112 protein-coding genes and 1 tRNA gene (1 of these 113 running past the window's edge) are annotated in these 114,299 nt (G+C 68.0%); 43 read left to right on the top strand and 70 right to left on the bottom strand.

Annotated elements, in window-relative coordinates; translation table 11 throughout:
• The 3 genes in view from argB to argC are tightly spaced (each overlapping or abutting the next) and all read right to left on the bottom strand, a layout consistent with a single transcriptional unit that may run on beyond the window.
• Positions 1-307 carry the 5' end (the start) of an acetylglutamate kinase gene (gene argB / locus AC5592_RS17235; protein ID WP_051024533.1) on the bottom strand. Its footprint begins 629 nt before the window's first position, so only the first 307 of its 936 coding nucleotides appear in the window; the start codon lies at positions 305-307; the stop codon falls past the left edge of the window.
• Positions 304-1,521 carry a bifunctional glutamate N-acetyltransferase/amino-acid acetyltransferase ArgJ gene (argJ, locus tag AC5592_RS17230; protein WP_036500701.1) on the bottom strand — a complete coding sequence of 406 codons (1,218 nt, stop codon included), beginning with the start codon at positions 1,519-1,521 and terminating at the stop codon, positions 304-306. The genes argB and argJ overlap by 4 nt, the downstream gene beginning before the upstream one ends.
• Positions 1,518-2,615, bottom strand: coding sequence for an N-acetyl-gamma-glutamyl-phosphate reductase (argC, locus tag AC5592_RS17225; protein WP_063064849.1), 1,098 nt, complete (start codon positions 2,613-2,615; stop codon positions 1,518-1,520). Before argC ends, argJ begins: the two co-directional genes overlap by 4 nt.
• 283 nt (positions 2,616-2,898) lie before the next feature.
• Here argC and AC5592_RS17220 point away from each other — a divergent pair, with 283 nt between their 5' ends.
• From AC5592_RS17220 to AC5592_RS17205, 4 genes are all read left to right on the top strand, one after another.
• Positions 2,899-3,651, top strand: coding sequence for a GNAT family N-acetyltransferase (locus AC5592_RS17220; RefSeq protein ID WP_063064811.1), 753 nt, complete (start codon positions 2,899-2,901; stop codon positions 3,649-3,651).
• On the top strand, positions 3,648-3,866 hold the full coding sequence (gene infA / locus AC5592_RS17215) for a translation initiation factor IF-1 (RefSeq protein WP_036500751.1): 219 nt from the start codon (positions 3,648-3,650) through the stop codon (positions 3,864-3,866). The genes AC5592_RS17220 and infA overlap by 4 nt, the downstream gene beginning before the upstream one ends.
• Before the next feature lie 110 nt (positions 3,867-3,976).
• Positions 3,977-4,402 carry an SRPBCC family protein gene (locus AC5592_RS17210; protein ID WP_051024532.1) on the top strand — a complete coding sequence of 142 codons (426 nt, stop codon included), beginning with the start codon at positions 3,977-3,979 and terminating at the stop codon, positions 4,400-4,402.
• The gene (locus tag AC5592_RS17205; protein ID WP_063820355.1) at positions 4,395-4,865 is read left to right on the top strand and encodes a MarR family winged helix-turn-helix transcriptional regulator; all 471 of its coding nucleotides are present in this window, start codon (positions 4,395-4,397) and stop codon (positions 4,863-4,865) included. Before AC5592_RS17210 ends, AC5592_RS17205 begins: the two co-directional genes overlap by 8 nt.
• 346 nt (positions 4,866-5,211) lie before the next feature.
• Here the strand turns inward: AC5592_RS17205 and AC5592_RS17200 are convergent, their stop codons facing one another.
• Entirely contained in the window at positions 5,212-6,216 is a 1,005-nt protein-coding gene (locus AC5592_RS17200; RefSeq protein ID WP_157121963.1) for a hypothetical protein, read from the bottom strand.
• 366 nt (positions 6,217-6,582) lie between these two features.
• On the opposite strand from AC5592_RS17200, the gene AC5592_RS17195 reads away from it, so the two are divergent.
• A complete protein-coding gene (locus tag AC5592_RS17195; protein ID WP_063064809.1) occupies positions 6,583-8,115 on the top strand; it encodes an acyl-CoA synthetase in 1,533 nt (510 codons plus the stop codon).
• 62 nt (positions 8,116-8,177) lie between these two features.
• Here AC5592_RS17195 and AC5592_RS17190 read toward each other — a convergent pair whose 3' ends face one another.
• Entirely contained in the window at positions 8,178-9,914 is a 1,737-nt protein-coding gene (locus AC5592_RS17190; RefSeq protein WP_063064808.1) for a pyruvate dehydrogenase, read from the bottom strand.
• Between the two features lie 727 nt (positions 9,915-10,641).
• Here AC5592_RS17190 and AC5592_RS17185 point away from each other — a divergent pair.
• The gene (locus AC5592_RS17185; RefSeq protein ID WP_036500687.1) at positions 10,642-11,535 is read left to right on the top strand and encodes a helix-turn-helix domain-containing protein; all 894 of its coding nucleotides are present in this window, start codon (positions 10,642-10,644) and stop codon (positions 11,533-11,535) included.
• Positions 11,532-11,738 (top strand): DUF397 domain-containing protein, encoded by a 207-nt coding sequence (locus AC5592_RS17180; protein WP_036500685.1) that lies wholly within the window; start codon positions 11,532-11,534, stop codon positions 11,736-11,738. The genes AC5592_RS17185 and AC5592_RS17180 overlap by 4 nt, the downstream gene beginning before the upstream one ends.
• A gap of 335 nt (positions 11,739-12,073) precedes the next feature.
• On the opposite strand, the gene AC5592_RS17175 is transcribed toward AC5592_RS17180, so the two are convergent.
• Positions 12,074-12,514, bottom strand: a complete 441-nt coding sequence (locus tag AC5592_RS17175) for a winged helix-turn-helix transcriptional regulator (protein ID WP_036500682.1) — start codon at positions 12,512-12,514, stop codon at positions 12,074-12,076.
• Between the two features lie 126 nt (positions 12,515-12,640).
• Between AC5592_RS17175 and AC5592_RS17170 the strand changes: the two genes are divergently transcribed.
• Complete coding sequence (locus AC5592_RS17170) at positions 12,641-13,507, top strand: oxidoreductase (RefSeq protein WP_036500680.1); 867 nt, start codon at positions 12,641-12,643, stop codon at positions 13,505-13,507.
• A 38-nt stretch (positions 13,508-13,545) separates the two neighbouring features.
• Here the strand turns inward: AC5592_RS17170 and AC5592_RS17165 are convergent, their stop codons facing one another.
• Positions 13,546-15,087 (bottom strand): amino acid permease, encoded by a 1,542-nt coding sequence (locus AC5592_RS17165; RefSeq protein WP_063064806.1) that lies wholly within the window; start codon positions 15,085-15,087, stop codon positions 13,546-13,548.
• 293 nt (positions 15,088-15,380) lie between these two features.
• On the opposite strand from AC5592_RS17165, the gene AC5592_RS17160 reads away from it, so the two are divergent.
• A complete protein-coding gene (locus AC5592_RS17160) occupies positions 15,381-16,337 on the top strand; it encodes an LLM class flavin-dependent oxidoreductase (protein WP_198163867.1) in 957 nt (318 codons plus the stop codon).
• 167 nt (positions 16,338-16,504) lie between these two features.
• Positions 16,505-16,990, top strand: a complete 486-nt coding sequence (locus tag AC5592_RS17155; RefSeq protein ID WP_036500739.1) for a carboxymuconolactone decarboxylase family protein — start codon at positions 16,505-16,507, stop codon at positions 16,988-16,990.
• 62 nt (positions 16,991-17,052) lie between these two features.
• Here the strand turns inward: AC5592_RS17155 and AC5592_RS17150 are convergent, their stop codons facing one another.
• The 6 genes from AC5592_RS17150 to AC5592_RS17125 form a co-directional block, all read right to left on the bottom strand.
• Positions 17,053-18,093, bottom strand: coding sequence for a hypothetical protein (locus AC5592_RS17150; protein WP_036500678.1), 1,041 nt, complete (start codon positions 18,091-18,093; stop codon positions 17,053-17,055).
• A gap of 41 nt (positions 18,094-18,134) precedes the next feature.
• Complete coding sequence (locus tag AC5592_RS17145) at positions 18,135-18,620, bottom strand: PspA/IM30 family protein (RefSeq protein WP_063064805.1); 486 nt, start codon at positions 18,618-18,620, stop codon at positions 18,135-18,137.
• Positions 18,621-18,659: 39 nt separating this feature from the next.
• Positions 18,660-19,442: an alpha/beta hydrolase gene (locus tag AC5592_RS17140; protein ID WP_063064804.1), complete on the bottom strand. Its 783-nt coding sequence runs from the start codon at positions 19,440-19,442 to the stop codon at positions 18,660-18,662.
• Positions 19,443-19,490: 48 nt separating this feature from the next.
• Positions 19,491-21,992 (bottom strand): phenylalanine--tRNA ligase subunit beta, encoded by a 2,502-nt coding sequence (gene pheT, locus AC5592_RS17135; RefSeq protein WP_063064803.1) that lies wholly within the window; start codon positions 21,990-21,992, stop codon positions 19,491-19,493.
• Positions 21,993-22,045: 53 nt separating this feature from the next.
• A complete protein-coding gene (pheS, locus tag AC5592_RS17130; protein WP_036500671.1) occupies positions 22,046-23,119 on the bottom strand; it encodes a phenylalanine--tRNA ligase subunit alpha in 1,074 nt (357 codons plus the stop codon).
• 230 nt (positions 23,120-23,349) lie between these two features.
• Positions 23,350-24,768 (bottom strand): DHA2 family efflux MFS transporter permease subunit, encoded by a 1,419-nt coding sequence (locus AC5592_RS17125; protein WP_063064802.1) that lies wholly within the window; start codon positions 24,766-24,768, stop codon positions 23,350-23,352.
• A gap of 143 nt (positions 24,769-24,911) precedes the next feature.
• Here AC5592_RS17125 and AC5592_RS17120 point away from each other — a divergent pair, with 143 nt between their 5' ends.
• Entirely contained in the window at positions 24,912-25,484 is a 573-nt protein-coding gene (locus tag AC5592_RS17120; RefSeq protein ID WP_063064801.1) for a TetR/AcrR family transcriptional regulator, read from the top strand.
• A gap of 189 nt (positions 25,485-25,673) precedes the next feature.
• Positions 25,674-28,088: an MFS transporter gene (locus AC5592_RS17115; protein WP_198163866.1), complete on the top strand. Its 2,415-nt coding sequence runs from the start codon at positions 25,674-25,676 to the stop codon at positions 28,086-28,088.
• A 128-nt stretch (positions 28,089-28,216) separates the two neighbouring features.
• Here AC5592_RS17115 and AC5592_RS17110 read toward each other — a convergent pair whose 3' ends face one another.
• From AC5592_RS17110 to infC, 4 genes are all read right to left on the bottom strand, one after another.
• Positions 28,217-29,056, bottom strand: coding sequence for a TrmH family RNA methyltransferase (locus AC5592_RS17110; protein WP_063064846.1), 840 nt, complete (start codon positions 29,054-29,056; stop codon positions 28,217-28,219).
• Positions 29,057-29,127: 71 nt separating this feature from the next.
• Entirely contained in the window at positions 29,128-29,508 is a 381-nt protein-coding gene (gene rplT / locus AC5592_RS17105; protein ID WP_025348785.1) for a 50S ribosomal protein L20, read from the bottom strand.
• Positions 29,509-29,581: 73 nt separating this feature from the next.
• A complete protein-coding gene (rpmI, locus tag AC5592_RS17100; protein ID WP_030518931.1) occupies positions 29,582-29,776 on the bottom strand; it encodes a 50S ribosomal protein L35 in 195 nt (64 codons plus the stop codon).
• 66 nt (positions 29,777-29,842) lie between these two features.
• Positions 29,843-30,523: a translation initiation factor IF-3 gene (gene infC / locus AC5592_RS17095; RefSeq protein ID WP_036500642.1), complete on the bottom strand. Its 681-nt coding sequence runs from the start codon at positions 30,521-30,523 to the stop codon at positions 29,843-29,845.
• A 376-nt stretch (positions 30,524-30,899) separates the two neighbouring features.
• Here infC and AC5592_RS17090 point away from each other — a divergent pair, with 376 nt between their 5' ends.
• Positions 30,900-31,274 (top strand): DUF1844 domain-containing protein, encoded by a 375-nt coding sequence (locus tag AC5592_RS17090; protein WP_051024526.1) that lies wholly within the window; start codon positions 30,900-30,902, stop codon positions 31,272-31,274.
• A gap of 53 nt (positions 31,275-31,327) precedes the next feature.
• On the opposite strand, the gene AC5592_RS17085 is transcribed toward AC5592_RS17090, so the two are convergent.
• From AC5592_RS17085 to AC5592_RS17075, 3 genes are all read right to left on the bottom strand, one after another.
• Complete coding sequence (locus AC5592_RS17085; RefSeq protein WP_036500640.1) at positions 31,328-31,942, bottom strand: TetR/AcrR family transcriptional regulator; 615 nt, start codon at positions 31,940-31,942, stop codon at positions 31,328-31,330.
• Positions 31,943-31,947: 5 nt separating this feature from the next.
• Positions 31,948-32,775, bottom strand: a complete 828-nt coding sequence (locus tag AC5592_RS17080) for a class I SAM-dependent methyltransferase (protein WP_063064800.1) — start codon at positions 32,773-32,775, stop codon at positions 31,948-31,950.
• A gap of 252 nt (positions 32,776-33,027) precedes the next feature.
• Entirely contained in the window at positions 33,028-33,996 is a 969-nt protein-coding gene (locus tag AC5592_RS17075) for an NAD(P)H-dependent flavin oxidoreductase (RefSeq protein ID WP_063064799.1), read from the bottom strand.
• Positions 33,997-34,205: 209 nt separating this feature from the next.
• On the opposite strand from AC5592_RS17075, the gene AC5592_RS17070 reads away from it, so the two are divergent.
• Positions 34,206-34,427, top strand: a complete 222-nt coding sequence (locus AC5592_RS17070) for a hypothetical protein (RefSeq protein WP_036500635.1) — start codon at positions 34,206-34,208, stop codon at positions 34,425-34,427.
• Positions 34,427-35,725, top strand: a complete 1,299-nt coding sequence (locus AC5592_RS17065; protein ID WP_063064798.1) for a hypothetical protein — start codon at positions 34,427-34,429, stop codon at positions 35,723-35,725. The genes AC5592_RS17070 and AC5592_RS17065 overlap by 1 nt, the downstream gene beginning before the upstream one ends.
• Positions 35,726-35,890: 165 nt before the next feature.
• Here the strand turns inward: AC5592_RS17065 and uvrA are convergent, their stop codons facing one another.
• Both uvrA and AC5592_RS17055 read right to left on the bottom strand, forming a co-directional pair.
• Positions 35,891-38,845: an excinuclease ABC subunit UvrA gene (gene uvrA, locus AC5592_RS17060; RefSeq protein WP_063064797.1), complete on the bottom strand. Its 2,955-nt coding sequence runs from the start codon at positions 38,843-38,845 to the stop codon at positions 35,891-35,893.
• 131 nt (positions 38,846-38,976) lie between these two features.
• Positions 38,977-40,119 (bottom strand): beta-ketoacyl synthase N-terminal-like domain-containing protein, encoded by a 1,143-nt coding sequence (locus AC5592_RS17055; RefSeq protein WP_063064796.1) that lies wholly within the window; start codon positions 40,117-40,119, stop codon positions 38,977-38,979.
• A 305-nt stretch (positions 40,120-40,424) separates the two neighbouring features.
• Between AC5592_RS17055 and AC5592_RS17050 the strand changes: the two genes are divergently transcribed.
• Positions 40,425-41,765, top strand: a complete 1,341-nt coding sequence (locus AC5592_RS17050; protein WP_371507225.1) for a diguanylate cyclase domain-containing protein — start codon at positions 40,425-40,427, stop codon at positions 41,763-41,765.
• Positions 41,766-41,966: 201 nt separating this feature from the next.
• Complete coding sequence (locus AC5592_RS17045) at positions 41,967-44,345, top strand: HelD family protein (RefSeq protein WP_063064794.1); 2,379 nt, start codon at positions 41,967-41,969, stop codon at positions 44,343-44,345.
• A gap of 27 nt (positions 44,346-44,372) precedes the next feature.
• On the opposite strand, the gene AC5592_RS17040 is transcribed toward AC5592_RS17045, so the two are convergent.
• The 3 genes from AC5592_RS17040 to AC5592_RS17030 all read right to left on the bottom strand — a co-directional run bounded on the left by AC5592_RS17040 (position 44,373) and on the right by AC5592_RS17030 (position 46,690).
• Complete coding sequence (locus AC5592_RS17040) at positions 44,373-44,825, bottom strand: universal stress protein (protein ID WP_036500624.1); 453 nt, start codon at positions 44,823-44,825, stop codon at positions 44,373-44,375.
• A 441-nt stretch (positions 44,826-45,266) separates the two neighbouring features.
• Complete coding sequence (locus AC5592_RS17035) at positions 45,267-45,680, bottom strand: DoxX family membrane protein (RefSeq protein ID WP_036500622.1); 414 nt, start codon at positions 45,678-45,680, stop codon at positions 45,267-45,269.
• Positions 45,681-45,784: 104 nt separating this feature from the next.
• A complete protein-coding gene (locus AC5592_RS17030) occupies positions 45,785-46,690 on the bottom strand; it encodes an AraC family transcriptional regulator (protein WP_232329401.1) in 906 nt (301 codons plus the stop codon).
• Positions 46,691-46,766: 76 nt separating this feature from the next.
• On the opposite strand from AC5592_RS17030, the gene AC5592_RS17025 reads away from it, so the two are divergent.
• Positions 46,767-47,237, top strand: a complete 471-nt coding sequence (locus AC5592_RS17025) for a VOC family protein (protein WP_036500620.1) — start codon at positions 46,767-46,769, stop codon at positions 47,235-47,237.
• 71 nt (positions 47,238-47,308) lie between these two features.
• On the opposite strand, the gene uvrB is transcribed toward AC5592_RS17025, so the two are convergent.
• Positions 47,309-49,492, bottom strand: coding sequence for an excinuclease ABC subunit UvrB (gene uvrB, locus AC5592_RS17020; RefSeq protein ID WP_036500654.1), 2,184 nt, complete (start codon positions 49,490-49,492; stop codon positions 47,309-47,311).
• Positions 49,493-50,355: 863 nt separating this feature from the next.
• Between uvrB and AC5592_RS17015 the strand changes: the two genes are divergently transcribed.
• The 3 genes from AC5592_RS17015 to AC5592_RS17005 all read left to right on the top strand — a co-directional run bounded on the left by AC5592_RS17015 (position 50,356) and on the right by AC5592_RS17005 (position 52,621).
• Positions 50,356-50,919, top strand: a complete 564-nt coding sequence (locus AC5592_RS17015; protein ID WP_083870723.1) for a DUF402 domain-containing protein — start codon at positions 50,356-50,358, stop codon at positions 50,917-50,919.
• Between the two features lie 85 nt (positions 50,920-51,004).
• Entirely contained in the window at positions 51,005-51,529 is a 525-nt protein-coding gene (locus AC5592_RS17010; protein WP_036500617.1) for a ribonuclease FAU-1 family protein, read from the top strand.
• A gap of 129 nt (positions 51,530-51,658) precedes the next feature.
• Positions 51,659-52,621, top strand: coding sequence for an aldo/keto reductase (locus AC5592_RS17005; RefSeq protein WP_063064793.1), 963 nt, complete (start codon positions 51,659-51,661; stop codon positions 52,619-52,621).
• Between the two features lie 24 nt (positions 52,622-52,645).
• Here AC5592_RS17005 and coaE read toward each other — a convergent pair whose 3' ends face one another.
• Positions 52,646-53,842, bottom strand: coding sequence for a dephospho-CoA kinase (gene coaE / locus AC5592_RS17000; protein ID WP_036500569.1), 1,197 nt, complete (start codon positions 53,840-53,842; stop codon positions 52,646-52,648).
• Positions 53,843-54,132: 290 nt separating this feature from the next.
• On the opposite strand from coaE, the gene AC5592_RS16995 reads away from it, so the two are divergent.
• Complete coding sequence (locus tag AC5592_RS16995; RefSeq protein ID WP_083870720.1) at positions 54,133-54,339, top strand: hypothetical protein; 207 nt, start codon at positions 54,133-54,135, stop codon at positions 54,337-54,339.
• 54 nt (positions 54,340-54,393) lie between these two features.
• Here the strand turns inward: AC5592_RS16995 and AC5592_RS16990 are convergent, their stop codons facing one another.
• Positions 54,394-55,923 carry a phospholipase C gene (locus tag AC5592_RS16990; protein ID WP_063064792.1) on the bottom strand — a complete coding sequence of 510 codons (1,530 nt, stop codon included), beginning with the start codon at positions 55,921-55,923 and terminating at the stop codon, positions 54,394-54,396.
• A 221-nt stretch (positions 55,924-56,144) separates the two neighbouring features.
• The gene (gene rpsA / locus AC5592_RS16985) at positions 56,145-57,614 is read right to left on the bottom strand and encodes a 30S ribosomal protein S1 (protein ID WP_039777576.1); all 1,470 of its coding nucleotides are present in this window, start codon (positions 57,612-57,614) and stop codon (positions 56,145-56,147) included.
• A gap of 474 nt (positions 57,615-58,088) precedes the next feature.
• On the opposite strand from rpsA, the gene AC5592_RS16980 reads away from it, so the two are divergent.
• Complete coding sequence (locus AC5592_RS16980; RefSeq protein WP_036500562.1) at positions 58,089-58,970, top strand: class I SAM-dependent methyltransferase; 882 nt, start codon at positions 58,089-58,091, stop codon at positions 58,968-58,970.
• On the opposite strand, the gene AC5592_RS16975 is transcribed toward AC5592_RS16980, so the two are convergent.
• The 4 genes from AC5592_RS16975 to AC5592_RS16960 all read right to left on the bottom strand — a co-directional run bounded on the left by AC5592_RS16975 (position 58,945) and on the right by AC5592_RS16960 (position 62,429).
• Entirely contained in the window at positions 58,945-59,754 is an 810-nt protein-coding gene (locus AC5592_RS16975; RefSeq protein WP_198163865.1) for a hypothetical protein, read from the bottom strand. The genes AC5592_RS16980 and AC5592_RS16975 overlap by 26 nt on opposite strands.
• 109 nt (positions 59,755-59,863) lie before the next feature.
• Positions 59,864-60,043 (bottom strand): type II toxin-antitoxin system antitoxin, encoded by a 180-nt coding sequence (locus AC5592_RS16970; protein ID WP_036500559.1) that lies wholly within the window; start codon positions 60,041-60,043, stop codon positions 59,864-59,866.
• On the bottom strand, positions 60,043-60,981 hold the full coding sequence (locus tag AC5592_RS16965) for an SPFH domain-containing protein (RefSeq protein WP_036500557.1): 939 nt from the start codon (positions 60,979-60,981) through the stop codon (positions 60,043-60,045). The genes AC5592_RS16970 and AC5592_RS16965 overlap by 1 nt, the downstream gene beginning before the upstream one ends.
• 26 nt (positions 60,982-61,007) lie before the next feature.
• Positions 61,008-62,429, bottom strand: coding sequence for an FAD-binding oxidoreductase (locus AC5592_RS16960; protein WP_063064791.1), 1,422 nt, complete (start codon positions 62,427-62,429; stop codon positions 61,008-61,010).
• 71 nt (positions 62,430-62,500) lie between these two features.
• Between AC5592_RS16960 and AC5592_RS16955 the strand changes: the two genes are divergently transcribed.
• The gene (locus AC5592_RS16955) at positions 62,501-63,412 is read left to right on the top strand and encodes a LysR family transcriptional regulator (protein ID WP_063064790.1); all 912 of its coding nucleotides are present in this window, start codon (positions 62,501-62,503) and stop codon (positions 63,410-63,412) included.
• A 109-nt stretch (positions 63,413-63,521) separates the two neighbouring features.
• Here AC5592_RS16955 and AC5592_RS16950 read toward each other — a convergent pair whose 3' ends face one another.
• Positions 63,522-64,415, bottom strand: a complete 894-nt coding sequence (locus AC5592_RS16950) for a LysR family transcriptional regulator (RefSeq protein WP_063064789.1) — start codon at positions 64,413-64,415, stop codon at positions 63,522-63,524.
• A 90-nt stretch (positions 64,416-64,505) separates the two neighbouring features.
• Between AC5592_RS16950 and AC5592_RS16945 the strand changes: the two genes are divergently transcribed.
• Positions 64,506-65,348, top strand: a complete 843-nt coding sequence (locus AC5592_RS16945; protein ID WP_036500548.1) for an oxidoreductase — start codon at positions 64,506-64,508, stop codon at positions 65,346-65,348.
• Positions 65,349-65,358: 10 nt separating this feature from the next.
• Here the strand turns inward: AC5592_RS16945 and AC5592_RS16940 are convergent, their stop codons facing one another.
• The 4 genes from AC5592_RS16940 to AC5592_RS16925 form a co-directional block, all read right to left on the bottom strand.
• Positions 65,359-66,147: an amino acid ABC transporter ATP-binding protein gene (locus AC5592_RS16940; protein ID WP_036500546.1), complete on the bottom strand. Its 789-nt coding sequence runs from the start codon at positions 66,145-66,147 to the stop codon at positions 65,359-65,361.
• Positions 66,144-67,094, bottom strand: a complete 951-nt coding sequence (locus AC5592_RS16935; protein WP_036500610.1) for an amino acid ABC transporter permease — start codon at positions 67,092-67,094, stop codon at positions 66,144-66,146. Before AC5592_RS16935 ends, AC5592_RS16940 begins: the two co-directional genes overlap by 4 nt.
• A 6-nt stretch (positions 67,095-67,100) precedes the next feature.
• On the bottom strand, positions 67,101-68,009 hold the full coding sequence (locus AC5592_RS16930; RefSeq protein ID WP_232329400.1) for an ABC transporter substrate-binding protein: 909 nt from the start codon (positions 68,007-68,009) through the stop codon (positions 67,101-67,103).
• Between the two features lie 152 nt (positions 68,010-68,161).
• Positions 68,162-69,244 carry an isocitrate/isopropylmalate dehydrogenase family protein gene (locus tag AC5592_RS16925; RefSeq protein ID WP_232329399.1) on the bottom strand — a complete coding sequence of 361 codons (1,083 nt, stop codon included), beginning with the start codon at positions 69,242-69,244 and terminating at the stop codon, positions 68,162-68,164.
• 121 nt (positions 69,245-69,365) lie between these two features.
• Here AC5592_RS16925 and AC5592_RS16920 point away from each other — a divergent pair, with 121 nt between their 5' ends.
• Both AC5592_RS16920 and trxA read left to right on the top strand, forming a co-directional pair.
• Positions 69,366-69,935, top strand: a complete 570-nt coding sequence (locus tag AC5592_RS16920) for a 2'-5' RNA ligase family protein (protein WP_232329398.1) — start codon at positions 69,366-69,368, stop codon at positions 69,933-69,935.
• A 76-nt stretch (positions 69,936-70,011) separates the two neighbouring features.
• Positions 70,012-70,377, top strand: a complete 366-nt coding sequence (trxA, locus tag AC5592_RS16915) for a thioredoxin (protein ID WP_062998952.1) — start codon at positions 70,012-70,014, stop codon at positions 70,375-70,377.
• A gap of 90 nt (positions 70,378-70,467) precedes the next feature.
• Here the strand turns inward: trxA and AC5592_RS16910 are convergent, their stop codons facing one another.
• The 3 genes from AC5592_RS16910 to AC5592_RS16900 all read right to left on the bottom strand — a co-directional run bounded on the left by AC5592_RS16910 (position 70,468) and on the right by AC5592_RS16900 (position 75,094).
• Entirely contained in the window at positions 70,468-70,896 is a 429-nt protein-coding gene (locus AC5592_RS16910; protein WP_036500539.1) for a 2-isopropylmalate synthase, read from the bottom strand.
• A gap of 591 nt (positions 70,897-71,487) precedes the next feature.
• Positions 71,488-74,298 carry a DNA polymerase I gene (gene polA / locus AC5592_RS16905; RefSeq protein ID WP_083870722.1) on the bottom strand — a complete coding sequence of 937 codons (2,811 nt, stop codon included), beginning with the start codon at positions 74,296-74,298 and terminating at the stop codon, positions 71,488-71,490.
• Between the two features lie 169 nt (positions 74,299-74,467).
• The gene (locus AC5592_RS16900; protein WP_036500534.1) at positions 74,468-75,094 is read right to left on the bottom strand and encodes an ANTAR domain-containing response regulator; all 627 of its coding nucleotides are present in this window, start codon (positions 75,092-75,094) and stop codon (positions 74,468-74,470) included.
• A gap of 197 nt (positions 75,095-75,291) precedes the next feature.
• Here AC5592_RS16900 and AC5592_RS16895 point away from each other — a divergent pair.
• From AC5592_RS16895 to AC5592_RS16875, 5 genes are all read left to right on the top strand, one after another.
• Positions 75,292-75,378, top strand: a tRNA-Leu gene (locus tag AC5592_RS16895).
• A gap of 325 nt (positions 75,379-75,703) precedes the next feature.
• Positions 75,704-77,122, top strand: a complete 1,419-nt coding sequence (locus tag AC5592_RS16890; protein WP_232329397.1) for a DUF1254 domain-containing protein — start codon at positions 75,704-75,706, stop codon at positions 77,120-77,122.
• A 97-nt stretch (positions 77,123-77,219) separates the two neighbouring features.
• Positions 77,220-77,801, top strand: a complete 582-nt coding sequence (locus AC5592_RS16885) for a phenylacetaldoxime dehydratase family protein (RefSeq protein WP_063064788.1) — start codon at positions 77,220-77,222, stop codon at positions 77,799-77,801.
• A gap of 147 nt (positions 77,802-77,948) precedes the next feature.
• Positions 77,949-78,578: an arsenate reductase/protein-tyrosine-phosphatase family protein gene (locus AC5592_RS16880; RefSeq protein WP_063064787.1), complete on the top strand. Its 630-nt coding sequence runs from the start codon at positions 77,949-77,951 to the stop codon at positions 78,576-78,578.
• 107 nt (positions 78,579-78,685) lie between these two features.
• Positions 78,686-79,090 carry a hypothetical protein gene (locus AC5592_RS16875; RefSeq protein ID WP_036500529.1) on the top strand — a complete coding sequence of 135 codons (405 nt, stop codon included), beginning with the start codon at positions 78,686-78,688 and terminating at the stop codon, positions 79,088-79,090.
• Between the two features lie 11 nt (positions 79,091-79,101).
• Here AC5592_RS16875 and AC5592_RS16870 read toward each other — a convergent pair whose 3' ends face one another.
• The 9 genes from AC5592_RS16870 to AC5592_RS16830 all read right to left on the bottom strand — a co-directional run bounded on the left by AC5592_RS16870 (position 79,102) and on the right by AC5592_RS16830 (position 88,782).
• Positions 79,102-80,010, bottom strand: coding sequence for an acyl-CoA thioesterase (locus tag AC5592_RS16870; RefSeq protein ID WP_051024518.1), 909 nt, complete (start codon positions 80,008-80,010; stop codon positions 79,102-79,104).
• Between the two features lies 1 nt (position 80,011).
• Positions 80,012-81,433, bottom strand: a complete 1,422-nt coding sequence (gene pyk, locus AC5592_RS16865) for a pyruvate kinase (RefSeq protein WP_083870718.1) — start codon at positions 81,431-81,433, stop codon at positions 80,012-80,014.
• A 103-nt stretch (positions 81,434-81,536) separates the two neighbouring features.
• The gene (locus tag AC5592_RS16860) at positions 81,537-82,016 is read right to left on the bottom strand and encodes a TM2 domain-containing protein (protein ID WP_036500527.1); all 480 of its coding nucleotides are present in this window, start codon (positions 82,014-82,016) and stop codon (positions 81,537-81,539) included.
• Positions 82,017-82,047: 31 nt separating this feature from the next.
• On the bottom strand, positions 82,048-83,325 hold the full coding sequence (gene lgt / locus AC5592_RS16855; protein WP_084506779.1) for a prolipoprotein diacylglyceryl transferase: 1,278 nt from the start codon (positions 83,323-83,325) through the stop codon (positions 82,048-82,050).
• 50 nt (positions 83,326-83,375) lie between these two features.
• On the bottom strand, positions 83,376-84,167 hold the full coding sequence (trpA, locus tag AC5592_RS16850; protein WP_063064786.1) for a tryptophan synthase subunit alpha: 792 nt from the start codon (positions 84,165-84,167) through the stop codon (positions 83,376-83,378).
• Positions 84,164-85,438: a tryptophan synthase subunit beta gene (gene trpB / locus AC5592_RS16845; protein ID WP_036500523.1), complete on the bottom strand. Its 1,275-nt coding sequence runs from the start codon at positions 85,436-85,438 to the stop codon at positions 84,164-84,166. Before trpB ends, trpA begins: the two co-directional genes overlap by 4 nt.
• Entirely contained in the window at positions 85,435-86,259 is an 825-nt protein-coding gene (gene trpC / locus AC5592_RS16840) for an indole-3-glycerol phosphate synthase TrpC (RefSeq protein ID WP_036500521.1), read from the bottom strand. The genes trpB and trpC overlap by 4 nt, the downstream gene beginning before the upstream one ends.
• 151 nt (positions 86,260-86,410) lie before the next feature.
• Complete coding sequence (locus AC5592_RS16835) at positions 86,411-87,208, bottom strand: TIGR02234 family membrane protein (RefSeq protein ID WP_063064785.1); 798 nt, start codon at positions 87,206-87,208, stop codon at positions 86,411-86,413.
• On the bottom strand, positions 87,205-88,782 hold the full coding sequence (locus AC5592_RS16830) for an anthranilate synthase component I (RefSeq protein WP_371507227.1): 1,578 nt from the start codon (positions 88,780-88,782) through the stop codon (positions 87,205-87,207). Before AC5592_RS16830 ends, AC5592_RS16835 begins: the two co-directional genes overlap by 4 nt.
• A gap of 99 nt (positions 88,783-88,881) precedes the next feature.
• Between AC5592_RS16830 and AC5592_RS16825 the strand changes: the two genes are divergently transcribed.
• The 3 genes from AC5592_RS16825 to AC5592_RS16815 all read left to right on the top strand — a co-directional run bounded on the left by AC5592_RS16825 (position 88,882) and on the right by AC5592_RS16815 (position 90,759).
• Positions 88,882-89,358, top strand: a complete 477-nt coding sequence (locus tag AC5592_RS16825; RefSeq protein ID WP_063007917.1) for a peroxiredoxin — start codon at positions 88,882-88,884, stop codon at positions 89,356-89,358.
• A 129-nt stretch (positions 89,359-89,487) separates the two neighbouring features.
• Positions 89,488-90,084, top strand: coding sequence for a hypothetical protein (locus tag AC5592_RS16820; protein WP_036500519.1), 597 nt, complete (start codon positions 89,488-89,490; stop codon positions 90,082-90,084).
• Between the two features lie 150 nt (positions 90,085-90,234).
• A complete protein-coding gene (locus AC5592_RS16815; RefSeq protein ID WP_232329396.1) occupies positions 90,235-90,759 on the top strand; it encodes a MarR family winged helix-turn-helix transcriptional regulator in 525 nt (174 codons plus the stop codon).
• A gap of 5 nt (positions 90,760-90,764) precedes the next feature.
• Here the strand turns inward: AC5592_RS16815 and hisI are convergent, their stop codons facing one another.
• The 4 genes from hisI to priA form a co-directional block, all read right to left on the bottom strand.
• The gene (hisI, locus tag AC5592_RS16810; RefSeq protein WP_063064784.1) at positions 90,765-91,112 is read right to left on the bottom strand and encodes a phosphoribosyl-AMP cyclohydrolase; all 348 of its coding nucleotides are present in this window, start codon (positions 91,110-91,112) and stop codon (positions 90,765-90,767) included.
• 61 nt (positions 91,113-91,173) lie between these two features.
• Positions 91,174-91,947 carry an imidazole glycerol phosphate synthase subunit HisF gene (gene hisF, locus AC5592_RS16805; RefSeq protein ID WP_036500515.1) on the bottom strand — a complete coding sequence of 258 codons (774 nt, stop codon included), beginning with the start codon at positions 91,945-91,947 and terminating at the stop codon, positions 91,174-91,176.
• Complete coding sequence (locus AC5592_RS16800) at positions 91,944-92,786, bottom strand: inositol monophosphatase family protein (RefSeq protein ID WP_036500513.1); 843 nt, start codon at positions 92,784-92,786, stop codon at positions 91,944-91,946. The genes hisF and AC5592_RS16800 overlap by 4 nt, the downstream gene beginning before the upstream one ends.
• A 1-nt stretch (position 92,787) precedes the next feature.
• Positions 92,788-93,519, bottom strand: coding sequence for a bifunctional 1-(5-phosphoribosyl)-5-((5-phosphoribosylamino)methylideneamino)imidazole-4-carboxamide isomerase/phosphoribosylanthranilate isomerase PriA (gene priA / locus AC5592_RS16795; protein WP_030514642.1), 732 nt, complete (start codon positions 93,517-93,519; stop codon positions 92,788-92,790).
• 231 nt (positions 93,520-93,750) lie between these two features.
• Between priA and AC5592_RS16790 the strand changes: the two genes are divergently transcribed.
• Positions 93,751-94,227, top strand: a complete 477-nt coding sequence (locus AC5592_RS16790; protein WP_036500511.1) for a hypothetical protein — start codon at positions 93,751-93,753, stop codon at positions 94,225-94,227.
• A 2-nt stretch (positions 94,228-94,229) separates the two neighbouring features.
• Here the strand turns inward: AC5592_RS16790 and hisH are convergent, their stop codons facing one another.
• The 5 genes from hisH to AC5592_RS16765 form a co-directional block, all read right to left on the bottom strand.
• Complete coding sequence (gene hisH, locus AC5592_RS16785; RefSeq protein WP_036500510.1) at positions 94,230-94,859, bottom strand: imidazole glycerol phosphate synthase subunit HisH; 630 nt, start codon at positions 94,857-94,859, stop codon at positions 94,230-94,232.
• Positions 94,856-95,488, bottom strand: coding sequence for an imidazoleglycerol-phosphate dehydratase HisB (gene hisB / locus AC5592_RS16780; RefSeq protein WP_174372284.1), 633 nt, complete (start codon positions 95,486-95,488; stop codon positions 94,856-94,858). The genes hisH and hisB overlap by 4 nt, the downstream gene beginning before the upstream one ends.
• A complete protein-coding gene (locus tag AC5592_RS16775) occupies positions 95,485-96,618 on the bottom strand; it encodes a histidinol-phosphate transaminase (RefSeq protein WP_036500508.1) in 1,134 nt (377 codons plus the stop codon). Before AC5592_RS16775 ends, hisB begins: the two co-directional genes overlap by 4 nt.
• Positions 96,615-97,952 carry a histidinol dehydrogenase gene (gene hisD / locus AC5592_RS16770; protein WP_063064783.1) on the bottom strand — a complete coding sequence of 446 codons (1,338 nt, stop codon included), beginning with the start codon at positions 97,950-97,952 and terminating at the stop codon, positions 96,615-96,617. Before hisD ends, AC5592_RS16775 begins: the two co-directional genes overlap by 4 nt.
• A 163-nt stretch (positions 97,953-98,115) precedes the next feature.
• Positions 98,116-98,250 carry an NIPSNAP family protein gene (locus tag AC5592_RS16765; RefSeq protein ID WP_269750194.1) on the bottom strand — a complete coding sequence of 45 codons (135 nt, stop codon included), beginning with the start codon at positions 98,248-98,250 and terminating at the stop codon, positions 98,116-98,118.
• Between the two features lie 140 nt (positions 98,251-98,390).
• Between AC5592_RS16765 and AC5592_RS16760 the strand changes: the two genes are divergently transcribed.
• The gene (locus AC5592_RS16760) at positions 98,391-98,606 is read left to right on the top strand and encodes a cold shock domain-containing protein (protein WP_063920337.1); all 216 of its coding nucleotides are present in this window, start codon (positions 98,391-98,393) and stop codon (positions 98,604-98,606) included.
• A 41-nt stretch (positions 98,607-98,647) separates the two neighbouring features.
• On the opposite strand, the gene AC5592_RS16755 is transcribed toward AC5592_RS16760, so the two are convergent.
• Together AC5592_RS16755 and AC5592_RS16750 are read right to left on the bottom strand one after the other, a co-directional pair.
• Positions 98,648-99,151 (bottom strand): flavoprotein, encoded by a 504-nt coding sequence (locus AC5592_RS16755; RefSeq protein WP_084506809.1) that lies wholly within the window; start codon positions 99,149-99,151, stop codon positions 98,648-98,650.
• Positions 99,152-99,190: 39 nt separating this feature from the next.
• A complete protein-coding gene (locus tag AC5592_RS16750; RefSeq protein ID WP_157121960.1) occupies positions 99,191-100,591 on the bottom strand; it encodes a helix-turn-helix domain-containing protein in 1,401 nt (466 codons plus the stop codon).
• A 109-nt stretch (positions 100,592-100,700) separates the two neighbouring features.
• Here AC5592_RS16750 and AC5592_RS16745 point away from each other — a divergent pair, with 109 nt between their 5' ends.
• The 3 genes from AC5592_RS16745 to AC5592_RS16735 all read left to right on the top strand — a co-directional run bounded on the left by AC5592_RS16745 (position 100,701) and on the right by AC5592_RS16735 (position 102,110).
• Positions 100,701-100,988 carry a hypothetical protein gene (locus AC5592_RS16745; RefSeq protein ID WP_157121957.1) on the top strand — a complete coding sequence of 96 codons (288 nt, stop codon included), beginning with the start codon at positions 100,701-100,703 and terminating at the stop codon, positions 100,986-100,988.
• Positions 100,989-101,359: 371 nt separating this feature from the next.
• Positions 101,360-101,725, top strand: a complete 366-nt coding sequence (locus AC5592_RS16740; RefSeq protein WP_157121954.1) for a hypothetical protein — start codon at positions 101,360-101,362, stop codon at positions 101,723-101,725.
• Between the two features lie 172 nt (positions 101,726-101,897).
• Entirely contained in the window at positions 101,898-102,110 is a 213-nt protein-coding gene (locus tag AC5592_RS16735) for a hypothetical protein (RefSeq protein ID WP_063064778.1), read from the top strand.
• A gap of 247 nt (positions 102,111-102,357) precedes the next feature.
• On the opposite strand, the gene AC5592_RS16730 is transcribed toward AC5592_RS16735, so the two are convergent.
• Both AC5592_RS16730 and AC5592_RS16725 read right to left on the bottom strand, forming a co-directional pair.
• Positions 102,358-102,645: a putative quinol monooxygenase gene (locus AC5592_RS16730; protein ID WP_063064841.1), complete on the bottom strand. Its 288-nt coding sequence runs from the start codon at positions 102,643-102,645 to the stop codon at positions 102,358-102,360.
• Positions 102,646-102,674: 29 nt separating this feature from the next.
• Entirely contained in the window at positions 102,675-103,709 is a 1,035-nt protein-coding gene (locus AC5592_RS16725) for an aldo/keto reductase (protein WP_063064777.1), read from the bottom strand.
• 143 nt (positions 103,710-103,852) lie between these two features.
• On the opposite strand from AC5592_RS16725, the gene AC5592_RS16720 reads away from it, so the two are divergent.
• Entirely contained in the window at positions 103,853-104,704 is an 852-nt protein-coding gene (locus AC5592_RS16720) for a helix-turn-helix transcriptional regulator (RefSeq protein WP_063064776.1), read from the top strand.
• Positions 104,705-104,830: 126 nt separating this feature from the next.
• Here the strand turns inward: AC5592_RS16720 and AC5592_RS16715 are convergent, their stop codons facing one another.
• The 5 genes from AC5592_RS16715 to AC5592_RS16695 form a co-directional block, all read right to left on the bottom strand.
• Positions 104,831-105,436 (bottom strand): maleylpyruvate isomerase family mycothiol-dependent enzyme, encoded by a 606-nt coding sequence (locus AC5592_RS16715; RefSeq protein ID WP_063064775.1) that lies wholly within the window; start codon positions 105,434-105,436, stop codon positions 104,831-104,833.
• A 93-nt stretch (positions 105,437-105,529) separates the two neighbouring features.
• Positions 105,530-107,095 (bottom strand): serine/threonine-protein kinase, encoded by a 1,566-nt coding sequence (locus AC5592_RS16710; protein ID WP_036500495.1) that lies wholly within the window; start codon positions 107,093-107,095, stop codon positions 105,530-105,532.
• A 230-nt stretch (positions 107,096-107,325) separates the two neighbouring features.
• Positions 107,326-109,095, bottom strand: a complete 1,770-nt coding sequence (locus tag AC5592_RS16705; protein ID WP_063064774.1) for a penicillin-binding transpeptidase domain-containing protein — start codon at positions 109,093-109,095, stop codon at positions 107,326-107,328.
• An 83-nt stretch (positions 109,096-109,178) separates the two neighbouring features.
• Positions 109,179-110,045: an arylamine N-acetyltransferase family protein gene (locus tag AC5592_RS16700; protein ID WP_063064773.1), complete on the bottom strand. Its 867-nt coding sequence runs from the start codon at positions 110,043-110,045 to the stop codon at positions 109,179-109,181.
• Positions 110,046-110,147: 102 nt separating this feature from the next.
• Positions 110,148-110,624, bottom strand: a complete 477-nt coding sequence (locus tag AC5592_RS16695) for a MarR family winged helix-turn-helix transcriptional regulator (protein WP_036500492.1) — start codon at positions 110,622-110,624, stop codon at positions 110,148-110,150.
• A 41-nt stretch (positions 110,625-110,665) separates the two neighbouring features.
• On the opposite strand from AC5592_RS16695, the gene AC5592_RS16690 reads away from it, so the two are divergent.
• Positions 110,666-111,556 carry an alpha/beta hydrolase gene (locus tag AC5592_RS16690; RefSeq protein WP_063064772.1) on the top strand — a complete coding sequence of 297 codons (891 nt, stop codon included), beginning with the start codon at positions 110,666-110,668 and terminating at the stop codon, positions 111,554-111,556.
• Positions 111,557-111,723: 167 nt separating this feature from the next.
• Here AC5592_RS16690 and AC5592_RS16685 read toward each other — a convergent pair whose 3' ends face one another.
• Complete coding sequence (locus AC5592_RS16685) at positions 111,724-112,944, bottom strand: acyl-CoA dehydrogenase family protein (protein WP_063064771.1); 1,221 nt, start codon at positions 112,942-112,944, stop codon at positions 111,724-111,726.
• Positions 112,945-112,979: 35 nt separating this feature from the next.
• Positions 112,980-113,936 (bottom strand): AurF N-oxygenase family protein, encoded by a 957-nt coding sequence (locus tag AC5592_RS16680; RefSeq protein WP_063064770.1) that lies wholly within the window; start codon positions 113,934-113,936, stop codon positions 112,980-112,982.
• A 154-nt stretch (positions 113,937-114,090) separates the two neighbouring features.
• Between AC5592_RS16680 and AC5592_RS16675 the strand changes: the two genes are divergently transcribed.
• Positions 114,091-114,299, top strand: a 209-nt coding sequence (locus AC5592_RS16675; protein WP_157121951.1) for a TetR/AcrR family transcriptional regulator, incomplete at its 3' end; no start/stop codon positions are given.

The following is a 114,299-nucleotide window of genomic DNA, read 5'->3' as shown; positions in this document are numbered from 1 at the left end:
TGGTGACGCGGAAGCCGCCGCGGAATTCGCCCTGCAACCCGAGCTTCTTCAGCATGGCGCTGATCTGCGGGCCTCCCCCGTGCACCACCACGGGATGCACGCCGACGGTGCGCAGGAACGCCATATCGGCGGCGAAGGCGTGTTTGAGGGTGTCGTCGATCATGGCGTTGCCGCCGTATTTGACGACCACGATCTTGTCGCGGAACTTCTGCAGCCACGGCAGCGCACCCGCCAGCACGTGCGCCTTGTCCAGTGCCGACAGATCCTGAGTGGTCACCGGAATCTCCGGTGTCGCTTCGGTGGTCATGAGCTGTAGGCCGAATTCTCTTCGACATAGCCGTGCGAGAGGTCGGTGGTGCGCACGGTGGCGGTGCCCTCGCCGAGGCCCAGTTCCACCAGCACCGCGATATCGGGACCGGACAGATCCACCTCTCGGGCGCCGGGAGCTCCGGTTCCGTTGACGCACACCGGATTTCCGTTGAACGACACGGTGACCCGATCGGGATCCAATTCGATGGGCGCGATGCCCACCGCGGCCAGCACCCGGCCCCAGTTCGGGTCGGAACCGAAGAACGCCGTCTTCACCAGCGAGTCGCGGGCGACCGCGCGGGCGGCGATCAGCGCCTCGTCCTCGCTCACCGCCCCGGTGACGGTGATCTCGACGCGCTTGGTGACGCCTTCGGCGTCGGCCATCAGCTGTGCGGCGAGGTCGTCGCAGACCGCCAGCACCGCGGCGTCGAGTTCGTCCTGGCTCGGAGTGACGCCGCTGGCGCCGTTGGCCAGCAGCAACACGGTGTCGTTGGTCGAGCAGGAGCCGTCGACGTCGAGCCGGTCGAAGGTCAGCCGGGTCGCATTGCGCAGCGCCGTATCCAGCTGCTGCGGGGTGGCGGCGGCGTCGGTGGTAACCACCACGAGCATGGTCGCCAGGGACGGGGCGAGCATGCCCGCTCCCTTGGCCATCGCGCCGACGTTCCATTTGTCGGCGTGGTGGAACGCGGCCTGTTTGGGCACGGTGTCGGTGGTCATGATGGCGTGCGCGGCGTCGGTGCCGCCGGACAGGCCGCCCGCCATCTCGTGCACGATCTCGGTCACACCGGGCAGCAGTTTGTCCATCGGCAGCCGGTCACCGATCAAACCGGTCGAGCAGACCGCGATTTCGCCCGCCCCGGTCTCGGTTCCCCAGTTGCTCAACGCTTTCGCCAGTTCCTCGGCGGTGGCATGGGTGTCCTGGAATCCGCCCGGGCCGGTGCAGGCGTTGGCGCCACCGGAGTTCAGGATCACCGCGCGCAGACGCCCGCTGGTGAGCACCTGCTGCGACCAGAGCACCGGCGCGGCCTTCACCTTGTTGCGGGTGAACACGCCCGCGGCTGCATAATCGGGCCCCTCGTTGAAAACCAGTGCCAGATCGAGCTTCCCGTTGGCTTTGATGCCTGCTGCGATGCCGGCGGCCCGGTATCCGAGCGGTGCGGTCACACCCTGGGTGCGGACCAGTTTGCCGCCGGCGATATCGGTGTCGGTCACGGTGCCACTCCTACGGTGGAAAGTCCGGCGGTCTCGTCGAGACCGAGAGCGAGATTCATCGATTGCACCGCGGCGCCCGCGGTGCCCTTGGTCAGATTGTCGATCGCGCCGATCACCACCAGCGTGCGCGCGGCGGTGTCGACGGCGACCTGCAGGGTGATGGCGTTGGAGCCGACCACCGAACCCGTCTGCGGCAGTACGCCTTCGGGCAGCAGGTGAATGAACGGTTCGTCGCCGTATGCCTTGTCGTACACCGCGCGGGCGGCGGCCAGGTCGGCCACCGCACCCGCGGCGTCGGGGCGCAGGCGTGCGGTGCAGGTGGCCAGGATGCCACGCGGCATCGGGGCCAGCACCGGCGTGAAAGAGACTGTGACATCGCCGATCTCGACGCCCGTGGCCGCGGCCGCGGCCTTCAGGTTCTGCGCGATCTCCGGCGTGTGCCGGTGTGCGCCGGCGATGTTGTAGGCGCGGACCGAACCCATCACCTCCGAACCCAGCAAACCCACATCGAGTTTGCGGCCGGCGCCCGAGGTGCCGCTCACCGCGACCACGGTCACCTCCGGTTCGACGATGCCCGCCCCGACCGCCGGGGCCAGGGCCAGACTCGACACCGTCGGATAGCAGCCCGGGACCGCGATGCGGGTGGCCCCGCGCAGCTGTTCGCGGGCGCCGGGCAGCTCGGGCAGACCGTAGGGCCAGCTGCCGGCATGCGGGGATCCGTAGTAGGTCTCCCAGTCCTCCGGATCGGTGAGCCGGAAGTCGGCGCCGCAGTCGATGATCACCGTGGACTCCGGCAGCTGCTGCGCGATGGCAGCCGACTGGCCGTGCGGCAGCCCGAGGAACACCACGTCGTGCCCGGCCAGCACCTCCACCGTGGTCGCTTCGAGCACCCGATCGGCCAGCGGCAGCAGATGCGGCTGTGACTGCGCCAGCTTGGTCCCGGCATTGGATCCCGCGGTCAGCGCCCCGATCTCGAGGCGCCCGGCTCGGTACTCCGGATGCCCCAGCAGCACACGCAGGACCTCACCGCCCGCGTATCCGCTCGCACCAGCTACCGCGACCCGCACCACGGGCCCACTCGAGGTATCCGCCATGTGATGATTATGCACGATCATGCAAGCTCATTCACGAGCGGGGTGCGGGACGTCGTCGAGGTGGCATATTCACCGCAGATTGCGCGGTGAATAGCGGCGGCTCGGAAAATGGGTTGGCGGCGGATAGTCGAGTTGATAGCCTCATGCGGTCCGACCTGATCACGCGAGGGGGTGAGTCCCATTTTCACGGCATTCCTTGGGCGCTCCCCGTTCTCACGATCGGACGTTTGACGCACGTCGTCATCGGGAGTGCTCGTCCGAGCGATCCCGAGAGGGGACGACAATGCATTCTTCCGAACTCATGGTGACGCGCATCGCGGACCGGCAGTGGCATGCGCTGACCGGCGACCGGCTGGTCGGTCGTGGTGAGGCGTCACCGCGGCCCGATGGGCGACTGTTTCTCAGCATCGACTCCTGGGAGGACGAGGCCTTCGATCGCCTCGCCGGCGCCATGCTGTCCGAGCTGCCGAAACCGCTGTACACGCTGGTCGACGAGGCCGATCTCGAGCTGACCACGCAATGGCGCCGGGCGGGTCTCGCGCCCCGGCGGCGCGAATGGGAATACCGGGTTCCCACCGATCCTGCGATCACAGGACTCGATTCGGCACCGCCGCCGGACATCGAGATCCTGAATTTCGGTGCGGCCGAAGCGCATTCACTGCGCGAACTGGACCGTACCGTACGCGCCGAAGTCGAGGCCACCGCCGGTTGGCACACCATGCCGGCCGAGGTGATCTCCCCACCGATCGATCCGGCGAACTACGTGGTGGCGGCCCAAGCCGGCCGGTACATCGGGTGGTGCCGGGTGGCGCAACCGACTCGGCTGCCGCGCATCGGACTGGTCGCGGTCCGCGCCGACGCACGCCGGCGCGGCATCGCCCGCGCCCTGCTGGGCCGGGCGCTCAGCTCGCTGCACCGCGCCGGGAAAACATGGGCAGCGGCCGAAATCGACGAATCCAACGCGCCGGCCACCGCCCTGTTCGAGGGCATCGGCGCCGAGCGGTCGAACAGCACGCTGGAGTTGGTGCGGCGATGAAGAAGGGAGCGATCGAAGTTCAGGGGCACGTCGTGGAATGCCTGCGTAACGCGACATTCACGGTGGAACTCCCCAACGGCCACCAGGTCCTGGCCCACCTGTCCGGAAAGGTCCGGATGAACTACATCAAGATCCTCCCGGACGATCGGGTCCTGGTGGAGCTGAGCCCCTACGACCTGACCAGGGGCCGAATCCTGTTCCGCTATCGGAGTTAGTGCCAGGACAGGACGGCGAAGTCCACCTATCCAGCGGAAATCAGCCACGATCTAGATTTGTTGCTGCAACAACAGTTATTGTTGTTGCAGCAACAAACTGGAGGCGGCCCATGATGTACTCGTTCACCGAAGAAGCCGTAATAGCAGGCGATATCGACCGGATCTGGGCGGTAGCCACGGACGTCGCACGCTGGGCCGAATGGGATCCGCACGAGGAGAAGGCCCGCCTCGACGGGCCGTTCGTCCCGGGAACCAAGGGGTGGGTGAAGCCCAAGGGAGCACCAGCGGGGCCGTTCACGATCGTCGCGGTGGAACCTGGCCAGTCGTGGACCAGCGAGGCGGGCCTGCCGTTCGGCAAGTTGCGGGGCCGGCGCACCTACGAGCCGCTCGGCGACGGCACGGTGCGGGTTTCCGAGAACGTCGAGGTCCACGGACCGATGGGACCGCTGTTCAAACTCATCTGGGAAAAGGGAATGCGGGCGGATATGCCGCGCACCTTCGCGGCCCTCGCGGCGGAAGCGGCACGGCGTGGCTGAACGACCGACGCGGGCAGTACCCCAGGGTCCGCTCCTGTCCCCTGGGTTCTGGTTGCATCACGCCGCCCTCGAGTGGCGAGCAACGCTGGAACGGAACCTGCGCCCGCTCGGGCTGACGCCGACTCAATTCAATCTGCTGGCCTCCACCGGATGGTTGGCGCGCCACGGCGCACGCCCCACTCAGCAGCAGGCGGCGGATATGGCGGGCACCGACCGGATGATGGCGTCGCGGGTAATCCGTGTCCTGGAGGAGCGCGGCATGCTCCGGCGCCACCCGGACCCCGCCGACGCCCGTGCCTTCCGGCTCGAACTCACCGCCGCGGGAAGAGATTTGGCGTCCGCGGCTATCAGGGTCGCCGTAGACACCGACGAACAGATCTTCGGCGCCCATGGCGATCAGCTGCGCGAACACCTCCGGCCGATCGCCGCCCACCGGGTACCGGCAGAACGGCCGACCGAGTGAGACGGCACCGCGCAACCTGATCCGGCAGGGGCGGAACGGACGCCGCGCCCCCACGCGGAATCTTCTCCGCGGCTGAACTATTCGTGCAAACCTCCGCGACAATGGCGGAAAACCGCAAAAATCCACGAGGTTTGCACGATTAGTTCACCGTCCCGCCGACAATCGCGCGTGGTGCGCCGGGTCGAAACCCGCGGGGCATTCCGACCGTCTCGCGCCGCGTGCCTGGAGTGCGGCTCCGGCGGCCCGGACACCCACCGGCCGTGCGGTGTGCCGCACCGGACATCCACAGGCGACTCGCTCTTCCGCACCGCGCGGTCGTCTTCTACGCCCCATGCGCGGTCCGGCTTCACTGTTGAGGAAGACGCGGTTCCGAAGGCGGCGCACCAATCGGGCCCGCATGGACAGTGGGAGCGGAGGATGAGTCCGGGTCGCTGGGCTGTTCCGGTGCGGATGGATAACCCGGTTGCGGGCCCGTTGGGGAAGGTGCGGCGGGGTGGTGGGCTTGGGCCGGCGGCATCGCGGCGGCGTGCGGACCCGCTACCAGGTGCGGGCCGGCGGCGTTCGGATCTCCCTGGACGCCCGACGGGGCTCCCGGATAACCCGGCACTCCCGGATAGGCCGGCGCGGGGGCGCCCGGATAGCCGGGAGCCGCGCCCGGATACGACGGCCACCCATGAGGCGCCGGCGGCGAAGGTTCGGCCGACGGGTAGACCACGGGAGCCGAATAGTTGGGCGCGACAGCAGGAGCCGGATAGCCGGGCGGGACGCCGGCGTGGGCCGCCGGTCCCGGATACGGCACAGCACCGGGGTAGCCGGGGATTGCCGACGGAGACACGGGGGTTACCGCGGAGTTCGACTTTCCCGCGATCACGGCTCCCACCGCGGCGAGAATTGCGATGGCAGCGGGTATCGCGAGCCAATTACCTCTGTCGGCCAACCGAACATAGGAGTCGATGCAGAGAACCACGATGTTCTGGGCGACCGTGACGAACAACGCGCCGGCGCCGAGCGCGGCAATGGTACGAACCCGGACGGATCCCGAACCGGAAATCGCCAGCAGAATGCCGCCGACCAGCGCGACGAGTGCGCACACCCAGAACGGGATCACGGCGGCACCCAAGCCGTACTCGAAGACGGAATAGCCTCCGCCCGAGACGACGAGTCCCCAGATGGATTGCGCGGCGGCGAGAATCGCCGCCACGGCTAAGGCGATACCCGCCGCGACGTCGACGGCAGCGCGCTTACCGGTAACTCTTGACCCCGAGAAAGGCTGAGCGCCAGGGTAATTCGGCGGCACACCCCAGCCCGGTGGTTGCGGTGCGGGATATCCGGGCTGGTACGGGTTCACCATAGGTCGGAGCTCCTTGTCGACATCGCTTGTGGCTCAGCCTAAGCGAGCGCCGAGGCCCGCGCGTGTTCACCGGCACCCCCGCCGGTTCCGCCGGGGCGGCGGTCGCAGCCGCGAGCGGCGGGTGGCATCCGCCCACAACCCGGCGAGAACCGGTCGCCCCAGCTCGCGCGCCCCGGCGTACGGCGGTCCACACCTCCGCGAACGCGGACAGAAGTTTGGCGATAATTCACGAATCGTCGTTTACTTTCCGCTATCGTCGCGCTCGTCGGGACGGTGTCTCGGCGGGGCCGGTGTCGCGGCGGCGAGGCAGGTCCCTCTCGACCGGCGGTCGCGTCCGGGCCGTCGGCGGTGTTGTGGAGGAGCAGGATGTACCCCGGTGCGCATGTCGATCGTTTCCCTGATAAACCGGCGGTCGTGCTGGCCGAGAGCGGTGCGGCGCTGACCTACCGCGAACTCGAGGACAACTCGGTTCGCCTCGCGCGCCACCTCTACGACGCGGGCCTGCGCAAGGGCGATCACGTCGCGCTGCTGTCGGGCAATACGCTCGAGGTGTACGAGGTCTACTGGGCGGCGTTGCGATCCGGCCTTTACATCACGGCCGTCAACCGGCACCTGTCCGCGGACGAGATCAGCTATATCGTCAACGATTGCGGCGCACGGGCGCTCATCGTGTCGGCGGAGCTGGCGGATGTCGCGCAGCGGGTGGTCGCGCAGACGCCCGAGGTCGGGATCCGGCTCGCCTTCGGCGGACCTGTTCCCGGATACGACTCGTACGACAAGGCTCTGGCCGCATCCTCTGCGGAGCCGCTGCCGGATCAGCCGCGCGGCGCCGACATGCTGTATTCGTCGGGCACCACCGGCCGCCCGAAGGGCATCAAACATCCGTTGCCGGATCGTCAGGTCGGCGATGCGCCGGGTGACACCTACACCGCGGTGTTCGGCCCGCTCTACGGATTCGACACCGACACCGTGTACCTGTCGCCGGCTCCGCTGTATCACGCCGCGCCGTTGCGGTTCGGCGGTGTGGTGCACGCCCTCGGCGGAACCGTGGTGGTGCTGGAGCGCTTCGACGCCGAACAGGCCCTGGCCGCGATCGAACGCTATCGCGTCACCCACAGCCAGTGGGTGCCGACGATGTTCGTGCGCATGCTGAAACTCGACGAGAGCGTGCGTGCCCGCTACGACGTCTCGAGCATGCGGGTCGCCGTCCACGCCGCCGCGCCGTGTCCGGTGGAGGTGAAGCAGGCGATGATCGACTGGTGGGGGCCGGTGCTGCACGAGTATTACGCCTCGACCGAAGGAAACGGCGCCACCTTCATCGACAGCGAGCAGTGGTTGCGCAAACCCGGCTCGGTCGGGCCCGCGGGCCTGGGCGCGGTTCGCATCTGCGACGACGACGGGCGCGAATTGCCCTCCGGCGAGATCGGCACCATCTATTTCGAACGCGAGGAAGTCCCGTTCGACTACCACAACGATCCGGAGAAGACCGCGAAGGCGATTCACCCGGATCACCCGACCTGGACCACCACCGGCGATATCGGCTACATCGACGCCGACGGGTTCCTGTTCCTGACCGACCGCAAGGCGTTCATGATCATCTCCGGCGGGGTGAACATCTACCCGCAGGAAATCGAGGACGCCCTGGCCCTACACCCCGACGTCCTCGATGTGGCGGTGATCGGCGTGCCCGACGAGGAGATGGGTGAATCGGTGAAGGCGGTCGTCCAGCCCGCACCCGGCGCGGAGCCGGGACCCGAACTGGCGCAACGACTCCGCGACTTCCTGCGCGAGCGCATCGCCCACTACAAGGTGCCGCGCAGCGTCGATTTCGCCGACGAACTGCCCCGTACACCGACGGGAAAACTGGTCAAGGGCAAGTTGCGCGAGCAGTACGTGTGAGGGTCGGCCGGGCGGGTTCGTCTCGCTCGGCGACCACGAATCTCACTGGGAAGCAGCGCTTTTCATCGCGGCACGTTACGCAGATTCGACCGGGCCATGTCGATCATGCGGCCCACCCCGCCGGTGAGCACGATCTTGCTGGCCGCGAGCGCGAAGCCACGCACCTGCGCCGCGGTGATGTGCGGCGGGAGGGACAGGGCGTTCGGATCGGTGACCAGGTCGACCAGCGCGGGGCCCGGATGTGCCAGCGCCTCGGCGAGGGCTGCGCGGATGTCGGAGGGTTCGGTGACTCGCACCGCGTGGATGCCCGCGGCGCGGGCCACGGCGGCGAAATCGACCGGGGCATGGTCGGTTTCGAAGTTCGGCAGGCCGTCCACCAGCATCTCCAGCCGCACCATACCCAGCGACGAATTGTTGAAGACGATGATCTTGACCGGCAGCCGGTGCAACGCCACGGTGAGCACCTCACCCATCAGCATGCCCAATCCGCCGTCGCCGGACATCGAGATCACCTGCCGGTCCGGATAGGCGAATTGCGCGCCGATGGCATGCGGCAGGGCGTTGGCCATCGTGCCGTGCAGGAACGACCCGATCACCCGGCGACGGCCGTTCGGTGTCAGATAGCGCGCCGCCCACACATTGCACATGCCGGTGTCGACGGTGAAGATCGCGTCGTCGGAGGCGAGGTCGTCGAGGATGTCGGCGGCGTATTCGGGGTGAATCGGCTTGTGGTCGGCCACATTTCGGGTGTAGGCGTCGACGACCTGCTCGAGCAGCCGGCAGTGCTCGCCGAGCATGCGGTCCAGGAATTCGCGGTCGGACTTCTGCTTCAGGAGGGGTAGAACCGCGCGCAGGGTTTCCCGGACGTCGCCGTGCACGGCCAGTTGCAGCGGCGTGCGCCGGCCGAGGCGGGCGGCGTCGTGGTCGATCTGCACGGTATCGGTTCCCGGCAGGAATTCGTCGTAGGGGAAATCGGTGCCGACGAGCACGACCAGGTCGGCCTCGTGCATCGCCTTGTAGCAGGCGCCGTAGCCGAGCAGACCGCTCATTCCCACGTCGTAGGGATTGTCGAACTGGATCCATTCCTTACCGCGCAGGCTGTGCCCGATGGGTGCGTGGAGCAGTTCCGCGAGCCGCATCACCTCCTCGTGCGCGTCGCGCACGCCGGCACCGCAGAACAGCGTGACGGTGCGCGCCGCGTTCAGCGCGTCGGCGAGCGCCTGCACCTGTTCGGCGGCGGGCATGACGTGGCCGAGTTCGGAGACGAGACTCGTCTCGCCGGTCGGGTGCGCGGCGTCCAGCTGCGCGACATCGCCCGGCAGCACCACCACCGACACCTCGTGACGAGCCAGCGCATGCTGGATCGCGATCCGCAGCATGCGCGGCATCTGCTCGGGCCGGCTGATCATTTCGCAGTACCCGCTGCATTCGACGAAGAGCCGTTCCGGATGCATTTCCTGGAAGAACTGGGTGCCGATCTGGTCGGAGGGGATGTGGGAGGCCAGTGCCAGCACCGGCGCTCCGGTGCGGTGCGCGTCGTAGAGGCCCTGGATCAGGTGCGTGTTACCCGGACCGCAGCTACCCGCGCAGACGGCCAGGCGGCCGGTCAGTTGCGCCTCCGCCGCCGCGGCGAAGGCGCCGGCCTCCTCGTTGCGCACATGCACCCATTCGATTTCCGGCGTGCGGCGCACCGCGTCGACGATCGGATTGAGGCTGTCCCCCACCACGCCGTAGATCCGCCGCACTCCGGCCTGTACGAGCACGTGCACGAATTGCTCGGCCACATTCGTTTTCGCCATGCGCTCTCCTCCACCGCTGTGATCGGCGCCGGCGTATTCGCCTTCGCCCGGAGCCGAAGCTTCCTTCCCGGATGAACAGATTCGCGATCGCCACGAATACTACCGGGCGGGGCGGAGTGGAAATCGCGTCCGACATCATGCCCGGACGTTCGCCGCAGCCGAGATGATTGCCGGGAAGAGCGCCGGGACTCGCCCCCATATTCGATGCCGAGGGCGATACCCGGACAGGTTCGGCAACCGTCAGCGAAATTGCTCCTTGAATATTCACAGCGCAATCCTGCCGCTAAACCGAGCCGTTTGCCGCCTCCATCTTGCAAACGCAAAAGTGCTGGTGGACAACATGTCTCGATACACAGACCGACTGCGGCACCGGACTGCGAATACGACCGACAACGCGCGGGCGACGTCGAGCGATCACCGCCGTGATCTCGACGTGATAGGCCATCGGATGTCCGTACATCGGTGCGCTCCTGCCGTTTTCGGTGCTGGCATGCCCGATAGCCGGGGCCGGAGACCGCCGTCCCGCGAAAGGCGAGAGGAATTCGGCGGTTGGTTCTTCCCGGCTACCGAGGCGGATGCCAGTACACTCGAAACGTCCCGCATCCGGAATAGGCAAGCGCCCGAATGTTTTTCACGGATCCCGGACATTCACTACGGGGACAGAACTTCGAACGCCACCACAGGGTGGCTTCCAGAAACAGGATCGATCACTAGGGAGGCTAACGATATGTCCGTCACCGGCAGCACCCTCGCCCGCCGCGCCTTGGGGCGCGAACTGCGCCGCCTCCGCGAGGCCAAGGGGCTGAAGCAGGCCGCCGCCGCCCGCGCCGCCGAAACCTCACCCCAATCCATCGGCCGCATCGAAGAGGGGCTGTCCACGAGAACCACTGGGCTGCAGGTGAATGCGCTGTGCGATTTCTATGAGGCGTCGGATGAGGACCGGCGGACGTTGCTGGGGTTGGTATCCGAGGTGCGGGCTTCACGCGAGCGCGGAGGCGGGTGGTGGAGGGCTTATGCCGATGCCCAAATCCCCAGCGGATTCGACCATTACCTCTCCTTGGAAGAGGCTGCCAGCCATATGACCGCGTGGAAGACAGGGATCGTGCCAGGTTTGTTGCAGACGCCTGCTTACCGTCGGGCCTTGGCTTGGTCGGAAATTCCCGAGCTGACGCCGGAAGCTATCGAAGGACGTCTGCAAGTGACCGTACAGCGGCAAAGGCGCCTCGACGATCCCGGCTTCACACTGGAGGTAGTTCTGTCCGAAGCCGCTGTCCGTGACCAGGTCGGCGGCCCGCACGTGCTGGCCGAACAGCTACACCACCTCATTGATGAATCGGAACGGCCCAACGTTTCGGTGCGGGTCGTCCCCTTCAACGCTCGCCGTCACACCGGGCCATTGGCCGGATCGTTCATCCTTCTCGACTTTCCCGAGCTGCCGCAATCGAAGTTGACCGAACCACCGATCGTGTACATCGAGGCATATGCCGGCGATCTGTACTTGGAGCGCGCCGAGGAAGTCCAGCGCTATCGCGCTGCGCTGAACGCAGTCCAGCGGGTAGCTTTGAATGAACACGACACCCGGCACCTGATTTCGGCAATAGCGAAGGAGCACCAGGCGTGAACGTTGACCTATCCAAGGCCGAATGGTTCAAGTCCAGCCGCAGTTCGTCGGGCAAGGAATGCGTCGAGGTCGCCCACCTTCCCGAGGGCCACGTCGGCGTCCGAGATTCCAAGAACCCCACCGGCCCCGCCCTCGTGTTCGCCCCCGCCGACTGGGATGCGTTCACCGCCCGCCTCGGGAGCGGCGGCTTCGACCTTACTTAACCCTCTGTGCCGCAAGGGCGTTCGGGCCGATAAGCCCGGACGCCCTTGTCGTGTCACCATCTTCACGAAGCGGCCGGACGCTCGTCGTTCGATGCATGTGAACCAGGCCGGTGCGAACAGCCCCACCGCGCGGCCCACCCGACGCGCCACACGCTGCTGTCGACCGCCCCGGGTAGAGGTTGAGCGCCTAAAGTACAGCAAAGAGGTCGTTACTATACGTTAAGCACTAAAAAGTATAGTAACGATGCGCTTACTGTACTTTGCTGTCCAGAGTCGTCCTGTGCTGCACGGTGATTCGCCACTCACCGCTCGAGCACCAACGTCGTCCGGCCCGCTCATGAGGTGCGAGCGTCGTGGCTCTGACGGTGGGCCAACACCTCGTCCATGTGGTCCTGTGCCCAGGATCTGAGGCCCCGCGTCAAGTGATGGAGTGAGAGGCCGAGTTCGGTGAGCTCGTAGGCGACCGTGACGGGAACGGTCGGCGTCACTGTGCGGGTGAGCAGACCGTCACGCTCGAGAGCCCGCAGGGTTTGGGTCAACATCTTCTGGCTGACTCCGACCAGCAGGCGAGACAGTTCGGAGTAACGCATCGCTCTCGGGGCACGCGAGACACCGGGCCGATCGGACGCGTCGCCCGCATCCCCGCTCAACGCGCACAGAATCAGCACGACCCATTTGTCGGAGATTCGATCGAGGAGTTGACGACTGGGGCATGCCGCCAGGAATGCGTTGTACTCCGCGCTGCTTCGAGCCCCCTCGAATACCTTCGCTGTCACCGGCCTCGCCTTTCATCGGAGAGTTACGCACTTTCAAGTGCCTACTTCCCGAAAGAGAGTAGCTCTCCAACAATGGTGCCAGGAGGTCGCAGACAGCTCCTCCCGATCGGAGACGAAAGGCGCCACGTGAACGCACCCCTCCTTCCCGGCGGTACCCGAATGCTCGGCGACGCGACTGTCACCCGATTCGGCTACGGCGCCATGCAGCTCGCCGGCCCCGGGGTCATGGGGCCGCCCACCGACCGCGACGGCGCGCTGGCCGTGCTGCGTGAGGCCGTCGATGCCGGTATCACCCACATCGACACCAGTGCCGCATACGGGCCTGATGTGACGAACGAGTTGATCCGCGAGGCGCTGCACCCCTACCCGGACGCGGTGTACATCGCCACGAAGGTCGGGGCGCGCCGCGACGCGCAGGGCGGCTGGCCTACGGCCCGGCGTCCCGAAGACTTACGCGAACAGGTGCACCAGAACCTTCGGTCGCTCGGGGTCGAGACGCTCGACCTGGTCAACCTGCGCATGGGCGATGCCGCAGGCCCCCAGCCCGGCTCGCTCGCAGCGGCATTGGAGACGCTCGCCGACCTTCAGCAGGACGGGCTGATACGCCATCTCGGAGTCAGCAACGTCACCGCGGATCAAGTCGCCGAGGCGCGGAGCATCGTGGCGATCGTATGCGTGCAGAACATGTACAACCTCGCCCACCGCCACGACGACGACCTCATCGACCGGCTCGCCGACGACGACATCGCCTACGTACCGTACTTCCCGCTCGGTGGCTTCACACCGCTGCAGTCGGAGACACTCGCCCGAGTCGCGAACCGGGTGGGCGCCGCGCCGCTGCCGGTGGCGCTGGCCTGGCTGTTGCGGCGCGCACCGAACATTCTGCTCATTCCCGGTACGTCGTCCGCGGCTCACCTGCGCGAGAACATCACCGGAGCCGGGCTTTCGCTGACGGATGAGGACGTCGCCGAACTGAACGAGATCGGCCGCTGACCATGCCGTCGAGGAGGAGCCACTCGCCCTGCGGCCGCTCATCTCCCGCGCCGGCCCGGATCCTCCACGATCACTTCGGGTTCCGCCGGCCGCCCGGGCCACGGGCGCTCGGCGACCACTGGGAACTGGCCGGTGTGGTCGTGGCGAATCGCCGCTATGCGCAACACTTTTCGTCGCGTCAGGAACCATCCTCCGACCAGCACCGGTCCCATGACGCAGATCGTGGCAATGACCGCCCAGCGTTGGATCGGGTCGCTGCTGCACGCCATCAGGACGATCACGACCACCAGAAAGGCGAGGGTGGCGTAACCGGTGTAGGGAGCGCCGATCATGCGGTAGGCGGGGCGGTGGGAGATGCCGTCCCACCAGCGGCGCCACAGGCGCAGCTGGCAGAGCAGAACCACCATCCACGAGACGATCGTGCCGAGGGCGGAGACGTTCAGGACGATCTCGAATGCCTTGTCCGGCACCACCGCGTCGAGTCCGACGCCGATCAGCGCGATCGCGCCGGTCGCAAGAATGCCGACATAGGGCACGCCGGTGCGCGACATGCGGGTGGCGACGGCGGGGGCGCTGCCGTTCGCCGACATCGACCGCAGGATGCGGCCGGTGGAATACAGGCCCGCGTTGAGGCTGGAGAACGCGGCGGTGAGCACGATCAGATTCATCATCGACCCGGCGGCGGGAACGCCGATGCGGGCGAAGAACGTCACGAACGGGCTCTCGCCGTCACGAAAGGCGGTGTAGGGCAGCAACAGTCCCAGCAGGACGAGGGAGCCGACGTAGAACACCCCGATGCGGGCGATGACCGAGTTGATGGCCCGCGGCATCACCTCGTGCGGATTCTCGGTCTCGCCCGCGGCGATGCCGACCAATTCCACTGCCGCATAGGCGAAGACGACGCCCGTGGTGACCGTGACGAGCGGCAGCACACCGGTCGGGAACAGGCCGCCGTGATGCGTGATCACGCTCACCCCCGTGGACTCGCCCCGGAGGGCGAATCGGCCGGCGAGGAAGACCGTGCCCACGATCAGAAATCCGATGAGGGCGACGACTTTCACCAGCGCCACCCAGAATTCGAGTTCCCCGAACCATCGCACCGAGATCAAATTCGTGCCGACCACCGCCATCAGCGCCACCAGTGCGATCACCCACTGCGGCACCACGGTGAACGCACCCCAATATCGGACATATGTCGCGATCGCGGTGATGTCTACGATGCCGGTCATGCACCAGTGAAAGAAATACATCCAGCCGACGGCGAAAGCGAGTTTCTCGCCATAAAATTCGCGCGCGTAGGATACGAACGATCCGGATGACGGCCGATACAGCACCAACTCCCCCAGCGCCCGCAGCACGAAGAAGACGAAGACACCGCAGACCGCGTAGACCAGAAAAAGCCCTGGACCTGCATCGGCGAGACGTCCACCCGCACCGAGGAACAGTCCGGTGCCGATCACTCCGCCGATCGCGATCATCTGCAATTGACGGTTGCGCAACGACTTTCGATAGCCGTCCTGCTCGGTATGCAACGCCGCGGCCAGAGCCGACAATTCGACGGGTCGGTGGTCTGCGCTCATGACCGGACCTTCCGGTGGACAACATTGAATCTTCAAACAACGTACTGCCGCACAGCGTTACGTTCAGGAGTGGGAATATCGAAATACCGTGCGGTCGGTTCTCATCGAGTGAGTGCCGTTACCCGCTGTGCCGAGAATTCAAACCAATGGAGTCGAATTCGACAGCGCGAAATTCGTTGTCGCGGAACCGTCCCGCCGTGCCGGTCCGGCGATCGCCGATCCGACCGGCGCCGGCACCCGGCGATACCCTCGAGGGAGTTGTCGCGCGGCAGCCGGACGCCGAGGCTGAGCTCGTGAACGACATTCGATACGGCCTACTCCTTCCCGGCGGCGTCGCGCAGCTGCAGCACGACGGCGCGGCCCGTCATCTGGCCGAGTTGGCGGTGACAGCCGAACGTATGGGGTTCGATTCGGTGTGGCTGGGCGATTCGCTGAGCCGGGCCCGGATCGAACCCCTGACGGTCCTGGCGGCCGCGGCGGCGCTGACCGAGCGGATCACTCTCGGCACGGCTGCGCTGATGCCGGCGTACCGGCACCCGGTGCAGGCCGCCGCCACCCTCGCATCGCTGGATCAGCTGGCCTCGGGGCGGCTGATCCTCGGCGTCGGCGCCGGATTCCCGGAACTCAGCCGAGCCGAATTCGACCTGGTCGGCGTCGACTACCGAACCCGCTTCTCCCAGCTCGACGACACCGTCGACCTGTGGCGGCGGCTGTGGTCCCAGAACACCGACCCGTTCCACGGCAAGGTCCTCCACTACGACTGGTTGCCGGACGTGCCACAGCCGCACCGGCCGGGCGGGCCACCCATCTGGGCCACCGGCATCACTCCCGCCGCGCTGGCCCGCACCGGACGGCGCTACGACGGCTGGCTGCCCTACCCGCCGGATGTGCGAGCCTATGCCGAGGGCCTGACCGCCGTACGGTCCGCCGCGACCGCCGCCGGACGCACCGACACATCGATCACTCCGGCACTTTTCGCCACGGTCTACCTCAGCGACGACCCGCACGCGGGCCGGGCCGCGCTGGACCGCTACACGCAGGCGACCTACCGGATGCCGGTGGACACGGTCGAAACGATCCAGGTCCTGCTGACCGGCACCGCCGAACACGTTGCGGCGCAACTCGATCGGTACATCGACGCGGGCGCCGAACACATCCTCCTGCGTATCGCCGCCCTCGACCCGGCCGAGTTCGACAGCCAATTGGCTCTGACCGAGTCCCTGTTACGGCCCATGACGATCTCGCACTGAAATCCGCGCTCGACGCGGACCACCGAGATCGCCGCGACGGGACGCCGGGCAGCCGCTGTTTGTGACATCGGATATCTATGCCGCACATCACTTTTCCACACTGTCACACCGATGGTGGGCGCGGCATCTTGTGTTCGTTCAACGATCACGGCAGCAAGGACGAAGTCATGGAACCCCGTTTCACCCTCACCGACAACGCACTCGGCGCCAAGTTCGCCAAGCGGTTCGGCAACACCAGCCTGGTCATCCTCCAGTCGACCCTGCCCAAGGCGACCCAGGACCTGATGATGCTGCGTGTCAGCCAGATCAACGGCTGCGGCTGGTGCACGGACGTGCACAGCAAGGACCTCGCGGCCGCCGGCGAGCCCGCGGTGCGCATCAACCTGGTCGCCGCGTGGCGCGAGTCGTCGGTCTACACAGACGCCGAGCGGGCCGCGCTCGCGCTGGCCGAGGAAGGTACCCGCATCGCCGACGCCCATCAGGGAGTCTCGGACGAGACCTGGGCGCAGGTGCGCAAGCATTACGACGACGACCAGATCGCCGCACTGGTCGGCCTGGTCGCGCAGATCAACGCGGCCAACCGGCTCGGTGTGATCGTGCGCCAGCAGGGCGGCTCGTACGACCCCGGCATGTTCGCCGAGATCACCGGCTGATCAGCGAGCGAAACGCGATCCGGCCCGGGGGTAGTCGACCCGGGCCGGACGGCGCCGGGGTATCACTGCGTCGCCTCGGCCAGGATCGCCAGCACCGGCTCGGAGGTGTAGAACGGTTCGAGGCGTTCGCGAATCAGCTTGGCCAGCACGCCGTTTCGCTTCGCCGCCTCGACCACCGCGGGGCCGTAGCGCAGGATCTCGGTACGGACGTCGTCGGCGGACAGGCCGAGTTCGGGCAGCAGCGCGCCGAGGGTGTGGTCGCCGTACTTGGTGAAGAACACGTCGACGCATTCGTCGAGGAGCACACCCACGTACTCCTTGTCGCGGGTGGTGACGACGATGCGGTGCACCAGCAGGGCGAGTTCGCGCAGGTCGGCCTGGGTCAGGTAGTCGCGCAGGCCGCTGACCGGCTCACCGGCGTGCAGATCCCAGAACTCCATCGCCGCGCCGTGCACCGGCGCGTCGCGCAGCATTTCGCGGATCGCGTTGTTGGTGCGCTTGAGGGCGAACATGGCACCCTTACCGGCCATATCGCCGATGAAGGTGCCGCTGCTGGCCTTCTCGGCGGCCTTGCGCGCGGACTTGGCCGCGTTGGTGCCGAACGACACCAGCGATCCGACGCCCGGAACCTTGCTGGCCATCTGCCGGTTCGACTCCATGAAATCGTCGATCAGCTTGTCGACGAATTTGGACGCCGCCGTCGCCACCAGGGGGCTTTCGGTCAGCCGCTCCAGCAGGCGTTCCTGGGCCTGGTGCATGCCGAAGATCTTCTCCAGCAACGCTTCCACGGGTTCGCGGTCCACGACGTCGCCGAGGGTGTGGTCGTTGTTCTCGGCGATATTGTCGTAGATCGCGTCGGCGAACACCGCCACCGAATCCTGCAGCACCGGGCTGCCGCCGATGCGGTTCACGACGGTGCGCACGGTCCGGCGAGCGTCTTCGACGGAGACCACGTCGCGGAAGACGATCGTGTCGGCGACCGCCAGCACATCGTCGACATCCCGGGCGACGACCTCGGCGAACCGATCTCCCGTCACCTCCGCCAGCAGATAGTCCACCTGCGCGTCGAGCAGTTTCGCGGCGACGTCCTGTGCTGCGGTCATCGGTTCCCCTTCAGCTGTCCGGACCGCCGGACCAGCCGGAATCACACGTCGTCGCGCATCGACTTCCGAATCTCGTCCAGGCGTTCCCGCGCGGCTTTCTCCCGCGCCTGCCATTGTTCGTCGGCGCTGCGGCCCGCCGGTGTCTGCCGGTCGAGTTCACCCAACCCCTGGGCGGTGCCGTAGCGCTGCTCGACCTTATCGCGAACTGACTCGAAAGTAGGGACTCCGGATTCGGAGTAGCCGCCGGGCACACCGAAGCCTTCCGGCGGCAGCGGCACGCCCGAGCCCACCGCGACCTGCCCGAATCCGCCGGAGATCGGCGGCAGCACGGCGGCGGCAGCCCCAGGAGTGTCCGAAGTCACATCGGCCGCGGGCTCGGCGCGAGTGGGACGGGCCGCCAGTTCGACCGCGGTCAGATGCAACTTCTCCAGACCCGGCCGGCCCGTGGTCGCGGTGACCACGACCTCGAGCAGATCCTCATCTTGCAGCGCGGCGAGCAGGGCCGCCATATCACCGGTGTCGGACATGCACCCAGGCTACGCATCGCGACCATGGTCCGGCCGATTTCACTCGCCGGTCACCGATTCCACACCCGCGAGAACGTCGCGGACCCACGCCGATACGGTTCCCGACCAGCCGGGAATCGAGACCAGGGTGTTGTGCCCAGCGCTCGGGTAGATCAGCAGCCGCTTCGGCTCGGCCAGCGCCGCGTACAAGGTGCGGCCCATCTCGACCGGAAGCAGTTCGTCGGCCTCACCGTGCATGACGAACGTGGGCACCCGCAGCTCGCGGAGCCGCTGCAACGTCGGAAAGGCGTTCGGCACCAACGGTTTCGGAATGAACGGGTAGACCGCGCGGGCCGCCTCGCGCAGACCGGTGAAGGTGGACATCAGAATCATCGCCGCGGGCGGATACTCGGTCGCCAACTCCGTGACGACCGCGCCGCCGAGCGACTTGCCGAGGTAGACAATGCGTTTCGGATCCACCCCGGATTGCTCCAGCAGCGCCCGGCGGGCGGCCCGGGCATCCAGATACAGCCCGCGTTCGCTCGGCCGGCCCGGACTACGACCGTAACCGCGATAGTCGAAGGTCAGCACGTTCAGGCCCGCGGCGGCCAGCAATGCCAGGATCGGCGAGCGGTCGCCGATATTGCCGCCGTTGCCGTGGGCGTAGAGCACGTGGGCGATCGGCTTCTCGGCGCGCACGAACCACGCGTTGATCCGGGCCCCGTCGTCCGCGGTCAGCCACAGATCGTCGTGGTCGAACCCGAACTGCTCGGGCGTCATGGTGATCCGACGTTCGGGATGGAACGTCAGCGCGTTGAGCACGCCCTCGGCCGGATGTCGCATAGTCCCTTCCTACCTGCACACACGCCCGTTCGCGAGCCCACGCTCGCACTATCCGCGCAGTACCGCTCCGACCGCGTCGGCGGCCGCCGCGACCGCCGAATCGCGGGCCGCGCTGGCCTCGTCCTCGGTGAGGGTGCGGTCGCTCGCCCGGAAGCGCAGGGCGTAGGTGAGGGATTTGCGACCCTCGCCCGCCTGGGCGCCCTCGTAGACGTCGAACAGGGCGATGTCCTCGAGCAGCTCGCCCGCACCGGTGCGCAGCGCCGATTCGACCTGAGCCGCGCCGACGGTCTTCTCGACACTCACCGACACGTCCTGCAGCACCGCCGGGAAGGGGGAAACGACCGGTGCGGGCCGGGATTCGCGCAGCGGCAGCGCGTCCAGATCCAGTTCCAGCGCACAGGTGCGCGGCGGCAGCCCGCTGCGCTCGAGGACGGCCGGATGCAGTTCGCCGGCATGGCCCACCACCGTGCCGTCGACCGCCAATTCCGCGCAGCGGCCCGGGTGGAACGGCAAATATGCGGCGGCTCGGCGCTCGATGGTGACCCCGGCGGCATCGGCGACGGCGTCGGCGAGGGCGAACGCGTCGGCCGCCTCGGCGACCCGGCCCGGGCCCCACGGGCCACGCGGTTCCCGCCGGCCGGTCATAACCGCGGCGACGTGCACCGGCTGGGCGGGCAGAGACTCGATGAGCTCGCGGATCTGCTCGTCGGTGGGACGGCGGTCGACCGGCAGTTCGGCCACCGCGTGGGTGTCGGGGCCGGGCAGGACGACCTGGGCGATGCCGTAGATCGACAGATCGCGCTCACCCCGGGAGATGTTGCGGGCGGCCACCTCGAGCAGGGCGGGCAACAGCGTGGTCGCCAGTTCCGCCTTCTCCACGTCGAGCGGGTTCAGCACGCGCATAGTGTTGCGGCGCGGATCGTCGGCGTCCAGACCCCAGGTGTCGAAGACCCCCGCGGTCATGAAGATCGGCGCCGGCACCTCCACACATCCGGAGAAGGCGAGCGCACGGCTGACGGCCCGGCGACGGCGTTGCTCGGCGGTGAGGCCACGCCCGGCCGGAGCCGTCGGCAGCACCGACGGAATCTGCTCCAGACCCTCGAGCCGCAGCACCTCCTCCACCAGATCGGCGGGCTGGGTGAGATCGGGCCGCCAGCTCGGCGGGGTCACGACCAGCTGGCCGTGGCCGGTCTCGCTGACGCTCACCTCGACGGAGCAGCCGATCTGCGCGAGCCGGCGCGCCGAGGTGCCGGTGGGATAGACGACGCCCGCGGTGCGGTCGGCCAGATCGATATCCATCCGGATCGGCTCGGTGGGGGGCACCGGGAGCCGCACGTCGGTCAGCGCGGATTCCACTGTGCCACCGGCGATTTCGGCCAGCAGAGTGGCGGCGCGGTCGAGCGCGGCGACGTTGATCTCCGGATCGACGACGCGCTCGTAGCGTTTACCCGCTTCCGAGACCAGCTTGTGCCGGCGCGCCGTGCGGTAGACCGCCAGCGGATTCCAGGTCGCGGCCTCCAGCAGGATGTCGGTGGTGTCGTCGCCGACCTCGGTGCTCGCGCCGCCCATGATGCCGGCCAGCGAGATCACACCCGAATCATCGGTGATCACAACGTCTTCGGCGTCGAGCGTGCGCTCGGCCTCATCGAGGGTGCGCAGCGTCTCACCGGTGTGTGCGCGCCGGATGACCAGCGGCCCGGTCACTTTCGCGGCGTCGAAGGCGTGCAGCGGCTGGCCCAGTTCGAGCATCACGTAGTTGGTGACATCGACGGCGGGCGAGATCGGGCGCACCCCGGCCAGCAGCAGCCGGCGCTGCAACCACCACGGGCTCACCGCGTTCGGGTCGACGCCGGTGACCCTGCGCACCGCGAACCGGGTGCAGCCGGATTCCGGTTCGACCGTCACCGCATACGCCTCGGCCTCGTCGTCGGGCAGCGTGCGCACCGCGGGATCGGCGTAGTCGAGGTCGAAACCGCAGGCGAGTTCGCGGGCCAGGCCGCGGACCGAGAAGCAGTAGCCGCGGTCCGGGGTGATGTTGAGTTCGATCACCGTATCGTCGAGGCCCAGCAGTTCGTTGGCGTCGGCGCCCGGTTCGGCGGTACCCGGCTCCAGCACGAGAATGCCGGAATGATCCTTGCCGATACCGAGTTCGGCGACCGAGCAGATCATGCCGTTGGAGACGTGGCCGTAGGTCTTGCGCGAACTGATGGCGAATCCGCCCGGCAGCACACCGCCCGGCAGCACCACGACCACGAGGTCACCGACCGCGAAATTGCGTGCGCCGCAGACGATCTCCTGCAGTTCCGGCTTGCCGATATCGACCTTGCAGAACCGGATCGGCTTCTTGAACTCGGTCAGCTCGGTGATCTCGGCGACCCGGCCGACCACCAGCGGATGTTCGATATCGCCGGTGACCGGCCGCAGGGTGTCGAGTTCCTCGACCTCGAGGCCCACGCGGACGAAACCGGCGTCGAGCTCCTCGGGGGTCAGCGACCACCCGGGGGTGGTCCGCTGCAGGGTTTCCGTCAGCCAGGACTGCGCTACTCGCACGTGACGTTTCGCTTCCTCGTATGAAGGTTCTCGGGTGGTGGATGGGGCCGGACTCAGGCGCGGATGCCGAACGGCAGCGTGAAGCGCACATCGCCCTCGACGATGTCACGCATATCCGGAATGCCGTTGCGGAACTGCAGGGTGCGCTCGAGTCCCATACCGAAGGCGAATCCGCTGTAGATCTCGGGATCGATCCCGCTGGCGATCAGCACCTTCGGGTTGACCATGCCGCAGCCGCCCCATTCGACCCAGCCGGCGCCGCCCTTCTTGTCCGGGAACCACACGTCGACCTCGGCGGAGGGCTCGGTGAACGGGAAGTAGTTGGGGCGCATGCGGGTTCGCGTATCCGGTCCGAACAGCGCCCGCGCGAACGCGTCCAGCGTGCCGCGCAGATGCGCCATGGTCAGGCCCTTGTCCACGGCCAGACCCTCGACCTGGGAGAAGACCGGGGTGTGGGTGGCGTCGAGTTCGTCGGTGCGAAAGGTCCGTCCCGGGCAGACCACGTAGATCGGCAGCTCGCGCGACAGCATCGAGCGCACCTGCACCGGAGAGGTATGAGTGCGCAGAACCTGGCGGGAACCTTCCGGCGCCACGTGGAAGGTGTCCTGCATGGTGCGGGCCGGGTGGTCGGGCAGGAAGTTCAGCGCGTCGAAGTTGAAGTGCTCGGTCTCGACCTCGGGCCCCTCGGCGACCTCCCAGCCCATGCCGACGAAGACGTCCTCGATCTGCTCGGAGATCACCGTGATGGGGTGGCGCGCGCCGATCGGACCGCGCCGGGCCGGCAGCGTGACATCGATCGCCTCGGCGACCAGGACGGCGGCGTCGCGTTCGGCGAGCAGTTGGGCGCGGCGGGCCTCGAAGGCGTCCGACACCCGGCCACGGGCCACGTTCACGCGCTTGCCGGCATCGGCCTTGTCCTGTTTGGGCAGCCCGCCCATCGCCCGCTGAGCCAGCGCGATCGGCGATTTGCCGCCCATATGCTCGGTCTTGGCGGTGGCGAGCGCATCCAGGTCGGCCGCGGCCGCGAACGCCTTCTCCGCGGCGGCGGCCGCAGCGGAGAGAGCCTCTTCGCTCAGCGCCTCCGCCGGCGTCGCTGACTGCTCGGCTGCATCCTTCTCGTCGGCCACGATGGTTCGTCTCTCCCCTGGGCTGGTCGGGTCCGTGCGGTTACCTACTCACGCGCATCGGCATCGCCACATGCGATACACGACTCCGCGCTGCCAACTATTGTCGCTGGTCGAATCGTAGGCGATGTCGGCAGGCCGCCTCACACGGATATTTCCGGCACACGCAGACCGATACGACAAGCGCACCGCCCGGACATTCGAGCGGTGCGCGTGTCCCTACTGGGACTGCCTCACCCGACCGGAACGATCCGACGCGGCAGCAGCGCCGTCGCGCACGCGCCGAGCGCCACGACCACCGCGCCCACCCGCACCGCCGGCGCCATGCCGGCGACGAAATCGGCCGGGCTGAGGTACGAACCGTAGGACGCGAAGATCGACGCCAGTATCGCGACACCCATCGCCACACCGACCTCGCGGATGGTGTTGTTGGTCCCGGACGCGACCCCCTGATCGGCAGGCGGGGCACTGGCCATCACGACGGTCGACCCGGGCGCGAAGGTCAGGCCCATGCCGATACCAGCGAGCAGGAACGGCCCGATGAGCGCGGCGTAGGACATGTCGGCGGTGACGATCGCACCGATCCAGGCCAGCGCGGCCGCCTGGAACACCTGCCCGGCCACGATGAGGGTTCGCGCGCCGATCCGGTCGACCACCAGGCCCGCCAGCGGCGCGACGACCATCGGCGCCATCGTCCACGGCAGCGTCCGCACTCCGGCCGCCAGCGGTGAGTATCCCTGGACCACCTGGAAGAACTGGGCGAGCAGGAAGATCGAACCGAAGACACCGACCGCGAACGCGAACGCCGACACGTTCATCACCGCGAACGCCCGGGAGCGGAACAGCCGCATCGGCAGCATCGGCGCCGGCGAGCGCAGTTCCCATCCGACGAACGCGATCAGGGCCAGGGCGCCGGCGAACAGCGTGGCCAGCACCGGCGCCGAGGTCCAGCCGTCGTCGGCACCGTGCACCACGCCCCAGACGATCGAGAGCACGCCACCGGCCGAGAGCACCAGCCCCACCGGGTCCAGACGCCGACCGCCGCCGAAGGATTCGCCGAGCACTCGCGCCACGAAAGGCAGGGCCAGCAATCCGATCGGCACATTGAGCCAGAAGATCCACTGCCAGCTCAGCCCGTCGACCACCAGGCCGCCGACCACCGGGCCGACGGCGATTCCGAGTCCGGAGATACCACCCCAGATCCCGATGGCCGCGCTGCGCTTGGCGACCGGCACCGCATTCGCCAGCAGCGTCAGCGACAGCGGCATGACCGCGGCGCCACCGAAGCCCTGTATCGCCCGGGCGAGGATGAGCATCCACGGCTCGGTCGCCAGCGCGCATGCCGCCGACGCGAGGGTGAACAGGGCGATTCCCGACAGGTACATCCGGCGGCGGCCGAAGCGGTCGCCCAGCGCCGAGGCGGTGAGCAGCAGCGACGCGAAAGACAGCGTGTAGGCGTTGACGAACCATTGCAGGTCGGCCAGGGACGCGCCCAGTTCCGTGCGGATCACCGGGAGCGCGTTCGTGACGACCAGATTGTCCAGGGTGACCATGAACATCGGAATGCCGACGGCGGCGAGGATCGCGCCGAGCGGCCTGGTGGTGGCGCCGGAGGAGCCGGCGCGGGGGGTGGTTTCGAGGGTGGTGGTCATCGCAGATCCTTTGTTGTTATCGACTGATAACTTGATGTCGAAAGAGTATGCATTCGCTGATAACATGTCAACAGGTGGCGATGCCGGGCTCTACGCCCGCTCGCACCGCGCTACCGTGACCGTCGGACGACGTAAGGAGGACCATGGCGGACTCGACCCGCACGCGCCTGACCGCAGCCGAGCGCAGCGAGCAGGTACTGGCCGCCGCGGTCACCGCGTTCGCCGAAACCGGTTACGCCGCAACGAAAACCGACGAGATAGCCCGGCTCGCCGGAGTGTCGCAGCCCTACGTGATCCGGCTGTTCGGCACCAAGGAACGATTGTTCGTCGCCGCGGTCAACCAGGCCTGCGGGCGGATCGAAGAGGTCTTCCGCGCGGCGCGCGCCGACGCGCCGGCGAACGCGACCGCCCAGGAAGCCTTGCAGGCACTCGGCAAGGGATACGAGACCTTCCTCGCCGAACGGGAATTGCCGCTCCTCATGTTGCACGGCTTCTCCGCCAGCGCCGATCCGGCGATCGGCGACCACGTCCGCGAGCGTTTCGGCCGCATCTACGAACTGGTTCGCGAACTCACCGGCGCCGATGCCGACGACGCCCGTCAATTCATGGCCACCGGCATGCTCATCACAGTGATGACGGCCATGCAGGTGATCGGCCCCGATGCGGTGCCGACCCGCTGGGCCGAGGAAATCAACGCCTGCCTCCAGGACGACTGACCAGGCGTTTCGCCGCCTCTGCGCCGATGTGATCGAGCACACCGCCCCTTCGGCCTTTGCGCAGCGTTCTCACAGGATTATAGTTACTTTCGTTAATCAACTTGTTTGATATCCCCCGAACACCTCTTGCTGCGGCGACATCGGCCCCACCGGCCGACCGCCGCATCGACCGCTTCCGGAAAGAGAACGATGGCAATCACCTCTGCGAACGACGCCGCGCGCAGATCCCCGGAGTCGGGTGAAACGGCGGCGATGACGCACCGGCAGATCATGGAGGCCCTGTCCGGCCTGCTGCTGGGCATGTTCGTCGCGATCATCTCCTCCACGATCGTGACCAACGCGCTGCCGAAGATCATCGGCACGCTGGGCGGTGGACAGTCCGCCTACACCTGGGTCGTCACCGCCTCCCTGCTCGCGATGACGGCCACCACCCCGCTGTGGGGCAAACTCGCCGACCTGTTCAGCAAGAAGGCGCTGGTTCAGATCGCCCTGCTGATCTACGTGGCCGGTTCGGTGGTCGCGGGCCTGTCGCAGAATCCGGGCATGCTGATCGCCTGCCGCGCGGTGCAGGGCATCGGCGCGGGCGGTCTGTCCGCGCTGGCCCAGATCGTGATGGCCGCGATGATCTCCCCGCGCGAACGCGGCCGCTACAGCGGCTACCTGGGCGCGGTGTTCGCGGTGGCGACCGTCGGCGGCCCGCTGCTCGGCGGTGTGATCACCGACACCAGCTGGCTGGGCTGGCGCTGGTGCTTCTACGTCGGTGTGCCGTTCGCGGTGGTCGCCCTGATCGTGCTGCAGCGCACGCTGCGTCTGCCTGTCACCCGGCGCGAGGTGAAGGTCGACTGGCTGGGCGCATTTCTCGTCACCGCGGCGGTGTGCCTGCTGCTGGTGTGGGTCACCTTCGCCGGCGACAAGTACGCATGGGCCTCCTGGCAGACCCTGGTGATGGTGCTCGGCGCCGTCGCACTGGCCGTGCTGTTCGTCTTCGCCGAACTGCGGGCCGCCGAGCCGATCGTGCCGATGCACCTGTTCGCCAACCGCACCATCAGCCTCGCCTCGGCCGCCTCGCTGTTCATCGGTGTCGCGATGTTCGCGGGCACCGTGTTCTTCAGCCAGTACTTCCAGCTGGCGCGCGGCGAATCGCCCACGATGTCGGGCATCATGACCATCCCGATGATCGGCGGCCTGTTCATCTCCTCCACGGTGTCGGGCCAGATCATCACCCGCACCGGACGGTGGAAGGCGTGGCTGGTCACCGGCGGCTTCCTGGTAACCGCCGGACTGGGCCTGCTCGGCACCATCCGCTACGACACCAACTACTGGCTGGTCGCGATCTACATGGCCTTGATGGGCCTGGGCATCGGTATGACGATGCAGAACCTGGTGCTGTGCACCCAGAATCAGGTGGCGCCGCACGAACTCGGCGCGGCCAGTTCGCTGGTCACGTTCTTCCGCAGCCTCGGCGGTGCGATCGGCGTCTCGGCGCTCGGCGCGGTGATGGCCGAACGGGTGAAGGACTACATCAGCGACGGGCTGAGCCATCTGAACCCGGCCGCGGCCCGAGCCATGGGCGGTGGCAACCAGATCCCGGACATCTCCGCCCTGCCCGGCCCGGTCCGCACGGTCGTCGAGGACGGCTACGGTCACGGCATCGCCGATGTGTTCCTCATCGCGGCGCCGATCGCGCTCGTCGCCTTCCTGTTGACCCTGTTCATCAAGGAGGTCGCGCTGCGGACCACCGGCGCGCTGGCCCAGTCCGCCGAATCGGGACCGGAGCCGGTGCTCCCGGCACAGATCATGGCCGAGGACGCCTCGGGCCTGGTGCCGGAGGAGTTCGTGAGCACCGGAATCACGATCCACGGCCGCGTGCAGGCCGGTGACGGCTCACCGGTGACACGCACCGCGCTCACCCTGATCTCCCCCACCGGCCGCCAGATCGGTCGTGCCATCGCCCGCGGCGACGGGCACTACGCGCTCGACGCACCGGAGCCCGGATCCTATGTGCTGATCGCCTCGGCCGACGGTTTCCAGCCGCAGGCCACGCCGATCACCGTGGGTACGCGACCGCTGGAACACGATGTGCGCCTGAGCGGTATGAGCGGATTGGCCGGCACCGTGCGAGCGGCCGACGACGGCACACCGGTGGCCGATGCGCTGGTGATCGTCACCGACAGCCGCGGTGACGTCCTGGCGGCGGCCGCGTCCGGCCCCGAGGGCGACTACGCGCTGACCGAACTGGTTCCCGGACCGGTGACCGTCGCGGTCAACGCCGCCACGTTCCAGCCGGTCGCGTTGCCGGCGGAGGTCGCCGGCCAGGGCATCACCCAGCTCGACGTGGCGCTCTCGCGCGGCGCGCAACTGCGGGGTGTCGTGCACGGCGCCCACGGTCCGCTGCGCGATGCCCGGGTGACCCTCGTCGACGCGGGGGGTGCGGTGATCGACAGCACCACCACCGACTCGGACGGCAGCTACCTGTTCGCCAATCTGGCGGTCGGCGACTACACGGTGGTGGCGGCCGGTTACCCGGCGACCGCCTCCACGCTGACCCTGGCCGCGGGCACCGGTGACGACCACGTGATCGAGTTGGCGCACCCGCGCGACTGATCGGCGACAGTGTGGGCGCCGGATACGAATATCCGGCGCCCACAGTCGTATTCGGGACCAGTCCGGTCCGGCACGATCTGCGTGACCGACCGGGGCACCGTGGCGGTCGCGCTGGAGTTGAGCGGGTGCTATGGGCGGTGCCGTACCCGGGCGTCGGCGTAGAGGCAGATCGAGGCGGCGGCGGCCAGATTCAGGCTTTCCGCGCGGCCGTGGATGGGGATGCGGATGCGGTGGTCGGCGCGGGCGGCGACGGCCGGGTCCAGGCCGTGCGCCTCGTTACCGAAAAGCCATGCGGTGCCGCCGGATTCGCCCGCGGAGCGGAGCAGCTCGTCGGCGTCGTCGAGGTCGACCTCACCGCGCGCGGTGGTAGCCAGGACGGTGATGTCGTTGTCGCGCAGGGTCGTCAACACCGCATCGACATCGCGGTCGCGCGCGATCGGGACGTGGAACAGGCTGCCCGCGCAGGCGCGCACACATTTGCCGTTGTGCGGATCCACCGAATCACCGGCCAGCACGACACCGTTCGCGCCGACGGCATCGGCCACGCGAATCAGAGTTCCCGCATTACCCGGATCGGACATCTCGACCGGCACCGCCAGCATGCGAGAAGTAGCCGCTCGGCCTTCGGCTCCGCGCGTCTCCACGGTGCCCGAAAGCACCTGCCCCAGCGGCACATCGACGAGCCGGCACACCGCCACCAACCCCGGCGGCGTGACGGTCTCCCCCAGATGTTCGGCGGCCCGCTCACTCACCAGGCTGGTGCGCACGCCCTGCGCGGCGGCCGTGGCCACCAGTTCGTGTTCGCGTTCGGCGGCCCGACTCGAGTAGAACAGCTCCTCGACCCGCTCGGTATCCAGGGCCGCGGCCACGGAATTGGCGCCCTCGGCCAGGAACAGGCCGGTTTTGCGGCGCGATGCGGAGCGGTGCAGTTTGACAGCGGAAACGACCCGCGGGTTGCGTTCCGACAGTTCCGGATTCGTCCGGTCGTCGGAGCCGCGCTCCGCGGGTCGTTTCGACGTGTTGGTCAACTGGTCGCAGCTCAGGCGGCCGGGGCGTTGACATCCTCCGGCAGGGCGGCCTTGGCCACCGCCACCAGGCCGGCGAACGCCTCGGCGTCGGAGACGGCGAGCTCGGCGAGGATCTTGCGGTCGACCTCGACGCCCGCGGCCTTCAGGCCCTGGATGAAGCGGTTGTAGGTGATGTCGTTGAGCCGAGCCGCGGCGTTGATGCGCGCGATCCACAGCTTGCGGAAGTCACCCTTGCGCGCCCGGCGGTCCCGGTAGGCGTAGGTGAGCGAGTGCAGCTGCTGTTCCTTGGCCTTGCGGTACAGCCGCGAGCGCTGCCCGCGGTAGCCCTTGGAGGCCTCGAGCACGGAACGGCGCTTCTTCTGAGCGTTGACGGCCCTTTTGACGCGTGCCACTGGTCAGTCCTTGTTCGATCGAGGGGCGCGGCGGCGCCCACAGGTTGGGAGAGGGAACGGTGCGCGAGCGCGCTCAGATACCGAGCAGCTTCTTCACGCGACGGACGTCAGCGGGCGCGACGACCTCCGTGCCGTCCAGACGACGAGTCCGGCGGCTGGACTTGTGCTCGAGCAGGTGGCGACGGTTCGCCTGCTGGCGCAGCAGCTTGCCGCGACCGGACACCTTGAATCGCTTCGAGGTGCCGCTGTGGCTCTTCATCTTCGGCATGGATTCCTCAATCTTGTCTCGTTCCGGCGGCATCGCGTCGTGCGATACCGCCGGTGCTGTATCGGTTTACTGCGGGCTGGCCGCTTCGGCTTCCGGCGCGGGCGCCGAACCGGCCGCAGCGTCGCCCCCAGCGGGCGCGGAACTGCCCGGCGCCGAACCACGCTGCGCGGTCTGCTGCGCGGCGGTCTGCGCCTTCACCCGGGTCTTCGCACCCTTGTGAGGTGCGAGGACCATCGTCATGTTCCGGCCGTCCTGCTTGGCGGAGGTCTCCACGAAGCCGAGGTCGGCGACATCGGAGGCCAGCCGCTGCAGCAGCCGGAAACCGAGTTCGGGACGCGACTGCTCGCGACCACGGAACATGATGGTGACCTTGACCTTCGACCCGGCCTCGAGGAACCGCATCACGTGTCCCCGCTTGGTCGCGTAGTCGTGGTCATCGATCTTCGGACGGAGCTTCTGCTCCTTGATCACGGTCTGCTGCTGGTTCTTGCGGGACTCGCGCGCCTTCTGCGCGGTCTCGTACTTGAACTTGCCGTAGTCCATGATCTTGCAGACCGGTGGACGCGCGTCCGGTGCGACCTCGACGAGGTCGAGGTCAGCCTCTTGGGCGACGCGTAGTGCATCTTCAACACGCACGATCCCCACCTGCTCACCCCCCGGTCCGATGAGTCGGACCTCGGGGACGCGGATGCGATCGTTGATGCGGGTCTCAGTGCTGATGGGGCCTCCTAGGTCAAGCGGTGTCATCCAACGACCGCGAGCAACAACTGCAACCCCATACCCAACACGAAAGCCCCGTTGCGGTATTTCACCGCCACGGGGCCCGAATGTCGACCGGTCGCCGCGGGCATCCACCAACAGGACTGCCACCTCGACCTCGCCACGGACGGATCCGAGCGAGAACCCGCCGCAAACGGCGGGTGACCGGACCATCGAACCTGGCGCGCAGGCCGGCCGATGGTGGGAGTCGGGCTCCACTTACAGCCCCGAACCGGTGCACTGGATCGGTTCCAGCACAGGACCGGGGCGGTCGTCGCCGACCACTTTAACACCGCAGGCGCCCCTACTCCCAATCGGCCGCCCCCGCAACCCGTCGACGCGAACTCGATGACATGCTACGGATATGAGCGAGCATGCCGCCGACCCGTCGGCCCTGAGTGAGTCCGCCGATCAGGAAACGGTGCGGGAGCTGGCCGACATCCCCGCCGTCGAGGTGATCAGCCGGGCCGCGGTGATGCTGATGAGCTCGGCCGCCGAGAAGCTCGGCCTCGCCGACGAGGATCCCGATTCCAGCCCTCGCCGCGATCTGGACGAGGCCCGCCGCGTCATCACGGCGCTCGCCGGTCTGGTGACGGCCTCGGTCGAATATCTGGGCCCGCACGCCGGCCCCATCCGCGAAGGTCTGCAGTCGCTGCAACGCGCGTTCCGGGAGTCGTCGGCGCATCCGGATGCGCCGGGCGCGGGACCGGGCGAGAAGTACACCGGGCCGGTCTACTGAGCCGAGGTCCTGCTCGGCGCGGCGTGACAACGGGGGCCGCGCCGCGCCGGAATTCACCGGACAGCGATACCTGACAGCAGGGTGGCGACGACGGCGTCGACCGGGGGCGGCACGAACGGGCGCGGCGTTCCCGACAGCAACGACGACAGCACCGCGTCGTGGCAGATGCCGATCAGGACGGCGGCGGCCGCATCGACGTCGGCATCGGCCGCCACTCGGCCCAGATCACGTTCCGCGCGCAGATAGTCGACCAGCTGTTCACGCCACATCCGTTGCCGGCCTTCCGTTTCGGCGAACCTGGCCAGGACCGCGGGCTGGGCGAGCAGGCCCGCGAATACCGGCAATACCGCCTGATGCAGCGCCAGCCCCTGGCGCAGGCACACCGCCAGATTCTCCGCGAGCTCGCCGCTGCCCGCGGCGGGTAGCGGCGGGAAACTTCGATCCACCGATTCGACATGGGACCGCAGCGCCGCGGCGAGCAGTTCCTCCTTGTCGGCGAAATGGTTGTAGAGCACCCCGTCGGACACCCCGGCGGCCCGGGCGATGGCACGCACGGTGAGCCCGGCGGCGCCCTGTTCGGCGAACAATCTCTCGGCCGTGGCGATCAGATGGGCACGCAGATCGTGGTCGTCGCGGTCGTGCAGTGCCGCCGCCCGTCGGGGTGACATGAGACCTACGGTAGTGCGACGGTGGCGGTGACGAGCCGGGAGGCCGCGCGCAACCGGACCGGGCCGTCACCGGCGAACGGCACGAGCGCGGCGGCGACGGCTGCCCGGACCTCGGCATCGGTGCCGAAGTCGTTGCGCAGCCGGTGATATCGCACCGGCCCCCAGCCCACGACGAATTCGGTGGCATCGTCGACATCCGCGCCCCAGACGCTGTCGGTGACGACGAGTTCGTTTCCGACACCGGCGAATCCGGCCGCGCCGAGCAGGTCGGCGGTGGCCGCGGGATCGGCGAAGGCGCTGAAGCCGTGCCCCACCTCGAAGCCGGGCAGATGCGCTGCCGCCGCGGCGAAGACGCCGGCGATCTCGGAGTCCGCCATGGCCGGGACCGCCACCGCGAGCCGGCCGCCGGCCCCCAGCGCGCGGGCGATGTTGGTGAACGCCGCCACCGGATCGGCGAAGAACATGATGCCGAACCGGCTGATCGCCACATCGTAGGAGCCGGGTGCGAAGCCGAACACCTGGGCATCGCCCTGCTCGAACGAAACATTCTGCACGCCTTCGGCTTCGGCGAGCACGCGCGCCCGCGCGAGCATCGGCCCGGAGAGGTCGACACCTGTCGCCGAGGCCGCCCGCCGCGCCGCCGCCCGCGTCAATTGGCCGTTGCCGCAACCGATGTCGAGGACGCGATCTCCCGGTCCGACCTGCGCCGCGGTCAGCAAAGGCTCGTTGATCCCGTCGTTCACGGCGTCGTAGCGGTCGGCGTGGCCGGCCCAGTGTTCGCCCTCGTATCCGTTCCATGCCTCGGACTGTGCGGTGTTGACGATGTGGGTCATCGCGGTCTCCTCGGAATTATTATGAACAAGCGTTCATGAACGTGTGTTCATAATGACCGACGAGACATTCGGCCGTCAAGGTGCCGGCACAGCACGATCTGTGTCGGCGGCCTCTGCGTTCGACGTGAGGGACCGGATCGGGGCGAGCGGGCTGCCGCCCGGAGGGGGATCATCGAACGCCGCGACCGCCTGGGTGTGCCGACCGCGACCACTCCCGCGGGCACCGAGGAGCGACCACGAGACGAGGGCGGATCAGTTGTCGCGCAGCGTGATTCGCCGAAGCGCCGCGTCCGTCTCCGCGGCGAGCACGCCGACCAGTTCGGTGGCCGAGACGATCGAGGTGATCCGGTCGACGGCTTGGCCCGCCCACACCGGAACCGCGGTGAGGTCGTTGCGGGCGGCGGCGTCATGGTACTCGCGCAGGGCGGCCTCGTCGGTGCGCAGTTCGTCGTCGCGACCGCGCCACCGGTCGATGAAGGTGTTGCGCAGCGTGCGGGCCGGATACTTCTCCGGCCACGGCGCGCCGCGCGCGATGTCGAGGGTCCAGTTCACCTCGGTATCGCCGCCGGTGGCATCCACCAGGGCCTTACCCAGTTCGGCGGGCACCAGGGCCTCGTGAGTCGCCTGGAAGCGCGTACCCACCATCGCCCCGGCCGCGCCGAGCGCCAGGGCGGCCGCGATCGCGCGACCGTCGGCGATGCCACCGGCGGCGAGTACCGGCACCGCACCCGCCAGATCGACGACCGTCGGCACGAACGAGAGGGTCCCGATGCCCTGGGCGGCGCAGTGCCCGCCGGCGTCGCTGCCCTGCGCCACCAGCACATCCGCGCCCGCGTCCAGCGCCCGGCGCGCCTCGTCGACATCGGTGACCTGGGCGATCAACACCGCACCGGCGTCCCGGACGGTCGCGGCCAAGGGCAGCGGATCGCCGAAGGACAACAGGACCGCCGCGGGGTCGAACGACAGCGCGTGGTCCAGGACGGCCCGGTCGATCGCCCAGCTCAGGAAGCCGACTCCCCATGGCGCGGTGGTGTTCTCGCGCACCAGTCGCAGTTCGCGCTCGACCCATTCCCGATCGCCGCGACCGCCACCGACGAGCCCCAGGCCGCCCCCCTCGGACACCGCGGCGGCCAGCGCCCCGCCCGCTTCCCCACCCATCGGCGCGGACACGATCGGGTGGCGGACGGAGAGGATTTCGGTGAATGCGGTCGGGATCGCCATATCCCGATCGTCGCAGGTGTCTGCGGCGGACGGGCGGCGGCATGCGGACCGGTTGGTCGTTATCGCGCTCGAGCACCACCCACGTGCCGCGGTGACTTGCCCCAATGCGGGCATTTTCGCCTTCGCCGCACGGTAGCCGCCTTCTATGATTCGCCGAATGTCTTCATGGGTACGTTCCAGCGGAAGACGTGACGATACCGGGGTGCAGCATGACCGCCAGAAGAGATCTGGACCACGAACTCGGCGGCCCGACCGCCGCCACGGATCTACTGACCGATCACGAGTGCGCCGACCTGTTGCTGCTGTTCACGCAGGCACGTCAGGAGGAGGCGAAGGCGCTGTCGCAGTCGGTGGACGCGATGATCAGCGCCCTGCCGCGGCCGCTGCGCACGCCGGCGAAGAAGATCATGTTCGGGAACCTGCTGGACTGATGACGGATCCGGTAACCCGCGCCCAGCTCATCCTGCTCGCCCGCACCCTGCACGTACCACCGGAACGACTCGCGCATCTCGAACGGCTCGGCGCCCGGAATCTGCACGAATTACAGCAGCGGATGGCCGCGATCGTCTTCGATCAGCATGCCGAAACCTTCAAGCGGATAAGCAGATTGGTGCCGATCATCCCGCTCGGCATCTCGATGCCGCTGGTGCAGAAGCTGGTGCCGCCGGCGTTGACGGGGCGCGCGGCCGGGGCGGTGGGCGTCGACCATCCGAGGAAGGCCGCCGAAACCGTCGCGCTGCTGGGCATCGGCTACGCGGCCGACTGCGCGCCGTATCTGGACCCGCGCACGGTCGGCGAACTGGCCGATATCGCGCCGCCGGAACCGATCGTGCAGATCGTCAACGAGGTGCTACGCCGCCGCGACTACATCACCGCCGGACCGTTTCTCGGCTACGCCTCGCCACGGTTGATCGAGGCCGTGGAGCGCGGCGTGCCCGACGACGAAGGCCTGATCTTCTCGGCGTCGTTCGCGTTCTCGACCAGCGCCCTGACCTCGGTGCTGCGCCAGTTGCTGAACGGCCCGGCGCGCCGGATGCCGCGCATGATCCAGACCGTTCTGCACGGGTCGCCGGAATTGCGGCTGGCGGCGTTGTCGATCTTCGCGCGCTGCGATGCCGACGTCGTCGCCGACGTGGGAGATATCGTGCTGGGCGTCGGAACGCCCGCCGTGCTGTGCAATCTGGTGACGACCGCGATCCACGGCGGGGCGGTGCGCGATATGGCCGTCTTCTTCGACACCCTGCGTCCGCCCGCCCTGGCCGCGATGGCGGCACTGCCGATATTCACCGATACCGCGGTGGCCGCCGCCCTGCTGCAGGGGCTGGAGGGCTGCTCCGATCCGTCGCCCTGGCGCGGGCTGTTCGCCCTCCTGGCACAGCTCGATCCCAGGATGCGGCCGGCATTAGCCGATATGCTCGCGCAGCAGTCCGACGCCACCATCGGGGCGCTGCCCTCGCACGCCACGGAGGCCGATCTGTGGCCCGCCCTGCTGGATATCGTTGCGGCGGGCGATCATTCGGTGCAGACGCGGATCGGCAGCCGCTGGGCGATGCTGCCTCCGGAACGCCGCGCGGGCGTGCAATGGCATCTGGACGAACGCAGCGAAGACCCGCGATTGACCACGGTCGCCGGCGCGGTGGCCGCCAGTTCGGTCTCGGTGGAGGAGGTCTTCTTCCGGCGCCGGCAGCTCGGCCGCCGCCGTGGAGCCGACAGCTGGGACGCCGTCTGAAGAGCCGGCACCTACCAGCCCCGCAGATGCCGAGTCGTCGAGAGACAGAAGGGTTCGTCCCGCCTGATCGGGCATACCGGACGGCGGCACAGATGTCACCGAATCAGCGTCGAGAAGCGACGGACCCGCCGGAAACCAGCAGGTCCGTCGCGCACTACTCGGGGCTCAGCCGACGGCAGCGGCCTTCCGGCGCCCGGCCGGCTTCGCGGCCGCCGCCTTGGCAGCCGGCGCCTTCTTCGCCTTGGACGTCTTCGCCGGTGTGGCCGGCTTCTCGAGTACCTCGCGCAGGAACTGACCGGTGTAGCTCTCACCCACAGCCGCAACGTCTTCCGGCGTGCCCTGTGCGATCACGGTGCCACCGCCGGAGCCACCCTCGGGACCCATATCGATCACCCAGTCGGAGGTCTTGATGACGTCCAGGTTGTGTTCGATGACGATCACCGTATTGCCCTTGTCGACCAGTCCGTTGATCACCGCGAGCAGTTTGCGGATGTCCTCGAAGTGCAGGCCGGTGGTCGGCTCGTCGAGGATGTAGACCGTGCGCCCGGTCGAGCGCTTCTGCAGTTCGGCGGCCAGTTTCACGCGCTGGGCCTCACCACCGGACAAGGTCGGAGCGCTCTGGCCCAGCCGCACATATCCCAGGCCGACATCGACCAGCGTCTTGAGGTAGCGGTGGATCGAGGTGACCGGCTCGAAGAATTCGGCCGCCTCCTCGATCGACATGTCGAGTACCTCGGCGATGGTCTTGCCCTTGTAGTGCACCTCGAGGGTTTCCCGGTTGTAGCGGGCGCCGTGGCACACCTCGCAGGGCACGTACACATCCGGCAGGAAGTTCATCTCGATCTTCAACGTGCCGTCGCCGGAACAGGCCTCGCACCGCCCGCCCTTGACGTTGAAAGAGAACCGGCCCGGCTGATAGCCGCGCACCTTGGCCTCGGTGGTGGCCGCGAACAGGGTGCGGATCTTGTCGAAGACGCCGGTGTAGGTGGCCGGGTTCGAGCGCGGGGTGCGCCCGATCGGCGACTGGTCGACCTGCACCAGCTTGTCGAGATGGTCGAGCCCGTTGATCCGGGTGTGCCGGCCGGGCACCTGTCGCGCACCGTTGAGCTTGTTCGCCAGGACGGTCGCCAGAATGTCGTTGACCAGCGTCGACTTCCCGGAGCCGGAGACGCCCGTCACCGAGGTCAGCACGCCGAGCGGGAAGGCCACGTCGATCCCGCGCAGATTGTGTTCATTCGCGCCGACCACGGTGAGCTGCTTCTTCTTCGACACCGGCCGGCGCACCAGCGGCACCTCGATCACCTCGCGGCCGGACAGGTAGGCGCCGGTCAGCGAGTTCGGATCCTCGAGCAGGCCCGGGTACGGACCGCTGTAGACGACCTGGCCGCCGTGCTCGCCGGCCAGCGGACCGATGTCGACGACCCAATCCGAGGAGTGGATGGTGTCCTCGTCGTGTTCGACCACGATGAGCGTATTGCCGAGATTGCGCAGCCGCGTGAGGGTTTCGATCAGACGCCGGTTGTCGCGCTGGTGCAGGCCGATGGACGGCTCGTCCAGTACGTACAGCACGCCGACCAGTCCCGAGCCGATCTGGGTGGCCAGCCGGATCCGCTGCGCTTCACCGCCGGACAGCGTCGCCGCCGCCCGCGACAGCGTCAGATATTCCAGGCCGACGTCGAGCAGGAAGCCGAGCCGGGCCTGGATCTCCTTGAGTACCTGGCCGGCGATCGCGGCCTCCCGCTCCCCCAGCTCGAGCGAGTTCAGGAAGCGTGAGCAGTCGCGGATCGAGAGATCACACACCTCGGCGATGGAACGGCGCCCGCCCTCGGCGTTGAGCGTGACGGCCAGGATCTCCGGGCGCAGCCGCGCACCGCTACAGACCGGGCACGGCACATCGCGCATGTACCCGTCGTAGTGCTCCTTCATCTGCTCGGATTCGGTGCTCTCCAGCCGCCGCTGCAGGAACGGCATCACGCCCTCGAAATCCGCGTAATAGGACCGCTTGCGGCCGTAGCGGTTGGTGTAGGACACGTGCACCTGGTCGGAGCTGCCCTCGAGCACCGCCTTACGGGCCTTGAGCGGCAACGTGTTCCACGGCGCGTCCATCGAGAAGCCGATCGCCTCCGACAGCCCGGACAGCAACCGGTTGAAGTATTCGGCGGTCTGCCCGCGCGACCACGGGGCGATCGCGCCGTCGTTGAGGCTCAGTTCCGGATCGGGTACCACCAGTTCCGGATCGACCTCCTTGCGAATGCCGAGACCGGTGCAGTCCGGGCAGGCGCCGTAGGGCGAGTTGAAGGAGAACGACCGCGGTTCCAGATCCTCGATATCGAGGGGGTGACCGTTCGGGCAGGCCAGTTTCTCGGAGAACCGCCGCTCGCGGTCGTGTGCGTGCTCGTCGCGGTCGACGAAGTCCAGGACCACGATGCCGTCGGCCAGCCGCAGCGCCGTCTCGATCGAATCCGTCAGTCGCTGTTTGGAAGTCGGCTTCACCGCCAGCCGGTCGATCACGACCTCGATGTCGTGCTTCTCCTGCTTCTTCAGCTTCGGCGGCTCGGTGAGCGGATACACCACGCCGTCGACGCGCACCCGGGAGTAGCCCTGGGTGTTGAGCTGGTCGAACAGGTCCACGAATTCGCCCTTGCGGGTCCGCACCACCGGAGCCAGCACCTGGAAGCGGGTGCCGGGCTCCATCTCCAGCACCTGATCCACGATCTGCTGCGGGGTCTGCTTGGCGATCAGCTCACCGCAGACCGGGCAGTGCGGCGTTCCGGCGCGGGCATACAACAGGCGCAGATAGTCGTAGACCTCGGTGATGGTGCCGACGGTCGAGCGCGGGTTGCGGTTGGTCGACTTCTGGTCGATCGACACCGCCGGGGAGAGTCCCTCGATGAAATCCACATCGGGCTTGTCCATCTGCCCCAGGAACTGGCGCGCGTACGCCGACAGCGACTCGACGTAGCGGCGCTGGCCCTCGGCGAAGATGGTGTCGAAGGCGAGGCTCGATTTACCGGATCCGGAGAGTCCGGTGAACACGATGAGGCTGTCGCGTGGCAGGTCGAGGTCCACTCCCTTCAGGTTGTGCTCCCGAGCTCCGCGCACGGTCAACAGATCCGCCACCGGCTGTCCCTTCTCGATCGAAATTCGGCGTCCAGAATCTCCCCGGACGCCATGCTAGGCACACCCACCGACAAGTTCGGCGACACGACCGCGAGCGGACCCGCCGGCACCGCCGCGAGCGGGCCCGGTCGTCACGCCGGACCGAGCACCACCACGGAGTTGTGCCCGCCCATACCGAGCGAGGTCTTCACCGTGAATCCGCCGTCGAACGGGGTGGGTCCGTCCAGCAGGCGAGGATGCGCCTCGGCCACGATCGGCGGCGCCGCCACGACGCCGCGCTCGTAACCCAGGGCCGTCGCCGCGATCTCGACGCCGGCCGCCGCACCCATGCAATGTCCGGTCAGCGGTTTGATCGAATAGACCTGCGGGCGGTCGTCGAAGATCCGCGCCAGCACGGCCCGTTCGGCCACATCGCACTGCCGGGTTCCGGGACCGTGGGCGTTGTAGTAGCTCACGTCCCCGGGGCGCACCCCGGCCCGGTCCAGGGCCCGGTGCGTACAGTCCAGTATCCGCTCCAGACCGGGGTCCACGGACACGACGTGATAAGCGTCATTGGTCATCGCCCCGCCGAGCATCGCGCAGTAGGGCCGCTCCACCTGCCGCGAGACCACGAACGCCACCGACGCCTCGCCGAAGCTGAATCCGCGGCTGCCCTCCTGGAACGGCCGGCACGCCTCCAGCGGATCGGCGTCGATCACCGCCGCGCCCATCTGCACGAAGTGGTGGACCATATCGGGGCTCGACGACAGGTCGGTGGTCACGCATACGACGTCGTCGGCGAAACCCTGATCCAGCCACATCTGCGCGGTGATCAGCGCGACATTGGCCGAACTGCAGGCCGCCGAGACGTTCATCGACGGTCCGTGGAAGCCGAACTCCTGCATCAGCAGCGAAATCGGGGTCGAGGGCAGCAGCCGCAGATAGTCGCGGGAACGACGGCGGCTGTGGTCGGTGAGGTAGAAGTCCTCCCAGTCGCGCACATCGCCGAGCACGATCGCGTGGATCACCCCGACCGTACCGCCCGGACGCCAGCCTCGTTCGGCCGCGTCGGCGATCGCCTCGCGCGCGGCCTCCTGCACCGCGCGGGCGTAGCGGCTCGGGCTCAGCGACTCGTCACCACCGTCGGGGACCAGCGCAACCCACGCGTATTCGTCGCGATCGGGGCCGTAGCCGGGGTAGAGCCGGGCGGCCGCCTTACCGGTGTGCAGACCGCGCCACAGCGTTTCCCGGCCCCAGCCGTAACCGCTGACCACGCCGATACCTGCGATCGGCATACGATCTTGATATTCTCGAGTTGATATCGGGGTCGTGTTCGGCATTCGCGCTCCTACACCCTGCCTGGGCTACTGCCTCCGGCGTCACACCCGGTCCGGTCCCCCGACCGGACCGAACCCGAACCCGACAGCGTACCCTTCGCCGATACCGCGGGAACGGGCACCTGTCATGATCACTCACAGGCCCGATCAGCACCTGAACTGTGACCGAACCAATACCGTCCACACTGTGATCCGCGGTACGTCACCATCAGAATGATCCCGTGCGCCAATTGACCTGACAGACCATGATCAGGGGGTTACATGTGGTTGAGGCAGGTGAGAACCGGTCCGACGGCGTGATGGACGCCGAACAACTCGCCCAGCGGTATCGCACGCTGGTCGAGCACAGTCCCGACGGTGTCGTCGTGCACGAGGACGGCGTCGTCGTCTTCGCCAATCCGGCGATCGTGCGGCTGCTGGCCGCCCCGGGAGTGGACGAGGTGGTCGGACATCCGGTCGCCCAGTTCGTGGCGCATCGCGACCTGCCGGCGATGCTCGAGCGCATCGACCGGCTGCACCAGACCGGCGACGCGTCCGAGACAGCGGAAATGACCCTGATCCGCTGCGACGGCCAGGCCGTCGACGTCGAGACGGTCTCGGTGCTCACCGTCTGGCAGAACCGGCTCGCCTATCAGGTGGTGATCCACGACCTCACCGCGCAACGCCGGGCCGAGGCCGCGCAACGCCGGGCCGAACACCATTTCACGGCCGTGGTGTCGCAACTCGAGGAGGGTGTGGTCGTCATCGACCGCGAGGGCCGGATCGAGTCGATCAACCCGGCGGCGCTGCGCATCTTCGGTCAGGACGGCGACAATCTGATCGGCCGCCGCATCGATTCGCTGCCGCTGGCGCTGCTGGACGCCAACGCCCAGCCGCTGGCCCCGAGCCACCACCCGGTGGCGCGGACGCTGGTCACCGGGGAAACCATCTCCCGCTACGTGTTCGGCGTGGACCGCCCGGACGGGCAGCGGCGCTGGCTGTCGGGTTCGAGCCGGTTGCTCAACCCCGGCGCGCCCGACTCGCCGGCCGTCTCCTCGTTCAACGACGTCACCGAATTCCGTGCCAGCCGAAGGCAATTGGAGTATCAAGCGACCCACGACCCGCTCACCGGGCTGGCCAATCGGTCGCTGGTGCTCTCGCGGCTGGCGACCGCGCTGGGCGTCGACGAACAGTCGCCGGTGTCGAACGTGCTGTTCATCGACCTCGACGGATTCAAGGCCATCAACGACACCCTGGGCCACGCGATCGGCGATACCGTGCTGCAGATCGTGGCCCAGCGGCTGCAGCGCGGCCTGCGCACCGACGACGTGGTGGGCCGCATCGGCGGCGACGAATTCCTGGTCCTGCTGTCCGGCCGCACCCAGCCGGACGATCTGGACGGACTGATCGCCCGGCTGCGCCAGACCATGGCCGAGCCGATCATCGCCCGCGGCCACCGCATCCACATCGAGGCCTCGATCGGCGTCACCGCGCTGCGCCCGGGTGATCCGCGCACTCCCGAAGCGGTCCTGCACGACGCGGATCTGGCGATGTACCGTGCCAAACCGGCGACCTCCGAGAGCAACGCCCTGGGACGGCGGCCGAACAACACCCACGCCTCCTGAAAGATCAGCGGATGATCGTCGAACACGCGCTGCTGTCCGTCGTGCCGATCGCACGGGCCTGGTAGTGCAATATTTCACTACCGTGTTCGCGGCGCGTTCACCTGCGACTACAGCGAGTCCGGCGAACCCCAACTAGACTCGACGATTCCGTTCTCTTCGCGCGCGGCCCGCTCGGGCCCTGTGGTGACAAGGAGTTCCGTTTTGCCCGACCGCCTCACCGAGGATCGCCCCGCCACCGATCGCGCCGCCGAACTGGAGCGGGAGCAGAGCTATCTCACCCTGCTGTATCAGCGGCTGGACGGTATGCGCGAATACGCACAGCGCCGGCTGCGGACGGTGTTGCTGGAAACCGGTGGCACCCCGCAGGCCCGCAGCGAACGCGAATCGTTCACCCAGCTCTACTCGGAGGATCTGGCGAAATACGACGCCGCCGAGAACGGGCTGTGCTTCGGCCGGATCGATCTGGCCGCGGAGAACACCGAGGACACCGGCGACGCGGCCGAGTACCGCTACATCGGCCGCCTCGGCATCCTCGACGAGGACGACGACTACAACACCCTGCTCCTGGATTGGCGGGCCCCGCTGGCCCGGCCGTTCTACCTCGCGACCACCGCCGCCCCCGACGGCGTGACTCGTCGCCGGCACATCCGCTCGCGCAATCGCAACGTGACCGGAATCAGCGACGAATACCTCGATCTGGAGATGGCGCGCCGCGCCGGCGCGATCGAGTCCGACGACGGCGGCGTCGGCAGTGAGAGCGCCCTTCTCACCGCCCTGAACGCGGCGCGCACCGGCCATATGACCGATATCGTCGAGACGATCCAGGGCGAGCAGGACGCCATCATCCGCTCCGAACATCGCAGCGTCCTGGTCGTCCAGGGCGGTCCGGGTACCGGGAAGACCGCGGTCGCGCTGCATCGTGCGGCGTATCTGCTCTACACCTACCGTCAGCAGCTCGACAAGGCCGGTGTGCTGATCATCGGCCCCAATTCCACCTTCCTCGACTACATCGGCCAGGTGCTGCCGTCGCTGGGCGAGACCGGTGTGCTGCTGTCCACGATCGGCAATCTGTATCCGGGAGTCGAAGCGACACTGGAGGATTCGCTGCGCGCGGGCGAGCTCAAGGGTTCGCTCGATATGCTCGATGTGCTGAAGAAGGCGGTGCGCGACCGGCAGGAGGTGCCGCGCGACCCGGTCCGCCTCGACTTCGACGGGTACGAGCTGACGCTGGATCGCAAGATCGCCACCCGCGCTCGCGGCCGGGCCCGCTCCTCGCGCCGCCCGCACAACCTCGCCCGCCCGATCTTCGCCGCCTCGGTGGTCGACGCGCTGACCGACCAGCTGGCACAGATCATCGGTAAGGACCAGTTCGCCGACACCGTCGACGAAGCCGATGCCGCCGCCGGCCGCCGCCCATCGAATACCGGGCGCAATCTGCTGAGCCAGGCCGATCTGACCGAGATCCGCGACGAGATGCGCGCCGACGCCGGCATTCAGCGCGCGATCGCGCAGTTGTGGCCGATCCTGACCCCCCAGCAGGTGCTCGCCGACCTGTGGGCCGAACCCGAGCGGCTGGCGCATGCCGCGGACCGGCTCAGTGCCGAGGACCGCAAGGAGCTGTTCCGCGCCCTCGACCCGGCGAACGGACCCGCCTTCGCGGCCGCGGACGCGCCGCTGCTCGACGAGCTGGCCGAATTGCTGGGCATCGACGACGCCGAGGAGCGGGAGCGCTCCCGCCGGCGGTGGCGTGCGCAGCTGGCCGAGGCGCAGGAGGCGCTCGACATCCTGACCGGTTCGGCGCCGCAGGACCTCGAGGACGACCTGGATCCGGAGATCCTGATGGCCTACGACCTGATCGACGCCGGCCAGCTCGCCGAGCGCCAGCACGTGCGCAATCGTCAGACGACCGCGGAGCGGGCCGCCGGCGATCGCAGCTGGACGTATGGACACGTGATCATCGACGAGGCGCAGGAACTGTCGGAGATGGCGTGGCGAATGGTGATGCGGCGCATTCCGAATCGCTGGGTCACGGTGGTCGGCGATGTGGCGCAGACCGGCGATCCGGCGGGGGCGTCGTCGTGGCAGCGGATGCTGGAACCCTATGTCGCACAGCGCTGGAAGCTCACGGAACTGACGGTCAACTACCGCACGCCCGCCGAGATCATGGCGGTGGCCGCCGATGTGCTGGCGGCGATCGATCCGGAGGCCACCATCCCGCGGTCGGTCCGGGAATCCGGCTTTCCGCCGCGGGCCGTGCAGGTGGGGGCCGGCGGTTCGCTGGCCGCGGTCACCGAACTCGTCGCCGCCGAGGCCGGCAAGCCCGGTATCACGGCGGTCCTGGCCCCGCATGCGACGGTGAGCGAATTCGCCTCGCTGGCGGGCGATTCCGTGCAGGTGCTGACGGTGGCCGAGGTCAAGGGCCTCGAGTTCGACGCGGTCGTGCTGGTGGAACCGCAGGCCATCCTGGACGAATCGCCGCGCGGGCTCAACGATCTGTACGTGGCGCTCACCCGTGCCACCCAGCGATTATCGGTGGTTCACACCGGCACGCTGCCCGAGGTCCTCGGCGCATTGCGCTGAGGCCCCGGGCGGCCGGTCACGCGAAGGTCAGCGGACGGTGTGCACGATCAGGACGTCGCTGCGCGACTTGCGGGCGACATCGGAGGGCACCGAACCGAGCAGGCGCCCGGCCAGGGTGTTGAGGCCGCGGTTACCGACGACCAGCAGATCGGCCTCCACCTCCTTGACGAGGTTCAGCAGCGATTCGACGGGTTCGCCGACGACGGCCCGCTCCACGATGTTGGTCGCCCCGGCGGCGGCCGCCTTGTCCCGCGCGACCCGCAGGATCTCGTTGGTGGGAGCCGAGCCGCGCACCTGGTAGGCCTCGTCCTTGAGGACGTCGGCCGCGGCGGCCACATCGCGGTCGTCGGTCGGGTAGTACGCGCACGCGACGTACAGGGTGGCGCCCGCGTCGCCGGCCAGCGCGGCAGCCTTCTCGACAGCGACATACGACGAATCCGAGCCATCGGTACCGACGACAATGGACCGGTAGGCGGTCATCTTTCCTCCAAACGTACAAGTGGGCGGATGCCTGCGCGCAATTCCGGAGCAGAAACCCGCGCGGGCAACTGCGCTAGACCATAACCGTTATCGCGCCGGAATCATCGACAATCGCAATACATCACATCGATGCGCCCTGCGATCCGCAGGACACATTCGCCGTCCGGGCGGCCGCGCGACCCGTCTCACCAGCGCTGATCCCGAACCCGGCGGCGGCGCGCCGCGATCGCCGTCGCAGTCGCGAACCCGATTGTGGCCCTGGGATTTTCGTCACAGAAGGGTTTTCCCAATTGCACGGACCGCGATTGCCCGGATGCACAGAGCGCACCCGGGCGTGATGGTGAGAACTCACAATTCCCGGCGGCGAGAACCGATTCCGGTGGTTTCCGGATACGCGAGGCAATAACCGCCGAATGTGGAATGCGGGTCGTTCCGCGTTCGTCAGAGGTGGAATAACGGTCCGGTGATTGTGGCGCCGAGATCGTCCACACGGGCGAAGAAGGCGAACAGCATCAGGGCCGCACCGGCCAATGCGAGATCCTTGTTGAAATGAATCATCTCGCCCTGTTTGGCCTGCGCATCGGATTCCTTCCAGAATGGGTGCATCAGGAATGCGGTCGGCAGCAGGAAGACGAACAGCAGCAGCGCACCCAGATCGGCCCACACCCCGAGCAGCACGCTCAAGGCGCCGAGCAGCAGGACCACCCCCGAACCCAGCACCGCCTCCTTCGCCATCGGAACACCCTTGCTGCGGGCGTAGCCGGTCATCGCGTCGGCCTGGGTCAGATGCCCGATCGCCGAACTCGCGAACAATATGACGAACAGAATGCGCCCGATCAGCACCAGAACACTCATCGCCAACTCCTCTGTCGGCCGGCAGCACTGCCGCCGGGCTGGTAGTACAGCATTCAACTACTTATGAGTTCGGATATTCCCGGAACCGGGGTGGCTGAAACGAATCAGCGATCCGGCGCCGGATCGCCCGGTGAGGCGTGGTGTGACAGTAGCGATGCGCGGGCGTATTCCAGCGGCGCCATTCCGATCTCGTTCGCGAATTCGCGACTGAAATGGGCCTGATCGAAATAGCCGAGTTCCAGCGCCAGGGTCGCCAGATCGTCGGTGCGGCCCTGTGCCAGCAGTTGTGCGCCGTCCTGGAGCCGATAGCGGCGCAACACCCATTTCGGCCCGGCGCCGACGTAGCGGCGGAACAGGCGTTGCAGGGTGCGGATCGGAATGCCGAAACGGGCGGTGACCTGATCGACCCGGGTCAGCTCGGGCTCGGCTTCCATCGCGGCGATGATCCGCAAGACCAGCAGGTAGTTCTCATCGGGTGCGCGGCGGCCCGCGGCGCGGGCGAAATAGGCGTCGACGATGTCGCGGCGCTCCTCGGCGCTGTCGGTCGCCAGCACGCGTTCGGTCAGGCCCGCGGCCTCCGGCAGCACCTCGGTCAGTTCGATCGCGGTATCGCGCAGGGCGCCGACGTCGATGCCGGTGAAGGCGCCGAAGCCGCCGGGACGGAATTTGGCGGCGAAGGTCACCCCCTGCCCCGTCAGTTCGCGCACGAATTTGCCGGTGGTCACACCGTTGACGAATCCGCCGGTTCGGGTGGCGGATCGCTCGAAGCTGACGTTGACCGAGGGGAACGGCAGCACCTGCGCCTGATAGGGCGGGCGGCCGCGCAGATCCCAGGAGACCGACCAATACCATTCGACGAATTCCGCCGTCTGCGGGCCGGCCGGCAACCGGATCAACCGACGATGACGCTCCTGCTCGCGGGGATGCAGGATGCCCTTGGTGACCTCCGGCGGAGGCACCGGAACCGGATGCAGCGCAGCGCCTTTCGCGCGCCCGTCACCGGTCGGCACGGCCCGTCTCCCGCCGCGGACGAGGCTGTCGCTTTCTTACAAGATCCATTCCCCGCGGTGGCCGAGAGTTGTACCTATGAGCAACGACGTCAATCCCATTCCCGAGGGTTATCACTCCATCAACTGTTTCCTGGCCGTACCCGACGGCAACAAGGCCATCGAGTTCTACTCCGCGGTCTTCGGCGCGAAGGTGCTCAGCCGCAACGACCTTCCCGACGGGCAACCGGCGCACGCCGAACTGGCGATCGGCGATTCCACCATCCAGATGGGTATGCCCATCCCCGAACACGGGGTGCGCGCACCCGAATCGGATTGGGTGCACACCAGCATCGTGCACTACTGCCCCGATGCCGACGCGGTCGTCGCCCGCGCCGCCGAACACGGCGCCGCCCGGGTCGAGGAGCCGCAGACGTTCGTCACCGGGGACCGCTACGGGCTGGTGATGGATCCCTTCGGACATCGCTGGGTGGTCATGACCCGGGTCGAGGACGTCTCGCGCGAGGAGGCCGAGCGCCGGGTCGACGAGTGGATGGCCACGCAGAGCTGACGCGGGCCGCGCCGGTGCCCCGGTCCGGCCGGGGCACCGCCGCGTGTGCGGGAAAGACGCTGCGCGGGAACTCATTTCAGCCCGGCGGCATCCATACCACGCAACTCCTTCTTCAGGTCGGCGATCTCGTCGCGCAATCGCCCGGCCAGCTCGAACTGCAATTCGCGGGCGGCGTTCATCATCTGATCGGTCAGCTGGGCGACCAGATCCGCCAGTTCCGCGCGCGGCATGTTCGCGATATCGCGGCCCTCGTACACCCCGGCGCTCACCGCGCGGCCGGGTTCACCCTGGGCTCGGCGGCCGCGGCTGGCATTGCGCCCGGATCCCCCGACCTCCACCTCGGTCTCGTCGGCCTCGCGGTAGACCTGATCGAGGATGTCGGCGATCTTCTTGCGCAGCGGTTTCGGATCGATGCCGTTGGCTTCGTTGTAGGCGACCTGCTTGGCCCGCCGCCGTTCGGTCTCGTCGATGGCCTGGCGCATCGAATCGGTCACCTTGTCGGCGTACATGTGCACTTCGCCGGAGACGTTGCGCGCGGCACGCCCGATCGTCTGGATGAGGCTGGTGGCGCTGCGCAGGAAGCCCTCCTTGTCGGCGTCCAGGATCGCGACCAGCGACACCTCCGGCAGGTCGAGGCCCTCACGCAGCAGGTTGATGCCGACCAGCACGTCGTATTCGCCCAGCCGCAGCTGCCGCAGGAGTTCGACGCGGCGCAGCGTGTCGATCTCCGAATGCAGGTAGCGCACGCGCACGCCCATGCCCAGGAGATAGTCGGTGAGATCCTCGGCCATCTTCTTGGTGAGGGTGGTGACCAGGACGCGTTCGTCGCGTTCGGTGCGGGTGCGGATCTCGTGCACCAGATCGTCGATCTGGCCCTTGGTCGGTTTGACCACCACCTGCGGGTCGACCAGTCCGGTCGGGCGGATCACCTGCTCGACGAATTCACCGCCGGTACTGCCCAGTTCGTACGGGCCGGGCGTCGCGGACATGTACACGGTCTGGCCGATCCGGTCGGCGAACTCCTCCCAGGTGAGCGGGCGGTTGTCCACCGCCGAGGGCAGCCGGAAACCGTATTCGACAAGGTTGCGCTTGCGCGACATATCGCCTTCGTACATGCCGCCGATCTGCGGCACGGTCACGTGCGACTCGTCGATGATCAGCAGGAAGTCCTCCGGGAAGTAGTCGAGCAGGGTCGCCGGCGCCGAACCGGCCGGACGGCCGTCGATATGCCGCGAATAGTTCTCGATACCGGAGCAGAACCCGACCTGCCGGATCATCTCCAGGTCGTATTGGGTGCGCATGCGCAGCCGCTGCGCCTCGAGCAGTTTGCCCTGCCGCTCCAGATCCGCGAGCCGCTGTTCGAGTTCGGTCTCGATATCGCCGACCGCGCGCTCCATCCGATCCGGCCCGGCCACGTAGTGGGTGGCCGGGAAGATGCGCAGGGTGTCGACCTGGCGCACCACATCACCGGTGAGCGGGTGCAGGTAGTACAGCGCCTCGATCTCGTCGCCGAAGAACTCGATGCGGACCGCGAGTTCCTCGTAGGAGGGAATGATCTCGACGGTGTCGCCGCGCACCCGGAACGAACCGCGGGTGAAGGCCATGTCGTTGCGCGTGTACTGGACATCGACCAGCAGGCGCAGCAGCCGGTCGCGCTCGACCTCTGCGCCGACCTCGAGCTGTACCGAGCGGTCCAGATAGGACTGCGGAGTACCCAGGCCGTAGATACACGAGACCGAGGCGACCACCACGACATCGCGGCGCGAGAGCAGGCTCGAGGTCGCCGAATGGCGCAGCCGCTCCACGTCGTCGTTGATCGAGGAGTCCTTCTCGATGTAGGTATCGGTCTGCGCGATGTAGGCCTCGGGCTGGTAGTAGTCGTAGTAGGAGACGAAGTACTCCACCGCGTTGTGCGGAAGCATCTCGCGCAGTTCGTTGGCCAGCTGGGCGGCCAGGGTCTTGTTCGGCGCCATGACCAGGGTCGGGCGCTGGACCCGCTCGATCAGCCAGGCCGCGGTGGCCGATTTGCCGGTACCGGTGGCGCCGAGCAGCACCACGTCCTTCTCGCCACCACGCAACCGCCGCTCCAGCTCCGCGATCGCGGCGGGCTGGTCACCGGCGGGCCGATGCTCGCTGACGACCTCGAACCGCCCGTCGGAGCGTTCGATCGCCCCGATCGGCCGGAATTCCGAATGCGCCAGCGGCTGCTCGCCGGGTGCGTCCGAATCCGCGGGGATCTCCGTTGCGAAAGCCATGGTCACCAGGGTAAGCCGCGGCACCGACAAGTTCCGGCGCCGTGACCGCGGGCACAGCGACACACCCGGCGATCATTTTTCGGCCACGACTGCGTATCGACGGGCACGGGCGCTGCCGCGGGGTGGTCCGGGCGCCGCCCCGCGACTGCGACCGCGGCGGCGGATGCACCGGCCCCCAGGGCAACCACACGGCAAAACCAGCGGCCCACCCATCCCCGACGCGAGGACCATCACAGTGGGCTCGGCCGACGCCCCGCACCCACACCGGCCCGCCTCGTCCACGGCGAACCGGAGCCGTCCGATCGGACGTCGGCACAACCGGTCGGCGGCGGAACCGGTTCGACCCTCCGGAACACGCCCTATCCCGATCAATTCGACCGGACCCGCGTCACCGACACCACAATTCCCGGCCGACTCGTTCGGACATTTCGAACAATTCGATTCATGTCCCCGCTTTTCGGCCACAACAGGCCGGACGCATTGCCCCGCAGAATAATTCGACAATTCACCCAATGCGACGGCACAGCCCCGCGCAGCGGCGCCACCGAAGTGCCGCCGCCGGCCATGGCGACAGGTCCGGCCGGAGGTTTGCCGGGCCTCCGGGAGCATTGCCTCGGCAACCGCGCGCACAGCAGTGAATCAAGCGACCAAATGCCCGAAATGTCTGGTAGAGCAGGGCGGCTCGACGATGACGACACAGCCGAATCAGCCGGATTCCGTGTCGTTTTCACCCCGCCGGAGACGGTTGCCCGGGTGTACGCTGATCCGGTCGGAAGTCGAGAAGGGCAAGTGTAATGGCCGGTTTCCTCGCTGAACGTGTCACCCGGACTCTGCGCACTGCCGCGCCCAATGGAGTCAGCCCAATGCCGTCGAGTCGCAACATTCCGGGCCGAAAAACACCGATTCCGGTGCCACCGTCGGGCACGGCACACAGACCGCACGTCGAATATTTCGACATCGCCGATCTCACCAGAACCGATTCTCGCGGTTTCGTCCATTCGGTCGACAGTTATCACGCCGAGCCGTGGGGCCTGTATCTGGTCCGGGCGGCCGACACCCCGCCCTATCGCTACACCGAGACCTGGCTGCTGCCCAAGCAGTCGGTCCGCGTCACCATGCATCACGTCAACGCGGCACACGATCGCGATCCGATCTATCACATCTATATCGGCAACTTCGCCAAGATCGAGCCGAAACGCTGGCGGGCCGAGTACCACTACATCGACATCGTCGCCCGCAACGGCCACGTCTGCGAGCTGCGCGGGGTCGACGAGCTGTTCGCGGCGCACGCGGCCGGCCATGTGTCGGCCGAGACGGCCCAGCGGGCGTTCGAGCAGGCCACCGCCGTTGTCGACGGTATCGCCTCGCACGATCACAACTTCGAACGCTGGCTCACCACCCAGGGCGTGACGCTGCACTGGCTGTAACCGCGTCACCACCCGCTCGCGCCGATGATCATCGAATCGCGGCGCGAGCGGGTGTTTCGCGGGCCGGCGACGGTAGATTCGGGGCATGACGCAGGGGCATGTGGTCGATCTGCATCGGCCGAAGATCGAGTACTTCGACCTCGCCGGGTCCACCAATACCGATCCCAAGGGTTTCGTGCGGCCGGTCGAGACGTATCGGACCGAACCCTGGGGCCTCTACATGGCCCGCACCGCCGATCATCCGGAATTCCACTACCTCGAGTCCTGGCTGCTACCGCAGCTGTCGCTCCGCGCCACGGTCTTCCACTTCCGCCCCACCCACCCGCGCGATCAGGACTTCTACCTCGATATCGGTGATTTCTCCCCGGCGGGCCCGCAGATGTGGAAGTCGGTCGACCACTACCTCGACATCGTCGTGCGCACCGGGCGGGAGGCGATTCTGCTCGACGTCGACGAATTGCTGGCCGCCCACGCCGCCGGATATCTGAGCGCGTCCGAGGCCCAGCAGGCGATCGAGGCCGCCACCGCCGCCATCGACGGAATCGCCGCCCACGGACACGATTTCGAAGCCTGGCTGCGCTCTCGAGGTATCACCCTCGGCTGGCGGTGAGCCCCGGCGCCGAGCCCTGTGCGACGGCGGCGGGAAGGAGTCGGGCTGCGCCGAACTCTTCTCCGCGGTGGGCCCACGCCACTAGGGTCCAGCCTGGTCGTTCACGTCCCCTCGAGAACCGGGAGAGCCATGGGTGAGTCGTCGTCGTTACGTCGTGTCGGGAGTTCGGGGCTCGCGGTCTCGGTCGTCGGGCTGGGCACCAACAATTTCGGGATGAAGCTCGATCTCGAGCAGAGCAGAGCCGTGCTGCACGCCGCGCTCGACCACGGCATCAACCTGATCGATACGGCCGACTCCTACGGGGAATCGGAGCGGCGAATCGGCGAAATCTTGCAGGGCAGACGCGACGATGTCGTCATCGCGACCAAGTTCGGCAACGATGTGCGCCGCCTCGGCGGGGACAACGGCGAGGACTGGGGCGCGCGCGGCTCACGCCGCTACATCCGCCGCGCGGTCGAGCAGTCGCTGCGCCGGCTGCGCACGGACTGGATCGATCTCTACCAGCTCCATCGCCCGGATCCGGCCACACCGATCGAGGAGACGCTGTCCGCGCTGGACGATCTCGTCCACGAGGGCAAGATCCGATACCTGGGCCATTCCAACTTCACCGGCTGGCAGACCGCCGACGCCGAATGGACCGCCCGCACCCGCAATCTCGAGCGGTTCATCAGCGCGCAGAACGAATACAGCCTGCTGCAGCGTGGGATCGAGGCCGACCTGGTGCCGGCGCTCGAGCACTACGGGATCGGTCTGCTCCCCTACTTCCCCCTGGCGAGCGGTCTGCTCACCGGTAAATACAAACGCGGCGTGCCCGCGCCCGAAGGCAGCAGGATTCAGGCGTGGGGCCGGGAATCCGCGCTCACGGACGCGGCTTTCGACATCGTGGAACAGCTGGAGGATTTCGCCGCGCAGCGGTCCATCTCCCTGCTCGACGTCGCCATCGGCGGTCTGGCCGCGCAACCCACGGTGAGTTCGGTGATCGCCGGCGCCACCTCACCCGAACAGGTGGAGGCCAATGTGCGGGCAGGGCAGTGGCAGCCCACCGCAGAGGACCTCGCGGAGATCGACCGAATCACCTCCGTATCGCACTGACAGCGGAACGTGGTGGAGCCTGCGTCAGGCGTGCGGAACCCGCTCGTAGACCTTGTCGAACCAGGGTTCCTTCACCGACAGGTACGCCTCGACGGCCTCATCTCCCACCTTGCCCGTCGCCTCCGCCTCGCCGCGGCGCTTGATCTCCAGGTACTCGGCACGGGCGTCGGCGTCGGCGCGCAACCAGTCACGGAAGTCCAGGGCGAACCGCTGTCCCGGCGAACCGTCCACGCGCACATGGACATTCGCGAGCCGCCCGGGATCGGCGTTGCCGTGCAGACGTTTCGCCCACAGCTCGGCATCGGTGCCCGCGGGATCCTGGGGCGTCGGCTTCGGATTATCGCCGGTGATCGAGTCGATCCGCGGAAAACCGGCGGCGGCCAATCGATCTCGCAGCGCGTCGGCCGTCGCGAGGTCGGCGACCGTGATCTGGATGTCGACGACATCCTTGGCGGCCAGCCCCGGCACGGCGGTGGAACCGATGTGATCGATGCGCCGCGCGTCGCCACCGCAGGCCAGCCACAGCCGGCCGATCAACCGCTGCGCCTGCGCCGGCCAGTGCGGGTCCGGCTCGACCACCCGCACCGGCCCGGTCGAGCGCGCCGCAGTCCCGGTGCGCACATTGTGTTCGAAGGGCAGCAGGCGCTGCTCCCACAGCGCTCGCACCTGCGGCGCCAGCGCCTCGGCATCAGAATTGTTGTCCAACAGGACATCCGCGGCCGCACGCCGTTGGTCGTCACTCGCCTGCGCCTTGATCCGTGCCAGCGCGTCCGCGCGGCTCACGCCACGGAACTGCTCGAGCCGGTGCACGCGCGTCTGCTCGTCGGCCATCACCACCACGACGAGATTCATCATCGCGCCGAGATTGTTCTCGACCAGGAGCGGAATATCCTGCACCACAACGGCGTCCGCGGGCGCGGCGGCGATCAGCTCGGTGGTGCGCCGGCCGACCAGCGGATGGGTGATCGAGTTCAGCGTCGTGCGCGACTGCTCGTCCGCGAAAGCGACCGCCGCGAGCGCCGGGCGGTTCAAACTGCCGTCCTCGGCCAGAATGTCCGGGCCGAACGCCGCGACCAGTGCGGCCAGGCCCTCGGTGCCGGGTTCGACGACCTCGCGGGCGATGGCGTCGCTGTCGACCAGCACCGCCCCGTGTTCCACCAGCAGCCGCGCCACCGTCGACTTACCCGCTCCCATGCCTCCGGTGAGACCGATACGCAACATTTCCCCAGTCTCGCATCCACTGCCGGCGTCCGCGCCCGCACCCCGGCCGCGGGCCGATCGGGCTGATTACCCATCGTGTGTTTCTTTTTCACCTCATCCACGCGGTATTACCCATTCCGTGACGCCGGTGATATCAATTCGCAACTTTTTCCTCGCGATACCGACCTGGAGTCGGCAACTTTCCGACACGCCGGGGCCGAAGTCACGCAAAATCCGCAGCCCCGCACTTTTGTTCCGCTACTGTTTCGCCCCGGGCGATCCAGGCCATCCGAGCTAGCGAAGGACGATCATTGGGCACCACACACATCCAGTCGGGTCGCCACCGGCTGGGTTTGGCAGGCACCGTGCACTGCATTCGGATACCCGCCGTTGCGGCAGCACTGGCCGAACATCGCCGTTCGTGGTTGACCGCCCTACTCAGCCCGGCCCGGCACAGCTTCGCGGCCATGCGCAGCCGCAGCGGCGCCACCCGCTGGATTCCCGCCACGGCGAGCTGACCAGTACATCGAACATTCGGCGGCCCGCCGGAGACTCGGCGGGCCGCCGGTATTTCACACCAGACCGCTCGGGCTTCGGCGTGAGCCCGGTTCCTGACTCGGCATCGCATTCGGCGGCACCGGATAGGGAATTCCCTTATCGTTGGTGCCGAGCGCGATATTCGGACCACACTGCGCCAGAGCGGCATCCGATTTCGGTTTCGGATCGGTAATTCGGGGTGGCACGGAATCGGGTGCCGAACCGAAATCGAAGGCCGAGGTCATATCACCGGTGACGCTGCGCCGCCACGCGGTCAAATTCGGCACGTCCACGCCGAAACGACGTTCCAGCAATCGCAATTGCGAGGTGTGGTCGAAGGTCTGCGAGGCGACCAGGCCGCCGCGGGAATACGGCGAGATGACGAAACACGGGACGCGGTACCCCAATCCGATCGGGCCCGCGAGACCCTTGGCAGCGGGTACCCGGCCGAGGTCCACGGTGAGGTACTCCCCCGGCGTGCCGGGCGGCGGGGTCGGCGGGGTCACGTGATCGAAGAATCCGCCGTTCTCGTCGTAGCTCACGATGAGCGCGGTCTTCTCCCACACCTTCGGATTGGAGGTGAGGATGTCGAGCACCTGCATGATGCCCACCGCGCCCAATGCCGGTGGCAGCGCGGGATGTTCGCAGTTGAACAGCGGCGGAATCACCCACGACACCGCGGGCAACCGGTCGGCGGCCACGTCCGCCGCGAAATCCTGCGGATAGACCGGAGCCTTGCCACGCCTGGCCAGCTCGGAGTTCGGATCCGCGGCCTGTGTGAAGCAGCCCATCATGCCGTCGAGGATCACCGACGAGATCGGGCCGAGGTCGCGGTTGTTGTAGATCTTCCAGTCGACGCCGGCCTCGGAGAGGTTCTCCGGGTAGGTGCGCCAGCTGTAGGCGTTCTGCGGGATCAGCGTCGGCGTCTCCACCAGCGGACCGCCGGCCAGACCGTCCGGGTCGATGGTGGCGGAGACCCAGTACAGCCGGTTCGGGTCGGTCGGGCCGAGGACCGAGGAGTGGTAGTGGTCGCAGAGGGTGAACGCATCGGCCAGCTCGTGGTGAATCGGGATATCGGCGCGGGTGTAATATCCCATGGCCGCAGGACCATTGGCGGCGCCGACGCCGGCCACCGACATCGGCATCCAGCGGTCGTTGTGGCCCCCGTTCCACGCCTCGTGCATACCGCCCCAGGAATGATCGGGATCGTTGACGCATTCGCCGTCGAGCGTCGCGCCTCGGGTGGTGTCGAGCCGGAACGGGACGATGAACCCGTCGGCGGTGGGCCCGACGCCGGGTGCGTAGCCGTACTGCTTCCACGCCGGCGAGGCGTCGTCGAAACCTCGTACGCCGGACAGGGTTCCGAAGTAGTGGTCGAACGAGCGGTTCTCCTGCATGAGCAGGACGAAATGCTCGATATCGCCGAGCCCGCCCATGCCCGCCGGGTCGGCCGCGTGCGCACGCTCGATGATCGGGTTCGCCCAGGCGGCCAGCGCCCCGACCCCACCGGCCGCCATGGCCTTCGCCAGGAAATCACGCCTCTTGATGCCGTCGAACAGACCCATGCCGGTGCCGAGACCTTCCGCGTCGGTGAAAACAACAGTGCCGGATGACAAGACCGCGTCAGCCGACAAGACCGTGCCGACTGACAGAGGACAGCGGTAGATCCTCGCCGAGAATAATGGACCGGCGGTAGCGATGCGGTGACGACGGGCTGAATGGGCAGCCCGGAGACGGGCGAAGGCCCCGGTCCATCGAACCGGGGCCTTCGTTTCAGCTCAGCGAATTACGCGTTGCCGGACAGCTTCTCACGCAGCGCGGCGAGCTGCGCGTCGCTGGCCAGCGAACCGCCGGCCGGCTCGGAGGAGCTGGAGGACGAGCTCTGCGCGCCGCTCTCGGAGGAGTAGTTACCGGAGGCACCGCCATTGGCGGCCTCGGCAGCGGCGTCGGCCGCCATCTTCTCCATCTGAGCGGTGTGCATCTTGTGGCGACGCTCGGCCTCGGCGTAGCGGCCTTCCCACTCTTCCCGCTGCTTGTCGAAGCCCTCGAGCCATTCGTTGGTCTCGGGGTCGAAGCCCTCGGGGAAGATGTAGTTGCCCTGCTCGTCGTAGCTGTCGGCCATGCCGTACTTCGACGGGTCGAACTCGGCGTGGTAGTCCTCGTTCGCCTGCTTCAGCGACAGCGAGATCCGGCGACGCTCCAGGTCGATGTCGATGACCTTGACCATCGCGTCGTCGCCCACGGCGACAACCTGGTCCGGCACCTCGACGTGGCGCTCGGCCAGCTCGGAGATGTGCACCAGGCCCTCGATGCCCTCCTCGACGCGCACGAACGCACCGAACGGAACCAGCTTGGTGACCTTGCCGGGCACGATCTGGCCGATGGCGTGGGTGCGGGCGAACTGACGCCACGGGTCTTCCTGGGTGGCCTTGAGCGACAGCGAAACCCGCTCGCGGTCCAGGTCGACGTCGAGAACCTCGACGGTGACCTCCATGCCGACCTCGACGACCTCGGACGGGTGGTCGATGTGCTTCCAGGACAGCTCGGAGACGTGCACCAGACCGTCGACGCCGCCGAGATCGACGAACGCGCCGAAGTTGACGATCGAGGACACGACGCCCTTGCGGACCTGGCCCTTCTGCAGCTGGTGCAGGAATTCGCTGCGGACCTCGGACTGGGTCTGCTCCAGCCAGGCGCGGCGGGACAGGACCACGTTGTTGCGGTTCTTGTCCAGCTCGATGATCTTCGCCTCGATCTCCTTGCCGACGTACGGCTGCAGATCGCGGACGCGGCGCATCTCGACCAGGGACGCCGGGAGGAAGCCGCGCAGGCCGATGTCCAGGATCAGACCACCCTTGACGACCTCGATGACGGTGCCCTTGACGGCCTCGTCCTTCTCCTTGAGCTCCTCGATGGTGCCCCACGCCCGCTCGTACTGAGCCCGCTTCTTCGACAGGATCAGGCGGCCTTCCTTGTCCTCCTTGGTGAGAACGAGGGCCTCGACCTCATCGCCCACGGAAACGACCTCGGCCGGGTCGACATCGTGTTTGATGGACAGTTCGCGGGAAGGGATGACGCCTTCGGTCTTGTAACCGATGTCGAGCAGAACCTCGTCGCGGTCGACCTTGACGATCGTGCCTTCGACGATATCTCCGTCGTTGAAGTACTTGATCGTCTTGTCGATGGCGGCGAGGAAGTCCTCGGCGGAGCCGATGTCGTTGACGGCTACCTGCGGCGAGGTGACGGTGGTGGGCATATGTTGGGTTGCTCCGGACGGATTGTGGTCGGTAGTGGACATTGGAACTCTCGGTTTTGCTGTGAACTCACAGCGGTGGAACTACGTTGACGGCCGTGCACAGCACATCGCTGCGACACAGCACAACGCTGTACTCACTGCAGAAACTCACAGCACCGGCTGCGAAATCACAGCCCGCGGGCGACTTCCGAAATCCGTAACCCCTGCGCCCGGTACCGAGCGCTACAGTACCGACAGCGGCTACGCAAATGCCGAAGACACTCGCGGGAAACAGCGTACGCGACGTGAGTTACGCCAAGCAAACACGGGTCCCCGCCCGCATCATGATCATACGTCCGCACCGAACACCGTTCCCGCACAGTGTGGTACCCGTCACGGCCGGGAGGTGATCAGCCCGCTCGCGCACATCCCGGCGGGCACATCCCGACGGCGTCCGCGAGGGCCCGCGCCCGGCCGTGCCATACGCTGCGAACCATGTCCGACGATCCGCATCCGGCCCTCCTCGACGACGCTCGCCACGCCCAGGCCAACGCCCTGCTCGGCACCGCGCGGGTGACCCGCACGAGCGTCGGCTCGGCCGTCAGCGAGCGCGCCAACCGGCGCTGGTGGGACGCCGACGCCGCGCAGTACCACGAGACCCACGCCGATTTCCTGGGCGTCGACTCCGAGGCCGGAGAATTCGTCTGGTGCCCGGAGGGCTTGCACGAGGGCGACTGGCATCTGCTGGGCGAGGTCGCCGGGCGGCGGGTGCTCGAGATCGGCTGCGGATCGGCGCCGTGTTCGCGCTGGCTCGCCGGCCGGGGTGCGCATCCGGTCGGGCTGGATCTGTCGCGGGCGATGCTCGACCGCGGCCTCGCGGCCATGGCGCGCGGCGGCCCGCGGGTGCCGCTGGTGCAGGCCGGTGCCGAGGCGCTGCCGTTCGCGGACGAATCGTTCGATCTGGCCTGTTCGGCGTTCGGCGCGATCCCGTTCGTCGCCGATGCCGCCCAGGTGATGCGGGAGGTGGCCCGGGTGCTGCGGCCGGGCGGACGCTGGGTGTTCTCGGTGAATCACCCGATGCGATGGATCTTCCCCGACGATCCGGGCCCGGACGGACTGCGCGCCACGATCCCGTATTTCGACCGGACGCCGTATGTCGAGGTCGACGCCGACGACGAACCGATCTACGTCGAACATCACCGCACGATCGGCGATCGGGTCCGCGACATCGTCGGCGCGGGCCTGATCCTGCTCGACATCGTCGAACCCGAATGGCCGGAGTGGCTCGAGCGCGAATGGGGTCAGTGGAGCCCGTTGCGCGGTGAGATCTTCCCCGGCACAGCCATTTTCGTTACCGAGAAGCCGCCGCGGCATTAGCCCGCGCGGCTCGTGGCAGCGGCGGCGACGTCACCGTCGCCTTGCCGTCGGACACCGAGGTCTGCGCGGGAATGGGCGTGGTCTTGCCCGGATCCGGCTTGGCCACCGGTGTGGCGGGCGCCGCGGCGGGCTCCGTCTGCCCCGTGGGGGCCTTACCCGTGGGCGCCGGCTTACCGGCCGACGCCTCCGCACCGCCCGGACCGAGGAACGGCGGCAGCGCCGCGAACCGCGGATCGATGCGCGCGGTCCGGCTGACGTGGGTGATCCAGCGCCGCGCGCGGGTCAGCGGATGGTCCGGGAACTGCGAATCCCAGCGCGCGTCGTCGGCGACGTTGTAGGGCAGCTTGCCCTTGACCTCCGGCGCGTACGGATGCGGCGGGAACATGTTCGCGAAGCCGACCTTCGGCACGACCGCGGCCTCGCGGACGCCGGACCGGCCGGTTTCGGGGCACATGATCTTCACGATCGCGCTGCACCCGGCCTTGGGCACGACGATTCCGGCGGTGAAGCCCAGTCCGGTCGCCTGATCGGCCAGCGGGAACTTCTCCAGCCGCAGCAGGGCCGGCTGGGAGTCCACACTGATGGCATGTGCCTCGATCAGGCAGCCGAACTCGGCCTGCAGTTCGGTGAGGCGGCGGCGCAACGTGTCGATGTCGGACAGCGGGGCGGGTAAGTCCGGTACCAGATCGATATAGCTCAGCGTGATGATGTCACGGGTGGCCGGATTCCCCCACGTGGTCTGGTCAAGCTGCTGCAGTCCCCCGGTTTCGAACACGATTGGCACGCAACCAAGCTACCCATTCGTGACCTTTTCGCACTTCCTGGGGCGTTTTGTGTTCAAGGCGTGACCACCTGGTAATAAATACCGGACGAAACGGGTGTCAGGTTTGTTTTCATTCGGGGGCCTCCCCGGCCCGCCGCGGGGAGCGCCCCACCTGATCGAGCGCCATCCGCAAGGCGTACTCGATCTGAGCGTTGATGCTGCGCAGGTCGTCGGCCGCCCACTTGGCTATCGCCTCGTGGACGGCCGGATCGAGCCGGACGAGCACCTTCTTGGGCTCGCGCTTGGCCATCAGGAGTAGAGCGTTCCGGTGTTGACCACGGGCTGAGCGGACCGATCGCCACACAGCACCACCAGCAGATTCGACACCATCGAGGCCCGCCGCTCCTCGTCCAGGTCGACCATCCCCTCCTCGGTGAGCCGCTGCAGCGCCATGCCCACCATGCCGACCGCACCTTCCACGATGCGGCTGCGCGCGGCCACCACTTGCGCGGCCTGCTGGCGGACCAGCATCGACTGGGCGATCTCCGGCGCGTACGCCAGATGCGTGATGCGCGCTTCGAGAATCTCGATACCGGCGAGCGCGGTGCGCTCGCGCAGTTCCGTGGTCAGTTCCTCGGCGACCTCGGCGCCGTTGCGCAGGCTGGTCGGAGCCGGGTCGTCGGACCCGACGAGAGCGGGCGTCGCCGCCACGGCCGCGGGCACCACATCGGGGGCGGCGTCGTAGGGGTGCACGGTGGCCAGGTGCCGGACCGCGGCCTCGGACTGGGTCTGCACGTACTCCTCGTAGTCGTCGACGGCGAAGGCGGATTTGAAGCTGTCCACGACCCGGTAGACCACCACGGCCGCGATCTCCACCGGATTACCGTCGAAATCGTTGACCTTCAACTTCTGTGTCTCGAAGTTGCGGACCCGCAACGAGATTCGCCGTCTGGTGGTCAGTGGCAGGGTCCAGAAGAAGCCGGCGTCGGCGACCGAGCCGACGTAGCGGCCGAAGAACTGCAGCACCTTGGCCTCGTTCGGGCCGACGGTGGTGAGTCCGGTCAGCAGGATCACCGCGACCGCGAGGATCACATAGCCCGCGACCGCGCCGATCGCCGCGCCGGCACCCCCACCCGAACCGGCGGCGCTGGAGGCGGCGACCCCGCCGATCAGTCCGGCGGTGCCGACCACCAGCAGCACCAACAGCATCAAGAACCCGTTCAGCCGGAAGGCCGGACGCAGCGACATGACATCCTCCCAATATTGAAGTGATATCACGACGATAGCGCAGCGATACTCCCGGCGACAAGTGGCCCGGGTCGCCGGAGCGGCTCAGGCGGGCGGATGTTGCGGTTGAAACGGAACAGGTTGGCCGGGTCGTATGCGGACTTCAGCGCTCGCAGCCGGTCGTAGGTTCGCGCGGCGTATCCGGCGCGGGTCTGGTTCTCGTCGGCCCACTCCCCGGCGCCGTACAGGAAGTTCAGATTGTGGCCGATCGTCCACGGCGCCAGCGACTTCGCGACCAGGTCGTGGTAGCCCCGCTGATCGGGGCCATCCGAGTTCGGCATCGTGATGATGCGCGCGTTGTATTCGGCCTCCCGGTGGTCCATCGCGATACCCGCCGGACCCGGGCGGCGCAGCGCACCGCCGAGATGGCGGAAGCCCGCCACCGCAGCGACCGGCGCCTCGGGGCCGGTGACGTCGAGGAAGTCCGACGCCGCATCCGCGGTCAGGTCCGACAGCAGGGCATTGGTGGCGGTATAGGCGTGCGGGAAACTCGGGTCGCGGTAGATGCCGTGCGTGTCGCTGTAGGGCATCGTTCGCAGATCGTCGGCGAGCCGGGCACCCACCTCACGCAGCGGCCGGACCAGCCGCTCACCGTCGGCGGCCGACCCGGTGAAGGCGATGTTGACGGTGGCAAGGTAGCGCCCGCGCAGCGGTTCCGGGATCGCCGGGACGTCGGGCATCGTCATCATGGTGATCGCCGAGGTCATCTCCTCGGGGACCTCGGCGGTCCACTGCCGCCACGCCTCGAGCGCGGGTTCGACCAGCTGGGTGTCGAAGGCGAGCTGTCCGCCGTAGACCTCGGTGATCGGGAACAGTTCGAGCTCCATACCGGTGACCACACCGAAGTTACCGCCGGATCCCAGTGCGGCACCGAACAATTCGTCACCGGGCGTGAGGCGGCGCAGCCGCCCGTCGGCCGTCACCAGTTCCACGGCGCGGACGCGGTCGGCGGCGTAGCCGAAGCTGCGCGCCAGAATGCCGAGCCCGCCACCCAGGTGATAGCCGACCACACCGACCGAGGGCGAGGAGCCGTTCAGCGGCGCCAGACCGTGCGCGACCGCCGCCGCGATCAGCGCCTCGGCCTGCACACCCGCGGCCACCCAGGCGGTGCGGGCTTCCGGATCGACGCGCAGGTCGGTCATCCGGCGCGTGCTGATCAGCACACCGCCCGCGGCCGGCACCGAGAGCCCGTGGCCGGTCGCCTGGACCGCGACGGGCAGCCCGTGCCGCGCGGCGAATTCCACGGCCGCCCGTACATCCTCGGCGTGGACCGCGCCGACGACGAGGTCCGGCCGGTGCGTGTAGGCGGTCTGGAAGCCGGAGACCTCGGCGTCGTAGCCGTCCGCACCCGGGCGAAAGACCGGGCCGGTGACGGTGGGCAGTTCGGCGGGGAAGGTCGAGTTCGTCATGTCCTGAACTCTGCCGCCGGGCTAATGAGAAGTAAAACAGATAGTTATTCTTGATACTAGAATTATCAGTTATGGAACTGCGGCAGTTGCGCTACTTCGTCACCGTCGCCGAGGAGGCGAATTTCACCCGGGCGGCCCAGCGGCTACATCTGGCGCAGCCCGGTCTCTCGGCGCAGATCCGGCAGCTGGAACGGGAATTGGGTCAGCCGCTGCTGGACCGGTCGGGACGCACCGTGACACTGACCGCCGCCGGTGCCGCCGTACTGCCGTATGCCCGATCGGCATTGGCTGCGGCACAACAGATCTCGTTCACCGTCGACGAGTTCACCGGATTGTTGCGGGGGCAGGTCCGAATCGGCCTGATCTCCGGGGCGGCGACCGAGGAGTTCGACGTCGCGACGGTCCTGTCGGCATTCCACCGGGATCATCCGCAGGTCGGCATCACCCTCACCGAGGACACCACGGACCGGATGCTCGCCGCGCTGGCCCACGGCGAACTCGATATCGCCCTGGTCGGGCTGACCGGCGCGGAACTCGACGAACGCCTGAGCGTCGACGTCGTCTTCGAGACGCGCCTGGCCGCGGCCGTGGCGCGCGACGACCACGAATTCGGATCGCGGATCGCGCTGGCCGAGTTGCGCGATCGCTCCCTGATCTGCCTGCCGCGGGGCACCGGAATTCGCGGCGTGCTCGAACGTTGCTGCGCCGCCGCGGGATTCACGCCGAGAATCGAGTTCGAGGCCGCCGCGCCGCCACTGCTCGTTCAACTCGCGGCCGGTGGACTGGGAATCGCCGTGGTTCCGGCCCTCGGCACCGCTCGAGCCGAGGCCGCGGGAGTCCGGATGATCGAGATCACCGATCCGCAGATGCACGGACAGCTCGGCCTGGTCTGGCGTTCGGATCGACCGGCGGCGCCGGCCGCGAAGGTACTGCTCGGGCAGTTGCGCATCGCCCTGGGCCGCCGCAAGCCGGCGCACCGCTGAGGCTGGTCCCGCGAATGTCGGCCCTCGGAACCCGCGGCGTCTGCCGACCCGAGGCCGGCGCGACGACGTCCCGACTCGGCGGGCACGGCCACTCGCACGCGCCGACGGCTCATCCGGCGCCCACCGCCGAGTGACACGCGTCGATATATCCGCGGACGAGCGGGCGGGACTGGCCGCGCCGCCACGCCAGCGCCAATTCGCTCGGGCCGATGCCGCGTACCTCGCGGGCCACCACGCCCTCGTGGGCGATGAGCGGAACATTGCCCGCCGCGAGGAGCACCACACCGTCGCCGTTCAGCAGCGCCTCGTAGGTTTCCTCGGTGCTGGAGATCACTGCCCCGATGTTCGGCGCGCGGCCGCCACGCGCGTCGACCGCCAGCCAGTAGTCGCGCAACTCGGCCGCCGACTCCGGCAGCGCGAGGAACGGTTCATCGAGCAGATCTGCGAAATCCACCACCGAATGCGCTGCGAGCGGATGATTTTCGGGCAGCGCCACCATGCGCGGTTCGCGCGCCACCACGATCCAGTCGTAGCGGTCCGGCTGGGCCAGTGGCAGCCATACGAAGGCGACATCGGCGCCGGCATCGGCCAATCCGGCGGTCGGATCGGACCAGCCCAGTTGACGCAGCGCGGGTTTCGCATGCGGGAACGCGGTGGCGAACCGGGACCTCACAGCCGGCAGTAAACCGCGCCCCGGGCTGGTACTGATCCCGATGGTCACGGTGGCATGCCGGCCGGCCTTCGCGGCCTCCACTTCGGCACGCGCGCTGTCCCAGTCCGCCGACAACTTTCGCGCATGCGGCAGCAGCGTCCGGCCCACCGGAGTGAGGCGGACCGACCGGCTGTCGCGATCGAACAGCGGCGCCCCGATCTGGCGTTCCAGAGCGCGGATCTGCTTCGACAGCGCGGGCTGGGAGATGAACAGAGCCTCGGCGGCACGGGTGAAGTTCAGCTCGTCGGCGACGGCGACGAAGTACCGCAGATCACGTCCGTGCACATCCATAACCCATGGTTATAGCGAAAGGTCTTGGACTCCACCACTGGGGACAGGCAAGGATTTCTCCCGTACCCAGAACTATCGAGGAGAGTTTCCGTGAGCACAGGCAAGGTCTGGCTGATCACCGGCGCCAGTAGCGGTTTCGGACGCGCGATCGCCCAGGACGCGATCGACGCCGGCGATATCGTCGTCGCGGTCGCTCGCCGCACCGCCGCGCTGGACGATCTGGTGGCCGCCCATCCCGATCGCATCGAGGCCGTAGCGCTCGACGTCACCGACACCGACCGCGTCGCCGCGGTCGTCACCGATGTGATCGCGCGCTACGGCCGCATCGACGTGCTGGTCAACAATGCCGGGCGCACCCAGGTCGGCGCGGTGGAGGAAACCACCGACCGGGAACTGCGGGACCTGTTCGACCTGCACGTCTTCGGTCCCGCCGCCCTCACCCGCGCCGTCCTGCCGCAGATGCGCGCCCAGGGCAGCGGAGCGATCGTGATGATGAGCAGTGTGGGCGGTCAGATGTCGTTCGCCGGTTTCTCCGCCTACAGCGCCACCAAATTCGCGCTGGAGGGACTGTCGGAGGCGCTGGCCGACGAGGTGGCACCGTTCGGCATCCGGGTGCTCGTCGTCGAACCCGGCGCCTTCCGCACCGGCCTGTTCGGTTCCGGCGCAGCCTATTTCAGTGCCGAATCCGACGCCTACGCCGAGACCGCGGGCAAGACCCGCCGCATGATCGAGGGCGGCGACGGCACCCAGCCCGGCGACCCGGCCAAGGCCGCGGCCGCCATCCGCGCCGCTCTCGAGGCCGAGCGCACCCCGCTGCGGCTGCCGCTGGGCAGCGATTCGGTCGACACCCTGCTCGGCCACCTGGACTCCGTGCGCGCCGACATCGGCGAGTGGGAGAAGGTCGCGCGCGCAACGGCTTTCGACGAGGACTGAGCCTCGTTTCCTACAGGATTCGGGACAGGAAGGCCTGGGTTCGCTCGTGTTGCGGATTCGCCAGCACCTCGCGCGGATTCCCGGCCTCCACCACCACTCCCCCGTCCATGAACACCAGCTGGTCGGCGACCTCGCGGGCGAAACCCATTTCGTGCGTGACGACGACCATCGTCATGCCCGATTGCGCCAATTCGCGCATGACCGTGAGGACTTCGCCGACCAGTTCGGGATCCAGGGCCGAGGTGGGCTCGTCGAACAGCATCAGCTTCGGATCCATCGCCAAGGCGCGGGCGATGGCGACGCGCTGCTGCTGTCCGCCCGACAGCTGCGCGGGATAGGCATCGGCCTTGTCCGCCAGGCCGACTCGATCGAGCAGTTCCCGAGCGCGAGCGACCGCCTTGGAGCGGGAGATCTTCTTCACGTGAATCGGCGCCTCGATCACATTCGCCAGCGCGGTGCGATGCGGGAACAGATTGAAATGCTGGAACACCATGCCGACGTCGCGGCGCTGGCGCGCCGACTCCCGCGGACGGAGTTCGTAGAGTTTGCCGCCGCGTTCGCGATAGCCGACCAGATCGCCGTCGACGTAGAGCCGCCCGGCATTCACCCGTTCCAGATGGTTGATACAGCGCAAGAAGGTCGACTTGCCGGAGCCGGACGGGCCGATCAGGCACATCACCTGCCCGCGCGCGACCTCGAGCGACACCCCCTGCAACACCTGCAGCGCACCGAAGTTCTTGCACACCCGCTCGGCGCGGATCATCGGGACATCGGCCGAAGCCGCCGTGGCGCTGCTCATTTGCCGGCCTCCGTGGTCTGCTGGGTGGTGGCCAGTGCGCGCAGCTGCCTGCCGGTCAACTGCCGCGTCACCCCGCGCGAGTAGTACCGCTCGAGATAGAACTGGCCGACCATCAGCACACTGGTGATCGCCAGATACCAGGTCGCGCTGACCAGCAGCAGCGGGATCGGCTGGAAGTTGATGCCGTAGATATCGCGGGCGCGGCCGTACAGATCGGTGGTCAGCGGGATCGCGGTGACCAGTGAGGTGGTCTTCAACATGGAGATCAGCTCGTTGCCGGTGGGCGGGATGATCACCCGCATCGCCTGCGGCAATACCGTGCGCCGCATGGTCTGCCCCCACGACATGCCCAGCGCCACCGACGCTTCGCGCTGGCCCTCACCCACCGAATTGACTCCGGCACGCACGATCTCGGCCATATAGGCGGCCTCGTTCAGGCCCAGGCCGATCATGGCGAAGATGAACGGCTGCGACCAGTCCTGCACATCCCACTGCACGAAACTGGGCCCGCCGAACGGGATTCCGAGTTGAATCGATTTGTACAGCGCCGGGAACAGGCCCCAGAAGACGAGCTGGATGTACACCGGGGTGCCGCGGAAGATCCACAGATACACCCACGACACGGACCGCAGCACCGGATTGGGCGACAGCCGCATCACCGCGAGGATCACACCGAGCACGACGCCGATCGCCATCGCCAGCACGGTCAGTTCGAGGGTGACCACCGCACCCTCGGATATCCGCCGATCGAACAGATACTTCCCGTAGGTGTCCCAGCGATAGGCCGGGTTGGTGGCAGCACCGTAGACGAACAGGCCGAGCAGGATCAGCAGTACCGCCGCGGCGATCCAGCGTCCCGGCCGCCGCAGCGGTACGGCCTCGATCGGCTCCGGCATCGATGCCTCGGGCGGCCCGGCCTGCGAGCCGGCGGGGGGTTGCGCGGACATGTGCACTCAGCCTTTCGCGCCGTTGATGACCGACGTGGTGATCGCACCGGCCTCTACGCCCCAGTTCTGGGCGATGGTGCGATAGACGCCGGTATCGATCAGATGCTGCAGCGCCGCTTGCAGCACCGGGGCCAGCGGCGACCCCTTCGGCACCGGCCAGCCGTAGGGCTCGGCCTCGAACACCGGGCCCGCGGCCTCGATGGTGTCGGCATTGCGCTTGATCGCGTACGCGGTGACCGGGGAATCGGCGGACATGGCGTCCACCTGGCCGAGGACCAGGGCGGTGGCCGCCGCACTCTGTTCGTCGTAGGACATCTTGTGGATCTCGGGCTTGCCGGCATCGGTGCAGGCCTTCGATTTCGCCGGGATCTCGTCGATGTCCTCGGTAGTGGTGCGCTGCACGGCGACCTTCTTGCCGCAGGCGTTGTTCGGATCGATGGGACGACCCTTGCGCTGGGCCCACTGGATGCCGGCGGAGAAGTAGTCGACGAAGTCGACGGTCTTCTCCCGCGTCAGGTTGTCGGTGAACGACGACATGCCCACATCGACGGTGCCGGCCTCGATCGCGGGGATGATCTTCTCGAAGTCGGCTTCCTGATAGTCGGCGCGCACACCGAGCACACCCGCGACCGCGTCCATCAGGTCGACGTCGAATCCGATGATCTGTCCCGTGTGCGGATCCCGGTACTCGTTGGGCTGATACGGAACGTTCACACCGACCACGAGCCGTCCGGCCTGCGCGATCTTCGGCGGCAGCTGCGCCGCGATCGACTCGACCTCGGTCACCGGCACCTTGGGCACCTTGGGCGATTCGTCCTCGGTGTTGTCCGCACATCCCGCTGCCAGCACCGCCGCACCGACGATCACGCACGCGGCTCGCAGGATGTACCCGCGGGCGCCGAGTCGAACTGACACGCGGCCCTCCGTATTCGCGCGATCCGCCACCGTGGGCGGGTCGCCGTGTAGCAATGCAGCCATTCGAAAATCTAGGCGATCGGCACGGGATGCGCCGGTCGGTTACCGAAGGTTAATGCGCGCCGCGACCGGCGGCAGGGGTACACGCCGATTCACCGGCGATGCACCCGCGCCCGGACCTGCTCGGTGAATTCACTGGTCGAGGCCAGTCCGCCGAGGTCGGCGGTGGCGATGCCGGCCGCCAGGGTCGCCGCCACCGCACGCTCGATCCGGTCGCCGGCGCCGAGCAGCGCCGGATCGCCGTCACGGGCGCCCAGCCAGCGCAGCAGCATCGCGGCCGACAGTTGCAGGGCACCCGGATTCGCCCGGTTGCGTCCCGCCAGCGCGGGAGCCGCGCCGTGCACCGCCTGCGCCATCGCCTTGTCGGCCGAGCAGTTCAGCGAGGCCGCCAGGCCCAGCGAACCGGCGAGTTCCCCCGCGAGGTCGGAAAGTATGTCGCCGAACAGGTTCTCGGTCACCAGGACGTCGTAGTCACCGGGCGCCCGGACCAGATGGGCCGCCGCGGCGTCGACATGTTCGTCGTCGACCTCGACGCCCGAGTACCCGGCGGCCACCTCCGAACACACGTCGCGGAACAGACCCATCGTCATCGGCAGCACATTCGCCTTGTGCACGATCGTCAACCGGCCGCGCCGGGCCGCCGCGAGCGCGCAGGCCTGATGCGCGATGCGTGCGCAGGCGGCTCGGGTGATCACGGCCACGGCCATCGCCACATCGGCGGTGGGCCGGAATTCGCCCGAACCGGCGAACATGTTGCGGTCGGCGTAGAAGCCCTCGCTGTTCTCGCGCACGATCACCAGATCGATGTCCTGCGCGGCCGCCCGCACGCCCGGAAAGGTCCGAGCCGGGCGGATATTCGCGTACAGGCCGAAGCGTTTGCGGATCGCCCCGCCCGGCGGAGCCCCGATGCGGTGATGCGGCGCGTAGGAGACGTTGTCGTGCGGACCGAGAATCCAGGCGTCGAGGTCGGCGAGAGCGGACAACGTGGTCTCCGGGAGGGGTTCCCCGCATTCGGCGATGGCCGCATGCCCGATCGGCAGTTCGACCCATTCCGGCGTCGGCGCGCCGGCCGCGGCGAGCGCCTCGTCCACCACTGCCCGGGTCGCCTGTACCACCTCCGGTCCGATGCCGTCGCCCTCGATCAGCCCGAGCCGCACCACCCGCCGCGAATCCACCGCGTTCACTCCTCTGCTCGCACCCCGTCCCGGCCGGTCCGCAGCCCGGCACACCGGGTCACCCTATGGGGTGGCGCGTCACCGAGCCCACCGCGGGCCCTGGACCGCCGGCCGAAGTCGGGTGATCGACGCACCGCACGCGATCCCCGCGCGTAAGTTGGCCCGCATCATGGTGCAGTCGGTGGAACTGGTACTCGACGAGGCGGCGGAGGCCGAGATTCGCCGGCAGTGGCGCATGCTGGCCGAGGCCGGAATGCACAGTCCCACACCGGAACACCGGCCGCACATCACCGTCGCGGTCGCCCGCGAGATCTGGCCCCGGCTGGACCGGACGCTGGCCGCCCTCCCGTTCCGCCCGCTCCCGATCCGGCTGGGCGGGCTGCTGATATTCGGCGCCCGCCATCCCATTCTGGTACGGCTGGTGGTGCCCACCGAGGACCTGCTGACGATGCAACGGCGCATCGCGGCGGTCGTCGACGGCTGCCCCGGCGTTCCGGCGAACATGTGCCCGGACGCGTGGACCCCGCACGTGACGCTGGCACGGCGGCTGAGATCGGAGCACTGGCCCGCGGCGATCGAGGCGGTGGCCGCCGAACGGGATTTTGCGGCTACCGTGGTGGGTATTCGGCGGTGGGACGGTGATCGGCGGATCGAGTGGCCGATCGCCCCAGGGGGTGAGGCCCACGGTTGAGCCGCGGACGCCGGCCGCACGGAAGATATGCGCAGCGTCCCGCGTTGCACCGCAGACAACGACACGAGAGGAACCCATGGCCACCCAGACCCTGACCGCGCAGAACTTCGACGAGATTGTGACCGGAAACGACGTCGTCCTCGTCGATTTCTGGGCCGATTGGTGCGGGCCCTGCAAGGCGTTCGCGCCCACTTTCGAGGCGTCCTCGGAACAGCATCCCGATGTCGTCCACGGCAAGGTCGACACCGAGGCCGAGCAGAGCCTCGCCGCCGCCGCCAACATCCGCTCCATCCCCACGATCATGGCCTTCCGCGAGGGTGTCCTGGTCTTCGCGCAGCCGGGCGCACTGCCGCCGGCCGCGCTCGAGGATCTGGTCTCCCAGGTGAAGGCGCTCGATATGGAAGAGGTGCGCAAGCAGCTCGCCGAACAGCAGCAGAGCTGACCCGCCCGAACCGGTGCCGCATCCCGATTCCTCACGAAACGGGATGCGGCACCGGCGTTTTCGCGTGTCGGCTCGGTTGCCGAGCTGGGCTCAGTTCCCGAGTTTGTTGATGCCGGCGATCATGGCCCGGACGGTCGACTCCGGCCCGTCTCCGGCGAGCGCGGCGCCCCAGCCTCGGCGGCCGTTGCATTCGCACTGCACGAAGGTGGCGGTGCCGCTGCCGGTACGCCGCTGGTGGAACTGCAGAATCTCCACCGGATAGCCCTCGTCGTAGAGCGCCGAGGTCAGCGCGGCGACCGGGCTACCGGCGGACACCACGGTCCGCGCATGTCCGGCCAGTTCGATGGTGGCGGTATAGGTCGCCCGCTGTTCGGCCCGCGCCCAGTCGCTGAGCTTGACCGGGCCGGTGTGCGCACAGTAGCGGTCGTAGAACTCCGCGGGCGTCAGGTCGGCGGATTCGGCGCGCAGCCCCTTGGGCGCGGCCGCGATGAAGTCATGTGTATCGATAGTGATCGTCATTGGACTAGGTCTTCCCGAAGCTTTGTCGTTGGTCGGATGACAGAGGGGACCAGCGCAAACACTTGTCAACGGCCGCAGCGAGGGGGCCGGTCCGAATCAGCTCCCGCTACGGCGAGGTACTACGAGAAGTCGCGCCGCAGCCACCATCGCGGTAAGCGGAAGGAGCACCACGCGGTCGCGGTCGGCGACGTTGCGCGCGGCGCTGTGGCTTGCGGCGGGATTCGGCACGGCTTCGAGAATATGGACTCGTCGCGACGATGGCAACAATATTGCGGCGGAACCAACGAGTAACTTCGTCACATTTTCGAGTGAACGGTATGCCAACGGACAGTGCCGTGGTGGGCGCCGCATTCGCCCAGGCCACAGCGGGTCCACAGGATGTGACACGGACAGGTTCGGCGTGTCGTCACCGGGGTTGCGCGGATTTGTCCCACCGCAACAGATAGCGCCGGAACACCAGTCGGCGCACCCGCGCCCGGCAGGATGCCGCGCGCCCGCCGGGCGACCTCGCGCGTGGTGGGTGGCGGATCGCGGACATCCTCGTCCGCGGCGCGGGATGCCGTGCGAGACCGGGCTCGCTCCAAGCCCTGATCAGTGCGCGGCGGAGTCCCAGCTGCGGCCCACGCCGACGGAGACCTCGAGCGGCACCGACAGGTCGATGGCGCTCGACATCTGTTCGCGGGCAAGTGATTCCAGTGCCTCCCGCTCACCCGCGGCGACCTCGAAGACGAGTTCGTCGTGGATCTGCAACAGCATGCGCGAACGCAGGCCCGCCTCCGCGATGGCGGCCTGGGTGTTGATCATCGCGACCTTGATGATGTCGGCGGCGGTGCCCTGGATGGGCGCGTTGAGCGCCATCCGCTCGGCGGCCTCGCGACGCTGGCGGTTGCTGGAATCCAGGTCGGGCAGGTAGCGGCGACGGCCGAACAGCGTCTCCGTGTAGCCGACCTTGCGCGCCTGATCGACCGCGTCGCGCAGATAGTCACGAATCGCGCCGAAACGGGAGAAATAGACCTCCATCTGCGCCTTCGCCTCCTCGGCGCTGATCCGCAGTTGCTGCGAGAGCCCGTACGCGGACAAACCGTAGGCCAGGCCGTAGGACATCGCCTTGATCCGGCGGCGCATCTCCGGGTGCACATCGGCGATCGGGATGTCGAAGGCCTTGGACGCGACGAAGCTGTGCAGGTCTTCGCCGGAGTTGAACGCCTCGATCAGCCCGGCGTCCTTAGACAGGTGCGCCATGATCCGCATCTCGATCTGGCTGTAGTCCGCCGTCATCAGCGATTCGTAGCCGGGGCCGACGACGAAGGTGTCGCGAATGCGCCGGCCCGTGTCGGTGCGGATCGGGATGTTCTGCAGATTCGGCTCGGTCGAGGACAACCGGCCGGTGGCGGCGATGGTCTGGTTGAACGTGGTGTGGATGCGGCCGTCGTCGGCGACCGACTTCAGCAGCCCGTCCACGGTGACCTTGAGGCGGGTGGCGTCGCGGTGCGCCAGCAGATGTTCGAGGAAGGGATGTTGGGTCTTCTCGAACAGCGACTCGAGCGCGTCGGCGTCGGTGGTGTAACCGGTCTTGGTCCGCTTCGTCTTGGGCATATCCAGCTCGTCGAACAGCACCACCTGCAACTGTTTCGGCGAACCCAGGTTGATCTGCTTACCGATCACCTCGTAGGCGGCTTCCGCGGCCGAGGCCACCCGGTCGGCGAATTCACGCTGCAACCCGTCCAGTTTGTCGCAGTCGACGGCGATGCCGGCGTGCTCGAGTTCGGCCAGCACACCCAGCAGCGGCAGTTCCATCTCGGTGAGCAGCGGCACGGATTCGATGTGGTCGAGTTCGGTGTCGAACGCCTCGGCCAGATCCGCCACCGCGCGGGCGCGCAGGATCTCGGCCTGAGCCAGTTCGGTGTCGACCTGGTCCTCATCGTCGAGCAGCGACAGCTGGGCGTCCTCGGCGGCTTCGACCCGCAATTCCCGCGAGAGGTACCGCAACGACAGATCGTCGAGGTTGAAGGTGCGCTGTCCGGGGCGGACCAGATAGGCCGCGAGCGCGGTGTCGCTGGTGAGCCCGGCCAGCCGCCAGTTGCGCCCGCGCAGGGCGTGAATGGCCGCCTTGGCCTCGTGCACGGCCTTGGGGGTCTCGGCGTCGGCGAGCCAGCGACCGAGGGCGAGTTCGTCCTCGGGGGTCAGCGCGACCACGTCGAAGTAGCCGCCCTCCCCGTCGGCGGCGGCGATCGCGATCGCCTTCACATCACCCTGCACGGGCGTGGTCGTCCCCACGATCGAAACGCCGTGGCGTGCACCGGCTTTCGCATGCTCGGCCAGCCAGTCCGCGGCGGCGCCGGGCGCGACCGGGCCGCCGCTGATCTCGAAACCGCTCTCGGCCTCCGGCTCCGGCGGCGCCAGCGTCTCGAACAGCCGGTCCCGCAGCACCCGGAACTCGAGATCGTCGAACAGGCGGTGGATCTTGTCGCGATCCCACGGCTGCTGGGCCAGCTGCTCCGGGGTGTACGGCAGCGGAACATCCTTGACCATCTCGGTGAGCTGCCGGTTGAGCACCACGCTGGACAGGTTCGCGCGCAGTGCGTCGCCGACCTTGCCGCGCACCTCGTCGACCCGCTCGACCAGGGACGGCAGATCGCCGAATTCACGTATCCACTTGGTCGCCGTCTTCTCCCCCACGCCCGGAATGCCGGGCAGATTGTCACTCGGGTCGCCACGCAGGGCCGCGAAATCCGGATACTGGGCCGGGGTCAGGCCGTACTTCTCCTCGACCGCCTCCGGTGTGAACCGGGTGAGCTCGGAGACGCCCTTCTTCGGGTACAGCACGGTGACATCGGGATTGACCAGTTGCAGCGAATCCCGGTCGCCGGTGACGATCAGCACCCGGAAACCTTGCGGCACAGCCTGAGTCGCGAGGGTGGCGATGATGTCGTCGGCCTCGTAGCCCTCGATGGCCATCACCGGGATGCCGAGCGCGCCGAGCACCTCCTGGGTGATCTCCACCTGTCCGCGGAATTCGTCAGGAGTGGTGATGCGGTTGGCCTTGTACTCCGGATAGGCCTCGACCCGGAAGGTCTTCCGGCTGACGTCGAACGCGGCCGCCACATGGGTCGGCCGCTCGTCACGCAGCAGGTTGATCAGCATGGCGGTGAAGCCGTAGACGGCGTTGGTGGTCTGCCCGGTGACGGTCTTGAAGTTCTCCGCCGGTAGCGCGTAGAAGGCGCGGTAGGCCAGGGAATGGCCGTCCAGCAACAACAGCGTGGGACGCTCGCCGGGGGCACCCGCCACCGTACTGCCGGCTTTCGGCGCTGCCGCTGCGGCGGTGGTGGACGACACACTGCCCTGACGCTGATCGGTGGAGGCTGGAGTCACGGCACAGAGTCTAGGGACAAGCACCGACATCCCCGGCCACCGGGCACGGACCGGCATGTGTCGCGCTCGGATTCGCCCTCACCTATCTGCCCGCCGCTGTCACGCAGGCCACACCCGCCCCACGGACCGGCAGCTGTCTCGTGCCCACGCTCGACCGTCACGGGCCGGCACACGAGGCGCGGCCGGCCGCGAGCGGCGATCAGGACTTCGGCGCGAGATTGTCCAGGACGACCTCCGCGACCGCCTTCATGGTGGTGCGGCGATCCATCGCGGTGCGCTGGATCCACTTGAACGCCTGCGGTTCCGACAGTCCCTGCGTCTGCATCAGCACGCCCTTCGCGCGCTCGACCAGTTTGCGGGTCTCCAGGCGGTCGGACAGGTTCGCGACCTCCTGTTCCAGCGCCGAGATCTCGTGAAAACGGCTGGCCGCCAACTCGATCGCGGGCACCAGATCCGATTTGGTGAACGGCTTCACCAGATAGGCCATCGCACCCGCGTCACGCGCCCGCTCCACCAGGTCACGCTGGCTGAACGCGGTCAGGATCACCACGGGCGCAACACGTTTGGAGGCGATTTCGCCGGCGGCATCGATACCGTCGCGCCGCGGCATCTTCACGTCCATGATGACCAGATCGGGGCGCAGTTCCACGGCCAGGTCGACCGCCTGCTGGCCGTCACCGGCCTCGCCCACCACCTGGTAGCCCTCCTCGGAGAGCATCTCCACAAGGTCCATCCGGATGAGCGCCTCGTCCTCGGCCACCACGACACGCTTCGCGGCAGCCGGCGCGTCCTGCTTCGCGCCCGCGCCCCCTGCATTCGTTCCCATAGACAGACCCCTCGATATTCCGATGCCGATGCCCGATGTGCGCCTCCGGTCCCACCCTGTCACCGGCCACGCACAGCCGAGTGTCCTAAAGCGTACCGTTCAACTTCGCTCACAACCCATCTACCCAGCGGGAACCCGCCCGCGCGGGACCGATTCGGTAACCTGGGCACCCACCGGCTATCATTTCCTCCCGGTGCGCCGAGTTGGCGGAACTGGCAGACGCGACGGTCTCAAAAACCGTTGTCCTCACGGACGTGTGGGTTCGAGTCCCACACTCGGCACCAAGTCGGGCAGGTCCCGACGATTCTCCCGGCATCGGCCGATCGACCTCGATATGCGCCTCGACACCGACAGGCGGCGACGAGGGCGCCGGAGGCCGTGCGGAACAACATCTTCGAGGTGAGTCGCCTCCCCCGGACACGCAGGGTATCGGCCCGAGCCGCGAGGCATGCCGGTCGAAGCCGGTGACCGTGGTGCGCCTGGTCAGGACCGCCGTGCACGGTCGCCACCGCAGTTGTCGCATTTCACCTCATGCGGGTGAGGTGGTGCCCGCGATCTCGTTCGTATCTTGGCCGAAACGGAGACCACCAGCGGCGCCGAGGAGCGGACATGGCCGATTCGCACGATCAGTTGGCGGCGGCGTCGAACCGGATCGGTGTCCCCGACCGGGTGAAGACGCCCTTGGGAACCTTCGATTTCTTCGACGGCGTCCCGAAACCGGAATCGCTCACCGCGCTGTACGAGGGCCTGGATTTCCTGCGCGGAGTCGAGGTCTTCCTCAACGCGGTACCGGGCGCCTCCCTGGTCGCCATGCGGCGCGGGTTGCGCAGTGTCGGCATCGACGGTGTGTCGACCATGGCGATCACCGAACCGCGCGCGAACTCCGGCAGCTTCTTCCTCACCCCGAACACCGAAACCACGTACGGCACTTCGTTCTTCGATCTGCGTGGCGGGCCGGTCGTGATCGAACCACCCACCGACTCGCTCTGTGTGGTCGACGACTTCTGGTTCCGCTATGTCGCCGATATGGGCATCGCCGGCCCCGATCACGGGCAGGGCGGGAAATACCTGTTCCTGCCGCCGGGCTACGACGGCACCGTCCCCGACGGGTATTTCACCTACCGGCCGCCGACCTACACCAACTGGGCGGTGTTGCGCGCCCTCGGCGGCGTGGAGGCGATCCGGCAGGCCCGCGTCTACCGTCTCGCCGACGCCGACGCCCCACCGGAGATGGCGTTCGTCAACGTCGCCGACCGGATCTTCAACACCGTCCACTCCAACGACTTCTCCTTCTACGAGGAGGTCGACGAACTGATCCAGGAAGAACCACCCGGCTCACTCGATCCCGAACGCGCCGGTCAGCTCGCCGCGATCGGAATCCGGCACGGCCACCCGTTCGCCCCCGGCCCGCGCCTGCGCGCGATTCTCGACACGGCCGCCCGCACCGCGGCCGGGATCAGCCGGGCGCTCGTCTACTTCCCCCGCGACACCGACGGCCTCGTCTTCGAGGACCGATCCTGGAAAGAAGCCTTCGTCGGCGGCAGCTACGAATTCCTGCGCGACGGGGCACGCCTGCTCGACGCGCGCACGCTGTTCCACTACGTCGCCACGGTCATCACCCCGGCCATGGCCCATGCCCGGCCCGGCGCCGGATCGGCCTACACCTACACCGCGCAGGACGCCGAGGGCCGGATCCTCGACGGCGGCAAACACTATCGGCTCGTCCTGCCGCCCGACCCGCCGGCGAAGAACTTCTGGTCGGTCGACATTTACGACACCCAGACCCGCTCCCTCCTGCAGACCGACAACCCCTACCCCAGCCTCATGAGCCTGTCCGGCACGGTCCGGACCGAATCCGACGGCTCGATCGTCCTCTGGTTCGGCCCCACCGCGCCCGACGGGCGGGAATCGAACTGGATCCAGACCCTGCCCGGCAAGAGCTGGTTTCCCATCCTGCGCCTCTACGGGCCGCTGCAACCGTGGTTCGACAAGGATTGGAAGCCCGGCGAAATCACCGAAACCCACTGACGAAACCGGCCGTACGAAATCGAACCGAATCGGTAGGACGGCCCGTGAATACGCGTAGGGTGGGGCACACGACCCCGGGCAGGAGGAGGTCGCGCGTATGCGGGTGAACCGGCTCACCGCTGATCTTTCGGGATATCCCGATCTGGTGGTGATCTATCTGGGGATGCGGGTGCGGACCCCGCGGGGGATGCTGCGTCTGCTCGGCCTCGGGCCGAAACTGTATCGCTCCCATCATGATCGGCCCGACGGGCTGCTGCGGCACGAGGACATCATCTGGTCGCTGTTCCCACCACACTGGGGCGCTCGCCAATACTGGCGTGACCTGGACAGCCTGGAGCGCTGGACCCGTTCCCAGCCGCACCGCGACTGGTGGCAGCGGTTCCTGCGCGACTCCGGCGGCACCGGATTCTGGCACGAGGCCTACTTCCTGCGCGGCGGCATCGACACCATGTACGACGATATGACCACGCCCACCGGCCTGGGCGCCGTCGCCCCGACGCGGGCGATGCGCGGACCGCTGTTCAGTGCGCGCGGCCGGGCCCACGACAACGCCGCCCGCGCCGGCGCGGACAGCGGGCACCTCGGTGCGGAGCCGACGGTCGCGCCCGTCGTCGAGGAAGCCTCCTACTATCGAAACGCTTCCGGCGCCGACGGTTCCGATGCGGACCGGCAGGCGTAGCCCCACATCCGTCGCGCAGCCGGTCAGCGAAAATCCGGCAAACGGTCGGACGCGACCCGCTACGGGCAGTTGAACATCGCGTAAAATCAGCGGTTTTCGGCCGTCCCCGGCTTCTGCCGCGGGGCGCGGCCACCTACCGTAGCAGTCATGCACGTCCTGTTCGTCTGCTCCGGCAACGTCTGCCGCTCGGTGATCGCCGAACGTCTGACCCGCGCCGTCGCCGCCGAACACGGTCTCGACGACCTGACCGCCGAGAGTGCCGGCACCCGCGCACTCGTCGGCTTCGGCGTCGATCCCCTTGCGGCACAGATCATCACGGGCCTCGGCGGCGATCCTGGCAACTTTTCAGCACGCAAGGTGAAGCAGGAGATGGTCGCGCGCGCGGATCTCGTGCTCGCGATGACCGAGCAGATCCGCGACCACATCATCGACCTGGTTCCGGATGCCCGGTCCCGGACCTTCACGCTGCTCGAGGCCTACCGGGTGGCGAAGGTCTCCGGCGCTCGCACGATCGCCCACATCGACAGTGCCCGAAACGATCTCGCACTGGTGGGGCGGGAGAACATCGCCGACCCGGTCGGGCTGTCGAGCGAAAAGTACTGTGCCGTCGGCGATCGGATCGCCGAGACGCTGGTCCCGCTGCTGCTCGCGCTGCACGCTCATCGTGACCCGGGTCGCACGGAGTCCGGCCGGCCCCGGCTGGTCCTGCTACCCGGCGGGCGCATCGAGACCCCGCCGTGGGGTATCGAGCCCGTGCGAATCGGCCGTCACGCCTGAACAATCCGGCGCCGGGCATGCCGCTCTCCCGCGGATCGGGATCCGGGGTTAGACTCCCCGCGGAAACTGCCGACGCCGATGGTTCGACACCGGAACAGGACACAGACATGCCGAAACGAATTTCGGATGTTTCACTCCATGTTTACGTCACACCGGAAACGCTCGACCGCGTCGTGCACGCCGTGCGCTGCCTGGTCGACGACCACCTCGCCGAACACGATGTTTTCGCCTGGCGCTTCACCCTGCCCGTCGACGCCGATCAACCCGATCACACGGTGCTGGAGACCCAGTGGCGCCTGGAACACCCCCACCGCGACCCCGGCTCGCGGCGCACCTACGAGATCGCGCTCAGCCTGGTGGGCGATCCCGATCAGCTGACCGAATCCGGCCTGGCCGCACTCGAGCATCGACTGGTCCTCGGGATCGCCACCACCGCCGACGCCGTTCCCTACACGATTTCGGCTCTCCATCGCGACAGCTACGACTTCGACGAGAACCGCGAACGCCTCTAACCGCCGCTGGGCTATTTGCCGCGCGCCGGGAAGTGCCTGATCACGCCTTCCTGCACCACGGTGGCCAACAGCTCACCGGCCCGCGAGTAGAAGTGACCGGTGGCCAGACCGCGCGAACCGGCGGCCACCGGTGACTGCGTCGCGTACAGGGCCCAGTCGTCGAAGCGGAACGGACGGTGGAACCAGATCGAGTGGTTCACCGTGGCGGCCACGATCCGGTCGTGACCCCACGACAACCCGTGCGTGGTGATGATCGAATCCAGCACCGTGGTGTCGGACGAATACCCCAGCGTCGCAACGTGGATCAGCGGATCGTCGGGCAGTTCGCCGTCGGCCTTCATCCACACGCGGTTGTGGTTGAGGGTGCCGCCGGTGCCCTTGAGGATCCACGCCGGATCGTTGGTGTAGCGCATGTCGATCGGATGCGGCGCCTGCACGAACATCTGCAGTTTGTCCTCGAGCCCGGAAAAGGACTCCTCCACCCGGGGTAGCCCGTCCGGATCGGGCACCTGCGGCTGCGGGCTGGCGTGTTCCAGGCCCTTGGCCCAGTCCTGGAACGCCGCCAGCATCACGAACAGTTCCTGATCGCCCTGATACGCCGTCACCGTGCGATTGGCGAAGGCACGCCCGTCACGATGACGTTCGACCCGGTATTCGATCGGTTTGCGCACATCCCCGCCGCGCACGAAATGCGCGTTGACCGCATGCACCGGGCGCCCCGGCCCGACCGTGCGACCGGCCGCGATGATCGCCTGCGCCACCAGCTGGCCGCCGAAGGTGCGACTCCACACCTTCTCCGGATGGTGACCGAGGAAAACGTCCTCGCCGATCTCCTCGAGTTCGAGCAGGCCGAGCAGGACGGCGAGATCGCCCCCGCTCTCGCGGCCGGTGCCGACCGATTCGCCCAGTGATGCACTCACCTCAGTGGTCCTCCTCGCCGATGCGATGCACGTGGATCAGGTTCGTGGAGCCGACGGTTCCCGGCGGGGAACCGGCCACGATCACCACGAGGTCGCCCTTGGCGTAGCGATTCAGCGACAGCAGTTCCTTGTCGACCTGGCCGATCATCTCGTCGGTGGTACCGACCGGCGGGACGATGAAGGTTTCCACACCCCAGGTCAGCGCCAGCTGACTGCGCACATCCGGCAGCGGGGTGAACGCCAGCAGCGGCAGCGTGGTGTGCAGGCGTGCCAGCCGGCGCACGGTGTCACCGGATTGGGTGAACGCCACCAGCGCCTTGGCGTTGAGCCGCTCGCCGATGTCGCGGGCCGCATAGGAGATCACGCCGCGCTTGGTGCGCGGGACGTGGGTCAGCGGCGGCACCCGGGTCGAGGATTCGGATTCCACGGCGTGCACGATGCGCGCCATCGTGCGCACCGTCTCGATCGGATACTGGCCGACCGAGGTCTCACCGGAGAGCATGACCGCGTCCGCGCCGTCGAGCACGGCGTTGGCGACATCGGAGGCCTCGGCGCGGGTCGGGCGGGAGTTGCCGATCATCGACTCCAGCATCTGGGTGGCGACGATGACGGGTTTCGCGTTCTCCCTTGCCATCTGGATGGACCGCTTCTGCACCAGCGGCACCTGCTCGAGCGGCAGCTCGACGCCGAGGTCGCCACGGGCCACCATGATCGCGTCGAACGCGAGCACGATCGCCTCGAGATTGTCGATGGCTTCGGGCTTTTCGAGTTTGCCGATCACCGGCACCCGGCGGCCTACGCGATCCATGATGTCGTGGACCAGCTCGACGTCCGACGGCGACCGCACGAACGACAGGGCGATGAAGTCCACGCCCAGCCGCAGGGCGAATTCCAGATCCTCGATGTCCTTGTCGGACAACGCCGGAACCGAAACGTCCATTCCCGGCAGCGAGACGCCCTTGTTGTTGGAGACCGGACCACCCTCGGTCACACGGCACACCACGTCGTTGCCCTCGACGCGGATCACGGTCAGGCCGACCTTGCCGTCGTCGACGAGCAGCCGGTCACCGGCCTTGGCGTCCTCGGATAGTTGTTTGTAGGTGGTGGAGACGCGATCGTGGGTGCCTTCCACGTCGTCTACCGTGATCCGCACCTCCTCGCCCGTCGCCCACACGGTGCGGCCGTCGATGAATCGGCCCAAGCGGATCTTCGGTCCCTGCAGGTCGGCGAGAATGCCGACCGCACGGCCCATCTGCTCGGCGGCGTGCCGCACCTTGTGATAGTTCTCGGCGTGATCGGCGTGTTCTCCGTGACTGAAATTCAACCGGGCCACGTCCATGCCGCTGTCGACAAGTTCACGGATCCGGTCCTCGGTGGCGGTGGCCGGCCCGAGGGTGCACACAATCTTTGTCCGTCGCATCACGAGCCGAGCCTAGTCCTGCCGCAGCGGTGGCGCTGATCGGCACTCCCGCCACTGTCAATCGACGAAAATATGACGCACATCACATATTTCCCCGGCATGGTCGTCACTCCTGCAGCGGACGGTTGTACGGGTCGCGAACCTTGCCGGTGAGGATCATGATCGCGTCGATGAACGGCCAGATGCCGCCCAGACCGCAGGTGAACAGCGTGACCAGCAGCTGGGCGACGCCGATACCGGTGTAGCCGAGGTAGAACCGGCCGATCCCGAGGCCGCCGACGAACAGTTGCAGCAGCCCGGCGGTGAGCTTCGACTTGTCCGAGAACGGTTCGCCGTACATGTTGCGCCCGTACGGCGCTTCCGGATCCATGCCGTAGGGCGCGGGCGGGTAGCCGGGGGCGGGAGCGTAGGGCTGGGCATACGGGTCGACGGGCTGGCCGTAGGGCTGGCTGTAGCCGTAGGGGCCGGATTCGGCACCGGTTCCGTAGGGGCCAGCTGGGCCGTAGCCGCCCGGATTCCCCGGTCCGGTACCCGGTGCACCGTACTGCGGGCCGTAGCCGGGCTGCGGCTGATAGGGGTCGGTCACGAAGTCCTCCTGGTTCGAGCGGTCGGCCCGCTCAGTTCTTGTCCGCCTTCTTCCGGCCCGGCTTACCCGACTTGCCCTCGGCCCGCCGCTCACTGTCCCCGGCGCTGGTGACACCGGCCGCATCCTTGTCATCGGCGGGCGGATCCAGTTCGTTGCCGGTCGACGCCGAATCGGAGGGGCCGGCGGTGGACTCGTCCGATTCGCCGGATACGGAGCCGGCGGCCGCGGGGTCGGACTCGTCGGCCTTCCCGGCCGGGCTCACATCATCCGTGGGTTTCGCGGCGTCGCCGGAGTCGTCGCCGTCGGCGGATTCATCGGCCGCGACCGCCGCTGCGCTCTCGGTCGCAGCGGATTGCTGTCCGGCGGCGCATTGCCGGCGCAGGGCGCCGATCTGCCAGGGCCAGGGGCGCTCGCCGCCGGCGGCGAGCTGGGCGGCGGTTTCGCGGCCCTTGGTGGCGAGGGCGAAATACGCCAGGGCACACAGGAATACGATCGCCGAAGTGTAGGAGTTGACCCGGATGCCGAAGATGTGGGTGGCCTCGTCGTCGCGCAGCAGTTCGACCCAGAAGCGGCCGAAGGTGTAGATCGCCACGTACAGCGCGAACAGGCGGCCGTGGCCGATCCGCCACCGTTTGTCGACCATCACCAGCACCAGGACGCCGAGCAGATTCCAGATCAGCTCGTAGAGGAAGGTCGGCTGCACGACCTTCTCCACCACGCCGGTGGAGACGCCGTTCATCATGTCGAGCCGGCCGTCGGAGTCGAACCGCAGATAGATCTCGAGGCCCCAGGGCAGATCGGTCTTGCGGCCGTAGAGTTCCTGATTGAAGTAGTTGCCGAGGCGGCCGATGGCCTGGGCGAGCAGAATCGCCGGGGCGATGGCATCACCGAAGGCGGGCAACGGAATTCGATACACGCGGCAGCCGATCCAGGCGCCGATGCCGCCGAGCAGCACCGCGCCCCAGATGCCGAGGCCGCCCTCCCAGATCTTCAGCGCGTTGATCGGATGGCCGCCGGCGCCGAAGTACTTCTCCCAGTCGGTGGCCACGTGGTAGAGCCGGCCGCCGACGAGTCCGAACGGCACGGCGAACATCGCCACGTCGAGCACCTTGCCCGGCTCGCCGCCGCGCTCGCGCCAGCGCCGCTCACCCCACCAGATCGCGACGATGATGCCGATGATGATGCAGATCGCATAGGCACGCAGCGGGAACGGCCCCACATCCCATACGCCTCGCGGCGGACTGGGAATATAGGCCAGTACCGCCCCACCGTGCACGTCGACGCCGTCTGCCAGGACTGGAAAAGTCACGGGCCCCACCGTAACGGAGGGTGCGCCCGCCGCCCAGTTCGCGTCGGCGATCAGCTGGTGACGGTCGCCGAACGCACACCCTCGGCGAGTTCCGCGGTGAGCGTCCGGACCTGGTCCAGACCCTGTCCCGCGGCTGTCACCAGCGCCGAGCCGACGATGACTCCGTCGGCATAGGAAGCGATTTCGGCCGCCTGCGCACCGCTGCGCACACCCAGGCCGACACCGACCGGGATATCGGAGTGGGCACGCACCCGCGCGCACAGTTCCGGGGCCGCCGAGGACACCGCGTCGCGGGCGCCGGTGACGCCCATGGTGGAGGCGGCGTAGAGGAATCCGCTACTGGCCTCGATGGTCTTGACCAGACGCTCCTCGGTGGAGGACGGGGCGACCAGGAAGATGCGGTCCAGATCGTGGGCGCGGGAGGCGTCGAACCACTCCCCCGCCTCCTCGGGAATGAGGTTGGGGGTGATCAGCCCGAGCCCGCCGGCCGCGGCCAGATCGCGGGCGAAGCGGTCGACGCCGTACTGCAGCACCGGATTCCAGTAGGTCATCACCACGGCGTTGCCCCCGGCGGCCGTGATCGCCTCGACGACGGTGAACACGTCACGCACGCGCACCCCGCCGCGCAGGGCCTGCTCGGTGGCGGCCTGGATGGTGGGGCCGTCCATCACCGGATCCGAATAGGCGATACCGACTTCGATGATGTCGCAACCGGATTCGACCATCGCGGTGCACACGTCGATGGATCCGGCCAGGTCCGGGTAACCCGCGGGCAGATATCCGATCAGCGCGGCGCGGCCCTCGCCGCGGCTGGCCGCGAAGGTCGATTCCAGACGGCTCACGAGCGATTCTCCTCCGGGGCGGCGGCGTCGTCGAACAGGCCGAACCAGCGCGCCGCGGTATCCATGTCCTTGTCGCCACGTCCGGACAGATTCACCAGAATGATTGCGCCCGGACCCAATTCGCGCCCCAGTTGCAATGCGCCGGCCACCGCGTGCGCCGATTCGATGGCCGGGATGATGCCCTCGGTGCGCGAGAGCAGCAGCAGCGCGTCCATCGCCTCGACATCGGTGATCGGCCGGTACTCGGCGCGGCCGATGTCCTTCAGGTAGGCGTGTTCGGGCCCGACGCCGGGGTAGTCCAGACCGGCCGAGATGGAATGCGATTCGATGGTCTGGCCGTCCTCGTCCTGCAGCAGGTACGAGTAGGCGCCCTGGAACGCACCCGGCCGGCCGCCGGCGAAAGTGGCTGCGTGCCTGCCGGTTTCGACACCGTCACCGGCCGCCTCGTAGCCGATCAGGCGCACGCCCTCGTCGTCGAGGAACGGGTGGAAGATGCCGATCGCGTTCGATCCACCACCCACGCACGCCACCACGGCGTCGGGAAGGCGCCCGGTCTGCGTCTGTACCTGCACCCGCGCCTCCAGGCCGACGACGCGCTGGAAATCGCGCACCATCAGCGGGAACGGGTGCGGGCCGGCCGCGGTGCCGAAGCAGTAGTAGGTCTCCGAGGCGTTGGTGACCCAATCGCGTAGCGCCTCGTTGATCGCGTCCTTCAAGGTCTGCGAGCCGGTGGTCACCGACACCACGTCGGCGCCCAGCAGCCGCATCCGCGCGACGTTGAGGGCCTGGCGCGCGGTGTCGACCGCGCCCATGTAGATCACGCATTCGAGGCCGAGCAGCGCACAGGCGGTGGCGGTCGCGACGCCGTGCTGACCGGCGCCGGTCTCGGCGATGACGCGCGTCTTGCCCATCCGCTGGGCGAGCAGCGCCTGGCCCAGCACATTGTTGATCTTGTGTGAACCGGTGTGGTTCAGATCCTCGCGCTTGAGCAGGATGCGGGCGCCGCCGGCGTGCTCGGAGAGCCGCTTGCATTCGAAGACCGGCGAGGGCCGGCCCGCGTAATCGCGCTGCAGCCGGTCGAGTTCGGCCAGGAAATCGGGATCCAGGCGCGACTTGTCGTATTCGGCGGAGACCTCCTCGATCACCGCCATCAGCGCCTCGGGCACGTGCCGGCCGCCATAGACGCCGAAGTGGCCGCCGATATCCGGTTCGTGACTGCGATGGGTGACGCCCTCGCTGGCCTGGGGCAGCTGCTCGTGCACGCCGGTCATCGGGTGACACCCCGCCGCAGCGGACGCGGGCAGGACGGATGGGTGCCGGCGGTCACCAGCTCGGAGACGGCGGAACGCGGATCGCCACTGGTCACGAGGCTCTCGCCGACCAGCACCGCATCGGCGCCGGCGCCGGCGTAGGCGAGCAGATCGGCGGTGCCGCTGACGCCGGATTCGGCGACCCGGATGACCTCGGTGGGTAGTCCGGGCGCGATGCGCGCGAAGACGTCGCGATCGACCTCGAGGGTCTTCAGGTTGCGGGCGTTCACGCCGATGACCGAGGCGCCGGCGGTCAGTGCGCGGTCGGCCTCCTCCTCGGTGTGCACCTCGACCAGCGCGGTCATACCCAGCGATTCGGTGCGATCGATGAGCGAGGCCAGGACGTCCTGTTCCAGGGCGGCCACGATCAGCAGGATCACGTCCGCGCCGTGGGCACGGGCCTCGTGGATCTGGTACGGGCCGACAACGAAGTCCTTGCGCAGGATCGGCACGTCGACGACCGCGCGGACCGCGTCCAGATCGTCGAGCGAGCCGTGGAAGCGGCGACCCTCGGTCAGCACGCTGATGATGCGCGCGCCCCCGTCCTCGTAGGACTTCGCCAGGCTGGCCGGGTCCGGGATGTCGGCGAGCTCACCCTTCGAGGGGCTGGCGCGCTTGACCTCGGCGATGACTCCGATCCCGTCCGCGTGCAGCGCGGCGAGCGCATCGCGCGGCGAGGGTGCCGCGGCGGCGGCCTTCTTGACGGCCTGGAAATCCAGGAGGGCTTCCCGAGCGGCCACATCCGCGCGGACCCCGTCGAGAATCGAGTCGAGTACCGTCATCTGGCTCGAATCCTTTCTGGGGAGACGGACTTGCTACCTGAGAATCCCCCCAGGTGCTGTCTCACCGATGCTGATAAAGAGTAAATGGAGGTGTTCACCGAGCCGACGGCGGGGTGTGACGCCTGCCGCCCGGCGCGCCGTGATAAAGCGCTCATCGGCCCGCCTCGTCGTCGGTCGGGTCGGCGCCCGCGTCGAGCGCGTCCCACAGCACACGCTGCGAGAGTTCGCCCGACTCCGGCTCCGGGGTGTGCGGGGCTGACGCCGGCGTCGCCGGGCGCGGTGCGTCGGCGACCTTCGCGGCCGACTCCGTCTCACCCGTGCGGCGCAGTTCGGCGACCTGTTCGGCGGCGGCGGCCCGGCGGAACACCGGGTTGTCGTACTTACCCGACATGCGGGCCGTCGTTTCGGGCATGCGGGCCAGCAGCACTCCGGCGGCGAAGGCCGCGAGCGCACCGGCGACGCTGAGCGCGGCCGGGAAGGTGGCCGCCGTGGCGGCGTCGACATGCGCGCGGGCGGGCAGTTCGGCGAGCCGGGCGGCGCGTTCGGCGAGCTTGCCGTGCTGGGTCAGCAGGGCCAGGCCGGGCACCGCGGCGACCGCGGCGACCAGCGCCACCACCACACCGATCAGCCGGCGCAGCCAGCCCTTGGTGGCGAACACGGCCGCGATCGAGGCCAGTAGCACCAGCGCCAGCGGTGTGAGCGCGCCGAACCAGAGACCGCCGTCGAGATGCTGGGTGCGCGGTTCGGTCAGACCATCGGAGGACCGCAGTGTCACCCAGGTCATGCGCGAGGAGCCCCACAGCGCGGCCGCGCCGACCGCGAGCAGGAGGACCGGCAGCACCGGACGGGCGCGTTTCGTGGACGACGTGCCGTTCGTGCCCGGCGCGGACGTGCCGTCCGGCTGGTCCGGCGAATGTCGTTGGGCTGGATCGGATTCCGGGTTGCTCATAGCAGGGTGCCGTCGGGTTCGGGGGTGAAGGTGCGCACGGTGCGCGCGGCCGCGACGGCCTTGAGGACGGCCATCGCCTTGTTGCGCGACTCCTCGTCCTCGTAGTCGGGCTGGGAGTCGGCGACGATGCCGGCACCGGCCTGCACATAGGCGATGCCGTCCTTGAGTAGCGCGGTGCGGATCGCGATCGCGGTATCGGCGTCGCCGGCGAAGTCGAGGTAGCCGACGACCCCGGCGTAGACGCCGCGGCGGGTGGGCTCGTTCTCCTCGATCAGCTCCATGGCCCGCACCTTCGGCGCACCGGAGAGCGTGCCGGCCGGGAAGCAGGCGCGCACGGCGTCGAGGGCGATGCGACCCGCCGCCAGCCGCCCGGTGACCGTGGACACCAGATGCATCACGTGGCTGTAGCGCTCGATGTGGCGGTATTCGGTGACGCGTACGGTGCCCGGTTCGCACACCCGGCCCAGGTCGTTGCGGCCCAGGTCGACGAGCATGAGGTGTTCCGCGTTCTCCTTCTCGTCGGAGAGCAGATCCTTCTCGAGCAGCACGTCGTCCTCCTCGGTGGCGCCGCGCCACCGGGTGCCGGCGATCGGATGTGTCGTCGCCACACCGTCTTTCACCGTCACCAGCGATTCCGGACTCGAGCCGACGATGGAGAACGCGGTGCCGCCCACGCCGTCGGGAATGTGCATCAGATACATGTACGGGCTCGGATTCGAGGCGCGCAGCATCCGGTACACATCGCGCGGTTCGCCGTCGAAGTCCATTTCGAACCGCTGCGACAACACCACCTGGAACGCCTCGCCGGCCTCGATCTCGCCGACCAGCCGCCGCACGCCCGCACCGAAATCCTCGCTGGTGCGGCGGCGGATGTAGTCCGGCTCGGGACGGTCGAAGACGGAGACGGTCGATTCGGCGGGCGCGGCCAGCGCCGCGGTCATCCGGTCGAGCCGGGCGACGGCGTCGTCGTAGGCCTCGTCGACGCGTTCGTCGGTGCCGTTCCAGTTCACCGCGTTGGCGATCAGCGTGATCGCGCCCTCGTGATGGTCGAAGGCGGCCAGATCCGCCGCGAGCAGCAACACCATCTCCGGAACCCGCAGATCGTCGGTGGTCAGCTCCGGCAGCCGCTCGATGCGGCGCACGATGTCGTAGCCCAGATAGCCGACCAGACCACCGGTCAGCGGCGGCAGGCCGGGCAGGCGCTCGGTGCGCAGCAGTTCCAGGGTGTCGTGCAGCGCCTCCAGCGGATCACCCCCGGCCGGTGCGTCGGCGGGTGTGGCGCCCAGCCACGCCGCCTGGCCGTCGACGACCGTCAGCGCGGTGGGGCTGCCGGCGCCGATGAACGACCAGCGCGACCACGAACGACCGTTCTCGGCCGACTCCAGCAGGAAGGTGCCGGGCCGGTCCGCGGCCAGCTTCCGGTAGGCGGACAGCGGGGTCTCCGAATCCGCCAGCACCTTGCGCGTCACCGGCACTACGCGGTGCGCGGCCGCCAGCACACGGAACTGGTCCCGGGTGGTGGTGGTTGCGGTTTCCGGACGGTCGAATGCGGCGCCGTGCATATCGCTCATCATTCCAGTCGGCCGCAACCGAGATTCCCTGGCCCCGCCGCGACCCCACACATGGTCCGCGACGGGTACCGGGCGAGGGTGCCGACCGGTACCCTCGCGATTGTGAAAAAAGGCCAGCGCGCACCCGGGTTCGAACTTCCCGATCAGACCGGCACCGTCCGGTCGCTCGACTCGTTGCTGGCCGACGGACCGCTGACGCTGTTCTTCTTCCCCGCCGCCAACACCCCCGTGTGCACCGCGGAGGCCTGCCACTTCCGTGATCTGACAAGCGAATTCGCGGCTCTGGGCGCCAGTTGCGCGGGAATCAGCACCGATTCGGTCGACACCCAGGCCGGTTTCGCGCAGTCGCAGACCCTCGGCTATCCGTTGCTGTCCGATCGCGACGGTGCGGTGGCGGAACGGTTCGGCGTCAAACGTTCCGGGGCGATCGGCGGGCTGCTCGGCAACTTCCTGCCGGTGAAGCGGCAGACCTTCGTGATCGATACCGACCGCACCGTCCTCGCGGTGATCTCGGGCGAACTGCGCGCCAACGTCCACGCCGACGCCGCGCTGGCCGCCCTGCGCGAGCACCGGGCCTGAATCCACCGCTGGACACACCCCGGGCCGCCCCGGATGCGCCCCCTCGTTTTCCCGGTGAGAGCGCATGGACGACGTGACACGGCCCGATTCTCCCGGCGTCTGCGCGGGCCCCGCGCATACGCTGGATACATGACATCGACGAGCTCCCTCACGAACTCCGGGACCAAACCCCGAGCCACCGTGTGGCGGAATCGAGCCCTCGGCCTGCTCGCGGTCATCATCGTGCTGGTCGTCGCCTATTTCGTGCTGTCGGCCTTCATTCCGCGCTGGTGGGCGCAGCGGATCGCCGGCATGTCCGGGCACGGCAGCTTCGCCCAGGGCATCTGGTCGGGCCTGGCGGTCGGGTTCCTGTGCACGCTGATCCCCCTGGTGCTCCTGCTGGGCGCGGTACGGGTGTGGCGCACCCGAGCCGGCAAGTTCGCCGCCGGCGCCGCGGCGGTGCTGGCGTTGATCGTGGCGCTGCCCAATCTGATGACGCTGACCATCGTGCTGGGCGGCAACAGCGCCGCGCACGCCGGGGAACGCGTCCTCGACGTCGATGCGCCCGGCTTCCGCGGCGCCTCGCTGGTCGGCGCCATCGTGGCGGCGGCGATCTTCGTGATCCTGCTCGTGCTACTGCTACGCAAACAGTGGCGGGCGCGTTCGGCCCGCCGCGCCGAAGCCGGCGTGGTCACCGCGCCCGACACCGCTAACGCCACGCGGCCACCAGGCGATATCAAGGAGTGAACCCGACAGCGTCGCGATCGCGCCCCGGCGTGATAGCTGTCACGTCACCGGCAACCGGGCTGACCGTCGAGCGAAGTCGTGGCAAACTTGTTGGTCGCGAGTGACGGTGAACTGCGATTTACGTCACTGGGCTGCAAGAGAGGGCGCGAAGTGACGGAATGGCTCAATCCCACCGAACGGCGAGCGTGGCGGACTCTGGTCGCGCTGACCACGCGATTACCCGCGGCGATGGATACCCAGCTGCAACGCGAAGCCGGTATGACGCATTTCGAGTATTTTCTGATGGCCCTGCTGTCCGAGGAGCCCGGACATCGGCTGCAACTCAGCGAACTGGCGAATAGGGCAAACGCATCGCTATCACGGTTGTCGCATGTGGTGACGAAGCTGGAACGGCTGGGCTGGGCGCGCCGCGACGCGGTCCGAGGCCGCCGCGGCGCCTATGCCGTGCTCACCGACGAGGGTTTCGAACAGGTGCAGAAGGCCACTCCCGCCTATCTGGAAGGAGTGCGGGGGCTGGTCTTCGACGGAATCGACGATGAGCAGGTCGACCAGCTGCTCACCCTCGGAGAGGCCCTCGTGGCGCAACTCGACGCGGGCCTGTCCCGGGGAATCGGCCGCGCCGACGGACTACCCGACCCCCCGTCCGCCGAAGCCACGGCCGGCGCCGCCGGCTGACCGGTTCAGGTCGCGTCGGCGAGCAGCAGATCCCCGTCCCAGCAGGTGTGGTTGCCGGTGTGGCAGGCCGCGCCCTGCTGGTCGACGATCAGCAGTACGGCATCGCCGTCACAGTCCAGCCGCACCTCGTGCACGTACTGCGTATGCCCCGACGTCTCGCCCTTGACCCAGTACTGCTGCCGCGAACGCGAGTAGTAGGTGGCCTTGCGGGTGGCGAGGGTGCGGGCCAGGGCCTCGTCGTCCATCCACGCCATCATCAGCACATCGCCGGTGCCGCGTTCCTGTGCGATCGCCGCGACCAGGCCCGCCTCGTTGCGCTTGAGCCGGGCGGCGACGGCGGGATCCAAACTCATACCCATCGTTATACCTGTCCTGTCGGTGCCGTTCGCCCTCTGCCGAGGGTGCCGTTCGCCCTCAGCGGACGGTGATGCCCTCGGTTCGCATCGCGTCTTTGACCTGCGGAATCGTCAGGTCACCGAAGTGGAAGACGCTCGCGGCCAATACCGCGTCGGCGCCGGTCCGCACCGCGGGCGCGAAATGGTCGACCTCTCCGGCGCCGCCGCTGGCGATGATCGGCACCGAGACGGCGGCACGCACCGCGCTGATCATCGGCAGGTCGAAACCGCCCTTGGTGCCGTCGGCGTCCATCGAGTTGAGCAGGATCTCGCCGACCCCCAGTTCGGCGCCGCGCACCGCCCACTCGACCGCGTCGATGCCGGTGCCGCGTTTACCGCCGTGGGTGGTCACCTCCCACCCGGACGGGGTCGGCGAGCCGGTGTCGGGCACACGCCGCGCATCCACCGACAGCACGATGCACTGCGAGCCGAAGCGCTGCGACATCTCGCGCAGGATCTCCGGATTCGCGATCGCCGCGGTGTTCACCGACACCTTGTCCGCGCCCGCGCGCAGCAGCCGGTCCACATCCTCGACCGTGCGCACGCCGCCGCCCACGGTGAGCGGAATGAAGATCTGCTCGGCGGTGCGGGTCACCACGTCGATCATGGTGCCCCGATCGCCGCTCGACGCCGTGACGTCGAGGAAGGTGAGCTCGTCGGCGCCCTGGGCATCGTAGGCGGCGGCCAGTTCCACCGGGTCGCCGGCATCGCGCAGATTCTCGAAGTTCACGCCTTTGACCACCCGGCCGGCGTCGACGTCCAGGCACGGGATCACGCGTACCGCCAGAGTCATTGCGTCCCTTCCGAATTCTCGTTGCGCTCGGAGGCGCGGTCGACGGCGCTGTCGATCATGTCCAGGAGTTCTTCGTGCACCCCGGGCGCGGCGGCCAGCACCGACCGCGAGGTGATCGACCATTCTTCGCCGCGCAGATCGGTCACCACACCGCCCGCGGCGCGCACCAGCGCCACTCCGGCGGCGTTGTCCCACGGATGGTGGCCGAAGACGACCGCGCCGCCCAGCACCCCGGAGGCGGTGTAGGCCAGGTCGATGCCGGTGGATCCGTGCATGCGCACCCGGCTCGACAACCGGCTCAGGGCACCCAGCAGGTCGAAGCGGAACCGGCCCGGGATCCGGCCGTGGGCGTCGATGTTGAACGCGCCGAAGCCGATCATCGACTCCGCGAGACGGCCGTGTTCCAAGGGCGGCAACGGTTTTCCGTTGAGCAGCAGCGGGCCACCGGCCGCCGCGGCGTAGCGGCGGTCCAGCAGCGGCAGCCAGGTCAGACCGAGGACGGGCTGTCCGTCGGCCACCAGCGCCAGCAGCATCGCCGACAGCGGATGGCCCGCGGAGTAGTTGAAGGTGCCGTCGATGGGGTCGAGCACCCACGCGGTGCCCGAACTCAGTTCCGGCCCGCCGAACTCCTCGCCGTGCACCGGAATTCCGGTGCGCTCGGCCAACTGCTGCGACAGTGTGCGCTCGAGTTCCAGATCCAGGGCGGTGGCGAAGTCGCCGCGGCCCTTCTGGACCGCGCTCGGCGCCCCCAGCCCTTCGACGAAACGCGGTGCCGCACCGTCCAATATCTCGCTCGCCGTCGCGAGCAGCGCGGCCGGGTCGGAGACGGCGGCGGTCACGTCAGCGAACCGCGTCCAGCGCCTCGGGCAGCGTGAAACGCCCGGCGTACAAGGCTTTTCCGACGATCGCGCCTTCCACTCCGTCGGACACCAGCCCGGAGATGGCCCGCAGATCGTCGAGGGTGGAGACGCCGCCGGAGGCGATCACCGGTGCCTCGGTGGCCGCGCACACCTGCCGCAGAATGTCGAGGTTGGGGCCCTGCAGGGTGCCGTCCTTGCTCACGTCGGTGACCACGTAGCGGGCGCAGCCGTCGCGTTCCAGGCGCTCGAGCACCTCCCACAGGTCGCCGCCGTCGCTCACCCAGCCACGGCCCCGCAACCGGTAGTCACCGTCGATGATCCGCACGTCCAGGCCGACCGCGACCCGGTCGCCGTATTCGGCGATGGCGCGGGCGCACCACTGCGGATCCTCGAGTGCGGCGGTACCCAGGTTGACCCGGGCACATCCGGTGGCCATCGCGGCCTTCAGCGAGTCGTCGTCGCGGATGCCGCCGGACAGCTCGACCTTCACATCCAGCTCACCGACGACCTCGGCGAGCAGTTCGCGGTTGGAGCCGCGTCCGAAGGCCGCGTCCAGGTCGACCAGATGCACCCATTCGGCACCCGCCTCCTGCCAGGCCAGCGCGGCATCGCGGGGGGCGCCGTAGCTGGTTTCGCTGCCGGCCTCCCCCTGAACCAGGCGCACGGCCTCACCATTGGCGACATCGACGGCGGGTAGCAGCACAAGACTCACGTGTGCAGCCTACTGGCTACCGGTTGGCGTCGCGGTGCCGGGATGGCGCATATGGGACGCCGGTCACTGCCTGCGGGGACGAGCATCACACGTTTGAGCTGGACAACGGCGGGCAATCCGAAGTCTGCGTGTGTCACTGTGCGCAGGAGGTCCAGACCGGCGGCTTCCGCGTACGTACCCTGGGTCGGGGGCACGTACTGCCATCGTTGTCGACGAAGAGGACCTTCATCCATGTCGCGGATCACGTTGCGGCCCATCATGTTCGCGTTGTCATGCGGGGCGGCCGGCGCCGCGACGCTCGTGCCACCCACGGCGACGGCAACCCCCGCCGACCCGATTCAATTGGCCGCCTGCGATTTCGGGCGCCAGTTCACCACCTACGACTGGGCCGGTTACGACGACTACGACCGACGGGTCCTGGAGTTGTCCACCGGCGAGTTCCACGACCAGTTCGCCGCGTCGGCGCCCGATCGGCGCGCACACGTGACCTCGGTGCACGTCCGCTCCGAGGCCAACTCGGTGGAATGCCGCACCGATGTGGCCGACCCCGAACATTCGCAGGTCGTGGTGACCGTGGACCGGTCCGAACGCAGCGATGCCACACTCGGCCTGCCCCGGCCCGAACGGTCCCAGCTGCGGGTGTTCCTCGACAACGTCGACGGCCGCTGGCTCGCGGGCCGGGTCGACACGCTGGCGCCGCAGACGTAGTCCTACAGCGAGCCGACCCAGTTGCGCAGCAGCTGCGCACCGGCGTCGCCGGACTTCTCCGGGTGGAACTGGGTGGCGCACAGCGGCCCGTTCTCCACCGCGGCGAGGAACGGCCCGCCGTGTTCGGCCCAGATCAGCTTCGCCGGGGCGATGGTGCCGTTGTCGTCCCATTCCCACTTCTGCGCCGCGTAGGAGTGCACGAAGTAGAAGCGCGTCTCGGGATCCATCCCGGCGAACAGCACGCTGTCGGCGGGAGCCTGCACGGTGTTCCAGCCCATGTGCGGAAGTACCTGCGCCGGAAGCCGTTCCACCGTGCCCGGCCACTGGCCGCAGCCCTCGGACTCGACCCCGAATTCGACTCCACGCTCGAACATGATCTGCATGCCCACGCAGATGCCGAGCACCGGCCGGCCCCCGGCGAGGCGGGTGCCGATGATCCGCTCGCCGCGCACCTGCGTCAGACCTGCCATACACGCGGCGAACGCGCCGACGCCCGGCACGACCAGACCATCGGCGTCGAGCGCGGCCTTCGGATCGGCGGTGACGGTCACCTCCGCGCCGGTGCGAGCCAGCGCGCGCGCCGCGGAATGCAGATTGCCGGAGCCGTAGTCCAGCAGCACAACCGATTTCACAGCGTTCCCTTCGTGGACGGCACACCGGTGACCCGGGGGTCCGGTTCGACGGCGGCGCGCAGAGCCCGTGCGACGGCCTTGAACTCGGCCTCGGTGATGTGGTGCTGGTCGCGGCCGTACAGCACCCGCACGTGCAGTGCGATGCGGGCGTTGAGGGCGATCGACTCGAAGACGTGCCGGTTCAGCACCGTGGAATACGACGCACCGGGACCGGCGCTGGGGATCACGGTGTGCAGCAGCCGCTCCGGCTCGCCGTCGTGCACGCAGTACGGCCGCCCCGACACGTCGACGGCGGCGTGGGCGAGGGTTTCGTCCATCGGGATGTAGCAGTCACCGAAGCGGCGGATGCCCTTCTTGTCCCCCAGCGCCTCGCCGAGCGCCTGTCCGATGACGATGGCGGTGTCCTCGACGGTGTGATGCGCCTCGATCTCGATATCGCCCTTGGCCTGCACGGTCAGATCGAAGCTGCCGTGCTGGCCGAAGGCGGTGAGCATGTGGTCGTAGAACGGGACGCCGGTGGAGATGTCGGTCCGGCCGGTGCCGTCGAGGTTCAATTCGACCACGATGCTGGATTCGCGGGTGGTGCGTTCCACCCGGGCGGTTCGATTCATACTCGCTTCCGTGCTCATCGGGAGATCACCTCGGTGGCCACCAACTTCTCGCTCACCCGCAGGAATTCGTCGTTCTCCGCGGCCAATCCGATGGTGGTGCGCAGATAGCCGGGAATGCCGACGTCGCGAATCAGCACGCCCTCGTCCAGATAACGCTGCCAGGTGCGCGGGGCGTCGGCGAAGTAGCCGAACAACAGGAAGTTCGCGTCCGAGGTGACCACCTCGAAACCCATGTCCCGCAACCCCTCCGCCACTCGTTCCCGCTGCGCGGCGAGTTCGGCGACACTGGCCAGAGTTTCGTCGGCATGGCGCAGTGCGGCGCGAGCGGCGGCCTGGGTGACCACCGACAGGTGGTAGGGCAGCCGCACCAGCAGCATCGCCTCGATCACCGCGGGCGCGGCGACCAGATAGCCGAGCCGCCCGCCGGCGAAGGCGAAGGCCTTGCTCATGGTGCGGCTGACCACCAGCTTCGCCGGATACCGGTCGATGAGCCCGAGTGCGCTGGGTGCGGCGGAGAACTCGCCGTACGCCTCGTCGACCACCACGATGCCCGGCGCCGCCTCGAGCAGACGCTCCAGATCGGCGAGGGCGATGGAATGCCCGGTCGGATTGTTCGGGCTGGTCACGAACACCACATCGGGGCGGCGGTCGGCGATCACCGCGGCCGCGTAGTCGATGTCGAGGGAGAAGTCGCTGTTGCGCTTGGCCTCGATCCATTCGGTGTCGATGCCCTCGGAGATGATCGGGTGCATCGAATACGAGGGCACGAAGCCGAGGGCGCTGCGGCCGGGCCCGCCGAAGGCCTGCAGCAGCTGCTGCAGAATCTCGTTGGATCCGTTGGCCGCCCACACGTTCGCGGTCTGCACGGTGACTCCGGTCTGGCGGGTCAGGTACGCGGCCAGATCGGTGCGCAGCGCCACCGCGTCCCGGTCGGGATAACGGTGCAGGTCGGCGGCGGCGGCCCGAATGGATTCGGCCACGTCGTCGATCAGCGCCCGGCTCGGCGGATGCGGATTCTCATTCGTGTTCAGCTGCACCGGCACCGCCAATTGCGGTGCGCCGTACGGGCTCTTGCCGCGCAGGTTCTCGCGCAGCGGCAGATCGTCGAGGGTCGCCGCGGCGCCCGGGACATCGGCGGTCGCGGTCATGACAGGGCCTCGAAACGCACCTGCACGGCCTGGCCGTGGGCCGGCAGATCCTCGGCGTTGGCCAGGGAAACGACGTGGCCGGCAACGTCTTTCAGCGCGGCTTCGCTGTATTCGACGACGTGGATACCGCGCAGGAAGGTCTGCACGCTCAGCCCCGAGGAGTGGCGGGCGCACCCGGCGGTGGGCAGGACGTGATTCGATCCGGCGCAGTAGTCGCCGAGGCTCACCGGCGACCACGCGCCGACGAACACCGCACCCGCGCTGCGGACCCGCCCGGCGACCGCGGCCGCGTCGGCGGTCTGGATCTCGAGGTGTTCGGCGGCGTAGGCGTTGACCACCCGCAGCCCCTGCTCGATATCGTCGACGAGCACGACACCGGACTGCTTGCCGGACAACGCCTCCGACACCCGCTCCCGGTGCTTGACCACCTCGAGCTGGGTCGTGACCGCGGCGTCGACCGCATCGGCCAGCGCCACACTGTCGGTGACCAGCACACTCGCGGCGAGCACATCGTGTTCGGCCTGCGAGATCAGATCGGCGGCCACATGTGCCGGATCGGCGGTGGCGTCGGCGAGGATCGCGATCTCGGTGGGACCGGCCTCGGCGTCGATGCCGACCAGGCCGCGGCACAGCCGCTTGGCGGCGGTGACGTAGATGTTGCCCGGACCGGTGATCATGTCGACGGGGGTGAGCTGCGCGCCGTCGGTGTCGGTGCCGCCGTAGGACAGCAAGGCGACCGCCTGGGCGCCGCCGACCGCCCACACCTCCTCGACGCCGAGCAGTTTCGCCGCGGCGAGAATCGTCGGATGCGGCAGTCCGCCGAACTGGGCCTGCGGCGGCGAGGCCACCACCAGCGAGTCCACGCCCGCGGCCTGCGCGGGGACGACGTTCATGACGACACTGGACGGGTAGACGGCATTACCGCCGGGCACGTAGAGCCCGACCCGCTCGACCGGCACCCAGCGTTCGGTGACGGTGCCGCCGGGCACGACCTCGGTGGTGGTGTCGGTGCGGCGCTGATCGGCGTGCACCTTGCGGGTGCGTTCGATGGCCACCTCGAGCGCCGCCCGCACGGCGGGCGCCAGCTCGGCGAGGGCCTTGTCGAGTTCGGCGGACGGGACGCGCACGCTCGCCGGGGTGATGCCGTCGAACTTCGCGCTGAACTCCTGCGCGGCCTCGACCCCGCGATCACGGATCGCCTCCACCACCGGCCGCACATGATGCAGCACCGAGTCCACGTCCACTCCCCCGCGCGGCAGCGCCGCGCGCAGTTCGGCAGCGGAGGGCGTACGTCCGCGCAGATCCACGCGGGCGAGCTCGATGCGGCTAGTCATAGCGGTGTGAAATCCTTGTCTGTCCGGCCGGTCTGTGCTGGTCATCACATCGAAGCGAATGCTCCGGACCGCCTACCAGCCTATCGGGTCGGCGCCAGTCGATATCCGCCGCCCGAGCCGGAAGCGGCGTCACGCTCCCGCGTCCGGCCCGGGCCGCGACCACTCATTCCGGCACCAGGCGGGACACCGTCATGGGCGTGGCGAGAATCCGGTCCAGGACCGCGGCGATATGGCGGAAATGCGGAGTCGCGAAATGGGCATCCAGGTCGTCGGGGCGCCGGCGCTCCGCCACGACCATCCGAGCGGGCTCGTTCGGATGGGCGTAGGGCCGATAGTCCCCGGCGGATCTGCCCAGTTGGATGCAGGGATCGGAAGGTGACGGGCTGTGTAAGGATTGCGCGGTCCGCTCGATCACACGGCGCAGCGAAGGGTGCGGGGATGGAACGTGCGACCGTCTACCGCTGGAACATCCGCAACGGCACCGGGGTGCTGACTCGGGCGGATGGCTCACTGGCGTGGTTTCACCTGTCGACTGTGGACAAAGGGGATGTTTTCACGCTGAGTGAGGGCGATTCAGTCGATGTCGAGATCGAGAATGTTCCTCAGGGGGAGTACGAATGTCGAGCGGTATCCGTGCGAAGGCACAAAAAGTAGTCTCGGGTGGCGTTCCCTCCGCGCGCACTTGCGCGCACGCTCTAGCCAAGGGCTTTCAATGCCGCCATCCACGGCAGCGGCCCTGTGTCGGCGTCGTCGGTTACTCGGACGAATCGCACGCCCCAGTCCGCGAGACGGGCGCGTGCCTCGCGTACAGCCGGGAAGTTCATCTGCTCCTTCTTGGCGTGTGGGATCGCCACCACGGGCAGCCCAGCACCGACTGCCTCTACAAGTAGTGCGAGCGGCAACGTGTCGCCGATGCCCGTTGCCCATTTAGCCAAGGAGTTCGAGGTCAAAGGAGCGGCGATGACGGCATCGGCTGGGGGCAGCAGGTCGTCGGTTCCTGGATCTTTGAATTCCGAGCGCACCGGATGGCCGGTCTGCGCCGCCAATGCCTCGCTATCGATAAAGCGGGCACCCTCGGGCGAGGCAACGACGCACACGTCCCAGCCGTCGGCCTGCGCCAACTCCACCAGCTCGCCGATCGTGTCAGCCGGTGATGCACCTGTCACGATCGCGTACAGCACGCGTGTGCGCTCAGTCATGACCCCCATCATGGCAGTCCCGCGCAGAGTCTGTCCCGGCTAATCGACTACGACCCCCACTCGCTGAGCGAGCTTCCCCAGATCGCCGGACGTGAGGTCACGCCCGGCGTTGCGCATCATGTCGCCGACCACCGCATGCACTGTATCCATGTTTCGAACATGCTCTGGTGCAATGCTTTCAGCCCGCAGCAGGGCGTCGAGCGAGGTGGCGTATTCGCGACGCAATGCGGCAGCGCGCCCCACTTCTACGAAGTACTGCGAGGCCCTGCCCGGGGTGGGCAACGTCTGGGGTTTCAGTTTCTGGGCGAGAGTGAGTACCGCTTCCGGCTCGCGCGCTTCCATCGCTACCGTCATCTTCCACAATGCGACATTCGCTGTGTCGAATGTGGGGTTTCCGACGACTGATGAACGATCGATCGCCATGGGGCTGTCCAACCGTGCGGCCCACTCAGCGGCGTGATCCAGATGATCACGTGGATCGCCACCGACGGCCACAGTCGCCAACGCTGCCTGAAGGTGCAGCATCCCCACCGTTTGGACGTCGCTGGCAGTTCTCGCTCGCGAGCCGACAGCCGCGGCAGTACCTTTCGCGCAATCGAGGGCGGCTTTCGTGGAACCGGGTCGAGCCAATAGCACCTGGCTGGACACGAACGCTGCAGCGGCGCAACCCGATCCGCTGTCGATCGCCCGCGCGGCGTCCTCGGCTGCCCGCGCGGCCACCCATGCCAGCGTGAGATGGCCGCTGGCTCGCATCACTACAGACGTATCGAAAGCGACCTGTGTCAGAGCGTCCCAGGCGATGCGCCGCTCGACTGGACCGCTCTCGCGGGTGTGCCGGTACAGATCGGTTATCAATGGCGCGAGCATCACTGCGAGAGTGGAGTATTCGCCAACCATGTTGAGTCGTGTGACTGTTCGGCTGGCCGCGATGAGAGCTGGAATTGGGCGCAAAGGCCCGGCATAGTCGACGTTCCCCGCAGTCCAGAACGCAGTCTCGATGTCGGTGACCAGAGACTTGAAATCGTCGGCGTCAGCCAACAATGTGTCCACGGCCCGCCACCCGCGACCCGCTGAGCCTGCGAAATGGTCACCGGATGTGTCGCAGTTGGGACCGAAATCCGTCAGGGCATCGTTGGTGTGCGCAGCTACGGCTGGAACTTGGCGCGCAGACACCGAGTGCCGGATTCTCCATGCGGCTTCGCCTTCCGCCACGATTTGCTCGAATCGTGCGCGGTCTTCCGGGCTAGCTCGTTGCGCGTAGGTCGTGTCGAGGATCGCCTGTGCCCCAGAGCGAGGTTTGACCGCGCCCAGGCCCGAACGCCAGTTGCTGACCGTTGTCGTCTCGACACCAAGTAGTTCTGCGAACTGCCGGACCGACTTACGCATCGCCTCTTGAAGTGCAGCCGCTTCGAAGCCGGTCCATTCCTGCCCGCGTATCATCGCCGCCCCCTGCTTTTCCGGTGCCTGAACGGGGAAATGCCTACGGTACGCCCACGGTACCCCACGGCTGTACGGTTCCCGCCGATGTCGCTGGCGGGCGACGATTTGAATGAAATCCCGTTTCGGGGAAATCCGGGGCGACGCCGCCGGATCGGGTGTGCCCCTCGTTGTTGGAAGCGTCATCCGGACGGTCGATACGACGAGGAAAAGAGCCGAGGGAGACGAAATGTATGGGGTGATGAATCACGATCGCGTATCGGTGATGACCATCGGTTTCGCGCACACGGTGATGCAGGTTCATCTCGACTGCGCGCTGTGTGTCTGTCCGGTCAAGCAGCAGGCCAAGCAGCGGCTGATCGAGGCGAAGCGGCTTGTGCCGGACAGCAACCGGCCGTGACCGCTGAGGGGTGAGGACTTGCCGCGGTCGTCGGTATTCCACTCGTGGTGATCGTGTTCGCGATGATCTGGCCGGAGCGGGTCGCGCGGCGGGGCGCTCCTGAGAATTCGGTGGCAAGCATTCTGAATCGTGCTGAGCGAGAGAGGAATCGGTGTGAGCGATCGGATGATCGTGTGGGTCGGGCCCGAGGTGGACGTGGATCGAGTGTTACGGACCGATTGCCCCGAGCGTAACCGGAAGGTCCGGGTGCGGGGTACGGCCACCCACCTGCTCGTCGTGGACCATCTGCGGCGAGACGGCCGGACATGTATGGCGTCCAACGCCGAAATTCGCAAGCGCGTCAGAGGATTCGAGACATCGGAGGACGGTCGGTGACGATCGATTTCAGGAAAACCACGCTCGGTGCGCGGCGCGCGGACCGCCAACCGGCCAGCACGCCGACCGCAACTTGCACCGGCCCGGCCGATGATCGCTCGAATCAGCAACTACCGAAGCTCCCAGCCCGGCGCACTCACAACCAGTCGATGGCAGCCACATTGCGGCTCTGGCACACAAGGAATATCGACCTCCTCGAGCGCGTCGCCGCCGGCCTCCGTCACCTCGGCCCTCCGACAGCGTGCAAGAGCTCTGCTCCCATCCACGGGCGTGCGCACGCGACGCATGTGATGGCCGACCACGCCGCCCATAACTGCGCCCGATTCCGCCTCGCAGCTCAGTACATCGAAGCCCACCAGTGACCACCAGCCCGAGCCCGTGCCGTGCGAACGCGGCACGTCGATACGCGGAGGGACAAGCACTTTGACAGCACCCAGCACATCACGACGAACGATTGCTCTCCTGCACAGCGACCATGATCCGAACACATACGAAACACTGACGCGGCAGCACCACCTGGAAATCGTCGACACCGTGCACACCGACGCCCTCGCCGTCCTGGCCGCACTGATCGTCGTCCAATACGCCTTCGAATACGCAGCGGACACGGTCGTGATCCCACACCTCGGCGCTCTCGAGGACAGCTCGCCTTGGTGGGCGATCATCCAGGTCACCGATCTGGTCACGGGCACACGGAAGTATCCCAAGCTGCCGGACCCCATTACAGAAACGGGACGCGAACAGTGATCACACTCGGACTCGTCGTCGCGATCGGTCTGCCACTGACCGTTCTGATTCTGGCCGTCACGCTGCCCGAACGAGAAGACAAACCATAAGTCGCGCCCTGCCGCAAGGTTCGATCACGGCGGTCTCACGCGGAAGGGCTGTACGGCGTGTGGACCGAATTGGTTGGCCTGGCTCCCATAGACCTGCTGGGCAGCCGGAGTCAGCCGGATGCGGCGGCACACCCGCATCCGGCTCCGGCCGCGACCACTCATTCCGGGACCAGCCGGGACACCGTCATAGGCGTGGCCAGGATCAGGTCCAGGACCTCGGCGATATGACGGAAGTGCGGGGTCACGAAATGAGCCTCGAGCGCGTCGGGCCCGTGCCAGCGCTCCACCACCACCATGCGAGCCGGATCGTTGGGGTCGGCGTAGGGCCGGTAGTCCAGGCATCCGGGTTCGGCGAGCGACGGTTCGATCATCGCCTCCAGGGCTGTGCGCAACCGATCCTCCCGGCCGGGGCGGGCGTGCAGTTCGGCGACGACGTGCAGGACCACGGTGTTCTCCTTCGATGGTTCGGACGGATTCACGGGCGGACCGGACCGGTACCGGCCCCGGTGGCGACCAGTGCGGCGGTGATCTCGGCCTGGTCGGCGGCGGTGAGCACGAGTTCACGAGCGCCGGCCCATCCGTCGATCTGTGCCGGTGTCCGGGCGCCGACGATCGCCCCGGTGATGCCGGGCCAGCCCGTGACCCAGGCCAGCGCCACCTCCGCCACCCCGACGCCGCGCCGGGCGGCGATCGGGCGCAGCGCGTCGACGAAGGCGAGGTTGACCGGCAGGTCGGTGGTGAACTCGGCGTAGCCGCGGCGCCAGTCGTCGGCGGCGAGCACGCGGTCGGCGGTGAACGCACCGGTGAGCAGTCCGGACTGCAGCGGCGAATACGCGATCACACCGGTGTCGTGCGCGGCCGCCCAGGCGATCTCCGGTGCCGCGGCGCGGTTGAGCGCCGAGAACGGTGGCTGGATCGCGTCGACGTGTGCGATGGATTCGGCGATACCCAGTTGCCGCACATCGTGATTGGACAGCCCGATGGCACGCACCTTGCCCTCCTTGCGCAGGTCCGCCATCACCTGCCAGTACTCCTCGAGCGGTGTCGCGTCGCTGGTCGGCTCGCCCTCGGCGCCGTAGACGAAGCGGGCACCGGTATCGGGCCAGTGCGCCTGGTACAGGTCGATGTGGTCGGCGCCGAGGCGGCGCAGCGAATTCTCCAGTTCGCGGCGGACGGACTCCGGTCGCATCACCCGCAGCGGCGGCCCGTTCGGATCGTCGCCCTCTTCCCAGATCAGGCCGGCCTTCGTGAAGATGTACGGCCGATCCCGCTCCGGGATGCCGGCCAGGGCGCGGCCGACGAGTTCCTCGGCGTGACCGAGCCCGTAGGCGGCCGCGGTGTCGATCCAGTTGAGTCCGGCGCCGACGGCGTGCCGGATCGCGGCGACCGAATCGGTGTCGTCGGTGCTGCCCCACGAATACTGCCAGCCGGGGCCGGAGATCACCCAGGTGCCCAAACCCAAGGGGGTGATGTCCATTCCGGGGCTGCCGAAGCGGCGGGTGGTGCTCATCGACGTGTCTCCTTCGCTCGCGCCGCCCCGGTGGCGGCGCCGCTTTCCGAGAGTCGTCGGCGGCGGCCCCGGCTACCAGTGCGTGCCGAGCCTGGGCATGCCGTGACCAGGCTCGGCGCCGCCGGACGCGCGATACTGGCCGCATGAGCCTGGATCGACGCGCCGAACTCGGAGAATTCCTGCGCTCGCGCCGCGCCCGTCTGCGCCCGGAGGAGGTGGGTCTGGTCGAGCACGGCACCCGTCGCCGGGTGCCGGGACTGCGCCGCGAGGAACTGGCGCTGCTGGCCGGGGTGAGCGTGGATCACTATGTGCGCCTGGAACAGGGCCGCACCCTGCACTTTTCGGAATCGGTGCTGGATGCGGTGGCGCGGGCGTTACGACTCGACCCGCTCGAACGCGACCACCTGCACCGGCTGGCGCGACCGTGGTCGGGTACCGAACCCGTTGCCGCACAGCGGGTACGGCCCGGGTTGCGCCGACTGCTCGACACCGCCGACGTGCCCGCCTACATCGTCGGCCGCGGGACCGACGTGCTGGCCTGGAACCGCACGGCCGCCGCGCTGATCACCGACTTCGGTGCGTTGCCGCCCGGGCAGCGCAACCTGGCGCGGCTGGTGTTCTTCGACGAGGGAATGCGCGAGCTGTACGAGGACTGGCCCGGCAAGGCCGCCGACGTCGTCGCCTATCTACGGCTGGACGCCGCCCGCAATCCCGGCGACGACCGCATCGCGGCGCTGATCGACGAGCTGCGGCGGCGTGATCCGGATTTCGAGCGGCTGTGGTCGCGCCATGCGCTGAAGGACAAGACTCACGGCCGCTACGTCTACCGGCATCCGGTGGTCGGGCGACTCGACCTGGGCTTCGAAACGCTGCGACTGCCCGACGACCCCGATCAGGCGTTGATCGTCCACACAGTAGAGCCCGATTCGCCGAGCGCGACCGCGCTCCGCCTACTCGCCGACTGGACCGCCGACACCGAAACCACTACGCGATAGCGGCTTTCGCGTCCCAGCTCGCTTCGGCCCGACACTCTTCTCGCCGATGCACGGCCTGCGACGGTAGCCGGGCCCGCACCCAGGCGGCAGGGCTACCGTCGTGAAGTTCCGGTCGCGGTGGCGCGATCACACTCCGTGGCGCCGGCGCAGTGTCTCCATACCCTCACCGGTGAGGTCTTCCAGGGCGGCGGGGCGGCCCACCGCGGCCAGCGCCAGCGCCTCGCCCGGCCCGCGGACTTCCGGGCCGGTGCCGGCGGACCACTCCACGTCGGTGGCGACGAACCGCAGGCCGCGGGTGTATCTGCGCGGGCCGGCGAACGGGTCGGGATGGCGCAGCACCGCGACCAGGCGGTCGGCCGGGATGGTACGGGGGCGGCCGAGGGGACGGCGGATGTCCTGCTGATGCACCAGAATGTCGGCCAGGCCCAGGCTCGGCCACGTGCCGGTGATGCGCTGTCCGGAGTTCTCGAATCGCTCGATGAGCTGCGCCGTGGTGAGGTCCCGAGCCCGGTCGACGAGACCGTTGTTGACGCGGTCGGTGTTCAGCCGATAGCCGAGGGCGAAGCGCGCGTAGCCCAGCAGGGACATCTCGTCGTAGAGCAGGTGCCCCACCACATCACGTACCCGCCACCCCGCACACAGCGAGGGCGCCTCCCATTCGTCTTCGCTCAGATCACGCAGCAGCGTAATCAGTTCGGCCCGTTCGTCGTTCAGCAGCTGCCGAGTGCTCACGGCCCGAGACTACCGGGGGCATAGCGGTCGCGACAGCTACCGCGGACGGATCGACGCCTCCGCCCGTGGGCGGAGGCACCGGGTGCAGCCGGATCAGTGCGTATCGCTGTCGATCAGCAGCTTCCCGCTGCTGCCTACCACCACGCGCAGTTCGATCGACTTGTTCTGGCCACCGTAGGTGATGCTGGCGACCGACATATCCACCGAGCCATCGGAATTGGCGCTGCTGCCGCCCCCGCGTGCGCCCTCGATGGTGTTGTACGCGGTGATCTGGTTCTGCTTCCAGTAGGTCGCGAACGCCTGCTGGCTGCCGTACACCTGCTGGGCCGCGGGAGTGAGCAGATTCCATGCGGTGCCGGTGTTCTGGTCGACGAGGGCGTCGTAGAAGTTCTGGATGACACCGGCCGCCGAACCGACGTCCGTCTTACCGGCGCTCTTGGTCTGGCCCACGGCCGCGACGCTCTGCGTCGAGGTACCCGCCTGCGCGGTGGCGGTCGCCGCCGGCGAATTCGCCTGCGAACCGGGCGATTCCGTCTTCGCGCCGCCGAACATCAGATACAGCGCCGCGGCGACGATCACCAGACCGGCGGCGAAACCACCGGCGAACACCCACGGTTTCGCGTTGCGGGTGGGTGCCGGCGCGACGGCGGGCACCGGATTGGAGCGGGTGGGATGCGCGGCGGCCGCGGCGGGCCGCACCGGCTGCATCTCCGGTTCGGACAGTACCGCCGCGGTGGCCATCATCTCCGCGGTGGAGATATCCGCCTGTGCCGCACGGCGATCCAGGGTGCGCGTGGCCTGGCGGCGCGCGCCCCCGCGGTGGGTGGCCAGCATCCGGGTCGATTCGGCATCGGCGGCCTGATCCGCGAAATCGGCCAGCTGATCGCGCACGTCGGTCATGCTCGGCCGGTCCTCCGGCTCGAAGCTGAGCAGATCCAGCAGCAGATCGGTGAGCGGGCCGGCGTTGCGCGGCTGGCTCAGCTGACCGTTGGCCGCGGCGTACAGCAGCGCCAGGGGATTCGGATTGGTGCCGTAGGGCGGTTCGCCCTCGAGAGCGTGGAAAAGCGTTGCGCCCAGGGCGAAGACGTCGGCGGCCGGGCTGGGTTCAGCGCCGCGGGCGACCTCGGGGGCCAGATAGGCCGCGGTGCCGGAGATCAGGCCGGTGGCGGTGAGGTTGACATCTCCCTTGGCCTTGGAGATACCGAAGTCGGTGATCTTCACGGTGCCGTTGTCGCCGAGCAATACGTTGCCGGGCTTGATGTCTCGGTGCACGATGCCCGCGCGATGGGCGGCCACCAGCGCCGAGGCGACCTGCTCGCCGATGCGCGCCACCTGCGGCAGCGGCAGCGTTCCCTGCGAGGACAGCACCACGGCGAGGCTCTGCGACGGCAGATACTCCATGATCAGGCAGGGATCACCCTCGTGCTCGGTGATGTCGAAGACCACGATCGCGTTGGGGTGCTGGAAGCGTGCCGCGTTGCGGGCCTCCCGAGACGCGCGCTGACGCACGATCTCTTTCTCACCCGGCGGCAGACTGGGCTGGGTGAGGATCTGCTTGATCGCGACCGACCGTTCGAGTCGTTCGTCGACGGCACGCCAGACGACGCCTGTGCCGCCGCTACCAATCCGCTCGACCAGGCGGTAATGCCCTGCGATCACTTGGCCGGTTTCGATGGCACTACTCCGAGTTTCTCCGCGATCCGTGACTTACCGCGCGCGGGGTCATGTCCCGCGCGTGTTCCCGGACGAGTGTAGCGGGCCTGACGGGCCGCTTTGACGCCGGAGCGAGATCTATGCGGAATATGTGTGACCACCATGCGATGCGGTCGAGATCAGTTCGCTATACAGCGAGAGTATATGTGACGAAGTTCACTCCACTGGGCGGCGAGCTACTGCTGATTCCGAAGGAAACGTCCGGCCGCGTCGACCGCCGGCGCCGAGCTTCCGGCATCGCCGACGAACACCGCCAGCGCCAGGTCACCGTCGATGCCGACGAACCAGCCGTGCGCGTGCGTGTCGTCGATGTATTCGGCCGTGCCGGTCTTGCCGAGCATGCCCGGAATGTCGGCGAGGTTGGTGGCCGTGCCGTTCGTAATGGTCTCGCGCATCATGGATTTCACCTGATCCAGCACCGGCGCGGGCACCGGATCCGGGGTCCGGTCCGCCTTTCCGGGGGATCCCGCCACGACGGTGGGCGCCGGCACCGAACCGCGGGCGACGGTCGCGGCGACCAACGCCATGCCGAACGGCGACGCGGTCACCCGGCCCTGACCGATCCCCTCCTCGACCCGCAGCGCGGAAGTGTCTGCGGTGGGCACCTTTCCGGTCACCGTGGTCATGCCGGGGGCGGTGAAATCCACACCGAGACCGAGCTGAGCGGCCGCGCGGGTCAGCCCGTCGGGCGGCAGGTTCACCGCGAGCCGTCCCATCGTGGTGTTGCAGGACCGTGCGAACGCGGTGTGCAGGGGCACGGTGCCGAGATCGAAGTGGTTGTCGTTGGGAATCTGCCGGCCCTCGATGTTCTCGGTTCCGGGGCAGGCGACCATGGTGTCGGCGGTGACCTGCCCGGCCTGCAACGCGGCCGACACCGTGACCGTCTTGAAGGTCGAACCCGGTGGGTACAGCCCGGTGAGGGCGATCGGCCCCTGGGCGTCGGCGGGCGCGTTCTGCCCCACGGCGAGTACGTCACCGGTGGACGGTCGCAGCACCACCATCGCGGCCGGAGTGGGAATCGGCGCGAGCGCGGCCTCGGCACGCCGCAGCATCCCGGTGTCGAGCGTGGTCCTGATATCGGCGACGGGTTTCGGATCCTGTCCGCCCACCGTATGGGCGCCGTCGGTGCCCTGCGCGCGCACCGCCCAGCCGGCCGCGGCGTCGGTGCTGTGCTGCCACAGGTCGCTCACCTCGGACAGGGCCGGGGAGGTCAGTGCCTTGTCGACGGTGAGCAGCCGGGTCTGCGGCGCCAGCGTCACATTCGGCAACGCGGCGAGCCGATCCTGCACGGGGGCGAGATCGCCGGCTCGCAGCGCGATCGCGGTGACGGGTTTGCCCTGGGCCTTGTCCATGTCCTGGCGCAGGCTCGCCGCGGAGATGCTCGGGTCGATCGGACCGAGCACGGCCGCAACGGCATTCGGGTCGGCGCCGGGCGCCAACTGGACCAGGGTGACGACCTGCTGGGTCATCAATTCGGCGCCGTCGCGGTCGAGCACGCGCGCGGCCGGCTGCGGGGCGACGGTGTCGTAGGACAGCGGCCCGGTCTCGAGGCCGGGCGCCACGGTGGCCGGATTCCATCGGACCTTCCAGTCGTCCCCGGATTCGTCGGCCGTCCCGGCGGTGGTGTAGGTCCACTGATTTCCGGCCGCGCCGAAGGTCCACGTGGTGGCCAGGTCGAACGTCGCGTGCTGGTCGGACCGATGTACGGAACGCACGTCGACGCGGACCTTCTTGCCGAGACTGTCGAAGAGGGCGCCGAGGGTGGTCGCCGCCTGTGCCCGATCGCTGGTGACGGCGGCCGCGGCGGCGGGATCGCCGTGGCTCAACGCATCGGCGAAGGTGTGCACACTGCGGTCGAGCCGATCGGCGGAACTGTCTCCGGAACACGCGGCGGCGGCGAGAATCGGGGCGGCGAGCAGGGCGAACAACTTCGATCCGGTGCGCACGCGGCCGACCCTACCGCCGCGAGCCGCCGCGGCGGGGTAATCGGCCGTCGCGCGCGGGCCGCCGGTCAGCGCACAGTCGGTCGTCAGTGTGGCAGCCAGACCCCTGCCGCCAGTTTCGCCGCATCGGCGTCGGCGAGTTCGATATCGAATTCGGCCGCCAGGATCTTCGGCAGATCGGCCGGCGGCAGGTCGCGGCTGTGCGCGGTGCCGTCCGGATATTCGGTGATCCAGGTGGTGTTGTCGACGATGTCGTGCCGGTCCGGCCGGAACCGCTGCACATACGGCCGGGTCACGAACGGTGAACGCGGAAATGTGGAGACGAAGTGATTGCCGACCGCGTAATCGATGCGGTACTGCGGATTCATGGTGAAGCTGTAGCGATCGATCCAGCCGTCGCGGGCGAAGTGGTGCAGCACCCACAGCTGCGAATCGAGTTCGCCGCGTGTGCGTTCCAGCCGGAATCGCCAGTCACCGGCGCGCACCTCCCCGACATCGGGATTCAGTTCGAGCGGGGCGAGCGGCCCGGAACCGAAACCGACATCGCACAGCCACACCCGCTCGTCGTCGGCGGTGGTCACACGCAGCAACGCGTGCGTCGCCGGGCGGATCTCACCGCGCGCGCCCATGCTCACCCGTCCGTGTAATCCGGTCACGCCGAAGCCGATCCGCTCCAGCGCGGCGGCGAACAGGCCCACGTTCTCGTAGCAGTAGCCGCCACGCCGGGATCGGACGAGCTTGTCCTGCAACGACGGAAGGTCCAGCAGCACCGGGCGTTTCAGCACCGGATCGATGTTCTCGAACGGGATGGTGGTGGTGTGCGCGTACTGCAGCGCGCGCAGGGTGTCGAGGGTCGGCGCCGGCTCTCCGGTGAAGCCGATGCGGGCGAGATACGCCGGCAGATCCAGTGCCGCGCCGTCCCAGTTCGAGACCGGGGCCGGATTTTCCGTCATGACTTCTCCTGTCTTGTCACCGTCGTTCGCCCCCCATGATCAACGACCGCGCGTCCCGCATCCTTCCCACCACTGCGACCGGCCGCGTTCACCACGCGGCAATCACCCCGCCGGCATGCCGATCCGGCCCCGTTCGAGTTCGCCGCGCAGCCGCGCGAGCGTGCGCGCCACGGTCGGCAGGGACGCATCGGGCGCGATGGCGCCGAACAGTTCGGTGAGCCGCTCCGCGAAGCTCTCTTCGGCCGCGGTCACGAGCCGGGCACCGTCCTCGGTCAGGGCCAGCACCGACGAGCGGCGATCCGACGGATGCGGCCTGCGCACGACCCATCCCCGCGCCACCAGCCGGTCGACACCCTTGCTGATCGCCCCGATACCGGCCGCGAATTCGGCCGCGAGATCGGCCACCCGAGCCTCCGGATGATCGCGCAGGAAACGCAGGGATTCGAACTGGGACGCGACGATGCCGTGCCGGTCCCGGAGCCGGTCGTTGACGGCGTTGTACATCCGCGTCTCGCACCGGACGAGATCGGCGAACAGCGTCGGCAGATCCACGGCATCCGGGCCGGAACTACATTCCATGGCATATACTGTACAGGAATATACTTCTCAGGAAGGTGTATATGAGCGAGGAACAACGCGCGCAGGTCGACGCGATGCTGCGGCGGCCCCATCCCGCGCAGCCGCGATCCGTGGCCGAGATACGGGCCGACTTCCGGACCCTGATGGCGCAGATGGCCGTCCCGTCCGGAATACGCATGCGGACGATCCCCCTGGGCACTCGGCCCGCGGTGCTCGTCGAACCGCCGGAGCCGGCCGGAGCCGGAACGATCCTGTACTTCCACGGCGGTGGCTTCGTCTTCGGATCCCCCGAGACGGCGATGACGCTGACCGCAAACCTGGTGCGTAAGACGGGTTTCCGGGCGTTATCGGTCGATTACCGGCTCGCGCCGGAACATCCGTTCCCCGCCGCGGTAGCGGACACCCTCGGCGCCTATCGCGCCCTGCTCGACAGTGGCGCGCAACCGTCGGCGATCGCGTTCGCGGGCGACTCCGCGGGCGGTGGTCTGACCATCACGACGGCTCTGGCCGCCCGCGACGCCGGCCTGCCGCTGCCCGCCGCGATCGTGGCCTTCTCCCCCGGACTCGATATGACTCGCACGGGGGCGAGTATGGAAACCAAAGCCGGCATCGACCCGTTGTTCACCCGCGCGAGCCTGGACCACACCGGCGCGATGTATCTCGCCGGGCAGGATCCGGAACAGCCGCTGCTCAGCCCCGCGGTCTCGGCCGATCTCACCGGCTTCCCGCCGATCCTGCTCCAGGTGGGGACCAACGAAATGCTGCTCGACGATTCCACTCGCCTGGCCGCCCGCGCGCGGGAGGCCGGCGTGGACGTCATCCTCGACGTGACCGCCGATGTGCCGCATGTGTTTCAGTCCTTCACCGGCCTTCTCGACGAGGCGGACGAAGCTCTGGACCGGGCGGCGCATTTCCTCGGCCAGCGCATCTGAAATCGGGACCGAGCAGGTGTCTTGCGTCAAGATCCTGGCAGGATCTCGCTGGTCATGAGGTTTATGCCAGCGATGGAGCGACCGTGGTTCGAGGCCCCGGCAATTAGTCCGAGTCAACTTCGACTGCGCGGTCGTGCGATAGACGGCGTTATCGTCGTCTCGACTTGTCATTTCAGCTTGCCGCTGCCCAGGCCCAGCACTCCGCGGGCCACGATCAACTGCTGGATTTGTTGGGTGCCCTCGAAGATGTCGAGAATTTTCGAGTCGCGGCCCCATTTCTCCAGGAGGGTGCGCTGGGAGTAACCGGTGGCCCCAGCCAGCTCGACCGACTTCAGGGTGACGTCGGTGCCCATGCGACCGGCCTTGGCTTTGGACATGGACGCCTCGAGGGAGTTGGGCCTCTTGTTGTCGGCCATCCAGGTAGCGCGCAGGGCCAACAGGTAGGCGGCTTCCCAATCGGCTTCCAGGCGAAGGAATTCCGCGGCGGCCGCGGGCTGGTTGCTCGCGGGGAGGTCGTAGGAAGGATCGATCCCGGCCTCGTTCAGCACGGCACGCAATTCCTCGAGCGCGGCGCGGGCGACACCGATGGCCATCGCGGCGACGAGCGGGCGGGTGTTGTCGAAGGTCTGCATGACCCCGGCAAAACCCTTCTCCACGTTCACTTCCGGGTTGCCGAGGATATTGTCGGCCGGGATCCGGCAGTCCTCCAGCCACAGCTCGGCTGTGTCGGAAGCCTTGACCCCCAGCTTGTTCTCCAAGCGGGCCACGGTCAGTCCGGGTGCGTCCCGCGGCACCACGAACGACTTGATGGCGGCGCGCCCGGCCGATCTGTCGACAGTCGCCCACACCACGATGTGGGTGGCCCGCTGACCGGTGGTGACGAAGATCTTGGTGCCGTTGAGCACCCACTCATCACCGTCGAGGACCGCCGTGGTGGTCACGGCCGCCGAGTCGGAGCCGAAGCCGGGCTCGGTAATGGCCATGGCGGCCCAGACTTTGCCGAAGCGCGCCAGCTGTTCGTCGGTGGCCACGGCCATGATTGCCGCGTTACCCAACCCCTGGTAAGGGATGGTCATCATCAGCGCGGCGTCACCCCAGCACGCTTCGATCGCGCTGACCATCGCAGCCATATTGCCGCCGTTGACGTTCTCGGCCGCCTCGGCACCTCTGTCATCACCGGTCGCGCGGGTGCCGGAAGCGCCCGCGACCACACCGGCCCCGGAGTCGTTCATCCCCGCCATCACCGCGGCCATGACGTCGAGTTCGACCGGGTACTGATGCTCCGCGAGGTCGTATTTGCGGGAGATCGGGCGAAACAGCCCCACCGCGACCTGGTGGGCCAGATTGGCCGTGACCAGGAGTTTCTTGGGAAGTTCGAGATTGAACATCGGGATGCTCCGTCTGCGCGGACTGTGCAGGGGCCTCAGACCGAGCGGACGGGTTCGCTGCGGTAGCGCGAAGCCCGGCCGTCGACCTTCATGAGCCGCCAGAGTCGCTCCGACACCGGATTCATCAGGCCGCAGCCGTGCGCCAAGCCGCGCACATCCGAGAGCATGTCGCGGCGCATCTTCCGCGATACCGGTGAACGCCAGAATGCCTCCCGCATCACCTCACGCGGAATGCCCTGCTGGGCAGCCCATTTCGGTGACGGCTTCGCGATCAGGTCGCAAGCGACGAAGAACATGACCGGGAACAGCAACGAGAGCGCCGTCCGCCGCATGGGGTGCAAGGCCGGGACGTTCCGGAGCAGATACTCGTGGGCGAAGGAGATGTGGCGCGCCTCTTCGGCGACATGGATCTGCATGATGCGCAGCATGAGTGGATGATTCGCGGTGCCCGACCGCAGAATCGTCTTCTGCATGTGGTCGATCGGCTCCTCGCCGCACAAGACCATGGAGAAGAAGAACGCCGGCACGACCCGCACCGTCATCGGTATGAACGTGTGCACCGCCCGCACCAGCCGGTGGACGCCGGGGGTATCCACGCCGATGCGGTTGACCAGCTCCTGGAACATCTGCGTGTGGTGGGTTTCCTCGGTGACCTCGTGGGTGAGGTACCGGAATTCGGGGTCGCCGTTGGGCAATTCGAAGACGTACTCGAGGATGCCGCGCATCAGCATGTTCTCGAACTGCAATCCCACCTTGGCGGTGTTCGCTTGGCGCGCGAGGCCGATCCGGATCCGGTCCGCCAGCGGCTGGGCCTGATACCAGGCCGTGGCGCCCAATGGCTCGCAGACCGGCAGGACCCAGCGGGCATCGTTCGAATCGACAGCGAAATCGGGGTCATCCCAAGCGATGTCGGTGAACGCGTCGAAGTGCCGCTGTACCGAGCCCTCCGAGAGAGTCTTCAGGATTTCCTCGTAGCTGGGCGCTGAAGTCATGACTTCCACTCCTGAGATGCTCGGACGTCACTGTCCGAAATCCAATCGGTGATCTGCTCTGGCGGACGTACTCCGGATGTGCGATGTCGTCACGCATCCACAGTTGGAACGTTAGACACTTTTTGACCATTTGTCTACGTCGTAGGATTTTCCCATGAATGCACTGCCCACCGGCGGCGTCGTCGAGACCAAGGACATCCGCACCCGCATCATCGAAGCCGTGGTGTCCCTGGCGGCCACGACCGGTCTGCGCAAGCTGTCGATGGACGAAGTCGCCCGCAGCGCAGGAGTGGGCCGCGCGACGCTGTACAACTACTTCCCTGGCCGTGACGCGCTGATCTCGGCTGCCGTCGAGTCCGAATT

It is taken from the genome of Nocardia violaceofusca NBRC 14427 (assembly GCF_963869435.1).
In the GTDB taxonomy this organism is placed as follows: domain Bacteria; phylum Actinomycetota; class Actinomycetes; order Mycobacteriales; family Mycobacteriaceae; genus Nocardia; species Nocardia aobensis.
The sequence above is the reverse complement of the archived record's forward strand: the minus strand, read 5'-3'. Positions and strand labels throughout refer to the sequence as shown.

Coding starts and splice junctions, on each gene's coding strand:
- argC (WP_063064849.1), bottom strand. CDS start 2,615: ATGGCGGATACCTCGAGTGGGCCCGTGGTGCGGGTCGCGGTAGCTGGT.
- trpC (WP_036500521.1), bottom strand. CDS start 86,259: ATGACGGTACTCGACTCGATTCTCGACGGGGTCCGCGCGGATGTGGCC.
- AC5592_RS17165 (WP_063064806.1), bottom strand. CDS start 15,087: ATGAGCGCAGACCACCGACCCGTCGAATTGTCGGCTCTGGCCGCGGCG.
- trxA (WP_062998952.1), top strand. CDS start 70,012: ATGGCCACCCAGACCCTGACCGCGCAGAACTTCGACGAGATTGTGACC.
- AC5592_RS17040 (WP_036500624.1), bottom strand. CDS start 44,825: ATGACCGCCTACCGGTCCATTGTCGTCGGTACCGATGGCTCGGATTCG.
- infC (WP_036500642.1), bottom strand. CDS start 30,523: ATGACACCGCTTGACCTAGGAGGCCCCATCAGCACTGAGACCCGCATC.
- AC5592_RS16700 (WP_063064773.1), bottom strand. CDS start 110,045: ATGACGGAAAATCCGGCCCCGGTCTCGAACTGGGACGGCGCGGCACTG.
- infA (WP_036500751.1), top strand. CDS start 3,648: ATGAAGAAGGGAGCGATCGAAGTTCAGGGGCACGTCGTGGAATGCCTG.
- AC5592_RS16960 (WP_063064791.1), bottom strand. CDS start 62,429: ATGACGAACTCGACCTTCCCCGCCGAACTGCCCACCGTCACCGGCCCG.
- AC5592_RS16980 (WP_036500562.1), top strand. CDS start 58,089: ATGTCCGACGATCCGCATCCGGCCCTCCTCGACGACGCTCGCCACGCC.
- AC5592_RS17115 (WP_198163866.1), top strand. CDS start 25,674: ATGGCAATCACCTCTGCGAACGACGCCGCGCGCAGATCCCCGGAGTCG.
- hisD (WP_063064783.1), bottom strand. CDS start 97,952: ATGACTAGCCGCATCGAGCTCGCCCGCGTGGATCTGCGCGGACGTACG.
- AC5592_RS16955 (WP_063064790.1), top strand. CDS start 62,501: ATGGAACTGCGGCAGTTGCGCTACTTCGTCACCGTCGCCGAGGAGGCG.
- AC5592_RS17015 (WP_083870723.1), top strand. CDS start 50,356: ATGCCGTCGAGTCGCAACATTCCGGGCCGAAAAACACCGATTCCGGTG.
- AC5592_RS17055 (WP_063064796.1), bottom strand. CDS start 40,119: ATGCCGATCGCAGGTATCGGCGTGGTCAGCGGTTACGGCTGGGGCCGG.
- AC5592_RS17075 (WP_063064799.1), bottom strand. CDS start 33,996: ATGGCGATCCCGACCGCATTCACCGAAATCCTCTCCGTCCGCCACCCG.
- AC5592_RS17195 (WP_063064809.1), top strand. CDS start 6,583: ATGTACCCCGGTGCGCATGTCGATCGTTTCCCTGATAAACCGGCGGTC.
- rpsA (WP_039777576.1), bottom strand. CDS start 57,614: ATGCCCACCACCGTCACCTCGCCGCAGGTAGCCGTCAACGACATCGGC.
- AC5592_RS16725 (WP_063064777.1), bottom strand. CDS start 103,709: ATGAGCACCACCCGCCGCTTCGGCAGCCCCGGAATGGACATCACCCCC.
- polA (WP_083870722.1), bottom strand. CDS start 74,298: ATGTCGGTGCTTGTCCCTAGACTCTGTGCCGTGACTCCAGCCTCCACC.
- AC5592_RS17120 (WP_063064801.1), top strand. CDS start 24,912: ATGGCGGACTCGACCCGCACGCGCCTGACCGCAGCCGAGCGCAGCGAG.
- AC5592_RS16830 (WP_371507227.1), bottom strand. CDS start 88,782: ATGATGAGCGATATGCACGGCGCCGCATTCGACCGTCCGGAAACCGCA.
- AC5592_RS17010 (WP_036500617.1), top strand. CDS start 51,005: ATGACGCAGGGGCATGTGGTCGATCTGCATCGGCCGAAGATCGAGTAC.
- AC5592_RS17035 (WP_036500622.1), bottom strand. CDS start 45,680: ATGAGTGTTCTGGTGCTGATCGGGCGCATTCTGTTCGTCATATTGTTC.
- AC5592_RS16890 (WP_232329397.1), top strand. CDS start 75,704: ATGGCCGATTCGCACGATCAGTTGGCGGCGGCGTCGAACCGGATCGGT.
- AC5592_RS16990 (WP_063064792.1), bottom strand. CDS start 55,923: ATGGGTCTGTTCGACGGCATCAAGAGGCGTGATTTCCTGGCGAAGGCC.
- AC5592_RS17090 (WP_051024526.1), top strand. CDS start 30,900: ATGAGCGAGCATGCCGCCGACCCGTCGGCCCTGAGTGAGTCCGCCGAT.
- AC5592_RS16745 (WP_157121957.1), top strand. CDS start 100,701: ATGAAATCCCGTTTCGGGGAAATCCGGGGCGACGCCGCCGGATCGGGT.
- AC5592_RS17125 (WP_063064802.1), bottom strand. CDS start 24,768: ATGACCACCACCCTCGAAACCACCCCCCGCGCCGGCTCCTCCGGCGCC.
- AC5592_RS16900 (WP_036500534.1), bottom strand. CDS start 75,094: ATGGGAACGAATGCAGGGGGCGCGGGCGCGAAGCAGGACGCGCCGGCT.
- AC5592_RS17185 (WP_036500687.1), top strand. CDS start 10,642: ATGTCCGTCACCGGCAGCACCCTCGCCCGCCGCGCCTTGGGGCGCGAA.
- hisB (WP_174372284.1), bottom strand. CDS start 95,488: ATGAGCACGGAAGCGAGTATGAATCGAACCGCCCGGGTGGAACGCACC.
- AC5592_RS16685 (WP_063064771.1), bottom strand. CDS start 112,944: ATGTTCAATCTCGAACTTCCCAAGAAACTCCTGGTCACGGCCAATCTG.
- AC5592_RS17140 (WP_063064804.1), bottom strand. CDS start 19,442: ATGCGACATCCGGCCGAGGGCGTGCTCAACGCGCTGACGTTCCATCCC.
- AC5592_RS17005 (WP_063064793.1), top strand. CDS start 51,659: ATGGGTGAGTCGTCGTCGTTACGTCGTGTCGGGAGTTCGGGGCTCGCG.
- AC5592_RS16765 (WP_269750194.1), bottom strand. CDS start 98,250: ATGGTCGTGGCGGAGCGCCGGCGCCCCGACGACCTGGATGCCCATTTC.
- AC5592_RS16750 (WP_157121960.1), bottom strand. CDS start 100,591: ATGATACGCGGGCAGGAATGGACCGGCTTCGAAGCGGCTGCACTTCAA.
- AC5592_RS16880 (WP_063064787.1), top strand. CDS start 77,949: ATGCACGTCCTGTTCGTCTGCTCCGGCAACGTCTGCCGCTCGGTGATC.
- AC5592_RS17220 (WP_063064811.1), top strand. CDS start 2,899: ATGCATTCTTCCGAACTCATGGTGACGCGCATCGCGGACCGGCAGTGG.
- AC5592_RS17210 (WP_051024532.1), top strand. CDS start 3,977: ATGATGTACTCGTTCACCGAAGAAGCCGTAATAGCAGGCGATATCGAC.
- AC5592_RS16935 (WP_036500610.1), bottom strand. CDS start 67,094: ATGTCCGCGCAACCCCCCGCCGGCTCGCAGGCCGGGCCGCCCGAGGCA.
- AC5592_RS17025 (WP_036500620.1), top strand. CDS start 46,767: ATGAGCAACGACGTCAATCCCATTCCCGAGGGTTATCACTCCATCAAC.
- AC5592_RS16760 (WP_063920337.1), top strand. CDS start 98,391: ATGGAACGTGCGACCGTCTACCGCTGGAACATCCGCAACGGCACCGGG.
- AC5592_RS16820 (WP_036500519.1), top strand. CDS start 89,488: ATGACATCGACGAGCTCCCTCACGAACTCCGGGACCAAACCCCGAGCC.
- AC5592_RS16950 (WP_063064789.1), bottom strand. CDS start 64,415: ATGGATGTGCACGGACGTGATCTGCGGTACTTCGTCGCCGTCGCCGAC.
- AC5592_RS17080 (WP_063064800.1), bottom strand. CDS start 32,775: ATGACCCACATCGTCAACACCGCACAGTCCGAGGCATGGAACGGATAC.
- AC5592_RS16690 (WP_063064772.1), top strand. CDS start 110,666: ATGAGCGAGGAACAACGCGCGCAGGTCGACGCGATGCTGCGGCGGCCC.
- AC5592_RS16965 (WP_036500557.1), bottom strand. CDS start 60,981: ATGTCGCTGCGTCCGGCCTTCCGGCTGAACGGGTTCTTGATGCTGTTG.
- AC5592_RS17190 (WP_063064808.1), bottom strand. CDS start 9,914: ATGGCGAAAACGAATGTGGCCGAGCAATTCGTGCACGTGCTCGTACAG.
- AC5592_RS17145 (WP_063064805.1), bottom strand. CDS start 18,620: ATGTCCGACACCGGTGATATGGCGGCCCTGCTCGCCGCGCTGCAAGAT.
- AC5592_RS17155 (WP_036500739.1), top strand. CDS start 16,505: ATGGAACCCCGTTTCACCCTCACCGACAACGCACTCGGCGCCAAGTTC.
- AC5592_RS17065 (WP_063064798.1), top strand. CDS start 34,427: ATGACGGATCCGGTAACCCGCGCCCAGCTCATCCTGCTCGCCCGCACC.
- AC5592_RS16940 (WP_036500546.1), bottom strand. CDS start 66,147: ATGAGCAGCGCCACGGCGGCTTCGGCCGATGTCCCGATGATCCGCGCC.
- AC5592_RS16875 (WP_036500529.1), top strand. CDS start 78,686: ATGCCGAAACGAATTTCGGATGTTTCACTCCATGTTTACGTCACACCG.
- rpmI (WP_030518931.1), bottom strand. CDS start 29,776: ATGCCGAAGATGAAGAGCCACAGCGGCACCTCGAAGCGATTCAAGGTG.
- AC5592_RS17150 (WP_036500678.1), bottom strand. CDS start 18,093: ATGACCGCAGCACAGGACGTCGCCGCGAAACTGCTCGACGCGCAGGTG.
- trpB (WP_036500523.1), bottom strand. CDS start 85,438: ATGACCGGCGTGCACGAGCAGCTGCCCCAGGCCAGCGAGGGCGTCACC.
- AC5592_RS17070 (WP_036500635.1), top strand. CDS start 34,206: ATGACCGCCAGAAGAGATCTGGACCACGAACTCGGCGGCCCGACCGCC.
- AC5592_RS16885 (WP_063064788.1), top strand. CDS start 77,220: ATGCGGGTGAACCGGCTCACCGCTGATCTTTCGGGATATCCCGATCTG.
- hisF (WP_036500515.1), bottom strand. CDS start 91,947: ATGACTCTGGCGGTACGCGTGATCCCGTGCCTGGACGTCGACGCCGGC.
- AC5592_RS16970 (WP_036500559.1), bottom strand. CDS start 60,043: ATGGCCAAGCGCGAGCCCAAGAAGGTGCTCGTCCGGCTCGATCCGGCC.
- AC5592_RS16835 (WP_063064785.1), bottom strand. CDS start 87,208: ATGAGCAACCCGGAATCCGATCCAGCCCAACGACATTCGCCGGACCAG.
- AC5592_RS16790 (WP_036500511.1), top strand. CDS start 93,751: ATGTCGCGGATCACGTTGCGGCCCATCATGTTCGCGTTGTCATGCGGG.
- AC5592_RS16755 (WP_084506809.1), bottom strand. CDS start 99,151: ATGACTGAGCGCACACGCGTGCTGTACGCGATCGTGACAGGTGCATCA.
- AC5592_RS16680 (WP_063064770.1), bottom strand. CDS start 113,936: ATGACTTCAGCGCCCAGCTACGAGGAAATCCTGAAGACTCTCTCGGAG.
- coaE (WP_036500569.1), bottom strand. CDS start 53,842: ATGTTGCGTATCGGTCTCACCGGAGGCATGGGAGCGGGTAAGTCGACG.
- uvrB (WP_036500654.1), bottom strand. CDS start 49,492: ATGGCTTTCGCAACGGAGATCCCCGCGGATTCGGACGCACCCGGCGAG.
- AC5592_RS16775 (WP_036500508.1), bottom strand. CDS start 96,618: ATGACCGCGACCGCCGATGTCCCGGGCGCCGCGGCGACCCTCGACGAT.
- AC5592_RS17200 (WP_157121963.1), bottom strand. CDS start 6,216: ATGGTGAACCCGTACCAGCCCGGATATCCCGCACCGCAACCACCGGGC.
- hisI (WP_063064784.1), bottom strand. CDS start 91,112: ATGAGTTTGGATCCCGCCGTCGCCGCCCGGCTCAAGCGCAACGAGGCG.
- AC5592_RS16910 (WP_036500539.1), bottom strand. CDS start 70,896: ATGACGATCACTATCGATACACATGACTTCATCGCGGCCGCGCCCAAG.
- AC5592_RS16720 (WP_063064776.1), top strand. CDS start 103,853: ATGAGCCTGGATCGACGCGCCGAACTCGGAGAATTCCTGCGCTCGCGC.
- AC5592_RS17085 (WP_036500640.1), bottom strand. CDS start 31,942: ATGTCACCCCGACGGGCGGCGGCACTGCACGACCGCGACGACCACGAT.
- AC5592_RS16695 (WP_036500492.1), bottom strand. CDS start 110,624: ATGGAATGTAGTTCCGGCCCGGATGCCGTGGATCTGCCGACGCTGTTC.